General features: G+C 27.5%; 91 protein-coding genes and 1 pseudogene (2 of these 92 running past the window's edge). 8 read left to right on the top strand and 84 right to left on the bottom strand.

Annotated elements, in window-relative coordinates; translation table 11 throughout:
- From ACZJV1_RS03480 to ACZJV1_RS03450, 7 genes are all read right to left on the bottom strand, one after another.
- A protein-coding gene (locus ACZJV1_RS03480; RefSeq protein ID WP_463651454.1) for a glycosyltransferase crosses the window boundary here: on the bottom strand, window positions 1–668 show its 5' portion. 541 nt of this gene lie to the left of the window's left edge; 668 of the gene's 1,209 nt are visible here — the first part of the coding sequence; its start codon is at window positions 666–668; its stop codon lies beyond the left edge, outside the window.
- A 7-nt stretch (window positions 669–675) separates the two neighbouring features.
- Window positions 676–1,416, bottom strand: a complete 741-nt coding sequence (locus ACZJV1_RS03475) for a WecB/TagA/CpsF family glycosyltransferase (RefSeq protein WP_463651453.1) — start codon at window positions 1,414–1,416, stop codon at window positions 676–678.
- A 27-nt stretch (window positions 1,417–1,443) separates the two neighbouring features.
- Entirely contained in the window at window positions 1,444–2,493 is a 1,050-nt protein-coding gene (locus tag ACZJV1_RS03470; RefSeq protein WP_463651452.1) for a mannose-1-phosphate guanylyltransferase, read from the bottom strand.
- A gap of 46 nt (window positions 2,494–2,539) precedes the next feature.
- Window positions 2,540–3,556 carry a UDP-glucose 4-epimerase GalE gene (galE, locus tag ACZJV1_RS03465; protein ID WP_463651451.1) on the bottom strand — a complete coding sequence of 339 codons (1,017 nt, stop codon included), beginning with the start codon at window positions 3,554–3,556 and terminating at the stop codon, window positions 2,540–2,542.
- A 50-nt stretch (window positions 3,557–3,606) separates the two neighbouring features.
- Window positions 3,607–4,263, bottom strand: coding sequence for a sugar transferase (locus ACZJV1_RS03460; protein WP_463651450.1), 657 nt, complete (start codon window positions 4,261–4,263; stop codon window positions 3,607–3,609).
- A 392-nt stretch (window positions 4,264–4,655) separates the two neighbouring features.
- Window positions 4,656–6,713 carry a family 10 glycosylhydrolase gene (locus ACZJV1_RS03455; RefSeq protein ID WP_463651449.1) on the bottom strand — a complete coding sequence of 686 codons (2,058 nt, stop codon included), beginning with the start codon at window positions 6,711–6,713 and terminating at the stop codon, window positions 4,656–4,658.
- A gap of 46 nt (window positions 6,714–6,759) precedes the next feature.
- Window positions 6,760–9,066, bottom strand: coding sequence for a cell wall-binding repeat-containing protein (locus ACZJV1_RS03450; protein WP_463651448.1), 2,307 nt, complete (start codon window positions 9,064–9,066; stop codon window positions 6,760–6,762).
- Between the two features lie 167 nt (window positions 9,067–9,233).
- Between ACZJV1_RS03450 and ACZJV1_RS03445 the strand changes: the two genes are divergently transcribed.
- Window positions 9,234–10,190 (top strand): LCP family protein, encoded by a 957-nt coding sequence (locus ACZJV1_RS03445; protein WP_463651447.1) that lies wholly within the window; start codon window positions 9,234–9,236, stop codon window positions 10,188–10,190.
- A gap of 234 nt (window positions 10,191–10,424) precedes the next feature.
- Here the strand turns inward: ACZJV1_RS03445 and ACZJV1_RS03440 are convergent, their stop codons facing one another.
- From ACZJV1_RS03440 to ACZJV1_RS03310, 27 genes are all read right to left on the bottom strand, one after another.
- Window positions 10,425–11,510 carry an amidase family protein gene (locus ACZJV1_RS03440; protein ID WP_463651446.1) on the bottom strand — a complete coding sequence of 362 codons (1,086 nt, stop codon included), beginning with the start codon at window positions 11,508–11,510 and terminating at the stop codon, window positions 10,425–10,427.
- 223 nt (window positions 11,511–11,733) lie between these two features.
- Entirely contained in the window at window positions 11,734–12,942 is a 1,209-nt protein-coding gene (locus tag ACZJV1_RS03435; protein WP_463651445.1) for a phosphopentomutase, read from the bottom strand.
- 337 nt (window positions 12,943–13,279) lie between these two features.
- Window positions 13,280–14,440 carry a YhfX family PLP-dependent enzyme gene (locus tag ACZJV1_RS03430; protein ID WP_463651444.1) on the bottom strand — a complete coding sequence of 387 codons (1,161 nt, stop codon included), beginning with the start codon at window positions 14,438–14,440 and terminating at the stop codon, window positions 13,280–13,282.
- A 12-nt stretch (window positions 14,441–14,452) separates the two neighbouring features.
- Window positions 14,453–15,562: an aminotransferase class V-fold PLP-dependent enzyme gene (locus ACZJV1_RS03425; RefSeq protein WP_463651443.1), complete on the bottom strand. Its 1,110-nt coding sequence runs from the start codon at window positions 15,560–15,562 to the stop codon at window positions 14,453–14,455.
- A gap of 11 nt (window positions 15,563–15,573) precedes the next feature.
- Window positions 15,574–16,449, bottom strand: coding sequence for a phosphotriesterase family protein (locus ACZJV1_RS03420; protein WP_463651442.1), 876 nt, complete (start codon window positions 16,447–16,449; stop codon window positions 15,574–15,576).
- A 248-nt stretch (window positions 16,450–16,697) separates the two neighbouring features.
- Window positions 16,698–17,984 (bottom strand): YhfT family protein, encoded by a 1,287-nt coding sequence (locus tag ACZJV1_RS03415; protein WP_463651441.1) that lies wholly within the window; start codon window positions 17,982–17,984, stop codon window positions 16,698–16,700.
- 150 nt (window positions 17,985–18,134) lie between these two features.
- On the bottom strand, window positions 18,135–18,491 hold the full coding sequence (locus tag ACZJV1_RS03410; protein WP_463651440.1) for a DUF2620 domain-containing protein: 357 nt from the start codon (window positions 18,489–18,491) through the stop codon (window positions 18,135–18,137).
- 202 nt (window positions 18,492–18,693) lie between these two features.
- Window positions 18,694–19,038, bottom strand: coding sequence for a PRD domain-containing protein (locus ACZJV1_RS03405; protein WP_463651439.1), 345 nt, complete (start codon window positions 19,036–19,038; stop codon window positions 18,694–18,696).
- Window positions 19,039–19,088: 50 nt separating this feature from the next.
- Window positions 19,089–20,015: a GntR family transcriptional regulator YhfZ gene (gene yhfZ / locus ACZJV1_RS03400; RefSeq protein WP_463651438.1), complete on the bottom strand. Its 927-nt coding sequence runs from the start codon at window positions 20,013–20,015 to the stop codon at window positions 19,089–19,091.
- A gap of 429 nt (window positions 20,016–20,444) precedes the next feature.
- Window positions 20,445–22,397, bottom strand: coding sequence for a leucine-rich repeat domain-containing protein (locus tag ACZJV1_RS03395; protein WP_463651437.1), 1,953 nt, complete (start codon window positions 22,395–22,397; stop codon window positions 20,445–20,447).
- A gap of 378 nt (window positions 22,398–22,775) precedes the next feature.
- Window positions 22,776–24,527: a sensor histidine kinase gene (locus ACZJV1_RS03390; protein ID WP_463651436.1), complete on the bottom strand. Its 1,752-nt coding sequence runs from the start codon at window positions 24,525–24,527 to the stop codon at window positions 22,776–22,778.
- Window positions 24,502–26,070, bottom strand: a complete 1,569-nt coding sequence (locus tag ACZJV1_RS03385) for a response regulator transcription factor (RefSeq protein WP_463651435.1) — start codon at window positions 26,068–26,070, stop codon at window positions 24,502–24,504. The genes ACZJV1_RS03390 and ACZJV1_RS03385 overlap by 26 nt, the downstream gene beginning before the upstream one ends.
- Before the next feature lie 213 nt (window positions 26,071–26,283).
- A complete protein-coding gene (lacZ, locus tag ACZJV1_RS03380) occupies window positions 26,284–29,532 on the bottom strand; it encodes a beta-galactosidase, LacZ type (RefSeq protein ID WP_463651434.1) in 3,249 nt (1,082 codons plus the stop codon).
- A gap of 170 nt (window positions 29,533–29,702) precedes the next feature.
- Window positions 29,703–30,548, bottom strand: a complete 846-nt coding sequence (locus ACZJV1_RS03375; protein WP_463651433.1) for a carbohydrate ABC transporter permease — start codon at window positions 30,546–30,548, stop codon at window positions 29,703–29,705.
- Window positions 30,541–31,371, bottom strand: a complete 831-nt coding sequence (locus tag ACZJV1_RS03370) for a carbohydrate ABC transporter permease (RefSeq protein WP_460286511.1) — start codon at window positions 31,369–31,371, stop codon at window positions 30,541–30,543. The genes ACZJV1_RS03375 and ACZJV1_RS03370 overlap by 8 nt, the downstream gene beginning before the upstream one ends.
- 161 nt (window positions 31,372–31,532) lie before the next feature.
- On the bottom strand, window positions 31,533–32,843 hold the full coding sequence (locus ACZJV1_RS03365; RefSeq protein WP_463651432.1) for an ABC transporter substrate-binding protein: 1,311 nt from the start codon (window positions 32,841–32,843) through the stop codon (window positions 31,533–31,535).
- A gap of 344 nt (window positions 32,844–33,187) precedes the next feature.
- Window positions 33,188–33,583, bottom strand: a complete 396-nt coding sequence (locus ACZJV1_RS03360; RefSeq protein WP_463651431.1) for a nucleotidyltransferase substrate binding protein — start codon at window positions 33,581–33,583, stop codon at window positions 33,188–33,190.
- Window positions 33,570–33,878, bottom strand: a complete 309-nt coding sequence (locus tag ACZJV1_RS03355) for a nucleotidyltransferase domain-containing protein (RefSeq protein ID WP_463651430.1) — start codon at window positions 33,876–33,878, stop codon at window positions 33,570–33,572. Before ACZJV1_RS03355 ends, ACZJV1_RS03360 begins: the two co-directional genes overlap by 14 nt.
- Before the next feature lie 160 nt (window positions 33,879–34,038).
- On the bottom strand, window positions 34,039–35,280 hold the full coding sequence (gene nagA / locus ACZJV1_RS03350) for an N-acetylglucosamine-6-phosphate deacetylase (RefSeq protein ID WP_463651429.1): 1,242 nt from the start codon (window positions 35,278–35,280) through the stop codon (window positions 34,039–34,041).
- 40 nt (window positions 35,281–35,320) lie between these two features.
- Window positions 35,321–36,901, bottom strand: a complete 1,581-nt coding sequence (locus ACZJV1_RS03345) for a PTS transporter subunit EIIC (protein WP_463651428.1) — start codon at window positions 36,899–36,901, stop codon at window positions 35,321–35,323.
- A 223-nt stretch (window positions 36,902–37,124) separates the two neighbouring features.
- On the bottom strand, window positions 37,125–39,503 hold the full coding sequence (locus ACZJV1_RS03340; RefSeq protein WP_463651427.1) for an O-antigen ligase family protein: 2,379 nt from the start codon (window positions 39,501–39,503) through the stop codon (window positions 37,125–37,127).
- A 78-nt stretch (window positions 39,504–39,581) separates the two neighbouring features.
- A complete protein-coding gene (locus ACZJV1_RS03335) occupies window positions 39,582–41,609 on the bottom strand; it encodes an LPXTG cell wall anchor domain-containing protein (protein WP_463651426.1) in 2,028 nt (675 codons plus the stop codon).
- A 344-nt stretch (window positions 41,610–41,953) separates the two neighbouring features.
- Complete coding sequence (locus tag ACZJV1_RS03330; protein WP_463651425.1) at window positions 41,954–42,814, bottom strand: polysaccharide deacetylase family protein; 861 nt, start codon at window positions 42,812–42,814, stop codon at window positions 41,954–41,956.
- Window positions 42,798–43,244: a poly-beta-1,6-N-acetyl-D-glucosamine biosynthesis protein PgaD gene (gene pgaD / locus ACZJV1_RS03325; RefSeq protein ID WP_463651424.1), complete on the bottom strand. Its 447-nt coding sequence runs from the start codon at window positions 43,242–43,244 to the stop codon at window positions 42,798–42,800. Before pgaD ends, ACZJV1_RS03330 begins: the two co-directional genes overlap by 17 nt.
- Window positions 43,244–44,491, bottom strand: a complete 1,248-nt coding sequence (gene pgaC / locus ACZJV1_RS03320; RefSeq protein ID WP_463651423.1) for a poly-beta-1,6-N-acetyl-D-glucosamine synthase — start codon at window positions 44,489–44,491, stop codon at window positions 43,244–43,246. Before pgaC ends, pgaD begins: the two co-directional genes overlap by 1 nt.
- 153 nt (window positions 44,492–44,644) lie before the next feature.
- The gene (locus ACZJV1_RS03315) at window positions 44,645–45,415 is read right to left on the bottom strand and encodes a response regulator transcription factor (RefSeq protein WP_463651422.1); all 771 of its coding nucleotides are present in this window, start codon (window positions 45,413–45,415) and stop codon (window positions 44,645–44,647) included.
- Window positions 45,416–45,472: 57 nt separating this feature from the next.
- Entirely contained in the window at window positions 45,473–47,182 is a 1,710-nt protein-coding gene (locus ACZJV1_RS03310) for a sensor histidine kinase (protein ID WP_463651421.1), read from the bottom strand.
- A 125-nt stretch (window positions 47,183–47,307) separates the two neighbouring features.
- Here ACZJV1_RS03310 and ACZJV1_RS03305 point away from each other — a divergent pair, with 125 nt between their 5' ends.
- From ACZJV1_RS03305 to ACZJV1_RS03295, 3 genes are read left to right on the top strand one after another with little or no spacing between them, the layout of a single operon-like run.
- The gene (locus ACZJV1_RS03305) at window positions 47,308–48,345 is read left to right on the top strand and encodes an ABC transporter substrate-binding protein (protein WP_463651420.1); all 1,038 of its coding nucleotides are present in this window, start codon (window positions 47,308–47,310) and stop codon (window positions 48,343–48,345) included.
- 36 nt (window positions 48,346–48,381) lie between these two features.
- Window positions 48,382–49,509: an ABC transporter ATP-binding protein gene (locus ACZJV1_RS03300; protein ID WP_463651419.1), complete on the top strand. Its 1,128-nt coding sequence runs from the start codon at window positions 48,382–48,384 to the stop codon at window positions 49,507–49,509.
- A 23-nt stretch (window positions 49,510–49,532) separates the two neighbouring features.
- Window positions 49,533–51,194 carry an ABC transporter permease gene (locus ACZJV1_RS03295; RefSeq protein WP_460286142.1) on the top strand — a complete coding sequence of 554 codons (1,662 nt, stop codon included), beginning with the start codon at window positions 49,533–49,535 and terminating at the stop codon, window positions 51,192–51,194.
- A 91-nt stretch (window positions 51,195–51,285) separates the two neighbouring features.
- Here the strand turns inward: ACZJV1_RS03295 and ACZJV1_RS03290 are convergent, their stop codons facing one another.
- From ACZJV1_RS03290 to ACZJV1_RS03240, 11 genes and pseudogenes are all read right to left on the bottom strand, one after another.
- Entirely contained in the window at window positions 51,286–52,059 is a 774-nt protein-coding gene (locus ACZJV1_RS03290) for a MurR/RpiR family transcriptional regulator (RefSeq protein ID WP_463651418.1), read from the bottom strand.
- 300 nt (window positions 52,060–52,359) lie between these two features.
- Entirely contained in the window at window positions 52,360–54,297 is a 1,938-nt protein-coding gene (locus ACZJV1_RS03285; RefSeq protein WP_463651417.1) for an FAD-dependent oxidoreductase, read from the bottom strand.
- 296 nt (window positions 54,298–54,593) lie between these two features.
- Window positions 54,594–54,812, bottom strand: a complete 219-nt coding sequence (locus ACZJV1_RS03280) for a DUF2922 domain-containing protein (protein WP_460286139.1) — start codon at window positions 54,810–54,812, stop codon at window positions 54,594–54,596.
- A 47-nt stretch (window positions 54,813–54,859) separates the two neighbouring features.
- Window positions 54,860–55,084 (bottom strand): DUF1659 domain-containing protein, encoded by a 225-nt coding sequence (locus tag ACZJV1_RS03275; protein ID WP_411169824.1) that lies wholly within the window; start codon window positions 55,082–55,084, stop codon window positions 54,860–54,862.
- 172 nt (window positions 55,085–55,256) lie between these two features.
- On the bottom strand, window positions 55,257–55,937 hold the full coding sequence (locus ACZJV1_RS03270; RefSeq protein WP_463651416.1) for a sugar phosphate nucleotidyltransferase: 681 nt from the start codon (window positions 55,935–55,937) through the stop codon (window positions 55,257–55,259).
- An 18-nt stretch (window positions 55,938–55,955) separates the two neighbouring features.
- Window positions 55,956–56,912 (bottom strand): DMT family transporter, encoded by a 957-nt coding sequence (locus ACZJV1_RS03265; RefSeq protein WP_463651415.1) that lies wholly within the window; start codon window positions 56,910–56,912, stop codon window positions 55,956–55,958.
- Window positions 56,913–56,916: 4 nt separating this feature from the next.
- Window positions 56,917–58,767, bottom strand: coding sequence for a phosphotransferase (locus ACZJV1_RS03260; protein WP_463651414.1), 1,851 nt, complete (start codon window positions 58,765–58,767; stop codon window positions 56,917–56,919).
- Between the two features lie 331 nt (window positions 58,768–59,098).
- Window positions 59,099–59,230: pseudogene (locus ACZJV1_RS03255) on the bottom strand (DUF2922 family protein); the annotation flags it as partial.
- Between the two features lie 281 nt (window positions 59,231–59,511).
- On the bottom strand, window positions 59,512–59,730 hold the full coding sequence (locus tag ACZJV1_RS03250; RefSeq protein ID WP_463651413.1) for a DUF2922 domain-containing protein: 219 nt from the start codon (window positions 59,728–59,730) through the stop codon (window positions 59,512–59,514).
- Window positions 59,731–59,777: 47 nt separating this feature from the next.
- Complete coding sequence (locus tag ACZJV1_RS03245; RefSeq protein WP_411169824.1) at window positions 59,778–60,002, bottom strand: DUF1659 domain-containing protein; 225 nt, start codon at window positions 60,000–60,002, stop codon at window positions 59,778–59,780.
- Between the two features lie 133 nt (window positions 60,003–60,135).
- A complete protein-coding gene (locus tag ACZJV1_RS03240) occupies window positions 60,136–61,044 on the bottom strand; it encodes a conserved phage C-terminal domain-containing protein (protein ID WP_463651412.1) in 909 nt (302 codons plus the stop codon).
- 303 nt (window positions 61,045–61,347) lie between these two features.
- Here ACZJV1_RS03240 and ACZJV1_RS03235 point away from each other — a divergent pair, with 303 nt between their 5' ends.
- On the top strand, window positions 61,348–62,031 hold the full coding sequence (locus tag ACZJV1_RS03235; protein ID WP_463651411.1) for a hypothetical protein: 684 nt from the start codon (window positions 61,348–61,350) through the stop codon (window positions 62,029–62,031).
- Window positions 62,032–62,557: 526 nt separating this feature from the next.
- Here the strand turns inward: ACZJV1_RS03235 and ACZJV1_RS03230 are convergent.
- From ACZJV1_RS03230 to ACZJV1_RS03195, 8 genes are all read right to left on the bottom strand, one after another.
- Window positions 62,558–63,676: an HRDC domain-containing protein gene (locus tag ACZJV1_RS03230; RefSeq protein WP_463651410.1), complete on the bottom strand. Its 1,119-nt coding sequence runs from the start codon at window positions 63,674–63,676 to the stop codon at window positions 62,558–62,560.
- 162 nt (window positions 63,677–63,838) lie between these two features.
- On the bottom strand, window positions 63,839–64,249 hold the full coding sequence (locus tag ACZJV1_RS03225; protein WP_463651409.1) for a hypothetical protein: 411 nt from the start codon (window positions 64,247–64,249) through the stop codon (window positions 63,839–63,841).
- A gap of 101 nt (window positions 64,250–64,350) precedes the next feature.
- On the bottom strand, window positions 64,351–65,808 hold the full coding sequence (locus ACZJV1_RS03220) for a transglutaminase domain-containing protein (RefSeq protein WP_463651408.1): 1,458 nt from the start codon (window positions 65,806–65,808) through the stop codon (window positions 64,351–64,353).
- A gap of 401 nt (window positions 65,809–66,209) precedes the next feature.
- Complete coding sequence (locus ACZJV1_RS03215) at window positions 66,210–70,031, bottom strand: hypothetical protein (protein WP_463651407.1); 3,822 nt, start codon at window positions 70,029–70,031, stop codon at window positions 66,210–66,212.
- Window positions 70,032–70,443: 412 nt separating this feature from the next.
- Window positions 70,444–71,370, bottom strand: a complete 927-nt coding sequence (locus ACZJV1_RS03210) for a cohesin domain-containing protein (protein ID WP_463651406.1) — start codon at window positions 71,368–71,370, stop codon at window positions 70,444–70,446.
- Window positions 71,371–71,391: 21 nt separating this feature from the next.
- Entirely contained in the window at window positions 71,392–73,284 is a 1,893-nt protein-coding gene (locus ACZJV1_RS03205) for a glucosaminidase domain-containing protein (RefSeq protein ID WP_463651405.1), read from the bottom strand.
- Between the two features lie 407 nt (window positions 73,285–73,691).
- Window positions 73,692–76,088 carry a dockerin type I domain-containing protein gene (locus ACZJV1_RS03200; protein ID WP_463651404.1) on the bottom strand — a complete coding sequence of 799 codons (2,397 nt, stop codon included), beginning with the start codon at window positions 76,086–76,088 and terminating at the stop codon, window positions 73,692–73,694.
- A gap of 257 nt (window positions 76,089–76,345) precedes the next feature.
- Window positions 76,346–78,943, bottom strand: a complete 2,598-nt coding sequence (locus ACZJV1_RS03195) for an Ig-like domain-containing protein (protein ID WP_463651403.1) — start codon at window positions 78,941–78,943, stop codon at window positions 76,346–76,348.
- A 277-nt stretch (window positions 78,944–79,220) separates the two neighbouring features.
- On the opposite strand from ACZJV1_RS03195, the gene ACZJV1_RS03190 reads away from it, so the two are divergent.
- Window positions 79,221–81,734, top strand: a complete 2,514-nt coding sequence (locus ACZJV1_RS03190) for a triple tyrosine motif-containing protein (protein WP_463652139.1) — start codon at window positions 79,221–79,223, stop codon at window positions 81,732–81,734.
- Between the two features lie 164 nt (window positions 81,735–81,898).
- Here ACZJV1_RS03190 and ACZJV1_RS03185 read toward each other — a convergent pair whose 3' ends face one another.
- From ACZJV1_RS03185 to ACZJV1_RS03090, 20 genes are all read right to left on the bottom strand, one after another.
- Window positions 81,899–82,210 (bottom strand): IS66 family transposase, encoded by a 312-nt coding sequence (locus tag ACZJV1_RS03185; RefSeq protein ID WP_463651402.1) that lies wholly within the window; start codon window positions 82,208–82,210, stop codon window positions 81,899–81,901.
- Window positions 82,211–82,943: 733 nt separating this feature from the next.
- On the bottom strand, window positions 82,944–83,621 hold the full coding sequence (locus ACZJV1_RS03180) for an NTP transferase domain-containing protein (RefSeq protein WP_463651401.1): 678 nt from the start codon (window positions 83,619–83,621) through the stop codon (window positions 82,944–82,946).
- A gap of 164 nt (window positions 83,622–83,785) precedes the next feature.
- Window positions 83,786–84,520, bottom strand: a complete 735-nt coding sequence (locus ACZJV1_RS03175; RefSeq protein WP_463651400.1) for a hypothetical protein — start codon at window positions 84,518–84,520, stop codon at window positions 83,786–83,788.
- 155 nt (window positions 84,521–84,675) lie between these two features.
- Window positions 84,676–86,529 (bottom strand): NTP transferase domain-containing protein, encoded by a 1,854-nt coding sequence (locus tag ACZJV1_RS03170; RefSeq protein ID WP_463651399.1) that lies wholly within the window; start codon window positions 86,527–86,529, stop codon window positions 84,676–84,678.
- A 109-nt stretch (window positions 86,530–86,638) separates the two neighbouring features.
- Entirely contained in the window at window positions 86,639–87,634 is a 996-nt protein-coding gene (gene galE / locus ACZJV1_RS03165; RefSeq protein ID WP_463651398.1) for a UDP-glucose 4-epimerase GalE, read from the bottom strand.
- Between the two features lie 558 nt (window positions 87,635–88,192).
- Window positions 88,193–88,999: a LicD family protein gene (locus tag ACZJV1_RS03160; RefSeq protein WP_463651397.1), complete on the bottom strand. Its 807-nt coding sequence runs from the start codon at window positions 88,997–88,999 to the stop codon at window positions 88,193–88,195.
- Window positions 88,999–90,549, bottom strand: a complete 1,551-nt coding sequence (murJ, locus tag ACZJV1_RS03155; RefSeq protein ID WP_463651396.1) for a murein biosynthesis integral membrane protein MurJ — start codon at window positions 90,547–90,549, stop codon at window positions 88,999–89,001. Before murJ ends, ACZJV1_RS03160 begins: the two co-directional genes overlap by 1 nt.
- 10 nt (window positions 90,550–90,559) lie before the next feature.
- The gene (locus ACZJV1_RS03150) at window positions 90,560–91,108 is read right to left on the bottom strand and encodes an acyltransferase (RefSeq protein ID WP_463651395.1); all 549 of its coding nucleotides are present in this window, start codon (window positions 91,106–91,108) and stop codon (window positions 90,560–90,562) included.
- 18 nt (window positions 91,109–91,126) lie between these two features.
- Window positions 91,127–92,374: a hypothetical protein gene (locus ACZJV1_RS03145; RefSeq protein WP_463651394.1), complete on the bottom strand. Its 1,248-nt coding sequence runs from the start codon at window positions 92,372–92,374 to the stop codon at window positions 91,127–91,129.
- Between the two features lie 16 nt (window positions 92,375–92,390).
- Entirely contained in the window at window positions 92,391–93,506 is a 1,116-nt protein-coding gene (locus ACZJV1_RS03140; RefSeq protein ID WP_463651393.1) for a glycosyltransferase family 4 protein, read from the bottom strand.
- Window position 93,507: 1 nt separating this feature from the next.
- Window positions 93,508–94,659 (bottom strand): polysaccharide pyruvyl transferase family protein, encoded by a 1,152-nt coding sequence (locus ACZJV1_RS03135; RefSeq protein ID WP_463651392.1) that lies wholly within the window; start codon window positions 94,657–94,659, stop codon window positions 93,508–93,510.
- A gap of 7 nt (window positions 94,660–94,666) precedes the next feature.
- Window positions 94,667–95,824 carry a glycosyltransferase gene (locus tag ACZJV1_RS03130; RefSeq protein WP_463651391.1) on the bottom strand — a complete coding sequence of 386 codons (1,158 nt, stop codon included), beginning with the start codon at window positions 95,822–95,824 and terminating at the stop codon, window positions 94,667–94,669.
- A 1-nt stretch (window position 95,825) separates the two neighbouring features.
- Window positions 95,826–96,887: a glycosyltransferase gene (locus ACZJV1_RS03125; RefSeq protein WP_463651390.1), complete on the bottom strand. Its 1,062-nt coding sequence runs from the start codon at window positions 96,885–96,887 to the stop codon at window positions 95,826–95,828.
- A 30-nt stretch (window positions 96,888–96,917) separates the two neighbouring features.
- On the bottom strand, window positions 96,918–98,174 hold the full coding sequence (locus ACZJV1_RS03120) for a glycosyltransferase family 4 protein (RefSeq protein WP_463651389.1): 1,257 nt from the start codon (window positions 98,172–98,174) through the stop codon (window positions 96,918–96,920).
- A 28-nt stretch (window positions 98,175–98,202) separates the two neighbouring features.
- A complete protein-coding gene (locus ACZJV1_RS03115) occupies window positions 98,203–99,249 on the bottom strand; it encodes a mannose-1-phosphate guanylyltransferase (RefSeq protein WP_463651388.1) in 1,047 nt (348 codons plus the stop codon).
- 18 nt (window positions 99,250–99,267) lie between these two features.
- Window positions 99,268–99,927, bottom strand: coding sequence for a sugar transferase (locus tag ACZJV1_RS03110; protein WP_463651387.1), 660 nt, complete (start codon window positions 99,925–99,927; stop codon window positions 99,268–99,270).
- Window positions 99,928–99,973: 46 nt separating this feature from the next.
- Window positions 99,974–100,747, bottom strand: coding sequence for a tyrosine-protein phosphatase (locus tag ACZJV1_RS03105; RefSeq protein WP_463651386.1), 774 nt, complete (start codon window positions 100,745–100,747; stop codon window positions 99,974–99,976).
- 22 nt (window positions 100,748–100,769) lie between these two features.
- A complete protein-coding gene (locus ACZJV1_RS03100; RefSeq protein WP_463651385.1) occupies window positions 100,770–101,423 on the bottom strand; it encodes a CpsD/CapB family tyrosine-protein kinase in 654 nt (217 codons plus the stop codon).
- A gap of 9 nt (window positions 101,424–101,432) precedes the next feature.
- Entirely contained in the window at window positions 101,433–102,107 is a 675-nt protein-coding gene (locus ACZJV1_RS03095) for a YveK family protein (protein WP_463651384.1), read from the bottom strand.
- A 755-nt stretch (window positions 102,108–102,862) separates the two neighbouring features.
- A complete protein-coding gene (locus ACZJV1_RS03090) occupies window positions 102,863–103,582 on the bottom strand; it encodes a CpsB/CapC family capsule biosynthesis tyrosine phosphatase (RefSeq protein ID WP_463651383.1) in 720 nt (239 codons plus the stop codon).
- Between the two features lie 344 nt (window positions 103,583–103,926).
- Here ACZJV1_RS03090 and ACZJV1_RS03085 point away from each other — a divergent pair, with 344 nt between their 5' ends.
- A complete protein-coding gene (locus ACZJV1_RS03085) occupies window positions 103,927–104,499 on the top strand; it encodes a sigma-70 family RNA polymerase sigma factor (protein ID WP_463651382.1) in 573 nt (190 codons plus the stop codon).
- A gap of 134 nt (window positions 104,500–104,633) precedes the next feature.
- Here ACZJV1_RS03085 and ACZJV1_RS03080 read toward each other — a convergent pair whose 3' ends face one another.
- On the bottom strand, window positions 104,634–105,188 hold the full coding sequence (locus ACZJV1_RS03080) for a sigma-70 family RNA polymerase sigma factor (protein WP_463651381.1): 555 nt from the start codon (window positions 105,186–105,188) through the stop codon (window positions 104,634–104,636).
- A 187-nt stretch (window positions 105,189–105,375) separates the two neighbouring features.
- On the opposite strand from ACZJV1_RS03080, the gene ACZJV1_RS03075 reads away from it, so the two are divergent.
- Window positions 105,376–106,218 (top strand): Cof-type HAD-IIB family hydrolase, encoded by an 843-nt coding sequence (locus tag ACZJV1_RS03075; protein WP_463651380.1) that lies wholly within the window; start codon window positions 105,376–105,378, stop codon window positions 106,216–106,218.
- 71 nt (window positions 106,219–106,289) lie between these two features.
- On the opposite strand, the gene fsa is transcribed toward ACZJV1_RS03075, so the two are convergent.
- The 10 genes from fsa to ulaG all read right to left on the bottom strand — a co-directional run.
- Window positions 106,290–106,934 (bottom strand): fructose-6-phosphate aldolase, encoded by a 645-nt coding sequence (fsa, locus tag ACZJV1_RS03070; protein ID WP_411169793.1) that lies wholly within the window; start codon window positions 106,932–106,934, stop codon window positions 106,290–106,292.
- Between the two features lie 116 nt (window positions 106,935–107,050).
- A complete protein-coding gene (locus ACZJV1_RS03065) occupies window positions 107,051–107,974 on the bottom strand; it encodes a transketolase family protein (protein ID WP_463651379.1) in 924 nt (307 codons plus the stop codon).
- Between the two features lie 9 nt (window positions 107,975–107,983).
- Window positions 107,984–108,793, bottom strand: a complete 810-nt coding sequence (locus ACZJV1_RS03060) for a transketolase (RefSeq protein ID WP_463651378.1) — start codon at window positions 108,791–108,793, stop codon at window positions 107,984–107,986.
- A gap of 1 nt (window position 108,794) precedes the next feature.
- A complete protein-coding gene (locus tag ACZJV1_RS03055) occupies window positions 108,795–109,658 on the bottom strand; it encodes an L-ribulose-5-phosphate 3-epimerase (RefSeq protein WP_463651377.1) in 864 nt (287 codons plus the stop codon).
- Window positions 109,659–109,677: 19 nt separating this feature from the next.
- Complete coding sequence (gene araD, locus ACZJV1_RS03050) at window positions 109,678–110,376, bottom strand: L-ribulose-5-phosphate 4-epimerase (RefSeq protein WP_463651376.1); 699 nt, start codon at window positions 110,374–110,376, stop codon at window positions 109,678–109,680.
- A 164-nt stretch (window positions 110,377–110,540) separates the two neighbouring features.
- Window positions 110,541–111,581 (bottom strand): hypothetical protein, encoded by a 1,041-nt coding sequence (locus ACZJV1_RS03045; protein WP_463651375.1) that lies wholly within the window; start codon window positions 111,579–111,581, stop codon window positions 110,541–110,543.
- Between the two features lie 109 nt (window positions 111,582–111,690).
- Window positions 111,691–111,984: a PTS sugar transporter subunit IIB gene (locus ACZJV1_RS03040; protein ID WP_460286107.1), complete on the bottom strand. Its 294-nt coding sequence runs from the start codon at window positions 111,982–111,984 to the stop codon at window positions 111,691–111,693.
- Window positions 111,985–112,354: 370 nt separating this feature from the next.
- Entirely contained in the window at window positions 112,355–113,815 is a 1,461-nt protein-coding gene (locus tag ACZJV1_RS03035) for a PTS ascorbate transporter subunit IIC (protein ID WP_463651374.1), read from the bottom strand.
- Between the two features lie 26 nt (window positions 113,816–113,841).
- A complete protein-coding gene (locus tag ACZJV1_RS03030; RefSeq protein WP_463651373.1) occupies window positions 113,842–114,282 on the bottom strand; it encodes a PTS sugar transporter subunit IIA in 441 nt (146 codons plus the stop codon).
- Window positions 114,283–114,365: 83 nt separating this feature from the next.
- Window positions 114,366–115,343, bottom strand: the 3' portion of a protein-coding gene (ulaG, locus tag ACZJV1_RS03025; protein ID WP_411169785.1) for an L-ascorbate 6-phosphate lactonase. It continues 87 nt past the right edge of the window; 978 of the gene's 1,065 nt are visible here — the last part of the coding sequence; the start codon falls outside the window, past its right edge; its stop codon occupies window positions 114,366–114,368.

The raw sequence follows: 115,343 nt of genomic DNA, 5'->3' as shown, positions 1-115,343 counted from the left end.
GTTTTTTTTGTATATCCTAGGTTTTCTACTACTATAGGCGAAACTAATTTATTTATATCGCTGATATTAACTATATTTGATATAGATTTCATATCCTCATTAGATAATAATATTAATTTATCTATCGAAGAAATTATATTTTTTTCAAAATTTCTTACCTTTAAATATTCTAATAAAAAAAATAATTTCTTAAGTATATTTCTTTCTGACTTATAGTAACCTTTTATGATAAAGGACTCACAGTTATGCTGATCTAATACTCTTAAAGTATTTTTTTTAATACTCTTATCAAATACAGCTAACTGTAAATGATCATAATATATATAAGAGTATTGGTTATGCTCTAATTTATTATTTATCTCTCTACATAAATTTTCATCATAAAATTTAATCATTGTAAGAGGAGTTCGGTTAAATAAGTTCTTTAAAGCTAATTTAATCATATACTTATAATTTTTACTTGTAACAATCTGTTTTTTTATCATAGTTACACTTTTGCAGTATTTAAGAAGTTCTTTCTTATAATCAATTTCACTATCATCTTCATAATAGCAAAATAAATCTATTTCATATTTATCTGCTAACATTTTTATTGTATTAAAAGTTTTTATCTTTCCTCCATTATCCAAAGGGAACGGAATTAAGTTTGTTAAAAATAATATTTTCATATTTTCTCTACTTTCTATATTTAAAATAAATTTTTAATATTTTTAAATCATCAATAAAATATCTTTTAAACATTCTTTTAGGTTCCTTTATGAATCTATAAAACCATTCTAATCCACATCTCTGCATCCATTTAGGTGCTCTCTTTATATTTCCTGCCTCAAAATCTATACTTGCTCCAATTGCTAATGAAATTGGAACATTAAGTCTATCTTTATATTTATATATAAATTTTTCTTGTTTAGGCGCTCCCAATCCAACCACTAATATATCAGGTTTTGCATTATTTATTATTTTAATTATTCTCTCTATTTCTTCTTCACTTTTTTCAAATCCGTAAATTGGGGACAGAGTTCCACAAATGTCAAGCCCATTATATTTACCCTTAAGTCTTCTTGCTGCTTCTTCTGCAACGCCATCAGCTGCACCTAAAAGAAACATACTATATCCTTCTCTGCTAGCTAGTTCACAAACCTTAGGAAATAAATCTGAACCTGATACTTTTTCTTTAATTGGAGTTTTTAGAAGTTTAGAAATCCATATTAATGGCATTCCATCGGTAAGAATTAAATCTGCTTCATTATACACCTCTCTAAATTCATTATCATTCTCCAGTTTAACAATATGATCTACGTTAGGTGTTACTACATATGCTTTTTTTCTTAATTTAATAAGTGCATTTATAGCATCTATACTCTCACTAATTGTCAAATTATCTACTTCAATATTTAAAAATTTCATTCTATTCATGTTAAATCCAACACTCTCTATTAATTATTAAAATGTACTATTATCTATATAATTTTTATAATCTTTTAAATTATCCATTAGGCCCTTATTTACTACAAATATAGTGTCATCTAATTCTATAGTTAATATGTTTTCTACACCTATCATAACAACTTTTTTATTGCTATTAATAATCATATTTTCTTCTGACTCAATAATTGTTGAATTATTACTTGCAATATTTCCATCCTCATCTTTTTCTCTATATCTTTCTATAGATTTCCATGAACCTATATCATCCCATCCAATCTCACTTGGTATAACATATATCTCGTTTGATTTTTCTAAAACAGCATAATCTATAGAAATTTCTTCTGTATTACAATATTGTTTATTTATATAATATTGTAGTTCTTCTTCTTTCACTGTTTTTATACTTGACAAAGCCTCGTATATATTAGGAACATATCTCTTTATTTCATTTATTATCGTATCTACTTTCCATATAAACATCCCTCCATTCCAGAGATAATCTCCTGACTTTAAATATTCTGCAGCTTTTTCCTTATTTGGTTTTTCAACAAATCTATTTACCTTATTAATAGTTTTTGATACCTTCTCACCGTAATTTATATATCCATACCCAGTTTCTGGTCTATCTGGTTTCATTCCAAGAGTTACTATAGCATTTTTGCTTTCATTTAAAAATTTATTCCCTTGAAGAATTATATTTATAAATTTACTTTCATCCTTAATCAAGTGATCAGATGGTAAAACAACCATAGTAGCATCATTATAATATCTCTTAATAACTAATGCTGACAAAGCTATACATGGAGCAGTATTTCTTCCCTCTGGCTCTACTATAATATTTCTTTCCGGTAAATTAGGCAATTGATCCTTAACTAAATCTATATATTTCTCTCCAGTACATATAAATATTCTTTCTAATGGTATTATTGGAAGAATTCTATTTACTGTCATCTGAATCATCGTTTCTTTTCCTATTAAATTCAAAAACTGCTTTGGCTTTTCTTCTGTAGATAAAGGCCAAAATCTAGTACCTTTTCCTCCAGCCATTATTAAAGCACATATCATATCTATTTCACCTTCCTATATCTTAGTAACATTATAAGCTTTAAAATCATACATCCTCATATCCATTCGGGTTATTTTTTTGCCATCTCCATGAATCTTCACACATTTCTTCTACTGACTTTTCTGCCTTCCAACCTAACTCCTTATTAGCTTTACTAGGATCTGCATAACAGATTGCTATATCTCCTGGTCTTCTTGCTACTATTTTATATGGTATTTCTTTTCCACTTAACTTCGAAAATTCTTTCACTAAATCTAATACACTATATCCTTTTCCTGTTCCCAAATTATATGTTACAAGTCCAGAATTAGTATTTAGCTTTTCTAATGCTTTTATATGTCCCTTTGCTAAATCAACTACATGAATATAATCTCTAACTCCTGTTCCATCAGGAGTATTATAGTCATTACCAAATACACTTAGTTCTTCTAATTCACCAACAGCCACCTTTGTAATATATGGCATCAGGTTATTTGGTACACCATTAGGATTTTCACCTATTTTTCCACTTTTATGAGCACCTACTGGGTTAAAATATCTTAAAAGTGCAATATTCCAACTATTATCTGATTTATATACATCTCTAAGTATATCCTCTATCATCAATTTTGTTCTACCATATGGATTGGTTGCTGACAATGGAGAATCTTCAGTTATTGGTATAATTTTCGCATCTCCATATACTGTTGCTGATGAACTAAACACAAAATTTTTAACATCATATTTTTTCATAAATTTTAAAATTACTAAAGTTGTAGTTATATTATTATAATAATATTCAATAGGCATACTTACGGATTCACCTACTGCCTTATATGCTGCAAAATGAATAATAGCCTCTATATTATTTTCCTTAAATATTTTTTCTACACATTCTTCATTTAATAAATCTATTTTATAGAATTTAGGTTTTTTTCCTGTTAATTCAGTTATTCTATCTAAAACAATCTCATTACTATTTGATAAGTTATCAGCTATAATAACATCATACCCCGAATTTAAAAGTTCTATTGTTGTATGACTTCCTATATAACCTAGTCCTCCTGAAATAAAAATAGCCATATGCTAAACCTCCAAACATTTTCAAGCAATATATCTATAGTTTATATAATTTAAGCAGCATTACTATCCCCAAATAAAACAAAAAATGTCTTAAATATAAGTTTTATATCTAACCATAAGCTTCTTTCATTTACATATTTAACGTCTAGTTTCATCCAGTCTTCAAAATCAATATTATTTCTCCCCATTACTTGCCAATAACAAGTAAGTCCTGGTTTAACATCAAGACGTTTCAACATCCATAAATCAAATTCCTTTACCTCATGAGGTAAGCTTGGTCTTGGCCCAACTAGACTCATATTACCTTTTAAAACATTTAATAGTTGTGGTAGTTCATCAATGCTTGTCTTTCTAATAAACTTACCTATCTTTGTTATTCTAGGGTCATCTTTCATCTTAAACATAGGCCCAGACATTTCATTTTGTTCTTTAAGCTTCTCTTTAATTTCTTCAGCATTTACAATCATAGACCTAAGCTTGTACATATCAAATTCTTTACCATTTTTGCCCACTCTTTTTTGGATAAAAACAATAGGTCCCTTAGATTCTAGTCTTATTAATACACCTATAATTATTAGTATAGGGCTTAATATTACTAACCCACATAATGAACCTACAATATCAATTATTCTTTTAAAAAAATTATATATTACTCTGCTTTCCTTCTTTCTTACTTCTACATTAATATCTAAATTAATATCACTCAAAGTACATCCCCCTAATTATTGATTAATAAATTTCTACATTATTATTAATCCTTCAACAGTATTCACATTTCGCTAAAGATAATTATATCATATAATTTCAGTAAAAAAAATACTTGAAAATAAGTGATAATCCAGTAGATTTCTGAATTTTTTATATAATTTTTTTATTATTTTAAAGTTTAAATTAAAATCATTTTTAAATATTGATGTTTCATAAAAATTAATCATATTACTACTTTTATTGATATAACTAAATAAAATATAATTGTCGAATTTAATATTATTTTTCCTCTACTCTTATAATTAAATATTAACTTTTAAATATATAAATAAAAACAGTTTATAAAATAATCTATACAACTACTTTATAAACTGTTAAATACACTTACTATCTATTTTAATGCAATTCTTAAAGAATTTATAGCATTAGGAGAAACTCCTCCTCCAGCTTGTATAATTGAATTAGCATTTTTATAACCTAAAATATTTTTTTGTGAATTATTTAAATCATTGTCACATAAAACTACAGGACCTCCATTTAAGGCTGCAATTGGACCAGAGCTTAATGCATCCACTAACTCAATTCCTTTTGTAGCATAAACCTTATTAAGCTTTTCACCAAAAAATCTTTCTATTACCATTGCATTAGTATCATATCTATCTGCTCCACCTAATCTATTTCCACTTATATCTGTTGCAGTTATTCCATTAACTATATTCAAAACATTATTATTTAAAACTGATGTACCGCCAATTATATATGCATTATTTAGGCTCTCACCTTTTAACCAATTGTAACTATTATTATTTAAGCTATTAACTTCTGATAGTATAATTGGCATTCTCTCTCTTCCTGATATAGAGGCTATAGACATTGCATCTGCTTCAGCATAACCATTAGCTATAACTACATTTTCAACATCATAAAGATTAGCATCTATATATTGAGCTATTTTTAAAGAAGTAGCATATCTATCTATTCCACCTAATCTTTCTATTGTAGTAATACCCAGATTTCTTAAAGATGCTTCTACGTTAGAACTTACTACTGCAGTTCCACCTACTATTATTGCTTTTTTAGCATTTAATCTAGTAATTTCATTTTTAGTAGCACTAGGGATAGAATTTATCTCTGACAATAGTATAGGAGAATTTAAATGAGTTGCTAATGGTGTTGCTGTTAACCCATCTGCCATTTCTACTCCATTAACTATTACTACTGTATCTGACTTATTAAACTGGCTTTGACTTAGCTTTACTGCTGTTTCGTATCTGTCTAATCCTATTAGTGTAGTTACAGGAACTTTTAATGAATTTGCAATTTTATCCTTTACACCTTCAACATTGTTTTTTATATCTGTATAAGTATAGAATATACTTCCCCTTACATTTGGATATTGTCTATTTAAACCTATTTGTTTATCTATTTCTTTTGCAACTGTAGGTTTATATATACCATGCCCTATATATAACTTTACATTTGTTCCGTTAACTTCATTTGACCACCATGGTATAAGTTTTGAATAATCAGCAGCACTATTTCCTATTTCCCAATAAACTTGAGGTGCAACATAATCTAACCATTCATTCTTTATCCAAGTTCTAGTATCTCCATAAATATCATAATAGCTTTGTCCACCTCTTGTATCAGAGCCTGTGGAGTCAGTTGAATTATTTTTCCAAATTCCTCTTGGACTTATTCCAAACTCTACATTTCTATTAACACTTTTTATTTTATTATAAACAGCTTTAACTAATTCATTAACACTATTTCTTCTAAAATCACCTATGTCCATTCCATTACCATACTTTGAATAAGCATCACTATCATTTACATTATTTCCTGGATAAAAATAGTCATCAAAATGTATTCCATCGACATTATAGTTTCTTACTATCTCATCTACAGTATCAATAACATGTTGTCTTACTTCTGGTAATCCTGGATTATAATATAAAGCTTTACCATCTGTGATAACTGTTTGTGGATTTTTTCTAGCAAAGTGATTTTCTGATAATGAATTAACATCTGTACCACTTGTTGTTACTCTATAAGGATTAAGCCACGCATGAACTTTAATTCCTCTCTTATGTGCTTCCTCTGTTATAAAAGCTAGTGGATCATAACCTGGATCTTTCCCTTGAATCCCAGTTAACACTTCTGACCATGGATTTATATTAGATTTATATAAGGCATCTCCCTTTGGTCTAACTTGTACTATAACTGTGTTTAAACCAATTGCTTTTACATTTTCTAATATATTTATAAATTCTTGCTTTTGTGCTGACACATTATTTCTTGAATCAACACTTGGCCAATCTTTATTATAAACTGTAGTTATCCATACAGCTTGCATGTCCTCATTTACAACTGCCTTTGGAGTAACCTTTAGTAAATTAAATATTGTAAATATTATTATTAATATACTTGGTATTTTAAATTTTTTCATAATATACCCCTTTTCTTCCATCAACTTATTATAAAAATTTTTAGCATTAATTTAGGATTTTAATAGTTTCTGATAAAGTATTTTCTGAAACTCCTCCACCTATTTGTATAACTTCTCTAGTTTCTCTTTTTTCTAATACTGCTCTTTGATTTGTATCCAAATATTTATCACATAAAACTATTGCTCCGTTATTCATTGCAATAACTGGTCCTGCACTTAGTGCATCTATAAGCTCTATTCCCTTTGACGCATAAACTTTATTAATTTCATTACCATAGAACCTGTCTATAACTAAGGCATTAGTTTTATATCTATCTAGTCCACCCAACCTATTATTTCTTATATCTAAAGCAGTTATTAAGTTTATAGTATTTAATATATTATCTGATACTACTGCTGTGCCTCCAATTATATATGAATTTTGTAAGGCTTCACTTCTTAACCAATTATAGCTATTATTATTTAAACTATTTGTTTCTGATAATATAATTGGCATTTTGTCTCTTCCTGAAATGGCTGCAATAGACATTGCATCAGCCTCAGCATATCCATTTGCTATAACTATATTTTCAACGTCATAACAATTTGCATCAATATATTTTACAATTTCAAGTGATGTTTCATATCTATCTTTTCCAGCTAGTCTTTCTATATTATATATTCCCAATTTCTTTAATTGCTCAACTACATTTGGAGATACAACCCCTTCTCCCCCTGCTATTATTACTTTTTTTGCTCCAATTCTTTTTATTTCATTTATAGTTTCAATTGGAATATTATTAATCTCTGTTAATAATATTGGAGCCTTTAAAAATGAAGCTAAAGGTGTAACTGTCAGACCATCTGCTAGCTCTATTCCATTAACTAGTACAACTATATCTGAGCTATTAAAATTTGAATTACTTAATTTTGCTGCAGTATCATATCTATCAGTTCCTATAATACTTGTAAATTTCACTTCATTATTTACCTTTGGAAAGGTAACTTTAAAGCTTATTTCATCTCCATTTGCACTTCCAACTTCTGAAATTACAATTCCACTATTTTCTCCATTATCAAAAAATAAATTATTAGAATTAAATCCACTATTTACATTATTATTTCCTATGCTTGTCCTACCAGATTCTTGTGATAAAAATGCGGCTCTAGTATTTCCTGCTGCATATGTATTATTAATATCTCCTGATCTAAATACATAAATATGATCTGGATATCCATTTCTATTACCTAAATATGGATCTACATTTTCATTTATTCTGTAAACTATAAGTCCAGAGCCTGGTAAAGTAGAATCCCAATTCCCTGAATTTTTCCTAAACTCCACCATAAAATATTCTTTATCTGATAAAGGAGATTTAATTTTAAAAGCTACAACATCGTTCTTATTTGAACTTTGTGAGCTCTTTAAAGTATAAACTCCATCGCCTTTTATTTCTTGAATATTCATATTTAAATTACTATAAAAGTTTCTAGTATATACTAAAGGAAGTTGTCCATACCCATCTGTATTAGCCATTACATCCCATTCACCAACTGGATTTCCTCTATAGTAATATCTATATAAATCAGGATAGTTAAATGCATGTAAAAATTCATGTATTGCTATCTTTAATAAATTTTTATTAAAAATATTATTTTCATTAGTACCTACATTAATCAAATTATAAGTAGAAAGTTTTTTTCCATTTAATGATGTATCACCTGAAAATTTTGTTTCATGAGGCCATAGCATATTACTTCCTGTAGTTACTCCACTACATAAAAAAGTAACTACATCTATTTCCCCATCTCCATTTTTATCTAATTCATTTTGTGGTAAATTTATATTATCTTTAACTGAATCAAATGCCCATTTTATTAATTCTTGTTCTTCTTTGCCTCCAGCAACATATTTCTCGTAAAACCCTCTAGTTTGTGGAGCTTCAATAGATAAATATGTATTATTTTCTTTAGGATAAAAACTACTATTTACTTTTATCTCACCATAAGTCAAATCATTAATATATGAATTTAGAGATATAGATCCTAAATCTGAAACTTTGTCATTATTTAAATCATTAAATAAATTATATGAATTATATAACTGATTAGATTTTTCTTCATTCATAAATTCATTTTCACCTTTAAATCTTATAAGTATAACTATATTATTAATTGTTTTTTCAACACCATTAGCCATTAAAGGTAAGTTGTTATTCTCTGAATTATCACTCAGGTTATCAACACCAAGGCTTGTACCATTTTCTATCATATAATTATATATATTATTGTTTTCAATAGTACTATCAGCCAAAGGCTTTATTGATGGTGTAAAAAGTAGTAAAGATATTATTACAGATATAATTTTTTTCATTCTTCTCTCCCTTAAATTCCAAAATATTTACAACTAATAATAATTCTATCACTTTTTACATTTAACATCAATTACCAATATTTAATATAAAGTTTAGTGTTGTATTCCCAATATTACCTTATTTTTGATATAATATCCCTAGGTTCTAAATATGAGGAGGATTATAAATGAAAAAAATGACATTAAAGAAGAAAGTATTTATTACAATTGCAGTAGTAATTTTACTTTTAATAGGCTCAGGATTAACATATACATACTATTTATCTAGTAAGGTTTCAAGAGTTGAGGTAGATAGATCTGAAGTTACTGACACAGGAAAGGAAGCACCTAAAGAAGCTGATGATGTTATAACTATAGCTTTATTTGGAAGTGACTATTCTAAATTTTATGATGTAAGTTCTGCTGATGCGACTATGATTTTGGCTATAGACACTAAAAATAATAAAATAAAGCTTTGCTCACTAATGAGAGACATTTATTTAGATTTACCTGATGGTGGTAAAATGAACTTAAACTATACTATTTTAGATGGTGGTCCTAGTTCAATATTAAAAGCTATAAATTATAACTTTAATCTAAAAGTAGATAAATTTGTACAAGTTGATTTAAAAAGACTACCTACGATAATTGATTCTCTTGGTGGTATAGAAATGCAAATAACTCAAGATGAGTTAAAGTATATTAACAGTTACATAGATGATATTGATAAAAATAATGGTACTAAGACTCAGCATATAACTACAGCTGGAAAACAGCTTTTAAGTGGTACCCAAGCTTCTGCTTATTGTAGAATAAGATATACAGAAGGAAGAGACTTTAGAAGAACTGAACGTCAAAGAGATGTTCTAGAAGCTTTATTTGTTAAATTTAAAGATATTAGTTTAACTGAAATGCCAGGTCTTGTTAATGATATTTTACCATTAGTTACAACTAACCTTTCAAACTCTGAAATTATATCTATTTCAAATAAAGCACTTGGAATGGGTTTAAGTAATATTGAGCAAGGAAGATTCCCTTCAGATGGCAACATTATAAGTGCTGGTTTTACTGATATGTATCATACTAATATAGATATAGAAGGAACTACTAAAGAACTACATAAATTTTTATTTTCAATTGAATAATTCACCTAAAAAGTGTGTATATAATATGGCTTACTCCGTCGCTTCGCTCCAAGTCGCCACCATATTATATACACACTTTATAAACTAAAGGTTAAATATAGGGTTATCTATATGAAAGTTTTTATATGATAATTGCTTAATCACTAATTCACATACTTTAAGAATTTCTATTATTTACTCAAGAATTCATGAAATTCTAAAACCTTTCTCATATGTAAATATATAAATGTAATATCAATTTATCTTTATGGACTCAATAAACTTCTCTCTTTCTATAAAGTATCTATCAAAAACCTCATTCTTTTCTATATTATTATCTAAAATCTCTCCAAGGTTAAATGCATTTACTAAACCATCCATTCCTTCTTTTGCACATATTACAAAGCCACTTGCAAGTTTATCTCCTGGTATCGTTATTGCTGTACACTTACACATATTTGCTGCCTTTACTATTGCTTTTCCACCATTTGAAGTAATTTCTTTTTCTGCTTTTCCTTTAAAGCTTCTTTGAATAGTTTCATCATAGCCATAAACATCTATTGGTCCTTCATAGGTTAAAATAATGTCTGCTATGTCATTTCCAAAAATATATTTAATTTCTTTTATTCCTATGCTTCTTTCATAAATATTCTCAAAAAAGTATTCCTTAAACTCAAATTCTTCTTTGTTTATATTAGATATTGTTTTATCTATTTCTAACCTCATATTTATGCCATCTGGTAACTTTAAGCAATTATATGCTGGTATTAATACTCTCGTTTTCTTTTGTTTATAATTTATTTCCTTGTGGATAATATCTTCTACTACCATCTTCAATACAGGAAAATTTTTAGAAATTATCCCAATTCCTCCAGTAAAAGATATACTATCTGTGGATAAGCCTTCTTTATCTGTAACTAATCCTATGCCTGAACCTATAAAAGAATACAAATTAGTACTAAGGGCAGGAGCAAGGACTGATCCTCCCCCATCTGTTCCTATACCAAAGTCATTAATTCCTTTAAGAATATTTACTGCTGTTCCACTACTTGAGCCAGTCATACATCTATAAGTTAATGGATTAATTAAATCCGTATCCAAACTTCTACCAATATGAGACATTTTATCCACAGTAGTGAATAAATATTTAGAATTTTTCCTTAATTTATCCACCAACTCTATAGGTATATCCACAGTATTTTTAACACCAAAGGTTAAATATTCTTTTTCTTTGTGTTTTTCCTCTTCTTCTAAGGTTTTATTTATTGAAATAACAGATTTATATAAATTTTGTTCTGCTAGAATTTTAGTCTTATATAATTTTGTTTTACAATCCATCATTTAGGTAACCTCCTTGTTAATTAAAGATAACTTTTCACCTCTATAAAATAAGCAATGGAGAAATAAAAATAAATTAAATTTATTAAGCCTTTATTAACTTTAAATTTCTTCATTTTAATTTCTCCATCATATTGAATTATTTAATTTTCCTATATATAATTTTCCTATATATAATGTTCATCCTTGTCTCTTTAAAAAGTTTATACTACTTAAAGTACAAATTTTATAATAGTTTATTTAAGAAACTTGCTCCATTTTCCGGTGCTTTTACTTTAAAGTAATCTGCAACTGTTGCTCCTACATCTGAAAGTGTTGCTCTTACTCCAACTGTTCCTTCTTTAATATTTTCTCCATATATCATAATTGGAACCATCTCTCTTGTATGTTTACTATGCCCTATTGTTGGATCATTTCCGTGATCTGCCATTACTAATAATATATCATCATTTCTTATTGTTTCTATAAGCTCACCTATAAGCTTATCTGATATTTGAAGTTTTTCTGCATATCTATCAACATTTTCCGCATGTCCTGATAAATCTGTCTCCTGTACATTACAGCATATAAATCCTTCTTTTACTTCTTTGGATATTTCTATTGTTCTCTTTAATACCTTTTCTGTATCTACCATAGGGATACTTGTTCCTTTTTCATTTATAACTACATCTGCTACTTTTCCTAATAAATAAACTGGTATATTTTCTTCAGAAAGTATTGTTGAAACTTGAGTTTTAGGATTAACTCCATATCCTAAATGAATACATTCATATCCAGTATTGTAAACTCCTGATTTTGGTGCATTTATACCTATATATCCACCGTCTTTTTCTTCTTCTGCATTTAATATATCTTCTAAAGTAATTCCTTTTCCTCCAAAAGTTATAACTCTTGGGACTGTTGCAATAGATCTAACTATATGTCCAATTTCTAAAACCTTACTAAATGGTATTAAATCTAATGCTGATGTGATATTGAAAGCTTGACCTAAATCACATTCTATATTATCTGCAACAGTAAGTGCATCTTCTACAACTAGATACTTCTCCTTATTTCCCTTTTTATATTCAACTTTATATCCAGCTTCTTTTATAGCATTATATATTGATTCTATTTTATTTTTAATAGGTTCTCTAAAAGGCATCTTTGGCTTTGTTCCCATTATTTCTTGATGACCAAAGAAGGTATCAGCTCCAAAGTGAGTTAATCTTCCCTTTCCAAAAGTTGCATGTGGATTTTTCTTCATTCCATTTATTTCTGTTCCTAATATATTGATAAGACCTAACTTTTCTAGATTAGGTAAAACTACATCTTTTCTTTTTTCTAATATATGAAGACATGTATTTGAATTTATATCCTGAGGTCTAGTTTCTTTAACATCATCCATTTCTCCAATGCCAAAACCATCGAGTACAATTACAACAAATTTTCCCATATTAAATTTCCTCCTCTTCTTATTTAATCAAATATCAATTTTAATATTTCGCTGTATTAGCCATTTTAGCTGATATAATAGTTGCGTAATCATATATGAGCAAATTTTTAGAATTTCATTATTTCTGGAGTAGCTCTCATATCAACATTTTCCTCTAACACACCCTAATTTTTGAATATAATTAAAAGAAACTTCAGCACAAGGTTGTAGTACTATCCCATCCTCAGCATCCATTTCTTTTAACTATTTTTTATTTTAAATATTGGTTATTTATCTTTTTATAGTAGCTATATTTATGATTCAATAGATTTTTATCAGCTATTTCTTTAATCTGTCACTATTTTACTAATCTTCCTTGCGAATCATAAACTCCAACTATTTCTGGATTTCCATATTTAATTCCTTTAACTAAAGCTACGTTACTTCTAGTTACAAATATTTGAGTTCTGAAAGCCATAACTACAGTATCTGATACTTTACAGTTTTCTGATAGTTCAAAATGGTAATCTATACTTTCATCTGTTGGTGGAATAACTTTAATCATTTTTGAATTATCTATATCTTCACCAACTAAAGCATTTTCCATGTGAGATCTTCTATAATGACCTCCTCCATAACAATAAGATCTATCTCCTAAGTTATGTGATACTTCACTTACATAAACCATGGCTGGAAGCTCCACTCCATCATTAAACTTATGATATGGAGTAGTACCAGTTAATCCATGACCTGGTTCTCCATGAGTTCCACCTTCTTCGTATATACTCTTTATAGAACTAACACAAGTAGCTGATGGCATGTTTAATTGTTCTATTTTCACATTAAATGTCTCTTCTAAAATATCTTTAGCCTTTTTAATTGTATCTATATTATTTGTTCTTTTAATCTTATTACTTTCTTCATCAAACAAGAAACATGGAAATGATGCTACTCCTGCTAAATTTAAATTCTTAAGCTTTACTAATTCTTCTCCAATTATTTTAAGTTCTTCTAACTTAAATCCTCCATATTGACCTGAATATAAGTTATCATTTTCTCCTAAAACTCTAAGCATTATATTTTGCTTTAATCCCAGCTTTTCACAGGCTTCATTAATTTCTTTAGCTTTTTCAATTGAATAAACAGTAATATAATCCGGTTTAGATTTAACTACCTTTTCTATTAAAGCCTTTGGAATTTGAACTAAATGTCCTACATGACCTATCTTAATTCCATTATCAATCATAACTCCTGCTTCTTTAAAGTCTACTACTACTGCTCCATCATATCCAAGTTTCATAAACTCTTTTGCAATAAAAGGATTTCTGCCTATTTGCTTTGTCATGAAATAAAGCTTTATACCATACTTATCTGCTTCAGCTTTCATTTTTTCAGCATTTTCTAATAATGTATCTAAGTCAATAACATAAGTGTCAGGAATAATTAACCCTTCTTTATGGAGGTTAAATGCAGCTTGAACTAATTCTCTATTTCTTTCTATGGTTTTTTCAAGAAACATCTTTACTCCCCCTTACTTAACTTGTTTTTTAACGTCATCAATTGCATTTTTTAATATTCTTATTATTGTGTCTGCTCCACTTCTCATTGGATTTACTCTTATCATTCTCTTTTCTAAAGTAGGATCAGCTGCTCTAAAGGTTCCAGAAACTCTATACATCATTGGAACAAATTCATATTTTGATTCTGAGCCTACTGGATGTGATGCTGCTCCATATTTAGTTGTTAATTCTAAAACTTCTTCTGCTATATTTTCATTTAATTCAACTAATAACACTTTTGATTGAGCATTAGCAAGAAAAGCGTCTTTTATTTCTGGGATTTCTCCACTTTTTAATCTAGTTACAAGTTCTTCATTAACTTCTGATTGAATTGCTAATGAAACTGGTGCATATACAAGCCCTCTTAAAGCTTCCATTGCTTCATGGCCTTGTACTTGGCTTCCCCCTGAATAATTTAATGAATAAACCTTATCTATAAGATCTTTCTTTCCTAATAAAACACCGACACCTTCAGGTCCTAATATCTTAAAACAAGAAAAACTTCCAAGATCAGCTCCACATTGGTTACCTATCTTCTTTACTTTTAAAGCAGCATAGTTATCATCAGTAATTATTTTTATGTTAGAATTAGCTTCTTTTATAGTAGTTATAACTTCTTCTAAATCATAAGAATCATCTATTTTTTGTCTTGTATTTTGAACTAATGCACCTTTTACTTCTGGATTTTTTAAGACAACATCTTTTATGTTATTTAAATCATTAAAGTTAGCTTTTATAACCTTAAGTCCCATAGTTTCAATAGTAACTTTTGAAGTAGGATATATTGGTGCATCATGGACTAAAATAGCATCTCCACTGTTCATAAAGCTAATTAATCCCCATCTTATAGCTCCAGTTCCTGCTCCTCTAACAAATATTGCTGCTTCTGCATCAAATACTTCTGCAAAAACATTTTCAACCTTTTTAGTATAAGTTGGTTTATTTAATCCCTTAACAACACCTAAGTCACCTAGGGATAATATTTCTTGTCCATCAAAATTCTTTGTTATTGTATCTATTATTTTAAATTGTAATTTCTTTGCTTCATCTAAACTTATTGAGTGTAATGGGTATGTTCTCATAGATTTTCCTCCTACTTAAGGTTATATATATTTTTTATATTATTAACTAACATATTTTCTATATGTTTGTTAGAAATTTCATTTTCATATAATCTTGGTAAAAAGTTATCTATTAAATAACTATAACCAAGTCCACCATTTCCTTTAAAATGAGACTTTCTTGTAATATCCATAGACATAACTATTTGATTGCTATATCCTTTTTCACAAAGAGCTTTTAACCACGCTACTCTCTTTTCATCTGGCTGATAATTATTTTTTCCAATTGTATCAAATGCTATATTCACTCCTGTATCAACCAATCTAAACATATATTCTAAATCACCACTTAAATCTATATGACTTAATGTAACTTTAGATAAATCAACGTTAAACTCTTTAAATATTTCAATTTGCTCTAATCCTAATTTTCCAAGTGTTGTATGTGTTATTATTGGTGCTCCTGTTTCAGAGTGTGCTCTACATGAAGCTTCAAAAACCTTCTTTTCCATTTCTTCTATTTTATTTAAGCTAGTTCCTATTTCTCCTATAACAGCTGCTTTAACCTGCGTCCCATCTATCCCATTGACTATTTCATCTACTAAAAGCTTTGCCATTTCTTTTTCGCTTATGTTATAAACCTCTTCTGGAAGAAATGGTTCCTTATAGTATCCTGTTGCTTGAAGAATATTTATACCAGTTTCTTTAATAACTTCACTAACATATTCAGTACTTCTTCCCATTCCTCTGTTAGTAACATCTATAATGGTAGAAACTCCTTTAGCCTTTAAATCTTTAAACTCTTCTATTGTTTGTCTTTTATTATTTAAAAAACAATCCGCATCTTTTTTTACACCTGACAAATCTATAGTAATATGTTCATGACAATAAATTATTTCTTTATTCATATAAATATCTCCTTATAAAAAAGTTTATCTATGTAATTTTGCTTATTCCATCCCTTCGCTCCAAGTCATCGAAAAATTACATAGGTGAACTTCAAAGCTGAAGGAAGGAAATTATATATTGGAGTATATGTACTTCTATAACATTTTAGTTATTGAATAAGTTATGCTTATTTTAAAAGTGAGGTAGCAAGTTATTATGCTACCTCTCTATTTAATTAAGTAAAATTTATCTAATTTTTATTTAATTCTTATTTAGGAACTACATATAATCCAACTAAATTTAATATGTTAATTAAAATTCCTACTGTAATTGCTCCTACTGGACCAACAGCCATATCTACTATTGGCTTCTTTGAAGTTTTATTTAATACATAAAGTCCAACTACTACGAATAATCCAAATCCTGGTGCCATTGCTTGAGCTGCCATCGCACCACCTACTAATAAAGCAACTTCTAGTACTTTACTCATAGCTGTTCTTATGTTATCTCCGCACTTTCTAACTCCTGGGAACTTGTCCATCATCTTAGCCATAACATCTAAGAATAAAATTTCTAAAGTCATTACTACTGCCCCTGCAACAAATGCTAGTATTGGGTTTCCTATTAAGAATCCAGTAACGAATACAAATGTCATACCTGCTGGTGCATATACTCCAGTTGAAATTGCAGTAGTTGCAACTAGTGGTATAAATCCTATACCTCTTGCAAATGCTGTCATTGCAGCTTCAGTTGTTTTTCCTTCTGCTAAAAGATTTAAACTAATAGGGTCTCCAGCTACTAGGCTTAAACTAGTTGCTGCTGATACTAATCCACCCATTAAAGCTAATAAAGGTAAGTTCTTTTTGATTTTTTTAACTCTTTCTTCAAAAAGTGCTGCTAAATCAATCTTTGGTGCATTTGGATCTGGTTTTTCCTTCATTGCAAAAGCAATCATTATTATCATACCTGCAAGTAATGCCATACCTTCTTGATCTAATTTAACCTTAGCTCCATTTATAGTGAAAACTCCATATATTGCAGTTATTTGTCTTACTATTAAAGCAACTATTCCTGTAAGGAATCCTTTTTTAATTCCAAATTGATAAGATACAACCAATGCTGGGAATACTGCAAATGCAACTGTAATTGGAGTACCAACTAGTTTTAATGAATCTAAGAAATTAACTGGTAGCTTTGCAAATAAATCAACAACAAATTGTAATCCATAAACTATACCAACTCCATAAAGAGCTCCAGCTATTCCAGATACAACTAGTCCCTTTTTACCACTTGGACAGAAAGAACCAATAATATCAGTACCTAATAATATACTATGAATTAAGATTATAGATGCCGCTATTGATACTGGTATACCAAAACCAATAACTAATCCAAAGCTTATTGCAAAAGATGTTGCTGCTAAAGCTTTTTTGTCCATTCTACCTTCTAAGTATTCTGGAACTATAGCTCTAAAACCATCATTGAAAACTGCTATACCTGCATTTGCTAGTATCGCTGCTAAAGCACCTAAAAGTGCTACAACTAAATATTGCATAAATAATACCTCCCAAAAATTTTTTAATATAATATATATAAATAAAATATATAACTAATTAAATTTTCTATTTATGTTTTTATGACTATTTGCTCACTTTATTCAATAAAAGCTAACTTTCATATATAAATATTTGAGTTGATAAATATTTTATAATAGATATTTAAGTATTACTGGTATAACCTCTTCAGCATGTTGTGCTGTAAATCCGTACGCTTTTTTCCCTGCTTCTACTTCTGCTTTTATTTCTGCTTCGCTTTTAATATTTCCTGGCATTGATACTGTTGCACATTGACCCATTCCAAGTAATGCTATTGCCATTGCAAGTGCTCCACCGCCACCAGTGTTACATGCTCCTAAATAAAAATCTGCTGTTCCTGTTTTTATTGCCATTGCTGCTTCTATATCACTTTTAATTTCAATACTTGCTTTGTCACCTGCTATTTTCGCTGTTATATCTGCTACTCTTTGCTTGTCTATTTGTCCACCTATTACTATTCTTTTCATTTTTATATTCCTCCCTAATTTTAAAAATTTCTTTATATTATTCTAATTTTTTTATTTACTTACTACCTATCTATATCTTTATATGTTCATTTACATTATCTACTTTTCCATATTGTTATTTATCTATTCATTTGTTTATTTTCTTATATATTTGTCCTATATCTATTTACTTGTCCCACTCTTCTTTGTTTACTTAGATTAATTATAGCAATGTACAAACATGCATTATTATAAAGTCAAACTCTGAATCTGGAATTTTTCCTAAAATTTCTTCTAAATCTTTTGTTACTAAATATGCCTTATCATAATTTTTATCTTCTTTTAAAGATTCTGCTACAACTTCATCTAATTTATTAACTAATTTATCTTCTTCAATTCTTGTTAATGCTGAACATAAATGAGTTATAAACATAGATGCATTCTCTTCTAAAAGTGTTATACCCATTTTTTCCTTAAAATGTTCTATTACCTTTAGAACCTTGTCATAATTTTGTTGTGATAATTGTCCTGAGTCTCTTAGTATATTTAATCTTAATGTTAATTCCATCCCCAAACCTCCAATATACGTTTTTTTGTATTTTGATATCAGTAATACCCCTAGTATTGAGGCATTATCTTCTTTTCCATAACAAGTCTTTGATATTCCTTCACATCATCTACATTTAATACTCTAGAAAATAGTGCTGGAACGATTGAATTTTTCTTATTTGCAATAATTACTGCTTCTGTATCTTTTATGTTTTTATTTTCTCTGTTTATAGGAATAAATTTTATATCATCTTTCCTATCCTCAATATCATCTAAATTCCAAATTGCAGCATCTATTTTATTTTCTTTTATTGCTGTGATAAACTGACTATAGTTTAATGGAACATATTCTACTTCTATTTCTTCAAAATATATTTTACTTAACATAAACTGATCTATAGAAGAATTATCTATTCCAACCCTTGTACCTTTTTTGAATTCACCATTAAAATCTTTAGAAACAACTATTATATGTTCATTAACATAACTAAAATCTCCAAAAGTTCTAACTATTTGAATTTCCTTATTATTTTCTAAATAATAATCAGCAGTTAGTCTAGAAGTTACTGCAAAATCATATCTGCCATCTTCCAAAGCTTTTAATCTATGGTTAGATCCCCTCATAAAAGCAAGATTTGTATTTATACCTGAGCCATTTAAACACTTACAAAGTCCAGTTGCTAGTCCTTCATACCTTTTAGAATAAGGTAATGGCATAACCCCTACTAAAGATTTAATTCCTGTAAGTTCTAAAAGCTTTATATAATTTATCTCCTTTATAAAAGTTCCTAAATGTCCTCTAGATTCTAAAGTTAATGCACCATGCTCTTTTAAAAACTTTAAAGCAGATTGTATTGTGCCTCTTGCGGTGTAGTAATTCTCAGAAAGCTCTGCAATAGTCTTAATTCTGTCACCTTCATTTAAAGATAAAAACTCAACTGCTAAGGAATTAATTGCTATTCCAAGCTTTTGCATAAGCGTACTTTGCAAGTCCAATATATCACTTCCTGTCTAATTCTCATTTAATGTACAATATTTTGTATATTTATAATATCACGCTTTGATTACCTTTACAATAGTATTTAAAAAAATATTTCTTGGAAATTACTGCACCTCAAAAGGGGTAGCATTTTTCGCGACCCCCTTTGATTTTTTCTTCTAATACAAGGAAATTATAAAAAGTTTATTATGTGAATAACTTTTTATAATTTCCTTCCTTCAGTTTTCAAGTGGACATACGTAAGTTTGTGTTGACTTGGAGCGAAGCGACGGAATAAGCAAACTTACGTATGTCCACTTTTTCATTTCTTAATCGGTAGCATAATTCCACAAATATCGAATTAATAAAAAAGACGATTCAAATTTATCTTTGAACCGCCCTAAAAAAAACTTTATATTTTTCTTATAATATTAAATTATTTTATATTATTTTTTCTTTTTAATACTTAATACAGAACCTAATAATAAAGATACTCCAGCTATATATGGTAGTTGACTCTCTACCCCTGTTTGTGGAAGACTAGTATATGAAGTATTATTTTTTGTATCTGATTTATCATTACTATTAGTATTTGAATTGTTATCAGTATTTCCTTTGTTATTATTTATATACTTAATTGATTGTGATACTGTTCCTGAAAAAACTCCACGAGTATCTCCTATCTTTATCTCCTTTGCAAAGTAGAAAGTCTCAACTACATCTTTTGATATATTATTCCACTTAAGCTTATTTGTCTCTAAATCATAGTTATCACCAACCATGTCACTAGGCTTTATAGCTTCTCCATTAATACCTACTAAAATATTTTCTACCTCAACTGAATCGTTTGTCTCTAATTCTGGTAAATTAATTTCTTGCATAATTATATCAAAATAAAGCAATCCAGTTAACTCACTTAATGGTTTTATATTACTTATTTTATTAGACCGCAAATTTAAGTAGGATAAATTATTCAATCCTTCTAGTCCTTCTATTTTCGTTATTTTATTAACTTCTAAATCTAAATAATTTAAATTTAATAATCCTTTTAATCCTGTTATTTCAGATATTTCATTAGAGCTCACAGTTAAGGAATGTAAATTGTTCAATCCTTCTAGCCCTTCTATTTTACTTATTTGATTTGAATTTAAAGTTAATCCATTTAAATTTTTTAACCCTTCCAAACCTTCCATCTTGCTTATTTGATTTCTACTTAAAACTAAGGACCCTAAATTCTTTAGCCCTTCTAACCCTTCTATTTTGCTTATTTGATTTAAATCTAATAGTAATGAGTTTAAATTAGTTACACTCTCTAGTCCTTCTATTTTACTTATTTGATTTGAACTTAAATTTAAGGCATTTAAACTTTTTAACTCTTCCAAACCTTCTATCTTGCTTATTTGATTTGAATCTAATATTAATAATTGTAAATTAGTCAGCCCTTCTAACCCTTCTATCTTGCTTATTTGATTTGAATCTAAATCTAAGTAATTTAAATTCTTTAACCCTTCTAGCCCCTCTATTTTCTCTATTCTATTTTTTTGTAAAAATAACATTTCTAAATTACTTAATCCTTCTATCCCTTGCATTTCAGCGACGTGATTATCTGATAAATCTAATAAACGTAATTTAGATAAATGGCTTATATTTTCAATATGATTTATTTCATTACCACCTAAATATAAATACTCTAAATTAGTTAATTCTTCCAATCCTTCTATAGAATACATACCATTACTTGACAAAACCAATCGGTTTAAGTTAGTCAATCTTTCTAATCCTTCTACTCTAGCAATGTGATTTTCCCCTAAATATAATTGTTCTAATTTGGTTAATTCTTCTAATCCTTCTATTTTGCTTATTTGATTTCTTTCTAAATATAAATGTTCTAAATTTACTAATCCTTCTAATCCTTCTATTTTACTTATTTGATTTCTTGCTAGGTCTAATGTCTTTAAATTAGTTAATCCCTCTAAACCCTTTATTTCACTTATATTATTTCCATTTAAAAGTAATTCCTCTAAATTTATGCAATATTGTAATCCTTCGATGCTATTTATATTTTTATCAATTGCTACTAATTTTGTTATACTTTCAAGTTGTTCTCTAGTAATATCAGCATTTTCTGCTTGATTTAATGTTTCATTTAATGCTTTCTTTAAATTAATATCTGGTATATTTATAATTTCATCTTTCTTTTGTAACGATTCATTAATTTTTAAGTTGTCTTCCTCTAAGATCACTTTTTCATTAATTTTTAAGTTCTCTTCCTCTAAGCTCACTTTCTCATCAATTTTTTTAGTATTAACTTCTTCAGCTAAAACATTTAAAGATGGAGCTGCTACTTGAGCAAGTATTGCTACACCTAATATTAAAGCACAGATTTTACTCTTATTCATAAAAACACTTCTTTCTATTATTTTCTATATTATAATTATATCACAATATTTGTAAATAATGACGTTAATTTGTATTTAGGACATATTTTGGACATATTTTGGACATATTTTTCGAAAGTTTTACTATTTATGTTTAAATATATAAAAAAAGAGCTCTCATTAAGGTAGCTCTTTTATTGAAAAATAATTAGACCTCAAGGGGGTAACGTTACGCTACCCCATTTGATTTTTACTTCTAATACGATGAAATTATAAAAAGTTTATTATGTGAATAACTTTTTATAATTTCCTTCCTTCAGTTTTCAAGTGAACATACGTAAGTTTGTGTTGACTAGGATCGAAGCGGCAGAATAAGCAAACTTACGTATGTCCACTTTTTCATTTCTTAATTGGTAGCATAATTGTTACCGTTGTTCCTTTATTTAATTTACTTTTTATCTCTATTCCATATTCGTCCCCATATATAAGCTTAATTCTACTATCAACATTATTTACTCCTATTCCGCTAAAGTGTTCGTTTTTAGTTTCTTTTTTCTCTTTGACTTTTTCTAAAGTCTCTTCTTCTATTCCTACACCGTTATCATATATTTCTATTTTCATATTTTGATCTTGTTCTTTTATGAAAACTTGTATCTTTCCTTCTTCATCTGATGGAAATCCATGGAAGAAGGAATTTTCAATAAAAGGCTGTAGTATTAGTTTAGGCACCAAATAATCATTGCAATCAGGCATTATAAAATACTCAACTTTTATTCTGTCTCCATATCTGATATTATTTATAAACACATAATTCTTAATATTCTCTATTTCATCAGCTACAGTAATAAACTCATCTGTCTTACTAACTGTATTTCTTAGCAAAGTTATAAAAGAATCTAATGCACTTATTGATTTATCATTACTACCTTGCCATATAAGCCATTTTATACTTGATAATGTATTAAAAATATAATGTGGATTTATCTGCATCTGCAAAGCATGTATTTCGGCTACTCTCTTTTCCCTTTGAACCTTAACTAGCTCATCTACATATTTATTTAAATCCTTTATCATATAATTAAAGGTAGATGATAGCTCTTTAACTTCTTCTGGACCACTTACTTCTATATATTCATCAAAATTTCCATCCCTTACATTAGACATTTTTTTAGTAAGTAAATATAGAGGTTTAGTCATTTGCCTAACTATTAAAAATATAACTATTAAAATACATAATGTAATTACAACACAAATGAGAACTATATTTCTCATATCATACATTTTTCCTAAGGCTTTATAATTATCTACAGTTCCGCATATAGTTAAATTACAATAAGGAAGTCTTTGAATTAATATTGTATTTGTATCACTTTTATAACTTTTACTTACTTCCTTTGTTAAAGCAAGTTCATCTATGCTTTCTTTAAATTCTTCTTGGACTTCTCCAATATTTTCTTTTTTGTTTGAAGATAGAACAACATTATTTTCATTTAGAACTACTATATCATTTATTTCTACTGTAAAATAATCATAAAATTTTTCAAAATCTTTTTCTTTTATTGTAAAGTATATAACCCCATAAGGCTTTCCATTACTTAAATTCAAAGCTTTTGTTATCACAATTACAGGCTCATCCTTTGTGAAGGAAGTGAATCCTTTTTTTAAATACTGATATAGAATAGTTTTACTATTTTCTAAGGATTTTTTAGAAATATCCATGTCCAATATCTCATTAGCATCCATAGTTAAAAGCTCTTCTCTATTTAAATATGAATTTCCATTTAAACCTACTATTAAAACACTCATATCATATGTATTTGTTGCTAATGCTGATTTCATCTGACTCTTAACATCATATATATTTTTAAAATTTTCTTTTATACTTAAATTTTCTTCAGCGAGAAATACTTTAAAGGCTTTATGAGAATTCACTTCATTTATAACTTTAACTACTTCAGCATGAAAATCATAAAATTTATCATTTACTTGTTGAAAAATTTTTTTTTGAGAGTCACTATAAGTTTTTGTAAATATTCCCCTTGAAATATTTATTATAATATAACTAATAGAAGCTGATACACAAATTACTCCTGCAACAACAACACACAATATTTTAAAAAATAAACTATTTTTTATCAGCTTCTTTTTCATTACTTAGCACTCCCTTAACTTTGCTTAATCTTCGATAATTACTAGGGGTATGTCCTACTATCTTTTTAAAGACTCTACAAAAATAACTATGATCTGAGTAACCTACCATACTACTTATTTCAGAAACATAAAACTTATTTTCTTGTAATAGTTCACATGCTTTTTCAATTCTTATTCTATTCAGATATTCTGAATAGCCTTCCTTACAGTGATTATTAAAATAGAAGGATAAGTAATAATAATTAAAGTTAAATGCCTTTGAAATATCACTTAACTCAAGAGGTTTATCATAATGCTCATTTATATAATCTAAAATTTCTTTAATTCTTTCCGCTTCCACATTTATATTTTTTGAAATAATATCTTTAAGTTCTAAAATAATTATATTGATTTCCTCAATAAAGTCTTGTGAATATGCTACGTTATCTATTTTCTTAAAGTATGATTGCCTTAACTCTTCTGTTTCAATTTCATAAGACTCTAAACTTACTATCACATTATATAATAAGTTTTTAACAAGGTTTTTAAGTTTGTACTCATCCATCCTTAAAGCTATAGCATAATCTACATATTCATTTATCATATTAATTGCTAAATTGAATTCTTTTGTTTTTATTAGATTAGAATATTTATTATAATCAAACTTTACTAACTTGCTTTTTAAATCTATTCCTTCTGTATTTAGTAAAAACTCATCTTTATAATAAAATTTTTGAGATAGGTATGAAATAAACTTTTCATTATATATTTCTTTAACTTTGTAAATGTTATCAAATTTTGGTGTGATTATAAAAAATATATTTTCTTGAATTAATAAATTCTTCTCAATATATTCTTTAATATTCTCTACTATTTCTTTATCTTTACTTATTTTATAATTGATAATGTAACAAAGTACTTCATCATTAATTAAGAGCTTCAAATGAATATACTCTTTATTAGTTATAAAAAATTCTTCTATCTTTGTTTTAATTTTTTTTATATTTTCTTTATTTTTTCCACAAATTTGCTTTAAATTTATACCTAAAATTCTAAAATAAGTATTAGGAAAAATTGCTGAAAACTTAGTATTATCTAATTTAGAATCAAAACCAATTAAATATCTTTCAATTAAATTATTGTAATAAATATCCTCATTTTTAATTAATTCTAAACCTGGAATTCTATCAACTGCTTTTTTTAAAGTTATTAAAAGCTGACTTGGATTTAAGGTTGGCTTTAATATATAATCTACAGCTCCATTTAAAAGAGTATCTTTAACGTATTCAAAATTATCATAGCTACTTAAAATAATAATCTGTAGATCTGGATATTTTTTTTGAACTATTTTTGAGAAATCAACACCATTAAGTATTGGCATAACGATATCAGAAATTATAATGTTAGGCTTTAATGTATCTATTAACTCTAATGCCTCTTGCCCATTTGTTGCTTCTCCAACTATTGTAAAGCCTTCCCTTTCCCATTCAAGCATATGTTTCATTCCTTGACGCATAATAAATTCATCTTCTACAATTAAAACCTTACAATAATTTTTACTCATAATATCCCCCTCTACAGATTATTATATATAAGTTAAACTAAAGATTAAATATTAGGCATGTGAAAATAAATAATAGACCAAAGGTTCGAAGCATATTTGCCACGAGACAAGAAGTTAAAAGACTGTCATAGTGGAGCTATGCCAGGCTTTTGACGACGAAGTAATCGTGACAAATAGGCGAGAAAACTGGTCTAATATTTATTTGATAATGCCTTAAGCCTTTGATATAACAAAACTTAAATTTATATCTTCTTTAGATGAAATTTTATATTCATCATGTACTAAAGCTCCCCAACTATCATCTCCACCAACGCCCATTTGTTTAGCTATTATACGTACCCATGTATAATTAATAGGTGGAAGTTCTTCTATATGCATAGCATTTTCAAGCTCATAAGCACTATATGGTAATACGCTTAACTCAAATGGTGTATTTACATATTTAAAAGATAAGCCTTCATTATTACTATCTGTTACCCTTACCCATCTTACCCCTGTTCTATTTCCACATTCTTGTGGAATTAAATATTTAGATAAATTATTTATAGCTGTATTTTTAAACCTTCCAAGCCTAGCACCATTATTACGATCTATATAATTTTCCTCTGGCCCATAACCATAGTATTCAAAATTACTAAGTTCCTTTTTTAATTTAAAATCCATAGCAAATATAGGTATCTCTGATAAACCCTCTACACCTTTATAATGTATATCAACTTCTATATTTCCATTTGGAGTTACTGTATATTTAACTATATTATTAGTTTTAATGCTAGTTGGCATTATAAATTTATAAGTTAATATTATTTTACCATTTTCTTCTATATATTTAAAGTCTTCTAATTTTTGATTAGCTCCTGCTATTTGCCATTGTGCAGTTCTAAAATCATGGCCATTTCCCCTATCATTATCTGTGGTTGCTCTAAAGAAAGAAGTTCTTGGAACTCTTGTTATATATTCAACTCCATCATAACAAAGAGATATTAAACCTGCTTCTTGTTTAGAAAACATCATTCTAAAGCCTTTGCCAACTACCCCTATATTCACATCTCCATGAATGATCTTGAAACTTTGTGGTGAATTGCTATTTTCAATCACTTGTAACAATTCGTCTTTATCTTCTATAACTTCTTTGGGGTATTCTTCTAATGATTTATTTAGATTATCTTCTTGTAAAACTTCTTTTAAGGTACTTTCCTTACTATTTATATTTTCACTAACTTTTGTACAACCTTTGCAATCTATATTATAAACTTCTTGACCAAAAGATACTTCAAACCCTTTATTAGCCCACAATAAATTTTCCTTTAACCTCATAGATATATTATAAGTATATTCCTCATAGTATTGAATATTAGGATATTGTATCTCTATATATTTTTCTGCTCCTGGTTTAACATCAGCTTTTATTATAGTTTCAAAAATCCTTTCGCCTTCTTTTTCAATATATACCACAAAATCATATTCATCTGTTCCCACAAATAAATTATTATTTTTTATAGTTACACCTTTGCTGTGAGGAATAAGTTTTACATTTGAATATAAATATTTTACTTCTTGAGCCTTTGGAGATACACTTCTGTCAGCATAAACAATTCCATCAGTACAGAAACAATAGTCTGTTGCCCTATCATCAAAGTCTCCTCCATATGCAAATACTTTTTTTCCTTCTTTATTAATTACCTCTATTGCTTGATCTATATAATCCCATATGAATCCACCTTGATACAGTTCATATTTATCTTCAAGATCTGTATATAACTTCATTCCTCCACAGGAATTACCCATTGCATGCATATACTCACAGCTTATATAAGGCTTTTGTGGATTGTTTTTCAAATATTCCTCTATATCTGCAGGCTTTGCATACATTCTACTTTCGATATCGCTTATTTCATCAAATTCTCTATTCCAAAATACCCCTTCATAGTGAACTAAGCGAGTATCATCATTTTCATGGAAATACTTTGTCATTTCTAAAATATTTGTTCCTGCATAAGATTCATTACCACATGACCATATTAATATTGATGGATGGTTTTTATCTCTTTGGAGCATTGATTCTGCTCTATCAATTACAGTATCTCTCCATTCAGGAATTGAAGCTGGAACATTCCACTCTGGATCACATGCCCCCATCTTTTGCCATGATCCATGACTTTCTAAATTGGCTTCATCTATTAAATAAATTCCATATTCATCACAAAGATCATACCAAAGACTTTGATTTGGATAGTGAGATGTTCTTACTGAATTTATATTATTTTGTTTTAAAAATTTTATATCCCATAGCATATCCTCTTTAGTAATCGCACGCCCATTTTTAGAGCTAAATTCATGCCTATTTATTCCTTTAAATATTATTCTTTTTCCATTTAAACACATTACTTTATTAATTATTTCAAATCTTCTAAATCCAATCCTTTGAGGAACTATTTCTAATAAATTTCCTTCATTATCTAATAACTCAATATAAAGTTTATATAAATAAGGACTTTCAGCACTCCATGCTTCAACCTTATTTATAGTAGATTTAAAGGTTATTTTATTAATGTCTTTATTAGTAGTATTACTATCATTTTCATTATTATATTTATCAAATTTAACTTCTTTAAAGCCATGAATTAAATTATTATTTTTATCTTTTAAATATGCTTTTACAATACATCCTTTATTATTGTTTAATTTTATATCTATACTTAATTCACCATTAGTATAAGTATCATCTAACCCTGACTTTACAAATAAATCCTCTACATGATAATTCGGTGTTGCATATAGGTACACATCTCTAAATATTCCTGAAAACCTCCAAAAATCTTGGTCTTCTATCCAACTAGCACTACTTCTTTTATATACTTCAACAGCTAATTTATTTTCTCCATCCTTTATATACTTTGTTAATTCAAATTCTGATGGAGTAAATGTGTCTTCACTATAGCCTATAAACTCTCCATTTAACCATACATAAAATGCTGTTTCAACACCTTGGAAGGATATATAAATCTTTTTGTCTTTTAATTCTTCTTTTACTTTAAAATATTTAACATAACTTCCAACTGGGTTATACTCTTTTGAAACTTGTGGAGGTCTTAATTCCTCTACTCCATCCCATGGATACATTGTATTTATATATTGACATCTATCATAGCCTTGCATTTGAATATGTCCTGGTACATTTATATAATCAAAACTACTGCAATCATAATCTTCCTTATAAAAATCCTTTATTCTATTACTTGGATTAACTGCATAAGAAAATTTCCATTTTCCATTTAAACTTTGCTTAAGTGGCATATTATATCCTAATGATAAATCTTCTCTCTTCTCATAAAATAAATGATCTGAATAAGCATCTATTCTATTAACCCTAAAAACTTCTGGATTTTCTAACCAATCTAAGCTTGGCTCATTTTGTAAGTTTTCAGCGATTTGTGAGCTTTGTATATCTAACATAAACATAACACCTCTTTTCTAGTTTTATTATTTTATTTGGCTGTGCTAGACATTATGGAAGAAATAATAGAAATTCTTAGCCTAATGAATTAGCTATGAAGTCACTATCATATCAACCTTTCAGTCTAACACAGCCTTTTTTTAAATAATTGAACCCCTGGAGGGAGGGGCAATAATTATCCCTTCATTGAACCTGTCATACCTGCAACAAAGTGCTTTTGCATTAAGAAGAATATTAAAGCTGTAGGCAGAGTTGCTATTAAAACAGCAGTCATCATCATTCCATAATCAGGAGTATATGATGAACCTAATGCTGATATAACAAGTGGTAATGTTCTTTTTTCCGGTGATTGTAATGCTATAAGTGGCCATAAGTAACTGTTCCAGCTAGCCATAAAAGTAACTATTGTTGCTGCTGCATAAGTTGACTTCATTGTCGGTATATAAATCTTAAAGAAAATACCAAATTCTCCTAGACCATCTATTCTTGCTGCTTCCATTAAATCCTTTGGAAAGCTCTTTGTGTTTTGCCTAAAAAAGAATATTAAAAAGGCTGTTGCAACTGAAATAATAATTACCGAACCATGTGTATTTAAAGATATTCCTTTTAGTGGAGCAACATTGCTGAATTTACTAAACATTCTAAATAAAGGCACCATTAAAGCTGCAAAAGGTACCATCATAGATAGTAATATAAATTTAAATATTTTATCTCTAGTTTTTGTCTTATATACCTCAAAAGCATATCCTGCTAATGAAGAAATTAGCATAGCTAAAACTGTAATAATAACTGCAATTTTTAGTGAATTTTTAAATGCTGTCATATATTGCAAGTCTGATGATAATAAGTTTTTTAGATTTTCAAAAAAATATGTTCCTGGTATTAATGTGCCTTTTGTAATTTCAACGGACTTATTAGTTGTAGCTATGACCATCCAAATAAATGGGAAGACTGATATAAAAGATAAAATAATCAAAAATGCATATTTAATAAAATTTATTATCTTACTTTTTTTATTCATCCTTATCCCCTCCTGCTTTTAATTGAATAAATGATAGTATTACTATAATTAGTACTACTACATATGATATTGCTGCTGCATATCCAAAGTTTGGTGAATATTTAAATAATAAATTATATATATATTGTGAAATTGTAATTGTTGCATTTGCTGGTCCTCCAAGTGTTATATTTGCAGTTTCATCAAATAATTGTAATGTTCCTATTGTAGAATTTATTGTTGTAAATAAAATTATAGGTTTTAGTAATGGAAGGGTTATGCATTTGAATCTCATAAAAGCACTTGCTCCATCAATTTCAGCTGCTTCATATATAGAATCATCAATTGATTGCATACCAGCTAAGTAAAATACCATATTATATCCTGTCCATCTCCATGTTATTGCTATTATAATTAATACCTTTGCCCATATTGGATGAGTAATCCATGCAATTGGTTCTGATATAACATTAATTTGCATTAAAATTACATTTATAAATCCATCAGTGGCAAATAGACTTTTAAAAATAATAGAATATGCTACAAGTGACGTAACACATGGTAAAAATATTGCTGTTCTAAAAAATCCTCTTGCTTTTAATTTTTTATCATTTAATAAAGCTGATATTCCAAGGGCTAATATGGTCATAATAGGTACTTGGATTATTAAATATAATAATGTATTAAATAATGCCTTCTTAAATGTTGAATCTGTTAACAACCTTTTATAGTTATCTATTCCTACAAAGCCTAGATTATTTCCCAATCCACCTTGGAAGGAAGTTATAAAAGCTTGTACCATTGGATAAAACACAAAGACTGTTATTAAAATAATGCTTGGCATAATAAATATCCATGCTTTTCTATCCGACTTATAATTGAGACTATTGTTTTTCTTTCTTACTATCAAGCCTATTCCCCCTATATAGAAAATAACCATTTACTAATTTTTATTTTAATAAATGGCTACTCTCCTTATAATGATTATTTCTCTTTTAACTCTTATTATTGTGCTACAGCTGATTCAATTTGACCTTGGAAATTCTTTAAAGTTGAATCAATATCAGCTCCACCTACTATAGCTTGAACAGCTTCAGTCATAATACTTTCAATTGCATAAGTGTGTAGTCCATAATTTACTGAAGGTACTTTTTCATTCCATTTTGCAAAATCTGCAAATATTTCTTGACCACCAAAGAATTCATTTGGCTTAGAATAATTTGGAGCCTTTGCTGCTGCCTTTAGAGTACTTACTAAATTTATATCTTGTGCTAATCCATTCATTAAATCTGTATTTGAAGCAAAAGTTTTTCCTAAGAAATCTACTGCCATATCTGTGTTTCCAACGTTTTTAAGAACATACCATCCTGCTCCACCTAATGAAGATGCATTAACAGATTTAGAATTAGCTCCCATCTTAGGGAATGGTGCTATAGCCCATTTTCCACTTTGATCTTCAGCCTTCTTAATTGAAGGTGCAATCCAGCAACCTGTAACTACTGATGCAACTTCTCCTTTATTAAATGCTCCTACAAATTGATCCCAATTTGCTACTTGCTTTGTAATTCCTGATTCAGTTAAGTCTTTATATGTCTTTAAGGCATCTTTTAATGCTTGATTATCTGCTATAGTAACTTTACCATTTTCATCTGTGTACCATGCTCCAGCACTTTGTAACATCATTCTAATTTGTCCTATATCACTTGGGTCTAATGTACACATTGCAACACCAGTCTTTTCTTTCACAGCTTTACCTATTTCAATGTATTTTTCCCAAGTTAGGTTTTGCATATCTTCCTTAGTGTATCCAGCTTTTTCTATTAAATCTGTTCTATAGAAAGTCTCTGCAACTCCACTATCAAAAGGAATTCCATATAATTTACCATCAATATAATTTACACCTGTTTTAAACTCTGCAAAATCTCCTGCTTTAGCTATAGATGATAAATCTGCAAATTCATCTTTATATGATTGTAGATATCCTTGGATTCTATAGTCTTCAACTAATACAACATTAGGAAGTCCTTCATAAGATCCTGAAGATAAGCTTGTATTTAATTTAGCTACAATATCATTTTGAGCCATTGTAACAACTTCAATTTCTGCGTCAGGATGATCCTTTTTATATATTTCCTTTGCTTTATTTGCTGCTACTATGTTGAAAGACTCGTCCCATGCCCATATTGTTATTTTGTTACTTTTAGCATTTTTACTATCCGTCTTATCACTTGTGTTTTTGCTATTTCCTCCACAAGCTACTAAACCTAAAGTTAACGTTGCTGCTAATAAAATTGATGTCAATTTTTTAATTTTCATTTAAACCCCTCCATCTTAATATTCTCTTTGTCATTCCCCTTTTATGAAAAGTGTATTAATCTTAACTAGGCTTGTTTACATTTTGTAATGCTTTACACCTTATGCATTTATATTATCATAACTTAATTGCTTTAATTTAGAAGATTCTTTACTTAAACTTTTAATATTTTTAGATTTTATTTTCTATATTACATAAGAAATGGATTATTTTTATAAACTTGTACTATTTTTAGATTAAAGCAAATAAAAAAGTGGACATATATAAATTTACTTATATATGTCCACACACAAACTAAAGATAATGAAAGTATAAAATAAACATACTTTTCTGCTATGGGCTACTTCTACAATAACTTCTCTAAATTCTCTACTAATTCTCCAATTGCACTAACATATTTATTAACTATTCTATGAGCTACTTCATCTGATAGGCTTTCATTATAAATATGTGATGTTGAGTTCCTATCTTCTAATAAATTAATCCAAACTTTATCATCTGAAATCAAGTTGTTTACATAGGCTTTTTTGAATATAGTGCGCGGAAATGAATTTTCTAATGTTACCCCTAAATATTTCATAAACTCTCTAAGGGTTTTATGGGTAAGCTCATAAGTAAATTCAAATCTCTGTATTAAGCTATCTCTAATTATATCATTTTTACCATCATATAAATCGCTTACTTCTTTTAATCTGATATATGCCTTTTTTAAGTTCATATATTTAAAATCAATACTTCTCATATATAATAACCCCTTCTTTATTAACTTGTTCTATAAACAATTCATCTTTTATTGTATTCATATTTGAAAAGTCAAATTCTAATAAAGTATTAGTATTATTCTCAATATCCTCAATAAAATCTACTAAAGAAGATTCTGAATATATAGCTAAATCAATATCACTTTTAGGCGAATTATCTCCACGTGCCCTTGAACCAAAAAGAACTACTTTTTTAATTTCAGGATACTTTTTAGATATTTCACATATTTCCTCTACTATTCCTTTTTCTAAATTATAATTTATACCCTTAATCAAGCTATCACCTCTTATTATTCCAATTTATAAATCCTCTGTATATTGGATAAGCTTTAGTACTCTAATAATCCTATCTTCATTTCTTGCCAATTCATATATTTATATTATACCCTATTATACAATTAGTTAAAAGAATACTGGAAATACCTTAAAGTATATTTTAGCCCCATATTTCTCCTCTAATAACTGTATCAATTATATTAAACTCATCATCAATTACCAGTAAATCAGCATCTTTGTTTACAGCTATGCTTCCCTTTCTATCAAATACATTTATATATTTTGCAGGGTTTATACTAGCCATCTTCATAATATCGAAGAAATCCACCTTAGAATGTTTTACAACATTTTTTACCGAATTAATATAACTCATTTCTAAATCTTTAACGTTTTCATACTGACTATTATCTATTATTTCTTCTCTTCCATCATCATGCTTAATCATTATGCCTTTTTCATGAGGAATGAGAGTTATTTTCCTAACGTAATGATGCCAAGGCTTATCTGTTTTAGCTAGTCCACAACAGTCTGTAGTTAAAATTATTTTATCGCTAGTTTTAATTCTTAAGGCTATATCAAAAATCTCATGTTTTACTGTTAAGCCAGTTTGTTTAGCAAATTCACAATACATATCCTCAAAATACAAGGCTGCTCCAGCTACACCAAGCTCTCTATGATGCATACCTCTCATCCCACTAAAAGTATGAGTAAATCCTCCAAACCCATATCCTTTCATTTCTTTAATTTTATCAAAGGTAGATGCAGAATGGCCAATTGAAAGTTGTATTCCCTTCTCATTGCAGAATTCAGCAACTTCTTTAGCACCTTCTAATTCTGGTGCCATTGTCATTAATTTTATTAAATCATGTGACTTTTGCCTATTGTAAAAAGACTTCATAAGTTCAATATTAGGTGATATACAATTTTCTTCCTTTTGCATTCCCTTGTATTCCTTATTTATAAATGGCCCCTCTAAGTGAACTCCTACCATTTCTGCCCCTATTTGTTTTGATTCATATACTTCATTAGCCTCATCAATCTGTTTTAAAATATCTTCTATAGCATCTGCTCCAGTTGTTGCAAGAAAAGATGTTACACCTTCCTTTGGTAAATTCTTTTGCATTTCTAATATTGATTCTTTTGACTTTTCAATCCAAAAAGACCCTGTTCCCCATCCATGAACATGATTGTCTATAAAACCTGGAATAATATTAAAATCTGAATAATCAAGAACTTCATTATGATTATCCCATTTCAATGCATTTAAAATATGATTTTTTAAATCCCCCTCTATTAGTTCATCTTTACATTCTACTATATCTACAATTTTTTCTTCCTGAATTTTAATAAACCCACTTATCTTTTTATCTTCTAAATATATATTCTTAGAATAAATTATCATACTATTTCTCCATTTCATCAGCTTTTTTAATATTTTGCCACTATTCTCCTAACTGTTTCAATGCATCATCTACAGCATTTTTTACAGCTTCTACATGTGGCCCAAAAACTACATGTATATGCTTTTCTGATGGTAAGAATATACCTAAGCATCCACTCTCTCTTATTCTATCTTTATTAATTAATTCTGGCTTATCAACATCTACACGCAAACGGCTTACACAGTTTTCTACAGTTAGAATATTAATTGCACCACCTAAACCATCTATAACAATTTCAGCAATTTCTTTATACCTCTTTTCTTTTAGTAAAAGACTTGCACCTTCATCTAGCTCAAAATCTTCCCTACCAGGAGTAACTAAATTAAACTTCTTAATCATAAATTTAAATCCATAATAGAATATAACAAAATTTATAATCCCTAGTATCACCAAATTAATCCAGTTGGTGTTTTCATAAAGAAGTCCAAATACTCCAAAGTCAAATATTGTACCTCTTATATAACCCATCTTTACACCTAAAAATCCTAACGGAATAGTCGTTATACCTGCAAGAATTGAATAGGTAACAAATAACATTGGACTAACAAGTAATAATGTAAACTCTAAAGGCTCTGTAATATTTCCTAGGAAAGCTGTTAAGCAAACTGTAATAATAACACCTTTTGCAACTTTTTTATTCTTTGTAAATGCTGTATGGTACATAGCTAGTCCAATAGCTGGAACTCTAAATAAAGTAGTTAACATTTGAGCTGGAGCCATATAACTTGATAAAGTTGGCATATACTCATTCCATGATGGATGTGTTGGCCCTAAATTAAATAATATTTCATTCATAGCATTCATTATTCCAACATATTGCTCTCCATTTATCATATAAACTCCACCAGCTTCTGTAAATCTTACTATTGAAGATAAAACGTGGTGCAATCCAAATGGAATCAACAATCTATTAAGTGCCACATATATACCAGGTCCTACGTATTTATTCATAAAAATTACAGATCCACTTATAAGCACCTTGGTTATTATTCCCCAGAAAAATGGAATTACTAATCCTATAGGAATCATTAATGCAAAGCTTATTATAGGAACAGATTTCTTACCACTAAAGAAAGCAAAGGCAAGTGGCAACTGTAATTTATAAAATCTATCTGTACACTTAGCTGCTACTATACCAGCAATAATTCCTCCTAAAGCTTCAATTTTCAATGTTTGTACACCTAATACCATTCCTTGTCCTAATTGAGTCATAGTTTCTTGAGGAGCTAAGGTTTTTGTTACTATTAGATAAACATTCATAACTATATTTAATGTTAAATATGCAACAACAGAAGAAAATACAGCTATGCCTTTTTCCTTTTTACTTAATCCATAAGCTACTCCCATTGCAAATAATAAAGGAATATTATTGAATATGATGCTTGTTATGGACTTTAAACTATTTAAAATAGTTTGCAATGTTTCATTTGATAGCCAGCTAAACTGTTCTATCATATAACTTTGTGTAAATGCATTACAGATCCCCATTACCATACCAATTGGTGCCATAAGAGCAACTGGTAATAATAAGCTTCGTCCAAAGGTTTGTACAGATTGCCAAAACTTATCTCTTTTCTTCATAATTTAAATTCCCCCATTATAATTTTTACACAATAAATTTTTTAGATAATCCCCAAATACGTTTATTGTGTATAGATACCCTCATACTCTTTATATGAAAATTTATGATATTTTATAACTGGTTTTTAGGAATTTTTGTAATGTTTAAAAGATACTACAACTAAAAAATAAAAAGGATGTATTTAAAAATTACATCCTTCTCTTCTTATAATTATTTTGAATTTTAATTTTTACTATAAACCCAATATTCATCACATTCTTTTTGAAATATATTAGTTCTTGCTTTAACTATTCCATTTTTAGGTTCACTAACTATTAAGTCGCCATTATTTTTATAATTGTCATTATTTTTATTACAATCTACAACATTAAAATAGTTATATCCATCTATAGTTTCTATACCATTTAAAACTATATAATGTCCTTCTTTAGTAAAGTTTCCAGGCTTCATTATAGCTATTGCCAGATGATTTCCATCGCTTAATAGCCTTTTAACCTTACTTATTTCTGTAGCAGAATATTTTTCTACATTTAATTTATACTTCTCTTCCTTTAATACATCTGTAAAGAATTCTCTCTTTGTACCATTTTCACAATATCCATTTTCTAAAGAATAATTAACCATTTCTATTGGTGTTATATTAGAATTATTTAATGTAGCTTGTACAATAGCTATTGAAACTGCACCACAACCATACTCCCCTACATTTTTTTCTTTAGTTGGATATTGAATATCACTCCATTTAGTATCCTTTTGATCATAATAGTTTATTGTGTCTTTATATTTACCATTTAACAATATATTGTAATCAATAGATATATCTCTTATATCATCATAGTTTTCTTTTAATTGATTTTTCATATATATAGCCTTATTATTTAAACTAGTATAGCTTTCATAATAATAGTTTTCTAATGTATTTAGCTTATCTACATATTTATTGTCATTAGTTTTGCCATAAGCTTTAATTAAATAATCTTGATACCTTATATAAGCTTCTTTATAATACTTTTCTTTTTCTAAAACTAATTCCATATATTTTTCTGTATTATCAGCATCTCCTAGCTTCTCATATATATAAGAAATATTCCATAATATCCTTGGATCATCCTTATTTATTTTTTCACAAGTTTTTAGTAAATCTAAAGACTCTAATAAATTATTTTCATTTTTATCCTCATCATATAAATTTTTATATAATTGAGCTTCATTATAATAACCTCTATAATCTAGCTGGAAAGAAATTTTATTTGCAACATTAAAACAATTTTCTGCAAAGGAATTTAAATTATACTTCATTGCCTTTTCTCCTAAAAGTAATGTTCCTTCATACAATAATAAAAATGTTGCTAAAGCTATAACTGGAATATAGGCAATTCTTCTATTTATAATTTCTTTATTATCTTTATTAATTAAAGCTATTACTAACACCCATAATATTATTAAAGTGCTATAGGAAAAATCAAAATCCATTAAAGAATGAATAAATATTGATATGTATAATAAAATAAAATAATTTCTGTTGTTTTCATTTGATTTAAATAACTTTATAATCCCATAAATAAATATAATTAAAATTAATAAACCTCCAATAATACCTATATCATAGCTAGTTTGTAAAACTGAATTATGTACATACTTTACATCATAAAAAGCAGATGCATTATCATAAAGCTTATATTGAAAAGTATTTATTCCATGTCCTAAAGGATTATTAAATATACTTTTTATACTATCTTCAAAAAATACTAGCCTTTCTTGAAAGCTACCATTATTTAATGATATATTCCTAAGTCTTTCAAAGGTATTACTTGAGCTAAAGAACATAGCTATAGCCCCTAGTATAATTCCAATATAATATAAATACTTTCTCCATTTTTCATTCTTTATATAGTTATAAATAATTATATATATAGGAATTATAATTAAAGAAAATAGTCCAATATTTGAATAAATTAAATATTGAATTACCCCTAAAATAAAAGGTTCTAAAGAATATACAATCTCTTTTTTATTTTTCTTATATTCATATAAAAGTAAATATAAATAATAAGCAATTAATAATATAATAGTAGTTCTAGAGCCAGTATAAAAAATTCCTAACACAAATATACTATCAATAATATCTGATAGTTTGTCCTCTTCTCTTAACTTATTGATATATATCCCTATTAATAATAACAAGGCATAGCTATTAGCATAACCAATATTTCCATTTATTCTAATATCTAAATAAAATCCTTGTGTTATTATAGAAATAACACTTAATATGACTATAGATAAAACCATATATTTTAAAAGCTTGTCTTTATTTTTATCTTTAAAAATATTTTTCCAAGTTAAATAATATAAATTTACATTTATATAAATATAAAGTCCTGAAAGACTTTCAATATTTCTAGATATAATTATTTGAGTTATAAAGGCAGTAATAGATAATATACTAATTAAATAAAAGTATTTATCTATTTTTATTTTTTTCTTAGATTTTATAAGATAAATACAAGCTAAAATAGCTAAAATTAAATTACTCAGATTTTCTCCTAATATTCCATAAGGTATTATCAAAGGTAAAATAGCTATTACTATTTCTAAATTCATATGTCCTCCAGTATTATGTATTTTGTTGATAATTAGTATGTAAAAAGAGGAATAGTTAGCACCACTCCTCTTTATATATTATACTGTCTTTCTCTTTCTTCTAACTGTTAAAGTAACACCAGCTGCTAATAATAATAATCCTATAAGAGCTATTACAGTACTTGATACAACAGCTCCTGTCTTTGGTAATGTTTGTGTGTTTGAAGATCCATTATTAGCTAATTCAGCTAAAGATTTTTCTCCAATTACATATTTAGAGAAGTGTGAAGTTTTAAAAGTTATTTCATTTCCATTAACTGTTGTTTCAACTTCTTCGAATTTCTTAGTTTCTTCATTATAGTAGAAAACTGAAAGGTTATTTCTATCTAACCCTTTTAAATCTTCATCAGTTACATTTATTTTTATTTCTGCAACACCATTAGCAAAATTATGAATATTAACAGATCCATTTTCTTTATTTATAGTTAAAGTAAAGTCATATACCTTATTTACAGCATTAAATCCTTTAACTATTTCAGAATCAACAATAGTATTTAAATTTACAGTTACACTTGTTGCTCCATCTAAAAGACTCTTATCTATTAATGAAAAAGGTAAATTCATATTTACTGTATTATTAATATTTAAAGCTATAGAACCATTTCCATTCTTAATTGAATTAATATCATTAAAAGTAACTTCTACGCTTTTAGCTGAATCATCTAATTGTAAGTTTATTTTATTTTCACCATTAGGATTAACAGTAGCTACTTCAACTTTGGCTTGTCCATTTTCTATAGGCTTAATAGTTACATTATCGCTTCCTGAATTGTTATTTCCGCCATTTCCACTTCCTTGGTTGTTGTTTCCCTGATTATTATCTCCTTGATTGTTGTTATTACCTTCATTTGGATTTCCTGTATTATCCTTAGAGCTGATCATAATTGATCCCATAGGAGATGCAATTATTATATTATTTTCATCATAAACATATAATTGCATAAACTGATCAGCAATTTTTGTAGCATCTAATTCATAAACTGTAATCATTTGTCCATTTTCTATTTTGTTTACATTTACCTTATCAGGACTACCATTTAAAAACCATAAATTATTATTTTTGTCTACAACTACATTATTATAACCATCGAGTAAATTGTATACATTTTTTACATGATATTCATTATTTTCTTTCTTGAATTCATATAAATGTTGTTCAGGGAAAGTACTACCTTTCATATAGGTTAAGTCATTAATTGTAGCTTCTATTTTATTAGATAAATATGCATATTCGTCTAGTACAATTCTCTCCTTATTTACAGTACCATCAATTGATATAGTTATATAATCATAACTATTAAAATCATCATCTGATGATAAAATTTTAAATTCCTTAGACTTTCCATCATAATCTGAATTTAAATAAATATCTCTATTTATAATATCCATATCTTTTATTATGATTCCTCTATATGCTTCATGCGAAGCTAGTTCTGGTTTTTCTACACTACACTCAAACTCTATTCCTTCTAACACTTTACCGTCTTGCTCAATTTTAATATTACGAACATCTACAAATACTATTTCTTTTCTATTTTTATCATCTAATTTATAATTTTTATTATATTTTTTGTTTACCTTATCTAGTACGCTTAGCTTAAGATCCATATCATCTGTATAATTAGAGCTCCAAGAATAGTCACCATTATTGCTAGTAACTTTATCAACTTCCTTTAATTCATTTGTTTTAAAATCATATTCAAATTTAACTCTATTTTCAGCTACATTATAAACTGAAAATGCAGCCTTTCCTTCTTCTGACTTTTCTTCAATTGACCAAGCAGTCTCCCCATCTATAGCTACTAATTCTTTTATTACTTTCTCTTGACCCTTATCAAATAATGATATTCTAATAGCACTTTTATTATCTTCGGTTTTTATCCCGTAAGTAACTAATGCTTTATCACCATATTGTGCAGCAGTTCTTAAATATAAATCATTTTCAATAATGTTTATATTTTGATTTTCTGCAGCTTTAGCTACCACCCCTATTAAATTTGTTGGAATTAATGTTGTTACCATTATGTAAGTTATAATACTGGCAACAAGTGTTTTAAATTTTTTCACGTCAATATCCTCCTCTTATAACCCCCAAGGTATTTTACCATTATTTTCTTCATTTCTCAATAATTATATGTAATTTTAAATTGTTTTTAAAATTTCTTTAATTTTTATATTAAATATTACTTTTATATATATTATTTTACATAATGTTAGTTATATAGTTATTATTTTACAAAGAGTTACTTATAAAAATAGGCTGTATCAAAGAAACTTTTGATACAGCCTATTTGTTAATGCTATTTACTTTTAATTGTCGCTCTGTTAGGTATTTTTGTTGATATGATAGTTGCATAATTACATATGAGCAAGTTTTTAGAATCTCATTAATCTAATGCTTTTTATTAAATCTAATTATTTTCTATCCATGGAATAATAACCTGAGCAAAAGCTACATTATCTATTAAGTATCTATTTTGATAATATGGATCTGAATTAGGTGTTATAGGTAATGAACTAAGGATAAAAGCTTCTTCAAAGCCTGCTTCCTTTGCAATATTAGTTATTTCATCTGAAGTTTCTCCAAAAGGATATGCTATAGCTTTAACTTCTAATTGTAAGTTATTTTCTATTACTTCTTTGCTTTTTATTATATCTTCTTTAAACTCTGTATATTTAGTCTCCTCTAAGAAAACTGCTTTATCATCTTCTAAATAATGCATATCATAAGAATGAGAACCAAAGGATGCTAGTCCACTATCTTTCATTTCTCTTAAATCATCCCAAGTTGCCATTTGTAAGTTATTAAAATCATTATTTCCTACTTGTCCAGCTATAACAAATAAAGTAAATGGAATATTCATTTCTTTTAAAATTGGAAATGCATTTTCATACACGCTTTTATCCACATCATCAAAAGAAATCCATACACACTTTTCCGGGAAATTCCCTTCTTCTCTAAACTTAATCATTTCATCTAATGTTGCAAAATATGCACCTTGTTCTTTTAACATAGTCATTTGCTTTTTAAACTCATCTTCATATACATTATATTTAGATAATTCTTTAGAATTAGTTATAGCTTCTATGCTTTTAAACCATATTTTAGGCTTCTTCACTCTATGATAATTTAATGCAACACAAATATTTTCTGAATTTATTTCTTTCAAAGTTTCATCTTCTTTAGAATCTAAAATAATCATTTGATAACATTTAAAAGCTACTAATAATATTACTAACCCTATTAAAATAATCTTATTTCTTTTTTTCAAATTTCTTACCTCGTTCTAATTCTTTTATTGGATTCTCTTCAAAAATTAGAACTCCATGTTCTTGTAGCTTATTGAAGTTTTTCTCAGATATTAAATTTAAACTGAGCATTTCCTCTTTTGTTGTATTTTTAGGATATACTCTTCTATTTAACTTTCCGAATTTTTTTTTGTTATATGTTCTCCAAATAATCAATATTAAAAAGCTCATAACTAGTAATAAAAATACAATTATTAAAAACATATTAATATCATTATTTGTCATTTTTAAAGCTTCCTTTACAGCAGATATGTATTTATCATTTTCATTAAACACAGCACTTATAAAAAAATAAAAAACTACAATAGAGTAAATCCACATAACTAATGTTACTATTATAGTTAATAATTTTTTAAAAGGATTTTGTTTCGATTTAATTATAAAATTATTCATTAAATATTACTTCTATGCCCCCTATCTGGCGAGGTCCACACAGCATAGCCTCCCCTTATTCTCGACTTTATTGCTTTCGGTGTTGCAGCAATTACAACAAAAGTATTTATCATCCAATAAATAGCTGGATACCACGCTGCCCAAATATAGTATCTTGCCACTTTATCATATCTTGAGTCATTTATTATGGATATTATTAATTGGACATGGCTTAACATTACTAATGCAAAAGAATTAAATGCAAACCACATCATAATTTCTTGAAAATCTTTAGCTTTTAATATGTAAATAACAGTAATAATTAACCACATAAATGCCCATATAATACTAAGAATTTGCTCAATATATATTGGCCAAAGTCTCCTCTGTCTCCAATCTTTAAATATATCCCAATGTCTAAGGACTACTTCTTGTCCACCTTGAGACCATCTAACTCTTTGTTTCCATATTCCCTTTAAAGTCTCAGGAACTAACATCCAGCATAAAGCCCTTGGTTCGTATCTTATATCCCAAAATCTTTTTTGCAGTTTCCATGAAATAGCTATATCTTCTGTAATCATATCTCTATCCCACATTCCTACATCCATTAATGCCTTTTTTCTAAAAGCTACAATGACACCTGATACCGTCATAACCTTTCCTAGTATTCTTTGAGTTCTTTTAATAGATCCAATAATAGAAGAATATTCAACAATTTGCATACGAGATAATAAAGTATCTCTGTTTCTTATTCTTGGATTTCCTGTAACAGCACCTACTCTTTCACCTTTATTAATAAAATGGTTAATTAAATAGTAAGGGGCACTGTCTTCTATTAAAGCATCAGAATCTATACATAATAAATATTCTGATGTTGAAGCAAAAGCACCAATATGCAAAGCATTTGCCTTACCCTTATTTTGCACCGAATGGATAACTTTTAACTTTTCTTCATTTTTAGCTATATCCTTTAAAATTTCTATTGTACCATCTGTGCTTCCATCATTGATAGCAATAATCTCATAATCAGGATATGATAAACTTAATAGATTTTCTATTGTTTCTCTTATAGTTTCTTCTTCATTAAAACATGGTACTAAAATGCTAATTTTAGGCCATGATATTTCTTCTATATTTAACTCAATATGTTTTTCTCTATAAAATGAAAATATTACTGCTCCAGAAATCCAAAACAGAGACATTATTAACGGATACCAAAAAACAAATGCTCCTAGTATAGATAAATTATTATAAATAAAATCTATCATTATCCACAACCCTTCTAAAAAATAATATTAATAAAACATTCATACTAAAGTACTAATGTAGATATTTGAATAATTATATCATATTTTTTTATTCATTCATTTACAATAGTATCTATTTACATATTGTTCATATTATTTCTTATTCCAGATATATTACCTAAATTCAGTTGGAGTACAATTTGTATATTTCTTAAATACATTAATAAAATACCTATAATCCTTAAAGCCGACCTCTGATGCAATATTATATATTTTTTCATCACCTTCCTTCATTAATATTATTGCTTTATTTATCCTATACCTATTTAAATAGTCATTAAAGGTATATGTTGTTTCCTTTTTGAATTCATTATTTAAAAAGGTTGAACTTGCACATAGTATTTCAACTAAATCTTGAATGCTTATTTTTTCTTTATAATTTTCATTAACATAATCTATCATCTTCAAAACATATTTAGATGTTTTCTTTTTATCCTTTATTAAATTTGGTTTTAAACATGAAAATTCATCTATATCTTTATATTCTTCCTTTATAATCTTAGCTTGTTTTCTAAGCTCTACTTGTTCCTTAGCTTTTTCTAAAGCTATTTTTAATTGTTCTTTATCTACAGGCTTTAAAAGATATTCTGCTACATCTAGATGAACAGCCTTTTTAGCTAAAGAAAATTCTGCATAGCCTGAAAGTATTATTGCACTAAATATATATTTATCTACTGATTTTTCAAGCATCTCTATTCCAGTCATTATAGGCATATTTACATCTACTATAACTATATCTGGCTTTAAGCTTTCTATTTTTTCTAACCCTTCTATCCCATTTGCTGCTTCTCCTACTACTATTAAATCTTGCTCTTCCCATTCATAAGTATAAATTAACCCTTTTCTTATCATTTCTTCATCTTCTATAATTAAAACCTTATACATAGTTATTCCTCCGTTCATTGTTCATACTTTTATCTTCAAAGTATTCTTACTATAAATTCATAATTCATAGGGTAATTCTATTTTTATACTAGTGCCTTCCCCCAAAATACTAGAAATTTCAAAGCTTTTATTTTCTCCATAAAATAGCTCAAGCCTTCTATATAAATTATGTAATCCTATATGATTAGAATTATTTTCAACCTTTGATATTATTTCTTGAACCTCTTTTAATGTTTCTTCATTTATTCCTGATCCATTATCTTTCACTTCTATTATTAGTTTATCTTCCTTATTTTCACATATAATATCTATCTTTAGGCTGTCCTTTGTTATATAACCATATTTTATTGAGTTTTCTACTAAAGTTTGTATTAATAACTTTGGCACTAAAGCCTCTTTTGCTTTATCAGTTATAAAAAAATTATAATTAAGCATGTCCTTAAACCTAAATTTATTTAACTCTAAAAAATCTTCTATATAACAAATATCCTTATCTAAAGTTACTCTATCAGCCTCATAATTTATGCTATACCTTAATAAACTTGCTAGCTTTATTATTATCTTTTCTGTATCCTTTGGTGCTATATATATTGAATACCTTAATGTTTCTAGTATATTAAATATAAAATGAGGATTAAATTGTGATTGCAGTAGCTTCATTTCACTTTGATATTTTAATTTAGATAGCTCTTTATTTTTTATCATTAAAGAATTTAATGTATCTAACATAGAATTATATTCATCCCCAAGGACTTCAAACTCATCCCCAGTTTTTATGTTGACATAATGGGAAGTATCCCCAGTTTTCAACTTATTAACTGCACAAATAAGCTTGTCTATTGACTTGGTATTTTCTTTTGACATCCTATTTGCTAAATGATTTAATAAAAACCAAAATAGAAATCCTACTATCATTAAAAAGGCTCCATAAACAATAAATAATGTATTTTTTATTTCCAAGGAATTTAAAGTGTAAATATTAAAATTAGACTTAGGTAAAGTTGTTTTCTTCATATAATAACTACCTGATTCTAAAGCATCTACATTTTCTATTTTATTTCCTTTTGCAACTTGTGGATTAAACTTATTTACAAGTCCTTTAACTGAATTGTTCGTAGTTACAATAACTCTATTTCTTTTGTCTGTAAAAACTGCAAGCTCATTATTTTTTACAAATAGCATTTCTTCTAACGGTGACTTAAATACCATTAAAAGAGCATAACCAATTATTTCGTTGTTATCCTTTACAGCTTTAGCAAAAGTAATAGCTGTACTGTCATTTTGATACTTAATAAAATTCTCTTCCACATAAGTCTCATCTGGTTTTTCTTTTAGCTTAGGTATAATATTTCTATGTATATATCCTTCTGCATCAAAATTAGAATCTGAATATGCTGTAGATATTATAAAGTTTCCACTTGCATCTACTACCTCAAATACACCCTTTACATCTTGATCTTTGTTAAATTTATAAAACTCATCAAAAATAAGATTTCCATCTTCTTTAGTTTTAATATAATTTACTAAATTACTAGAAGATGATAAATTATCGATTTCATTATAATAATTCTCATATAACTTACTAATGTTCTCATTTATAATTTTATTTGCTTGAGTTGTATTGATAATAATATTTATCTTTAGCATTACAACTACAAATATTGAAAATAATACTAAGGCTATAACTATAGACATTAATGAATACCTTAAAAACATGTATCTTATTGAATCTTCAAAATTTCTTACCTTTTTAGCTCCTTTTACCATATTATATTTCTCCTTCGTAAATCTGTTTTCTATTTTACACTATATTTATTTATTTTGACATTTATTTATGAAAACCTTTTTATTAAAATAAAATTGTTACAAATTTTAATTTTAAGGGGGATTTTATGATGAAAAAAATTATTGCTCTTTTAACTGCTACTGTAATAACAGTTGGTTCTTTTGTAGGTTGTAGTGGTGGAAAGGACTCAGCACAAACCAAAGACGGATCTAAAAAGCTTGTTGTTTACTCACCTAATAGTGAAGATATAGTTAACACTATAGTACCTTTATTCGAAGATGAAACTGGTATAACAGTTGAACTAGTAAGTGCTGGAACAGGCGAATTATTTAAACGTCTACAATCAGAAAAGGATAATTCTTATGCTGACGTAATATTTGGTGGTTCAATGGCTCAATATGTTCAAAACCCTGATCTTTTTGAACCATATGTTGCTAAATATAATGATGATCTAGTTGAAGGTCATAGAAATGTTAATGGTTATGTAACTACTTACGGTTCTGATGGAAGCGTACTATTAGTTAATAAAAATCTAATTGGTAATATAAAAATAAAAGGTTATAAAGATTTATTAAACCCTGAGCTTAAAGGTAAAATAGCTGCTTCAGATCCTGCAACTTCAAGTTCTTCCTTTGCTCAATTAACTAACATATTACTTGCAATGGGTGGTGATTACACATCTGATGCTGGTTGGAATTATGTTAAATCTTTAGTTGCTAATTTAGATGGTAAAGTGGCTAATGGTTCAGGTGCTGTTCACAAAAGTGTTGCTGATGGTGAATTTGTTGTTGGTTTAACTTATGAAGATCCATCTGTAAGCTATGTTAAAAATGGTGGAAACGTTGAAGTTGTTTACCCTGAAGAAGGTGCAGTTTTCCTAGATCCTGGTTCTGCAATAATTAAGGGTGCTAAAAATATGGACAACGCTAAGTTATTTATGGACTTTTTAACTTCAAAGAAAGCTCAAGATGCTTTTGGTACTCAATTAACTATAAGACCTTTAAGAAAAGATGCTGAGCTTGCTGATTATATGAAACCATTAAAAGATATTAAATTATTAGAAGAAGATAGAAATTATGTATTTGAACATAAGAAAGAAATTGCTGAAAAATATACTGAAATATTTACAAATACTAAAAATTAATATTAAATAAATTATTTATAGGAGGAATATTCGAAAATGAGTAGATGTATTACATGTGAAAATATAATAAAAAAATATGGTGAAAACATAATTATTCCTAATCTAAATCTTGAAATTAAAAATGGTGAATTTTTCACACTACTAGGCCCTTCTGGTTGTGGAAAAACAACATTGTTAAGAATGATTATGGGATTTAATAGCATAGAAGGTGGCACTATAAAATTCAATGACACTATCGTTAACAATGTTCCTCCATCTAAAAGAAATATAGGAATGGTTTTTCAAAACTATGCTATTTTCCCACACTTAACTGTTAAAGAAAATATAGCTTTTGGACTTGAAAATAGAAAAGTTCCTAAGGATGAAATAGCTAAAAAAGTTGATGAAATAATTGATATTGTAAAAATTAGTGATTATAAAGATAGACTTCCTGAGGCTTTATCAGGAGGTCAACAGCAAAGAGTTGCCTTAGCTCGTGCTATAGTTATTCATCCAGATGTTCTTTTAATGGATGAACCCCTTTCAAACCTAGATGCAAAATTACGTGTAGATATGCGTAACGCAATTAAAGAAATTCAAAACCAAATTGGTATTACAACTGTTTACGTAACTCACGACCAAGAAGAAGCTATGGCTGTCTCAGATAGAATTGCTGTTATGAACTCTGGAGTTATTCAACAAATTGGAACTCCACAAGAAATTTATCAAAGACCTAGCAATTTATTCGTTGCTTCATTTATTGGAAGCACAAATATAATGAAAAGAAATATTTCTTTAAATAATGGAAAAGTTACTCTTTCATTATCTAAGAATTACAACATCGAAATGGATAATTTATCTAAAAACTTATTAAATAATAATGAAAAGTTAGATGTTACCGTCTCTATAAGACCTGAAGAATTTGTAATTTCTAATGAAAATGAAGGAATTAAAGCTACTATTTTATCTAGCATTTTCTTAGGAATAAACACTCACTATTTCGTTGAAATAAAAGATACAAATGAAACCTGTGAAATAATCCAAGAATCAACTATTAATAATATATTAAAACCTGGAACTGAGATTAATCTTACTGTTAAAAAAGAAAAGATTAATGTATTTAGTAATAAAGGTGATGAAAACTATACTAAAAAATATTCTGTTGCAGCTACTGCTTCAAATTAATTGATAAGTGAGTAGGTGATTTTATGAAATTAAATAAAGCAAATAAAAATTTAGATATTTGGACATCTTTAACAGGTTTAATCTTTATATTTTATGTAATATTTTTGATTTTCCCTCTATTTTCATTACTTGCAAAAAGTTTTGTTGATGGAAATACACATGGATTTTCATTAGGATATTTTCAAAAGTTCTTTAGTAAACCTTATTACTACAGTGCGTTATTTAACAGTTTAAAGGTTACAATTAGCGTTACATTCTTATGTGTACTAGTTGCTACCCCTCTTGCTTATATAATGACTACTGTAAAAATTAAAGGTAAGGGACTTATTCAAATATTAATTCTTATATCATCAATGCAAGCTCCTTTTATAGGTGCTTATTCATGGATATTATTACTTGGAAGAAATGGTGCATTAACAAACTTTCTAAAAAACACACTTCATCTTCCTACTCCTGATATATATGGATTTGCTGGAATACTTTTAGTTTTAACCCTTCAGCTTACTCCACTTGTATATATGTATGTATCAGGTGCATTAAAGAAGGTGGACAACTCACTTCTAGAAGCAGCTGAAAGTATGGGCTGTACTGGAATTAAAAAAATGCTAAAGGTTCTTATGCCTTTAATTATGCCAACAATTTTAGCTGGGGCACTACTTGTATTTATGAGAGCTTTAGCTGATTTTGGTACTCCAATGCTTATAGGTGAAGGTTATCAAACAGTTCCTGTTTTAATCTTTAACGAATTTATAAGTGAAATGGGTGGCGATGATGGCTTTGCAGCTGCCATAAGTGTTATAGTAATTGTTTTTGCAACAGCAGTATTTTTAATGCAAAAATATATATCAAATAAAAAGTCATTTACTATGAGTGCCCTTAGACCAATAAAAGCTAAAAAAGTAACTGGAATTAGCAATATATTATCACATGCTTACGTTTATATATTCACTTTATTAGCTTTATTACCTCAAATAACAGTTATATATACTTCCTTCCTAAATACATCTGGTAGATTATTTAAAGAAGGCTATTCATTAAATAGTTATAAAAATGCCTTTACTAAAGTTGGTGGCTCAATAAAAAATACTTTTTCACTAGCTATAATAGCATTAATAATTATAATTATATTAGCTGTAATAATAGCATACGTAACTATTAGAAGGCGTAACGTTATGACAAACTTATTAGATATTATTACAATGTTCCCTTATATAGTTCCTGGTTCAATTTTAGGTATTTCATTATTAGTTGCCTTTAACAAAAAACCATTACTTTTAAGTGGAACGGCCTTTATAATGATACTGGCCTTTGCAATTAGAAGACTGCCATACACTATAAGATCTAGTGCAGCTATAATACATCAAATTGGTACAAATACAGAAGAAGCAGCTATAAGCCTTGGTGCCTCTAACGTAAAAACCTTTAGTAAAATTACACTACCACTTATGTTACCTGGTGTAATTTCCGGGGCAATCCTTAGTTGGATTACAATTATAACTGAACTTAGTACATCAATTATTCTTTATACTGCAAAGACTAAAACAATGACAATAGCCATATATACTGAAGTTATTAGAGGAAATTATGGTGTTGCAGCAGCCCTTGCAACTATACTACTGATAGTTACCGTTATATCCCTATTAATCTTCTTTAAAGTATCAGGACAAAAAGAAGTTACTATGTAACCTCCATTAATTAGTCCTCATGTGGCTTATAGTGGACTTACTATAAATCCTAAAAGGACCTAACGAAACGTTAGGTCCTTTTAGATATTTTTTATCGTGTTAAAATAATATTTCTTAAATAATTACCTATATAATTCAATATCATATGCATGATATTCGTATCAATATTTGTATTTGTTCCTTTATAAACAATTGATATATCACTATTTTGTTCTATGCTTCTAAATTTTATGTTTCCAATATACGCCGTTTTGGCCCCTTTGCTCTTTGCTTTTTTAATTAATCTTTCATTATGATTATCTTGTTGTCGATTATATTGCAAGCAAATTACAAGTGAATCAGGTCCTACCTTATCTAGTTCAGAAACTTGATAATTAGGATCTAAAAAAGCACTTGTCCTTTTACCCATAAAAATCAATTCTCTTTGTAGACGCCATACTTCTGAAGTAAGTTGAATCCCAATAAATATAACCTCTCTACTATCTTTAATCATAGATACTAAAGACTCAATGCTATTTTGATCTAACACACTCATGACCTCTGTTATTTCATCACATAAAATTTGTCCATACTCAATAGGGGTAATATTTTTTTCATTTACTCCCGGAAAATATTTACCATCATAATAATAATTTTCCTCAGACATACTCATATAATTTCTAAAGTCTGAAAAATTACTATAATACATTTGTCTTATGAATCTATTTAATGTTGAAACTGAAATATGTAGAGAATCTGCACAAGATTGTAAATTTGACATATCAAGATTATTATAATTTTCTAAAATAGATTTAGAAACCTCAAAATATATATCCCCTTGATCATAGGTATTATAACAATCTATTATAGCTCCTAACTCTAGCATAAAATCATCCCCTTAAAATCCTTTAGTAGCCTCTATTATGATAACACAATTTATGCCTTAAATGAAGTTTTATGCCATTAAAGAGTGGACATATGTAAATTTACTTATTCCGTCGCTTTCGCTCCAAGTCAACGTAAACTTACATATGTCCACTTACAAACTGAAGGTAATAAAAGCATCATATAATCACATTTTCACAACTTTAAACTTCTATACTTTCCTGTAGATTTAAAAACAGGTCATCTCTAGCTTGGCTAGAGATGACCCGTATCTCTTAATAATTATTAATTCTATTAAAAGCTAATTACTCTTCACATATCTTGCAGCATTAATTCCTGCTATTCTACCTGATGTATATGCAAATCCTAAAGTTGCACCTTCAAAATCAACATATGCTTTACCATACATTCCACCTGCATCAGCTCCTGCTGCATATAATCCATCTATAGGCATTCCTTTTTTATCAACTACTTCTATATTTTCATTTATACGAATTCCACCTAAAGTACCTAAGTTTCTCGCTGAGAACTTAACAGCATAATATGGTGCTTTATCTACTGATATTAATCTAGATGTATTTGAGAAGAATAACTCATCTTTACCATTTTTTATTGAATCATTATATTGCTTAGCTGATGAAACAAATGTTTTTTCATCTACACCCATTTCCTTAGCAAGACCTTCTAATGTATCTGATTTAAATACAACACCAGTACCTACTGCTTTGTCTAAAAGTGCTGCATAATCAACCGGAGTATGTTCTTCTTCTAAAAACATAGCAGTATCATTTGGCTCATTAAACTCCATAAAAGATTGTGGATTATCTTTCCACTTACCAAATTGTTCTTCAATTGCAGCTGTACCTGAAGCCTTAACTTTATCTAGCATATTAGAATCAATTATTACATATTCTTTTTGCTCTGGTTGCATGCTAATTTCTGCACCATGAATTGAATATAATGTTGCTTTTGTTTCATCTGAGAAACGCTTTCCTAAGGTATTTACTCTTAAGTTAGGGTACTTGCTAAGGTTTGGTAATATATATGAAGCATCACCTAAAGCTTCTGCAAGCTTAGCATTTTCTTCATCAGTGAACTTTTCCCAGAAATATTGTGCTACTTCTTCTCCATATTTATCAGCACCTGTATCCCAAGCCATCTTTATTCCATCACCATTATTTTGAGCAATTTCACCTTTAGTGTAACTATCACCAATATATTCCTTTAACATTTCATCGTTTCCACCAAAACCACCTGTTGCTATTATTACAGCTTTAGCATTAACATTTAAAGTTGATCCATCTGGTTTAGTAGCCTTAACTCCAGTAACTTTTCCATTAGAATCCTTAATTAATTCATTTGCTGGTGTACTAAACCTAACATCTCCACCTTTAGATTTATAAGAATCTATTAGTTTTGTAACTGCAACTGTTCCACCTTCATTATATCCATGTAGAGTAGCAGGTTTTCCTATATGTTCATATCCTCCACCTGTTCCAGCATCTACAAGATTTAACTCACAGCCATTTTCTTCTAACCAGTCTACAGTAGCACCTGATTCATCAATTATTTTACGAACTAATAATGAGTTCATAAATCCATCAGAAGATTTAAGATATTCATTATATAACCATTCCTTGTTTACAGTAGCATTTTTTTCTTTTTGCTCTTTTGAATCAGCAGCGAACATACCACCAGCAAGAGTTGATGCTCCCATAGGATTTGCTGTTTTTTCAAGTAATAAAACCTTCGCACCTTTTTCAACAGCTGCAAGTGCTGCAGATGTTCCTGCTCCACCAGCACCTATTACAACTATATCAGTACTAACCTCTTCAACTTCTTTTGATGCTGTATTTTTAACTTGTTTTAATTTTTTTACATCTCCATTAGCTTGTACAACACAATCTTCAACAGCTTTTAGTATAGCCTCACTCATTAGAGTTGCACCTGAAATAGCGTCAACACCTATACTTTGCTGTGAAATAATTTTTTCAGGTAATTGTTCTATAGCTGCATCAGCAATGCCTTCTGTTTCTGAATGACTAACTACCTTAGCACTTTTAATTTCTGTATTTGTAAACTCTACTTCAACTGTAACAGGACCATTTTTACCATCGGCAGTTCCTGTATATACTCCTGGTGTAAATTTAACACCTGATTTACCTGAACACCCAACACTAGCAAATAAAAGGGTCATTACAGCAAATAGAGACAAAAACTTCATAAGATATTTTTTCATATTTCCCTCTCCTTCAACTTTATCCTACGTCTCATAGTATAACATGGATAAATTATTAACAAAGTTTCAGAATCAGATTTATTTTTTCTATTCTAGACGTTTACATATATATAAATAATCATTCTTATATCTTTCACATCTAAAAAAGTATGGAACCTTACAAGTAGTTTTTAGTAACCTTGCTATAATTATAAAAGGGGGTCGCGTTTCGCGACCCCCTTTTAGATCCTTAGTAAATATAACCTTATTTAACTTTATCCCCATTAAATATTAATGAACTTGTTTTACTTTGTGAATTAAAGTGTAACTTTAATTGTTTCTTTAGTAACTACCTGTGCAGCAAATTTTTCAGCAATATCTCCTGCTTCTGTTTTTATAAGCTTTTTAGCTATAACAGAATCCATAAGTGCTGAAATATCTGCGTCTTGAACATCTTGCTTAACATCTCTAACTATTAAGTTAAGCTTCTTTCCTGAAACATCTTTAAATGCCATAGTGGCAGTTCTTTGAATCATTCCCCTTCCCCCTTTCTTTATTATTTGTAATAACCCCTATTAATCTACTATCCTCTAGTTATTACAAAGGTTTGCTCTTTTTTGATTGTACCAATATTAAAATCTAAAAGTTTTTCTATACCATCAGATAATAATACTAGCTCCTCATCTGTTGCAGTAGCTGATATGTTTTTAAAGCTTTGTTCCTTAAAAACATCCTTCCCCTTAGCATTAACACCTACTTGGTATCTTACTGCTAAATTGTTTCCTACTAATACTGAACTTGCTGCCATGTTTATCACCTCCTCATTAATCTATATATGCAGAGATGAGAGGTTTTTAAAAAATTATTTTATATTATTAGTCATAACTATCCTATTTCTTTCTAATGTACAAAAAAGAACAGCAGATGGTTCAGCTTGATACTATCTGCTGTTCTAAAATTGATACCTCTAATGTGTAGTACTATTCAACTATACTTTTAACATATTCTAGCTCTTCTAAATTATCTATCTCAAAAATGCTATTTTCTTTAATCTTCTCTATATTTACATTTAATTTATAAATATTATTTTTCACGATATCATCCCAATACAAATTACTAAATTCACCACTATCAATCATATATTCAAGTTCTTTTCCTATAATTTTAGTATCATCCTTACACCAATAAGACACTCCTGAAAGTATATATCCTTCACCACTCTCAACTTTTATTCCTTTTACTCTCAAATCCTCATCAAAATAAAGTTTCCATTCATCCTTAAATCCCTTTTTATACGCTGTAAAATATAATGAACTTTGAGGATTTTCTATTATAAAATTTTCTACTATATAGACATCTGCATCAATTACATAAGAATCCTCTAAATAGTCCTTAACCAAGTACATTGTATAAATATTATTATAAACATCATATTTATCGTTATATACTAAACTTACTCCATACTTTTCCTTAAGATATTCAAACTTCTCTGATAAATATCCTGTAACTACTATTATCTCATTAATTCCCTTTTCCTTTAAAAACTCCACTTGTCTTTCTAATAATGGTTTTCCGTTTACCTCAATCAATGACTTTGGTGTTTCTAAAGTTAGCGGTCTTAACCTTGTTCCCATTCCTGCTGCTAATAATATAGCTCTCATAACATAAACTCCTATTCCTTAATTATTTGTGTTTATTTTTTTATTAATTCTAAATATATCTAATATCTCTTGAATATCTCCAGCTGCCATTATAGAACCAATCATAATAAGTATACAGCAAATTATTGACTTGAAATCAATTGAATTTCCTAATAAAATTATTCCAAATAATATTGACCATGCTGAATAGGTTATATTTAATGACATTGCCTTAGTAGCTCCTATTTTATGTATCCCTTTGTAATAGAATACATATGATGCAGTTCCAGCTAATGCTGTTAATATTATTACCCCTGTTGCACTAGTAGGTAAAACACTTACTGTAAAATTTATGCCTTTAACAATTGGTATAATTAAAAATCCATATGCTATAGCTGATGTTAATTGTCTTACTTGTAAAGACTGCTCCGGTGTAATTTCTTCTTCTTTCATCCCATAAGCACATACTACAGCTTCTGATGCCCATCCAATAACACAAATTATGGCAAAGGTAAATCCTAAATATAAATTAGAGACATTTCCTCCTGGGGTATATCCTAAAATAATTATTCCTAAAATACTAATAAATAGCCCTATAATGGATATAGGTTTCATTTTTTCTTTTAAAAATATATAAGAAAGTAATGCCCCAAAGGCTGGATATAAAGATGATATTATAGCTGTGTAAGCTGATCCTATATACTTAATTGATAGCAAGTATCCTGTCATCCCTATTGGTCCACCCAGAAGAGCTCCTAATACTATAAATCTCCCACTCTTAGTTGTTGCAGCAATTAAAGTTTTTTTCAGTTGTTTCTTAAAGCTCATATACAGTACCATCCATATAGATGAACATGTATCATGCAAAAATGTACTTACAAATGGAGCTAAAAATATAGCTTGTTCCGTTGATACAAAAGGCGTCATTGCTAAAGCAATTCCAAGCAAAACCGTATCTAATCCCCATAATATTCCAGACAATAATCCATATAACATATATCTACTCCATACTACTCAATATTATTTCCAAATTACTTTTTGCTCTATTATATCTATCTATTCCATAAGTTCCAAAATCATCGCCTTTTGCCTCTTTTATATTCGTCCAAGTACTCCATAAGAAGTCTTGATAAATTTTATTTATTAGAATTCTCTTTTTATATTTTTCTTCAACATCACCATTGAAGTATATATTTAAAAATAACTCTTCTTCATCTTGAGAGAGTCCATTTTCTAAGCAATATGCAGCTAAATCCCACATAGGATCATTCATCCCACCATATTCCCAATCTATAAGATAAATATTATCATCACCACTTTTTATAAAATTTTCTGCAACAGTGTCATTGTGACAAGGCGTTAATTCTATATCTGACTCATTCATTATTGTTTTTAAGTATAATACCTTATCCTTTACTTTATAATAATCTTCAAAATTACTTCCATTCACTTTAATTAAAAGCTGTTCATATTTTTCTATTTTATTATATATATCAAAGCTATTATCCATCTCCAATTTAGAAGCATGTAATTTTCTCAGTATATCTACTACCATTTTCATTGAACTTTGTTTTTTAGCTGCTTCTGGAGTTAATGTTTCAGCATCTTTTATAAACTTAGATATCTTAACACCTGTTTTTTCATTAAAATAAACAAGTTCTGCATCTACCCCTATTTTATTGGCATACACAGCATTCTTAATCTCATCTGCTCTACTTATCATTTCCTCTGTCCCATTACCTGGAATTCTTAATACATATAATTCATCATCAATACGTAGTCTGTAATTTTTATTAGTCATTCCCCCTATAGGAGATATCTCTTGAATTCTATCTATATTAATATACATACACTCACAAACTACTTGTCGTAAATTTTCTAATAAAATAGAACTCTCTTTTTTTTCTATCTTATTTAATAATTTTGATGTTATATAATTATAGTGATCTACTGTATCTATTTCATGCCACAACAAATTATCTATTTTTACATACCCCAATGAATAAGTCTTAGAAACATCTAACATCATATATTCATAATTCATATATGGATTTTTATTATTTTTATACAATTCCATCATCTTATTATAGAATTCATATGATATTTTACTTATTCCTATCATCTCTCCATCAATTTTATTTAATTGAGCTATATCCTTAGATATTTTATATACTTTATTTTCTCTTATTTCTACAAAGCCTTCATCTCCAGAACCACTTTCTGCAGTTATTAATATACAATCTCTTAATTTATGATTAATAATCTCTTTTATCCCACTTTCTTCAATTACTATGTCACCTTCTATAAGTAAGAAGTCATCCTCTATATACTCATTAACTTTGGAAAGAGAAGCCATAGTACCTGTCCACTTATAATCTAGATTTTCAACAATAGTTACACTATTTCCTAACTGTTCTTTAATTAAATCAGATTTATAGCCAGTTACTACTATAATGTCATTAATTCCATTTCTTTGTAGTATTTCAATCATTCTTTCAATTAAAGTAATTTCTTTTATCTTTAACATTGAAACAGGAATATCAAAACTTTTATTTCTTCCTGCTGATAGTATTATAGCCTTATTAATAGTTTTAATATCATTTCTATGAAGCTTTAATTGAATATTATGATTAACTTTTAATTCTTTTTCTAAGTATTCTAAACCTTTGGTGTCAATAAAATACCTATGTTCTCTTCCATTAATCTCTTTTGTAATAAGGTTATTAAAATCCAAATCTTCCATCAACGAATTTACTTTTCCTAATGAAATTTCACATTTCATACTTAATGCTCTTTGATTAATTCCTGGATTTTCATTTATTTCTTTTAATAGTTTAAATATACTCTTCATAAACCCTCCTTTGTTCATTTATTGAACATTAATATTTTACTATAAACACTTTCTACATTCAAGAATAAATTTGTTAGTAATCTATATTTTTCACAATTTTCTATATTAATACATACGTATTTTATTCTTGAATCAGCTTAAATTAATAAATATTAAATTTATAAATCTCTTGAATATCCCTATTATTATCCATATCCTCGTTAATATCAAAACTAAAAAGCTTCCTTAAAATAGATAACCTACTTTAAGAAAGCCTTTATTTTAATATTAGTCTCTGTTAGAGTAAAATGTCTAACAGATCCTTATATTAATAATTAAACTGCTAATTTATCTAAAGTTCCACTTTAATTGTTTCTTTAGTAACTACTTGAGCTGCTGTCTTTTCAGCTAAATTACCAGCTTCTGCTTTTATAAAATTTCTTCCTATAACGGAATCCATAAGTGCTGAAATATCTGCATCTTGAACATCTTTTTTATATCATTAACTATTAAGTTAAGATTTTTTTCCTGAGACATCTTTGAATGACATTGTTGCAGTTCTTTGAATCATAATCACCCCAAGTCTCCATAAAATTACTCTCCACTCTTAGAGTTACTAAAAGAAAGTAAAAAGTAAGGGTGTCACGAAACGCGACCCCCTTTAAATATATTCAATACTTGGTTTATATTTGGAAAATAATTATATTCTAGAGAAAATTATTGGGTAACCCCTCCTGTTTCCCCTTTGGTCCAAAATTCTGGAAACTAAAGTGTAACTTTAGTCGTTTCTTTAGTAACTACCTGTGCAGCAAATTTTTCAGCAATATCTCCTGCTTCTGTTTTTATAAGCTTTTTAGCTATAACAGAATCCATAAGTGTTGAAATATCTGCATCTTGAACATCTTGCTTAACATCTCTAACTATTAAGTTAAGCTTCTTTCCTGAAACATCTTTAAATGCCATAGTAGCAGTTCTTTGAATCATTCCCCTTCCCCCTTTCTTTATTATTTGCAATAACTACTATTAACCTACTATCCTCTAGTTATTACAAAAGTTTGCTCTTTTTTAATTGTACCAATATTAAAATCTAAAAGCTTTTCTATGCCATCAGATAATAATACTAGCTCCTCATCTGTTGCAGTAGCTGATATGTTTTTAAAGCTTTGTTCCTTAAAAACATCCTTCCCCTTAGCATTAACACCAACTTGGTATCTTACTGCTAAATTGTTTCCTACTAATACTGAACTTGCTGCCATGTTTATCACCTCCTCATTAATCTATATATGCAGACATGATAGGTTTTTAAAAAATTAATAAAAAGATTTTAATTACTATTAATTTTCCTATTATCAATTTGAAATAAGTTAATCAAATGAGCACATCTGATATTTACGCCCACCCTAAAAGCTGCTTTTCCAAAATGTCATAATCATAATCTCTTCCTATAAAATTATTAAATCTTAATTTCTTATGGAATCTATAATCTTCATAGTCTTTATTCTTTTGCTCTTCTTTAATAATATTTTGATTTAAATATATTTCAAACTTATCTCCAAATAAAGTTTGTGGATTTAAATATTGCTCAAACTTATTATTTTTCCAAGTCTTCACCTTTTTATCAATAACAGTCTTAAAATCATCAATATCATAACCTTCCTTGAGCTTATTGCTAATTAACATAATAGTAGCTCTGTTATTTTCTTTATAATTAGTTCCAACCTTTGAATTTAAATATACAATTATTTTTTTAACTTCTTCTATATATTTATATATATTAGTATCTATAGTAGATGAATTATTTAATAGATTAGTCTTTGATGAACATTTTGATGTACACCTCTTATCATTTTCTGTAGATAGCCCTTTATCATTTTTATAGATAACCTCATCATCACAAGGCTTTTCCTTTTCTAATTTATAAACAGTATCATCATTTTTAAAGACACCATTAGCATTATTTTGCAAATTATTATCATCAAAAAGCTCATAAAATCTTTTACCAAGCTTAAAGTAAGAAAAAGTTCCTCCTTCTTTCTTAGTATAATGATCTAATATCTCTAAATCTCTTAGCTTTAACATCCTAGCCATAATTGATCTCTTTTCTAATCCTAAATAAGGCATTTCCTTTGCAAAACTTTGATAACTAACCCAATAATACTTTTCACCTTCAATAACTTCATAATTCATCCTTCCACTATCTCTAAAATCATCAAAATATCTAAGTATAGCTAAATCCTTAACATCTAAATCAAACTTCATAATCTTTTTAACTGAAAACCCTAAAAATGAATATTGCATAAATCCTATCCCCTTTAAAATAATTATTTTATCCTTCAACTAATAAATACCTGATGTTTTAACTTTTTGAGAAAAATATTTTTATATTATTTGTCACAACTATTCCAGTTCTCTCTAATATACAAAAAAGAACAGCAGATGTTTCAGTCTGATACTATCTGCTGTTCTGAAATATACACTTCTAATATTATTATATATCATAATAATTTCCATTTTTCTGGATCGCATTTTAAACATATATTTACAATACATGATTTATATGGTAATATATTAATTGACATATTTTCATAAGGGAGTAATAAAATGAAAGAAAAATTTATAAAAGTTTTAAAAAATAGAGCAGTTATAGGAATAATTTGCTTTATTTTTGGCAGCATTATTTTCTCAAACTCTTCAAAAATTTCAGAATTACAACAATCTGTAGATACTTTATCGAGTGAAGTGTCAGATAAAAACAATACAATCAATGATCTACAATCAAAAGTAGATGAAGCTGAACCATGGTTTAATATGAAGGAGGATGAAAGAAAAGCAGAAAAAGAAAGATTAGCCAAGGAAGAAGCTGCTAAAAAAGCTGAATCAGAAAAACTTGCTAAAGAAGAAGAAGCTAAAAAAGCTAATAAAATAGGGGAAAGAATAGTATTTAAATACGGTTCTAAGGGAGAATTTGCATTGACAATCAATAGTGTTCAGTTAACTAGTGAAAGAAATCAATTTGCTGATCAAGTGAAAAATGTTGTTGAAATAAATTACACTGTGGAGAACATCAGCATGGAAGAATTAGATTTCTTCTTAGATAACCAAGCTGAATTCTATGATTCTAATGGTACTAAATGTAGGACATATCCTAATTCAAAAGGTGCTGGAACATATGCTATAGGCAAAGGAAGAAATGCTACTGGAAAAGAATTTATAGCAATAACTAATAGTGATTCTACTTACCTAGAAATGGAGTTAGGTGGAACTATTTATAAATGGTCACTTTAATGTATTATTTATATTTTCATACTTTTACCTTATAGATATCATTTTAATGTTACCTATAAGTAAATCTTACTTGTTGGCACGTAAGCATAAAAAAGAATTACACAAATCTATTTACTGTCCTAATAAATATAAAAAACGATAGCTTTTACTCTGCTATCGTTTTTTTCATTCTCCTTTAACCTTATGCTATATCTAAATTAGTATTAATTTATTTTAGCTCCAGTTACTACACTATATATATTTCCATTAGCTGCATTAACATAATACTTTGTTTCTGCTCTTTTAGTATATGTTACCATAACACTATATAAATTATTATTATATTCCCCTGTAGGTATACTCTTTAAATTAAAGAAATATCTGCATCTAAAATTTCTTCTTTAACCTCTCTCACTATTAAGTTAATCTTCTCACCAAAGATATTTTTACTGATATATATGCAATTGTTGTAATTTCCAAAAAATATCTGAAGAATATAAAAAAATAGATATAATAAAACACCTTATTATATCTATTTAATATTAATTTACTTATTTATTATTTTAAGAATGCTATCTCCATACTTTTCAACTTTAACATCACCAAAACCTGAAACCTCTTTAAGCTCTTCTTTTGTTTTTGGCATTTTTTCTAATAAGTTATGCATTTGCTTATCACTAAAGATAATATATGGTTTCGTATTTTCTGCTCTGCTTATTTTAAGTCTAAAATCTTTTAATGCTCTTATTAATACTTCACTATGCATACTATTGCTACTAATATTACTACTATTGGTATCATTTATATTAGAAGCATTGTTTTCAATATTTAATTCTTTAACAATATCTTTAAAATTGGATGAATTTTCAATAGTTTCTTTAGAAGTTATTTCTTCAGTATTTTTATTATTGTAAGCTTCTATTGCTTCACCATACTTTTTTAAATAATATGAGTTATTAGGCTTATGTAAAGATAACAACCTCTCTGCTATATTTTTCATTTGATCATCATTTAAAGACATTGTATTGGATTTATTATTGACTTCTTTTATATAATTATTAAGTTGATCTGCTCTAATAACCTTCTCCTTAATTTCTTTTTTAGCATATTTTGAATTTAAAATGGTTTTAGGATTAGATAATACAACAATTGATTTATAGTTATCATTAAAATACTTTTCAAATAATGCTTTAGATATAATATTCCTTTTAGAATTTATTCCTATTTGCTTAATTACATTTATATGTCTTTCATTTTGTGTTATTGGAGAATATATCCCTTCTTTTATAAATCTTTTATTAAAGTTATAGGTTCTTATAAAATTCCCCTGAGAATCAATTTCTATATTACCTATAAGATTTTTACATTCAATTATAAATGTAACTTTTCTTGTTACTACTATATAATCAATTTGTGCTGTTAATCCATCAAATTCTAAACATACATCATGAATTATGTACATTGGAATACCACCATTTTTAAGTTCAAAAGCTATGTTTTTTTCTCCAATCTCACCTAATGTAGCAAGTTTTATTTCTTTTTCTATTTTATTTTTTAAATGCTCTGGTGAATTATTATATAACTCATTTAATTTTGATATATAATATTTTACATCACTTTCTTCCTTTAAAAATATTGGTTTGTTTATTTTATTAAATAAAGCCATTTTATACCTCTCATAAGATTTTATATAAAATTCTATTTAAAAGATCATTTATTGCTATTTTAGCATATTCGTATAATTATTAATTTAATAATCATTTTCTCTTCCAAATAAATTTATTATCCAACAATATCCCCCTTAAATTATAATTCAATCATATATTTTCTAATGTTTCTTTTTATATTTTTTAGTAACTAATATTGTTAACCCTATAACTAAAGCTATACCTAATGAAAATAATGTAATACTTATAATATTTTTATCTTGATTACTATCAGTGTCTTTATTATTCTCCTTATCTATATCCTTTTCTTTTTTCTCTTTCATTATTTGATAGATTATTTGAATTTTTTTCTTCCTCTGAATTATTGTTACTATTAGAATCACTACTTTCATTCTGACTATTGTTTTATCATTTATATTATTATCGTTGTTTGTCCCAATATTGTAACCATTAAGCTTATACTCATGATTTAATACATCATTTCCTGATCTTTTTACTAATTTTATTTCCATTTTATCTTGATCTATAGAAGATTTATTATCATTTTTGACCGTATAATTTATCTTAACCAACGTTCCAGAACCACTTTCCCCACTTTTATTACCTAAAAAGTGAATGAATATGTAGCCATATTACCATTTTTATCAGTTTCTCCATTTTACTAAAAATTCCATTATAACCTCTTTGCTAACATAGTTAAATCAAAAATATCTATAATATTATCTAGATTTAAGTCATACTTATCTCTCCAATTAATGTCACCCTTAGATAATCCATATTTTAATGATACATTACTTAAATCTTCTATATCTACAACGCTATCATTATTAAAGTCTTCATTTATTTTTAAAGAAAGCCTCTCAGTATTAGGCGAGTTTATATTCAAAATATTATTTGTTATGTATAATCCACTTACATTATAATTTGGTTCAGATAATGTTTTAAATTCTTTAGTTTTAATATTATAACTTTTTACTTTATATTCATCTAAAAAATTTAATGTATTATTATAGCTAACCATATACCTAGGATATAGCCCCTGAAACTCTATCTTATTATCTTTTCCTAATAAATCCATGGAATAAATATCACTCCTATTAGATGATAAATAATAAATTCTATCACTAACTCTAGATATATCATTCTCATTAAAATTCCTTAAAAATTTAAAGCTTTCATCACTACATTCTGGATATTCGCTTTTATTCCAAGTATGGCTTGTACTCATTTCATTATTTGATTTATTAAAATAAGTATATCTTCTCTTATTAGTTTCTGGAACTGGATCATTAAAAGTAACATCAAGATTATAGTACTTATCATTTATCTTAATATAGTTCCAAGCATGAGTCATTTCTGAACTAGTAATTATACCGCTCTCTATACCTAGCTTATTAGCTAATACCTTTACTGCTTTTGCATATCCATCACAAACAGCCACACCATTTACCAATGCTCCATAAGCAGTATGTGAAACATCTGGTATTGTGTTATTTAAAAAATTATCGTAATCATAAGTGACTGTATCTAGCAAATAATCATTTATAATATACTCAAGTGTTAGCTCATCATTGGTACTACTCAAATACTCTTCTACAATATAGTTAACTTTGTCATTAAATATATTCTTCATTTCTAAAATTTCTGATTCAGCATATTGATATGAAACATTTAAAATACATTTAGTTAATTTTTTAGTGCTACTATCATAAGAATAACTCATACTAACTTTATTAGGTGCATAAAAAAGATCTGGATTTTCATATATAGTATCAAAGTACTTAGCAAACATCTCCCTGTTATCATAATAATACGTATCCTTACAGAAATCAGATATATCAATAGTTTTTTCAACATTTAATAAAGATTTATAAATTTTCCCCTTTATTGATGCTTCCATATTCGAAAAGCTTAATATTTCATTCTCCAATGTATTTATATCATTATATACTTTTCCTTCCATTAATAATTCCGTTTCCGAAATATTTTCCAATTCATTTCTATCATTATATTGGTAGTATTCTTTTAAATCCATAGACGCTTCGTTGCTATTTATTACATCTGCACTAGCTATCTGTGATTTACTAATTAAAACTAGAATTATAGTTAATACACTTAATATTTTTTTCATCATATTTCCCCTTTTAATTATCATATAGTTTTCAAATATTATTTCAAGAATCAATACTTATACTTATTTAATATTCTTAGATACGTGTACAATATCAAATAAATAAACTATATTAATTTCTCCATCTTTATTAACATCTGTTTTACTATGACCTCGTATAAAAACTTATTATTATTATTATCTTAAATTTCCATTAAATCTTTAGACTATTTTTATAATTAAATATAATAATATAAATTAATTATATGCTTTTTTATAAATACTTTTGGTAAAAAATGATATTATCAATAATAAAAAAGTAATGGTAACTAATTACCATTACTTTTTATTAATTAAAACATTATCAACAGTCTATTTAACTCTTTTTATATTTATTGCTCTAACTTAATAATATATTTGCTCTACTTACTATAGTTCATTGCTGCCTTTGCTAAGTCTGCTATATCGATTTTATTATTACTATTATCTAAATTTACTCTTGGATCAAAAGAGCTATCTACTCCCTTTTCCTTATCTATATCTTTTGAAATATATATTAAGTCAAATAAGTCTACATATCCATCTAGATTTATATCTCCAACTAATATATCCCCATTATTATTTATAACTATAGGAATATTTTTAGAAACAATTTTTCCTAATGAATCACTTACTCCACTTATTCTAATTATACAATCTCCTTTTAATGATTTAGGGATTGTATTTCCAAAAGAAGTCACAACTGAATCTCCATGCATTAAATCTATCTTAATATCACTAAGATTATTGTCCACCAAATATGATTTTATTGCATCATTGTCTTTAAAGTTATGTATTATTCCTCTAACCTCTTCATTGATATTATACTCACTTTTATCTAAGTTAATTTCATAAGATAAATTTTTCCCTATAGGAATTACAACATTACTAGAACCTACTACAATATTCTTTTTATACTTTGAAAGACCTAAAGTGTAATTAACTAAATCCATATTAATTTCATAAGAACCACTTGGTAAATATAATCCTTTTGATATATCCGAAACCTCGTTAAATTCAAACTTCTTTCCATTTCCATATGATAAGGTTAAATTATGTGTAGCTAATTTCCCTTTTGCACTACTTTCAACTGTTACCTTCTTTAATGATGATTTATCAAAATTAATAAGCCTATACTCATAACCTGTCTTCTCAGCAATAAAGTTTTTACTTACTAAATATATCCCTGAATTATCTTCTATTAATGCCTCTATTGTGTAAACTTGTCCTTTAAGTAGCCTTAATTGAACTTCTGAATCCTCTGCAAGAATATTTTCTACTTTCAGTCCATCCTTTCCATAAACGGATACTCTTTTAGCATTAGTTATCTTATACCAAGATACTTCGTCATTATAAATACTATTAACATGTAGCTTTCCTTCTTTAACATATGCAGTCTCACTATTATCTTTTATACCCACCATTTTTTTCCCATATTGTGAATAATATGAAACTCCAAAATAGTTATATCTATAATCTTCTCCATTAATAATATTAGGATTTTGTAATATAACTGGACCAATACTATTATTGAAGCTAGCATCGACTTCTTTACTTCCTTTATATAACTTATATGAAGCCACATTTACACTAGTCTGATATATAACCTTATCTCTTGGTATGACTTTTATATTATTTTGAGTTATTTTAATTGGATTATTACTATCTTTATTAATAGTTAATTCTACAGTGTAGACTCCCTCTTTAATACCACTTGGCAATGAATTTATATTATTAATTTCTCCACTATCATAATTATTTCCTTTATATCTAATTGTATAATTAATTGCTCCACTTAATTTATTTCCATATTCATCATTAAAACTATAACTTTCAATTAAAGTATCATTCTCATTTAAATATAATAGGTCATTTAATTTAACATTATATGTTTTTTCACTTCCTATCATAATGTTTTTACCTTCATTACTGATAAATGAATCCTTAATTTCTATGTCTTCACTTTTAGTACCATTATCATATTCCTTATGAATTGATCCTCTATTTATATAAAAAGTATTTGGCGCTAAAAAAATATTTTTATTAACATCAAGTGAATTAAAACTATAAGAATCACTATAGAATGAATAATATAGTTTATCTACAGGATATTTAGATGACTTAATTTTCACATTAACTTTTGCATTATTAGCTATATTAGATACTATATTATCTTTTCCTATTTTGCTTGAAGTAAGATATATCGTATCTGAGTTGTTTGATTCAACAGCTAGGTCGTAGTTATCTGCTTTTATAAAGTACTTGAAGGATGGTTTTATTTCATCAAAATCTTTTTCGAAGCTATCTGTATCTGAATCGTAATATGCATTACCTTTCTTCATCAGGATAAATTTCATAGTATTTATATTTTTAAAGCTATTTTTATCTAAATTGACAGTATATCCAATAAGAGAGCTATCCATTATTTCCTTAGTATCTTTATTTATAGAATAATCTTGGTATTTAACTCTATCTCCAGCAGCATTAAATCCTTTAATAGTATACTTACGGGATGAATTATTAATTTCATCATTTCTAATGTAAAAATAGCCATCAATTATTTTATAGCTACCAATACCAATATCACTACTAACCAACGGTTGTCCCAACGGATCTTTCGCTGGAATAATTTTATATTTTGATTCATCCAAAGTATATTTAATAGTATTAGATTCAAATATTCTTCCGTTAAAATCTAGACTATAAAATACATCTATATTCTTACCAAATTCATATAAAGAATTATTTACTATATAATATCCATTCCCACCTTTAGGATATACCCTACTTTTTTCTTTTTTCTTTCCATCAACTATCTTATTAATGTATTTATCATTAATAAGATCAGAACCTACTAAATTTTCATACTTATCATATAAATATAAATTAGCAGTAATTTTCATATTCTGAGTAAATAATAGATTATCTGATGTTTCAGCTACTAATCTTAAAGGTTCTCCATATTTAATATCATAACTATCTGTATTAATTGGAGTTGATAGCTTCTTTACATACTTATAACTTTCGTAATCTTTAGAGTTATTATTTACTACCTGAAAACTATAATTATCAAATACATTTTTACTTATATAATCTGAGTTATTTACTTCTAATGTAGCCCAACTACTACCTAATTTAATATCCTTTACTTTATAACCTTCATGATTTTCTAGCAAAATTTGAGCAACATTATTATAATCTAAGTCTATATTAGTTGTTTCATTATTAGCGACTTGTGCTAACATATGTCTACGCCTATTAGAGTTATTGTAGTCAGTACAATAAGCTTCAACTAAAAACTCGCTTCCATCAATATAAATATTTTTATTATTATATTTTTCAAGAAAACTATTAATTGAAGAATTTCCATAATAATCTTCACTAATCATATCCATATCATAATATTCTATTCCACTTTTCTTTTTTAATATTTTAAAATTTAAACTGGAATTTTTATTATTAGGTATAGAAATATTAAATTTAGTCTTATTTAATGATGCTCCTTTAATTTCCGCAGTTGAATTATCTATTTTTATATCACCATAAAGGATATATTCATCCTTGCCTGTTTTACCAACAACACTATAATTATTCTCTTGTGACAATAAATTTTTATCCATATATATAATTCCTGAGGTAATCGGTACTTTCTTAGTATCTTCTCCATATTTTTTAGTTATTATAAGATCACCTGAAATTACATCATCTCCATTCGGAGCCTTTACACTTATTGTTAATGTATTGCTAGAAGAACTTTCTGTTATAGTTGCATATTGAGTTGTATCAGTAGCCGCTCCCCATGTATCTACAGCATTTGTATCAAATACATGCTCTTGTTTACTTGCTAATTCTTCTAAAGATACTGGACGCTTTTCTCCAATAGTATTATCTTCTAAAAGCTCTACATTTTGATTTGATTTTATTTCCTCTTTAAAACCTTTTATTTCAGAATCATCTAATTCTATTAATAAATAATTATCATAAGATTCTATTTCTTTGCCTTGATACTTGTCTATTATGGCTTTATAACTTGTATCATTTAAATTCTTCACCTTTACAACTACTTGTCCACTAATTGCTTTTAGTTCTAAATTTTTATCATTTAATGTAGTTGCTAATACCTTATAGTCCAAATTGGATAAAGTCATTGTGATTACAAATATATATGTAACAATTAAAGACATTATTTTCTTTACCTTAGCCATTTATCCCCCTCCAAATATTATTATTTACGTTATAATTTTAATATATTTGTAATATTTTATCAATATTTGTATTTTATAATAATTTTTGTATATTTATAACCATACTTTTTACTTTAACCTAAAATAAGACTGCATCATACTGAATGACTCATCTGATATGATACAGCCTAATCTTTTTCTTATTTTTATAAGTTTATGAACTTACTAAATAATATAAAAATATTTATTATATTATTTTTCTTTATCTAATCAGTACACTTCTTATTAATAAAAGCAAAATCAGCAATCTATTTTATTCTTTTTGTACATAGTACTAAATCAAATATATCAATATTTGTTTTGATTTCATTATTTGATAAAGCATTAAAACAAAAAAGTGATGATATTTATCTACCATCACTTTCTACTATTTTTAATTATACTTATTTTTATTTTTTCTAAATTTGTAATAATAGTATCCTACTCCACCTACAACGCCTATAGCTATTAATACATATGCTACATTAGCAATATTATTTTTAGATACTTCAATTTTACTATCATTACTATTTGAATTTTTATCTTTATTTTCTTTGTTATCTTTACTATTAGAGCTACTTTCTCCATTTGAATTGTTTTCATCGTTATTTTTATTTAAATTTTCATCTTTGTTAACTTCATTACCATTATTGGTAGAATTATTACTATTATTAGAGCTTACTTTTTTATTATCACTGCCTTGTGAATTATCATTTTTTTCATTACTAGTACCATTGCTTCCTACATTATTATTGGATGAACCAGCATTTGAATCATTAGATAAATTATTGCCATTCGAATTATTCGATAAATTACTATTAGAATCATCTTGCCCATTATAACCTATAAATTTATAATCATAATTTTTTACTGTTCCATCAGCCTTTTGAACTAATTTTATCTTCATATTGTCTTTAGTTACTGATAATTTATCATTATTAAGCACTTTTGCATTAATTTTAACTAAAGTTCCTGATCCCATAAGCCCATCTACATCACCTAGGAATGTAAAGGAATATGTTGCTGTATCACCATTTTTATCAGTTTCTCCACCAAGCTCCATTATATTATCTATATTCTTAGTAATATACTCTGTAGATTTAATACTTTCTACTTCCAATTGATTTGTGTTATAAGTAAAATCTATTGATGCTGCATATAAATTATCAATATTCTTTATATCAACTAATATTTCAATATTTGACCCTTTTTTTACCTCTCCACTAACATTAACTTCAACAGATGCATTACTCGCTGCAAAAGTTTTTACAGGTGCTATAACCATAAACACTGCTAATAATATCACTAATATTTTTTTCATTGATTTCTCCTATTCATTTGTCTAACCTTCAATATTTTTAGAAATATAAACTAAATCAAATAAATCAATTATTCCATCCTCATTTATATCGATTTGAGGATAAAAACCACTTGTCTTATTATAATTTAAAGCTGTTAGTGATATATCTTCTATATCAACTTTTCCATCTTTATTAATATCTTCTTTGCTATAACCTGGAATAAACCTACTCTTAGGATTATTTACAAGCTTAATATTATTGGAATTTATAAATCCATTTTCATTCCAATCATAATTTCCACCATAGGTACCTTCATTAATATTAGTAGTTCTATCTGCAAAAATCTGATATCTTCCTGAGTTGTTTTTATAATTAAACTTTAATGCAACTAAATTGCCAGCATAACCACCATATCCACTAACTGTTGGATTAATATTATATAGTAATTCTCCTTTTGAGTTTAAAACATCATTACCGCCAGTAAGCAATCCAATTTGATATCCATCATAATCTCTAAGATTATTTAAATTTTTACCAGATAATTCATAGTCTACAGTAAATGCATGTTGAGCTGCTTTTTCTCCCCAATATGGATCAGAAGCATATTTAACATTAGCTCCTAAAGCTTTATTGCCAAGATATCCACCATAATATCTCCAGTCATTTGGATCTGCATATCCACTAGATATATAGTTTTTACAAAATTCTAAAACACTATCTCCTGGGGTTGCAAAAGCGCTTGCTGATTCTCCTGGATTTGAGTCTACTGCTTTAATACCAAAAAGATTATTCTTTTCTTGAGCAATAGGTGATTCGCCCCACTTAGACTCATTAATAGCAACTCCTAATGCCAGTACTGGATTAACTCCATATTTATCTTGAGCATCAATCAAAGCTTGTCCTATACCTCTTAACTTGCTGTAATCTACAGTATTACTATTTATAAAAGAATTAAGCTCTTCAGCAGTGTAATTTGATTTAGTTCTAAATGGTAGATATCCATAATAATTATAATGTGGCTTATCGTGATTTACTGCATTACTATTTGTACCACTTTTCAAATCAGTAACAAGCTTATTTAATCCATCAAGTCTACTATTTCCACTATAGAAATATATACCATCATAACTATAATACTCAACTCCAGGAACTAAAAAATCAGGAGCTTTTCCTATTATAATTTGATGTCCATTAGTATCATTTAAGTCAGTCATATTATAGGATATATAATGATATAAAAAGCCATTACTAACATAATAGCAACTTGGATTAGTTACTTGGTTTATTGGAACTACTACTAAATCATAATTTCCTGATGCCGAATCCTTATTTATCCAGCCTTTGTATCCACTTACTTGTATCTTTGCTGATTTTCCGGCATCTTCAATAATTGGAACATCATCTATACTTACTTGATTTATATAAGTATATGCATTTGTTAAAGAAGAATATAAGAATATATTTGTTACTACAGTGTCCCCTTGAAGAGCTTCTCCATTTCTATGATTCCAAATTCTTCCCATTGAATTAGTTGAATAAACAACTTGTCCATTACTATTTACTATTGAAGGAATTACTGTATTGTCATTATATGTTTTCTCTAAATCTTCTACTACTGATATTGCATCATCATAGCTATCACTATCATTAATATACTTATAACTTCCATCACTATATGCAAGTGCTATTTCATAATTAGATTCAGTCTTTGGCTTAAGTATCTTATAATTGTTCATAGCATTTATCTTTTCAATTTCCTCTTCACTGTACTCTTTATTATATTTATAAGCTCTATTTATATAATGCATAACTTCTTGTGCACTTACCTTCTCATAAACTTCTCCTGCTACCGGTTTTTCTTTTGTTTCTGCTTGTACAGGAATTCCAGTAAAAACAAATAAACTAATTGTTAAACCCACCAAAAATCTCTTCAAATATAATCACTCCCTTATAAACCTTAAATTAATTATCATTATATTACATACATACCTATATTAATTATATACTATTTATTTACTTTTTCATAAATATTCCATTAAATTTATTATAAAAAAGTAGACATATATAAGTTTACTTATTTCAAAAATTTAATCTAAGTCATTGCAAGCTTATATATCTATTACAAAATTAAAAGAGAAACATTGTAAAGAGTATTTCATTGTAACTACTTAATAACTTTCTAAATAATAAAATAAAATTCTGTAAAAATATTTATATTAATGTTTTTACAGAATTTCATATTTAAGCTATATTCTTTTTCCTATGAATACTAAATTTTAAAATTCATAGCTCTTTTAATTCACTTAACTATTATTAAGACATAATTTAAAATTTAGATAATTTACTCCATGTTCTTAGATATTAATACTAAGTCTAAGATATCTATTATTCCATCCTTATTTAAATCACATTTTTCATCAAACCCAATATCTGTACTTTGTAGATTATACTTTAATGAAACTAATGATAAGTCTAATAAGTCAATAATTCCGTCTCCATTAATATCCTCTAAAACTTCTTCTGCATCTATACTTTTATATTTCACAAAGTAATTTCCTGGATTATTATAGGAATTAATACCTACATAAGCTTTACCATTTTGTATTTTTAAGCTTAAATTACTACTTCTTTCATCAGAAACACTAATACCTTTATTTACCCAATTTATACCATCAAAGTATTTAACTTCAGTTCTTCTTTTATCAACATCTACATAGGCAACATAAGGAACTCCCTTATAAGTATCTAATTGAATGTTAGCAATATTTGTACCTGCAAAATTATATCCTACCTTTCTCCAAGCTTCACCATTATAAAAGTATACTTCTGATGAGATTCCACCAGAAGTTGGAGCCTTGGCTAAATATATTCCATCATTACTAGCACTTAACTTTACTGCTGATGCTTTTATATCTAATCCAGGTACACCTACCCACCTTCCATCTTCAAATTTCTTCACATAAACCTTATTACTAGCCCATATATCATTAAAAGCTACATATAGTTCCCCATTATATTCACTTAAGGATGGATATAAAATGTTTCCACTGATTGAATCTCCTAAATCTTCAAACTTATTAGTTTCCGTATTTAATTTCAAAACATTTAGCGACCCTACATAATGTTCTGTATAAGTAACATATAATCCACTATTTGTAGCTATCATATCTGAGAACAGAATCGACTGTTCTGAAATTACTTGTACCTTTTGCCATATATTGTCCTGGAATTTTACCACTACTACATTATCATCTTTATCATGATACAATACATAAGGAATATCATTAAATACCTTAATCTTTGATTTACTTCCAGACTCATCTAATATATTATTACCTAAATAAATCCACTTTTGTCCATCATACATTTTAACTTTAAGCTTTTTATCGGACTCACCTTCGCTATAAACTGTATAAATCTTATTTCCTACAACATCAATATTATTATTACCACCTGAAGAATTAGTTATCATCTCATTTCCTAACACATTCCAGACACCTGCCTTATTAGTATCAGTAAATTTAATATCGAAGGTTATCTCATCGTTTCCACTCTCTGAAACATTATTTATTACAATACCACTATTTAGACCTGAAGTATATGTTATAGCATTATCACTTATTCCTTTACTGAAATCATCACTACCATAGTTTGTCCTTCCTGATTCCTTTGATAGAAATGCCTGAGATAGATTGCCAAAGCCTTCTATATTCCCTTTTTCTCCCGGTCTAAATACATAAATATAATTATTTTTTCCTGCATTATTACTTTTTTCATCATTCTTTACCCTATAAATAATGATTCCACTTCCAGGAATCTTAGCATCGAGCTCACCTATATCTGAATCACCTTTTTTTCTATACTCAACTACAAAAAACTCATTATTAGATATTGGTGTTTTTAATATAAATGCTTGGTTTCCATCTTGAGAAGAAGATGGTTTTAATGTATAAGTACCACTTTTAGTTATAGTGTCAATTGCAAGCCAGTTAGATACAGAACTTCTAGTATAAGCTAATGGATATTGAAGAGATCGCGATGTACTTCCCATTATATCCCAAGTTCCAACAGGTGTACCACCTACTGTATCCTTATCCAAATCGCTATATCCCATAGAGTGAAGGACTTCATGTGCTAATACTCCCTCTCCTCCAATGGTATCATCAATTGTCTTTGAGGAATTATGAATATTAAAAACACCTACTTTCTTACCATTAATAGAATCACGTCCACTCTGATAATTCCCTGTGTGTGGCCAAAAGACATCATTTTCACCTTTATCTTTTCCTAAGAAAATAAAAATTAAATTATCCACGTAGCCGTCATTATTCATATCAATATTATAACTAGTATCTACTTCAACACCATTAATTACTTGTGATATCATTCGATATTCACTAGGCCTACCATAAGAGTCCCTATTTTCTGATAATCTATATGGAGTTATACTTCCATTAACTTCTTGAGGAAAATAATTGTGTACATTCATTTTATTATAAGATATTTTCTTAATATAAGAACTTAATGATGTGTCTTTCTCGCCGTCGAACATATCCTTTATTCTATCTACTTTCCCCTCCGTAAAGTTACCTTCGCTATCATTAAAATCAACAAAATATATAACATTAGCTATATCCTCTGTTTCCTTATTAGTTGTAGCCGCCCTTGCTGTAAAGTTAAAATTTAAACCTATTAATATAGATAATATTAATGATAGTATTTTCTTTTTTCTTCTCATATCTTCCCCACCTTATATTTATTTTTAAGCTTAGAAAGTGAATAATAAATTTCTTATGGATTTATATCTTATTTAAGTATTTTATATATATATTATTATTGTCCTCTTATCCATATTATCTCTCAATAGCATTATATTGTAAAATAATTTACAATTCATATTCTTCTAAATTATTATTTTGATTTTTAGTTTATGTTTTTTTGTTAACTCAAATAATTTACGTAATATTGGATTTATACACCAATTCTTTAGCCTTCCTATAGTTTTTTAGATATAGCTACTAAATCATATAAGTCTATTATCATATCCCCATTTAAATCATACTTGTTAAAATTTTCTCTCTCATCTATAGGAAAATTATATTTTTTGTTATTATATTTTAAAGCTACTGCACTTAAATCCAATATATCGACAACTCCATCTTCATTTGTATCTTCTTTTATATATTCCTCTTCTAAAACAATAACTTTTAAATCTACATCCATGCCATCTCTCGAATTACTAAATGTAATTGTAGCCTCACCTGCATTTTGCGCCGTAAGATTATACTTTTTATCTACAGTAGCTATTCTTGAATTACTACTACTTATAGGTACACTATATATATTTTCATATGTGTTCATTAACCTGCCTAAATCTAATGTTTGTCCTTTTTTAAGTTTAACTTCTTTACTTCTTAAAATAATTGAAGGTTCTTTTCCTATATATATTTTTTTACCAATTAATATTTTATCATTGTTATTAAGGCTTGCTGTTATTAACACTTCTCCTTTAGAACAATTTTTAGGAATTAATAACTTTCCAGTATCATTATCAATTTTTATACCTAAATCATTTTTCTCAACTTGCCAATTTAGTTTATAATTTGATATCTCATTATCATTTTGATCTACCAATCTACTCTTAAATTGTATTTCTCTATCTATATTTTCTATATTAAAATACTGTTCTCCTATTATTTCTAATCTTGAAGGGATTGATTCATTTTTAACTGTCTTACTAGAAATTACATTAGCATATCCATAAGATGTCCTTCCCCTCCCTACTGAGATATATTTAGAACCATTATATGCTATACCTGCTCCTCCAATAGGTTTATCTATCGCTTCAAAGACTTCCCAATTGACTCCATCCTTTGATATTATTGTATACAAATCACTTGCTACTCGAAACTCTTCTCCTGTCCATAATATTTCATTTGCATTATATAAAGAAATTCCAAACTTCTTTACTACATTCCAAGAAATACCATCAACAGAACTTAATATAGAGTCATTTCCAATTGTAAGGCCCTTTCCAATTGCATAGTATTTTCCATCTGCAAATATTACTTCGTCTATACGCCCCTTATACTCATATCTATCCCACTTACTATAACCATCAGTCTTAATAATTATAGTTTCTTCTGTATAATTATTATAATTATATATCAAAGTACTGCCATTAGCTCTCACTATATTTTGTATATTCAAACCTCCCCAAGGTACAGGATCAACTTGATATATTTTTTCCCAATTTAACCCGTTAAATGAAGAGAGAACTTCTCCTTTTGTAGATACACAGATATATCTATCACCTACCCACTTAATATCATTTAAAACTGTTGTATTGCTTGATAATTCAGGCATTGTTGCTATTGTCCATAAATCTCCATTCTTTGAAAAATAAATTTTACAATAAGCTCCAGATGCTACATAACCTAAAGGCCCATAATCAGTGGCTACTATCTCCCTAAATCCATATTTATCTTTATTCCACTTCACACCATCAAATGATTGGAGTAATTCCCCATTATTTCCAACCACAATAAAATTACCATTTCCCCATGTAGCATCAGTATACATTTCAGCACTTGCAAACTCACGTATATCTTGTAAATTTACCCCATCCTCTGATTTAGATATATTACTATTACCATATGGTTCATTAAATATTACTATAATTTTATCTTTATAATTAATTAAATCACTTGGACGGCCAGATTTTGAAATATTATTACTACGTGTCCAATCTATTCCATCAGTTGAACTGTTTAATCCGTTGTTTGAATACATTAAAAATTTTCCACCATCCCACCTTAGCTTTGAGTTATCATATTCATCTATGAATTTTTTACTCCACACTTTACCATCACTAGTAGTATCAAAATATAAATATATTCCCCTGTATTTTGGATTAACTTCATAGACTCCTTCATCCTTATATGCTACTACTAATTTATCATCATTCGCTTCTATGCTAATATAGCTATGTACACTTTTTATTTTCATAAAATCTTTCATATTACTTGATTTATATAAATTATTGTTACTTATCATATATATTTCGCCTTTAAAAACCTCCATTTCAAGTATATTTTCGCTTATCTCTACTTCTCTTTTATTCCAAATATATTTATCACTTGAATATAAAACTGTTCCTGAATCTCCTACCAGATAATATGTATCATTATAAAAAATTATATCTTTTAAGTTTGTACTTACTCCGGTATAAACTTCTTCCCAATTTAATCCATCTTTTGAAATTAAAAGAGTGCCTTTATCTCCTACAATAAAAAAATTATCGTTAATATTCTTAACTTTATATAAGTTATTTTTATTATTAGTATAAATAATATTCCAATTATCCCCATCATCTGATCTTTTAATTAGTCCTAAATCACCGACAGTAACTAATATATCCTCTTTATTTTTACTAATAGAATTTAGAGGTATTCTACTTGTTTCTAATGATATCTGCCAATCTTTATCTTTTTGATATTCTTCATTATTATCAGCATAAACTAATAAATTAAAATTCATAAAAAGTAAAATAGTTAATAAAAAGCTTATCGTTTGCATTATTATTTTTTTCAACATTCATCCCCCGCTCTGTAAAATTTATAGTATGTAAATCCGCTTTATTTAAATATTTGGTATTAATTAAAAAAATATTAATATTATACCAAATACGCTTTTCCATTATACCAAATATATCTTTTTTAGGAAACATATAGCTAAATATAATATAAACTGTTTAAATTTCACAATTTATGTCTAAGTAAATATTATATAGTTATTTACTTTAATGATCACTTATAGTAAAATTTACATTGTAAAATTATTGTATAAAAGGGGGATAAATGTGAATTTAATGAAAAAAACTAAATTACGAAAACTTTCACTATTAGTTTGTTTAACCTTTATGTTTCAGCTAATAGTTTTAAGTCCCAAAACTACTTTAGCTGCTTCTATTGGAAACGCTAGTACAAGCATTTCCTATGATATAAAAGGTGATCCTAAAGTTGGAAACACTATAGAAATAGCTGTTAATACTTCAAATGTAAGTGACCTATATGGTGCTTCTATCGATTTTGTTTATGATTCTAGTTTAATTGAAGTTCAAAGCATAAACAAAGGTTCTATATGGGGCACGGGTACTAATGTAAAGGAGCCAGTTAAAACCATAAAAAATGGACAAGTAAATTTAGCAATTACTTTTACTGGTAACACTCAAGGAGTATCTGGTAATGGTACTATTGCTATAATAAAAGCTAAGGTTTTAAAAGCTGGAACTGTTAACCTTAAAACTACTAATCTAAATGATAACTTATCATTATCTGGATTTACTAGTAGAGTAAAGTTAAGCACTTCTTTAGCTACAAATATAAACTATAGTGCTAAGGATGAAATAGTTAACTTAACCAATAATTCGATATTAGCTATTTATTCTATTAATACTGATAAGATTTCTCCTCAAGCTGTTAATTCTACTATTAGAATTTCTCCTAAAGCTTCTGGTAATGGTTCTTTAACTTATAAATTCTGGATATATGATGGTTCTTCTTGGACTGTTCCTCAAGATTTCTCTACTAAGAGTTATTTTGATTGGACTCCTACTAAACCTGGTAATTATAGACTTTGGGTTGATGTAAAAGATTCTTCTGGTAAAATGATTTCTAAGGAAATTCCTTATGTTATCAATAGTGATTCTTTAGCTATTTCTTCTATTGATACTGATAAGGTTTCTCCTCAAGCTGTTAATTCTACTATTAGAATTTCTCCTAAAGCTTCTGGTAAAGGATCTTTAACTTATAAATTCTGGACCTACGATGGTTCTTCTTGGATTGTTCATCAAGATTTCTCTACTAAGAATTATTTTGATTGGACTCCTACTAAACCTGGTAATTATAGACTTTGGGTTGATGTAAAAGATTCTTCTGGTAAAATGATTTCTAAGGAAATTCCTTATGTTATCAATAGTGATTCTTTAGCTATTTCTTCTATTGATACTGATAAGGTTTCTCCTCAAGCTGTTAATTCTACTATTAGAATTTCTCCTAAAGCTTCTGGTAAAGGATCTTTAACTTATAAATTCTGGACCTACGATGGTTCTTCTTGGATTGTTCATCAAGATTTCTCTACTAAGAATTATTTTGATTGGACTCCTACTAAACCTGGTAATTATAGACTTTGGGTTGATGTAAAAGATTCTTCTGGTAAAATGATTTCTAAGGAAATTCCTTATGTTATCAATAGTGATTCTTTAGCTATTTCTTCTATTGATACTGATAAGGTTTCTCCTCAAGCTGTTAATTCTACTATTAGAATTTCTCCTAAAGCTTCTGGTAAAGGATCTTTAACTTATAAATTCTGGACCTACGATGGTTCTTCTTGGATTGTTCATCAAGATTTCTCTACTAAGAATTATTTTGATTGGACTCCTACTAAACCTGGTAATTATAGACTTTGGGTTGATGTAAAAGATTCTTCTGGTAAAATGATTTCTAAGGAAATTCCTTATGTTATCAATAGTGATTCTTTAGCTATTTCTTCTATTGATACTGATAAGGTTTCTCCTCAAGCTGTTAATTCTACTATTAGAATTTCTCCTAAAGCTTCTGGTAAAGGATCTTTAACTTATAAATTCTGGACCTACGATGGTTCTTCTTGGATTGTTCATCAAGATTTCTCTACTAAGAATTATTTTGATTGGACTCCTACTAAACCTGGTAATTATAGACTTTGGGTTGATGTAAAAGATTCTTCTGGTAAAATGATTTCTAAGGAAATTCCTTATGTTATCAATAGTGATTCTTTAGCTATTTCTTCTATTGATACTGATAAGGTTTCTCCTCAAGCTGTTAATTCTACTATTAGAATTTCTCCTAAAGCTTCTGGTAAAGAATCTTTAACTTATAAATTCTGGACCTACGATGGTTCTTCTTGGACTGTTCATCAAGATTTCTCTACTAAGAATTATTTTGATTGGACTCCTACTAAACCTGGTAATTATAGACTTTGGGTTGATGTAAAAGATTCTTCTGGTAAAATGATTTCTAAGGAAATTCCTTATGTTATTAATAGTGATTCTTTAGCTATTTCTTCTATTGATACTGATAAGGTTTCTCCTCAAGCTGTTAATTCTACTATTAGAATTTCTCCTAAAGCTTCTGGTAAAGAATCTTTAACTTATAAATTCTGGACCTACGATGGTTCTTCTTGGACTGTTCATCAAGATTTCTCTACTAAGAATTATTTTGATTGGACTCCTACTAAACCTGGTAATTATAGACTTTGGGTTGATGTAAAAGATTCTTCTGGTAAAATGATTTCTAAGGAAATTCCTTATGTTATTAATAGTGATTCTTTAATAAGCGTCAAATAATCGACGCGTAACATATATAAATTTAGAATGATAAAATAGACCCAAGTAGGAGCGGTATGATATGATCTCCTTGTGATAGACATTTTTATTATTTAAATTATCTATCATAAGTGGAGCATATCAGTATGTTGCTTCTACTTGAGTTTAACATTTAATATAATTATTTATTTGCATTTGGATGTTCTTAATTCTTGTGGAATTTCTTTTGCCCAATGAATAATAGTTAACATCATTTCTTTATTATTTGTATCTACTTTAGTTTGAATGAAACCTGAAAACTCTTTAAAAAATTCCTTTGGAAAAGAACTCAATCTTGTCTTTTGATAGTCATATAAAATAATTGGCTCTTTAAATCCACTACTTTTATATAACCACATATATTTTTTAGACTTTGAATCCTTACCGTTATCATCAATAACTTGTAAGGATATTTCATCAGCCTGAATATAACTTCTTTTTAGAAGTTCATCTTTCATAGCGTCCTAAATATCTCCAAGCAAATTATCTACCACTAACATCCAGCTAGACATAGTTTGCCTTGAAATATCTACACCGAGCATCTTGAAATAATTTTTCTTCCTATATTAAGATAACATATGCTAATATTTCATAATAAACATATGTGCTATTAACTAATTTGAAGGCATAGCTTTATAAAAAGTGGTACTTGGTGCTTTAGTTGAAATTATATTTGAACAGACCTCCTAATTTAATTTTTATATCTGGAATATTATCAAAGAAAAATTTAACTATCTAGTCGTATTTTTTCACGTTTACTTATAATTAGGATCGATAGAACAAATAGAAAAAGACCATATTTCTATGGACTTTTTTCATAATTTCAATTTATAAAAATATTAACATAGGCCTCTAAGATCCAAAATACGGAAACTAAAGTATAACTTTAGTTGTTTCTTTAGTAACTACTTGTTCAGCAACTTTTCAACAATATCTCCTGCTTCTATTTTTATAATATTTTTAGCTATAGCAGAATCCTTAAGCGCTGAAATATCTTAATTTTGAACCGCCTTCTTAATATGTCTAATTATTAAGTTAAGCTTCTTTTCTGAAACATCCTTAGATTACATAGTAGCATTTCTTTAAATAATTGAAGACGTTTCTCTTAAAGATGTATTAAATCTAGATTACTTTAATCATTAAATAATAAATATTCTTAATCAAATTTTCTAAGTTATTTAGAATTTAATATTAAATACTTGATTCAAGAATTTTCAAATCTTCTAAAGAATCAATTTCAAACCAATCATCACAATTGATTTTTCTTATATTAACATTCATATTTTTTAGGTTATCTTTAGCAATATTATCCCAATATAAATTTCCCCAATTATCATTCCTTATAACTTCCTCTAGTTTATTTTTAAGAAACTCTCCATCATCTTTTGTGCAATAGGACACCCCTGACATTATGTAGCCTTCACCATTGGAAATTTTAATATCATTAACTTTATTATTTTCATCAAAAATTAGCATCCATTCTTCAGTACTCACTGTTTTCTTCCCTGCAAAATAGGTCGATTTTCCCAACGTATTCTCCAAATAATTCTTACATAAATAAGTATCTGCATCAATTACATATGAATCTGGAAGATACTCTCTAACTAAATACATAGAGTAAATATTGTTGTAAATGTCATATTTATCATTATTAATTAATCTTACATTATATTTTTCTTTAAGGTAGTTAAATTTCTCACTTAAATATCCAGTCATAACTACAACTTCTTCAAGTCCAACTTCTCTCAAAAATTTAATTTGTCTCTCTATCAGTGGTTCACCTTTAATTTTTATAAGAGACTTTGGAGTTTCATTAGTAATAGGTCGTAATCTTGTACCCATACCTGCTGCTAATAATACTGCTCTCATATGCTTCCCTCCATCTATAGTTCACTAACTTTCTGATAATTTTTAGACTTTACACTATCTCCAATTATAACTAAACTTGTACCAATAAATACTATAATACATCCTAATAAAACATTAGTTGAAACTTGTTGTGAAAAAGGTGGTAACATTAGTATTAATGGTATTCATAATACATAAGAAATATTTAAAATCATTGCTGGTGCTACACTTATATATTTCATTGAAAGGTACCATAAAATATATGATGCGCCCCCTATAAATGAACCTAGTGCAAAAATAGACCATATAAATGGTTTATTAATAATTGAAATCATGTCTGAAAATTGAATTCCACTATAAAAGTCAATTATATATGAGTATTCTCCAGTGAAAATCAAAAATATTATTAAACATGTTCCTAATATTAAAATTGAATAAATATGCCTTAATGTAATTGTTACAATTGGATTTACATCATCTTTCATTAATTTATAACCAAATATAGCCTCTAATCCCCAACCAAATGCGGGTATTAATGCTATTATATAGACAACTAAGCTAACAGTTTCTAATTGATAAGTTGCGATAACTCCGATAATTGAAATTATGCCTCCTAATATCTTTACTTTTGATAATCTTTCTTTAAATATTAAGAATGATGCTACTGCACCAACTGCAGGATATAAAGCTGAGAAAGCTCCAGCAACTGGCGCTGATATAGCGCTAACAATTGCATATGGTATTAAACCTAAGGGACCAGCTAATATTGCTGCTGGAATTATTCCAAATCCTTTCTTAGAAAAAAGAACTTTTTTAAATTCTTCTATTAAATTGTTTTTTCTTAATACAAATATTTCAAATGTAACATTGAAAAATAAATCTGCTAATGAAATTAAAATAGTTGTAATCAAAATTAACATTATTCCTCTTATACTAAGAAAATCTCCTTTTGCATTAGCATATAGATTTAATACTGTATATAAAACTATTGTATATAGTGCCCAAGTTAAACCTGATAATAATCCAAACGCATTTCCTTTTTTACCTAAAATTTCACCTGCTCTTCCTGCTTACCTCAAATAATTAACATAGTTTTTAGTATTTCTAAATTCTTCTTACATCTTTCATATCTATTAATGCCATAAGTACCAAAATCATCACCTTGTGCTTCTTTTATTACTGTCCATATGCTCCATAAGAAATCTTGACATATCTTGTGAATAATTACTCTTATTTTTTCATTCTTATTTGCATCTCTTCCTAAATATATTTTTTGTAGAAGTTCTTCTTGTTCATCTCCTAAGTCATTTTCAAGTACATATGCTGATAAATCCCACATATTATCATTTAGCCCACTATATTCCCAATCTATAAGATATATCTTTCCATTTATATCCTTTATGAAATTTTCAGCAACCGTATCATTATGGGATGGCATTAATCTAAATCCAAAATCATTAAGCTTTTCTCTTAACTCCATTACCTCTTTTTTAACATCACAATATCCATCATAAAATTTTCCATTTACTTTCTTTGCTATATCTTCATATTTTTTAATTTTTGAAAATACATCAAACTCATTTTCCATAACCATATCACTGTTATGTAGCTTTTTAAGAATATTAGCGACTTTATCTATATTTTTCTTCTTTTTAGCTGTTTCAGGATTTAATGTTTCAGCTTCTTCTATCATTCTTGATATTTTAACACCTGTATTTTCATTAAAATATACTATATCTGCATCTATTCCGTAGTCTGCTGCTAATTTGGAGTTAACCATCTCTTTATGTCTATCTATCATTTCTTCTGTACCAGTTCCAGCAATTCTTACTATATATTCCAAATCATCAACTGATACCTTATAGTTTTTATTAGTCATTCCACCAATTTGTACTACTTCTTTTATACTATCTTCTGATACATTTAATCCAATCTGTATTTCTCTTTTTATTTTATCTCTCTTATAATGAATTTCTTTTCTTTTTATTATAGGGTATATATAATTTTTTACTCTATCATATTGTTCATCATTATCTATTTCTCCCCATATAAGATCATTAATTTTTAGATACCCTACATTATAATTTCCTGTTACATCTAACATCGTATACTCATAATTCATATACGGATTCTCATTATTAGCAAATTCTTTTAACATAAGCTCAAATAACTTATAAGATATTTTACTTACTCCAATCATTTCACCATCAATTCTATTAAATTGATGTATATCCTTAGACATTTTATATAAATATCCATTCCTTATCTCAACGAAAGCTTCATCTCCTGAACCACTTTCTGTAGTTAAAACTATACAATCTCTATTTTTATTATTTATAAGTTTCTCTATAACTCTATCTTCAAAAATCATATCATTTTCAACTAAAATAAAATCATCTGTTATATGCTTTTTCACTAAAGATAAAGAAGACATACTACCTGTCCATTTGTAATTTTCATTACTTACACAGTAAATATAATTATAATCTTTAGCGAATTCCTTATAGTATTCTTTCTTGTGCCCTGTTACAATAACTATTTTTTCTATACCATTATTTCTAAGTTGATTAATCATTCTTTCAACTATTTTAAATTCTTCTATTTTCAAAAAACCTGGTGGTTTATCAAAATATTTATTATGTCCAGCAGCAAGTATCACCGCTTCCTTTACGGTTTTATTTTCCTCTTTATGTAAGTTTAATCTTTTTTCCTTTTGCTCTTTTAATAAATTTTCAAGTTCATCTGAACCATATTGTGTTAATTCATATCTTGTATTTTTTCCTTCTGAATATATTCCTATATATTCTTTCTCTTTTAATTCTTTTAGAGTTGAATTAACTTTTCCTAAAGATACATTTAAACTTTCTGATATTTTTCTTTGGCTTATACTGTTATTGTCATTAATTAATTTTAATAAATCTAAATTCATAAAATCCCCTCTTACCAAAAAAGTAGTGTTCATAATATGAACACTACTATAAATTAAGATATTTTATTTTAATTGTCAATATGTCACACTTATTTTTCTATATAGTCTCTTAATCTTGGCATCCTCTTTGAAATCTCCAAGAATCTCTGCACATGTCAACTATAGAACGTTTAGCTACCCACCCTAGTTCTTTTTCGGCTTTACTTACATCGGCATAACAAGAAGCTGTATCTCCCTGTCTTCTATCTACTATTTCATAGGGAACTTTAATACCACTTGCTAATTCAAATGCTTTAATTAATTGTAATACCGAAGTTCCTTTACCTGTTCCTAGATTATAAACATGTACACCTTTCTTCATATTATTAAGAGCTAGCAAATGCCCCTCAGCAAGATCCATTATATGAATATAATCCCTAACTCCTGTTCCATCCACCGTTGGATAGTCATTTCCAAAAATTCTCAATCTTTCTAACTTTCCTTTTGCCACTTGCGTAACATAAGGCATTAGATTATTAGGAATTCCATTAGGCGATTCTCCAATTAATCCGCTCTCATGTGCTCCTACCGGATTAAAATATCTTAAAAGTACCACTGAGAAGTTTGGATTCTCTTTAACTAAATCAGTTAAAATCCTCTCACTCATGGCTTTAGTTTCACCATAAGGATTTGTAGTAGGTAAAGTATTCATAGTTTCTACAAATGGTACAGTATTATCTCCATATACCGTCGCTGATGAACTGAATATAAATTTGTTAACATTATACTTCCTACAAAGCTTGCAAAGAACCATAGTACTTACTAAATTGTTGTAATAATAAACTAGTGGCTCTTTTACTGATTCTCCTACTGACTTAAGACCAGCAAAGTGAATAACGCCATCTATTTTACGCTTGGCAAAAATGCTTTCCAATACTTCTTCATTGGTTATATCCATATTGTAAAAAGTAACTTCTTTATTGGTTATTTGTTTTATTTTATCTATAGTCTCAGCTTTACTATTACAAAGATTATCTGCAACAAAGACTGTGTGCCCTGATTCAAGAAGTGAGACACAAGTGTGTGATCCTATATATCCAGTCCCGCCAGTTACTAATATGTTCATAATATTTACACATCCCTTCTGATGAATATTCACATTAGAATATTATTTAATATTCTAAACTTATTTGCTCCTGGGAGTCTTGTGAAATGCCTTGGATTGGAGCCTATTAATTTATGGAGTGTTTTATATAATCTATATCTAAAAATATAACAATAAATTTATTCACATACATTCCGTTTTAAGTTTTTAACTATCAGTATATGACTACCTTAATTTATCTTTAATCATAAAGTTTCTATATCAATGTGTTAGTCTCTTACACATATAATTTTTTATTAATTTACTACTTAAGTTATTATAATAACATACCCTAATGGTAAAAAATCAGTAATATAGTAATTAATTGTTATAAGGTATGTATTAATATATATTTTTTCTTAAATACCTTTTTAATATAAATTTAATTAAGTTTCTTATCATAATTAAATTTACGCATTACTTATGTAATTTCTCTTATTTTACTAAGGCAGTTTTCCCTTATTCCTTTGATAATCAATAAATTACTTCTATTTTATTGATAAAATATAGATAATTAATTCAATTAATGTCAAACTATTACTACTTTTTATATTTGAAATATGAAATATGATTTTGTCTCTCATCTAGCGATGGAATCTCCATATAATCTCCATAACTTACTTTTAAATACTTCTCACAATTTCTTGGTGCGTAAAATTCTATATCGTTAAAAACTATTTTCTTAAGAGGAAATATATCATTATATTTAAATTTAGTAAAATAACAAGTATCTATTCCATAAGATACAATTTTATCCGGATTTAATACCTTTTTATAAAATCTTCTGCATATAAATAAATTTAATTTTTGAGGCCACAATTTAAATATACGTGAAATAATTTTTATAATATTTTTTTTAATATTTTTTGACTTTAAAATTGGTTTCTTTATTTTTGAAGCAGATAACATCTTTAAAGAAACTAGTACCTTAGGAAAACTCATAATACTTCTCTTGATATTATTTTCGCTAAAATAATCAAATGGGAAAATATCTATATATAAACCTTTTTCATTAACTTCTTTATCATAGTTATCTTCTAATATAATAGTTTCTGTATTCCTTATTTTGCATGGAACATGAGGAGTTTTATATTCTTTATCCGTGTATGGTGTTTGTATAAAGTATTTTTCAGGTAATTTATCTGATGCAATCTTTAAGAACTTATTATAATTTTTTCTATCCATAGCTATATCTATATCATCATCCCATGGAATAAATCCCTTATGCCTAACAGCTCCAAGTAATGTTCCTGCATCCAACCAATATTCAATATTATTTTCATCACATACTTTTGTTACATCTTTTAAAATATTTAGTAATTCCTTTTGGACATTTTTAATATTCACTAATTTCCACCTTTCTTATTTTTAAATACAATGTCAAATATTAATGAAATTTCCTTTACTTTTAATAAAAATATTGTTGTTAAATACAATATTCCTCCAATTAATACCATGCCTACAAGTTTAATTAATTCTATTATCGCATTATTAGAATTAATATCAAAGTAGTACTTTTGGAAGAAAATAGATGTTATTATCAATGGAATACATCCTAGAAATAATTTAAATATAATTATTACTGTTTTTCTTGATATGCAATTAGGTATATTTTTTCTTACATTGAAATATAATATAATTACTGAAATTACACTTCCTATTGTTGATGCTAAAGCTATACCGCCTACACCTAATTTCTCTTTTAATATGAAAGAGGCTACTATATTAATAATAACTGCAAAAAATGTATTTATCATTGGTGTTTTAGTATCTTGTATTGCGTAACATACCCTTGATAAAATATTATTTATTGCTATTGCAAATAAACCTAAAGAATAATAGTAAAAAGCTTGAGAAGTCATAATTGTACTATTTATATTAAATGCTCCTCTTTGAAAAAGAATTTTAACTATGTATTTACAATTCACTGAAGCTATAATCACAATAGGAGTTAATACTATGAACATTGTAACTAAACTTTTATTAGTCTCATTAGCTATATCATTTCTCTCTTTGCTAGCTGCAACTTTAGTAATATTTTGATAAATTACTGTTGTTATAGATACAATTATTATATCTATAATTAATGCATTTAGCTTTAAAGCATAGTTTATTGCTGCTACACTACCACCATTAAGCGAAGAGGCAAAAATTCCATTAAATATTCCATTAATTTGAGTCATTCCAGTTCCAATACAAACTGGAATTAATAATTTTAATATTTTTTTTATATTATTATCTCTAAAATTTAAATAAATACTATATTCAAATTTTATTTTTTTCAAACCATACATTAATATTAAAATTTGTATAACCAATGCAATAGATACTACTATGGAAATTCCTATTACTCCATACTTATCGCTAAAAAATACAAAATATGCTATCAAAAGTATATTATAAGGTATTCCAATACTTGCTGGTAATAAAAAATTATTTTCACATTGTAATATAGCTGTAAAAATATAAATAATAGTGTTAAGTAAAATAACACTAGCTAGTATCCTAGTCAATAATACTGTTAATTGAAATTTTTCTCCTACAAATCCCGGTGCCATTATATTAACTAACTGTGGTGTAAATATTTCACACATAATAGTTAAAATTACACTAAAAATTAATAATATAGTTATTACATTTGATATAAATTTTTTTAACTCTTCTTTGCTTCTATTTAATTTTACATCATTATATACTGGAATTAACGTAGTTGTAATAGCAACTCCTATTATTACAAATATTACATTGGGTATATTAGATGCCATTAAGTAAGCATCTGCCTCTAATGTAGTTCCAAATTTTATTGCTGTAAAATAGTCTCTTAAAAACCCTAAAACTTTAGAAAACAAATTAAAAATTATCATTACAGATGCTGTTTTTAAAACGTTATTTCTCATTTTTATATCCTCAATTTACTATTCTTACTACTTTTGCTGGAATTCCAGCAATTATACTTCCATCTTGAAAACATTTATTCACTACGGAATTAGCACCTACCACACAATGTTTTCCTAATGACACTCCTGGCAAAATAATAGCACCTGTAGCAATCCAACAGTCCTTCCCTATATGTATTGATTTAACTGTAACTCCTTGCTTTTTTATTAAGGTGTTCTTATCCTTATAATTTTTATTTGTATCAATAATTGTAACATTATGTGCAATTGATGTGTCTTCTCCTATTACTATTTCACTATTACTAGTAATTATAGAATTTATTGATACATATACACTATTTTCAAGAATTAGTTTAGAGTTTTTATGAACTATAATCCTTACATTATCTGATATATAGCAATTATTACCAATTATTAAACTCGAATTATCTTCCATTATTATTTTTGCTTTTCTAGAAATAAAATTATTTTCTCCAATAATCAAAGTTGAATTTTTACATTTTAATCTAATTCTTAATTTTAAAATTAAATTTTTAATTTTTTCTTTTAAATAACTCATTAGTATACCTCATATTTATTAACTTTGAATGTTTTTATTTAAATAATCTGAACTCTCATTACATACAATAACATAATATATAAATAAAAATACAGGTACTGAGAAATGTATTGTTCCTGATAAAAAACTAGAGATTATAAAGGTTTGAAGTTTATTAATTGCATTATAATCCTTATTTTTAAAAGCCTTATATATTAGATATGCAATATATATTATAACTAAACAACTTAGTATAAGTCCAAATCTAGATGCAATCTCAATAAACATATTATCAGAAAATTTCAATTCACTAAATGATGAGGATACCCCAACAACTTCTTTATCAAATGGTGTACCAATAAAAGGATATGTTATTGCATATTTTATGCCTATTATCCATTTTTCCCATCTTGAACTAGAGAATAAATAATTTAAATTAAAAAAATATACACCATACTTATTTACTAATATACTTAATATTAATATAGAAACACTACTAATAATCAGAATTTTATATCTATTAATAATTAATTTAAATATATTTGATTTCTTATTGTATCCTACTAACTTTCCTCTAATAAATATGTATATTATACTTATTAATATACTTGTTCTTGAGAAAGTTAAAAAATTCATTAATAATATAATAATATTTTCAAAACAAATTATACTTTTTTTATTTTTTACTCGTGAATAATCTAAAATAAATAGCATTATTGCAAAATATAATCCAGCATGATTTGGATTTCCAAAAATAGACATAATACGCATCTTATTCGTACCTATCCAAGCATAAGCTAACATATTTTCGTAAGATACCATTCCTAAATAATTGTTAGTTAAAAATAAAATTATAGTTATTAAAATTATAATATAATTGAAAACCCTTAACATTTTAACTGTTTTATCATACTTTATTTTTTCTTTTAATTGAATTAATATTACAAAATACACATACCACATAAAATAGTTCATGTTGTTATTAGTAACTATCCACTTAATAAAATAATCCAAAGATCCATCTTTTAATACCTTAATTAATGTAATTATGAAAAACGTAATAAAAATTAAAGAAATATATTTATATTGCAAATTTAATTTTTTTCTATCTATAAAAATATACATAATAAACCCTAAAGAGAATACTAACTTCAAAACATTTATTAGATTATCACTGCCTGGTATTATTGCTCTTAATAGTATTTCAAAGATTAATAAAAAAGAGAACGTAATAAATGCATAATTAATTAATGAACTATTTTTATTTATCGTATTACTTAACTTCATAACTACCTCGCTATATTTAAATATTGTATATTTCTCGATAGGCAACACAAATATTTTTTATTGAATATCTTGATATTGCATTTTTTTGATTCAGCTTAATATTTTTTGTTTCTCCATTATTATTTATAATTCTCAATAATTTTCTAGCTAAGCATTGTGGACTTCTTTCTTTTAAAACATAACTATCGTATTCGTCTTTAATTATCTCTTTTGGTCCATCACAAGGAGTTGAAATTACAATACAATTTGAAGCATAAGCTTCAATAACAACCATTCCAAATGATTCGTTTATTGATGGAACTATTAATGCATCTATTCCCTTTAATATATCATTTATATCCCTTCTTACCCCTAGGAAATAAAAATATTGCTCAATGCTATATCTATTTATTAAATCTAGACATTCTGTTTTATATAAATCATCTGAAGCATTATTAAAAATAGAGTCTCCCACAAATAATATTTTACATTTCACACCTTGTTTTTTTAATAAATTTACAGATTCTATCACTAACTTTTGACCTTTTATTTCCTGAAATCTTCCTATTACAGCAAATATCTTTTCATTATTACTTATATTAAGTTCTTTTCTTATTTTATTTTCATCACCATCATTATATTTTTCTATATCTATTCCTAATGGGATCTGTGTTATTATTTTAGATTTAACATTATTTTTTATTAAATTATCTTTTACATTTCTAGAAACTGAAATAATTTTATTAATGAAAAAATTTATTAAACTTCTTTTTAAAAAGTTAAATTTATACCACTGCCCATGACAAACCCATATAGCTTTACAATTTAAAAAAAATATTTTATTTATAAGACTGAATATTACTGCTGTTTTCCATTCGTTTGTTTGTACAACATCAATGTTCTTACTTTTTATTATATTTTTAAGTGTACTTATTATATTGATAAACTTACCTTTATTAATATTACTATTTATATCATATATAATAGTTTCAATTTCATTTTCTATAACTTCTTCTGTTAGCTTTCCTTCACTAAAACATAACAATGTTTGATTTATATCTTTGTGTGAATTTTTAAATTCTAACATTAAATTTAAAAGGCTTGTCTCACCACCTCCTAAATTAGATAGTTCAGAAACAAATAATATATTCATTTTACTCTCCTACATTGATAAATCTACTAAGAATTTTAATATTTTCATCTTTTATATTATTATTTAATATTTCCTTCAATTTTCTACTTTCTTCAATCTTATTATTAAGAATCATTAAAGTATCTGATAACATTTTCTTACTATCTATTGCACTATCTTTCCAATTTTCTCCATCGCCAATTGATTGTGCAACATCTTCTAATTTAAAATCTTTAGCACAACTATATACTTTACTATGATATATTATAGGTAATACGGGTATGTTTAATAATATAGATATTACTACTGAATGAAATCTCATACCTACAATTAGATCGTAGTTCTTTAATTCTTCCAATATTCCCCACATATTTTTAGAACCATCTATATATATATCTATTCCTGTTTTATCTTGTATTTCTCTAAAGAAATCAACATCATATTCATATTGGAAAGGAATCAATTTGCAATTTATATTATTTTTTTTCAAACTACAAATATAATTTATCATCTCATTTTTATAGTTTTCTTTCATATATTCTTTATTTAATAACAATGGTGCTATTACTATTGCTACATAATTACTATCATCTTGAATTTTCTTTCCTTTAAATATTTTATCATCTCTTAAATCATACACTACATCGTTAGTTAAATGTATATTTTCTAGACCTATACTTTTTAATAGGTCATATGATTCCTTATCTCTTAAACATATATAATCTACCTGTTGAAGAATATTTTTAAATCTTTCTTTAGATTCCTCTCTAAGTATAGGACCAGCTCCGGCTCCCATCATAATAACAGGCCTTTTCAATACTTTTTTAAATAAATTAATCATGAAAAATAATGATACTGTAGAATTTGAATTCCAATCAGATAGTGCTCCACCACTTCCTATTATTAAATAATCATTAAAAAACAAATTTTTTACTACTTTGAAAGGATTGTACTTTAATGTTCTAAGTATAGACTTAAATCTTAAATCTATATTAGTAGATACTATTTCAATATTATCATGATATTTCTCTATATTCTTAGGCTTAGAACCCATCACATTAATTTCTAAATCTACATTCACCTTTTTAACACTATTAATTATGCTTTTTAATATTAATTCGTCTCCTAAGTTTTCATGGCCAAACCATCCATATATTAAAACACTTTTTTTCATTTTTACCTCATTCATTAAAAATTTTTTTATATGCTTTATCCCAACTAAAATTATTTAAAATTATTTCTCTACATTCTCTACCAAACTTGCAATTAATCTCTTTATTGCTTAATAATTCATTTACTTTGTCTACCCACTCCTGTTGAGACCTTGCAATGTATATATTTCTACCATCTTCTAAATAATCTATTCCCTCTATACTTACTTCTGATGCTACTATAGCTTTTTCACAACTCATAGCCTCTAAAATTTTATTTTTCATTCCTGTACCATATCTTAAAGGTGACACATAAACATTAGCGTTAGCAATATATTCAACAATATCTTCTACAAATCCAGTTACTATTATATTAGAGTTAGCTAAGCTATATATATCTTTATCAGGATTTTTACCTACAATAATAAATTTAGCATCACTATTTGTCTTTAAAATTTTAGGCATTATATTTTTTGCAAAATACATGGCTGCGTCTTTATTAGGTGCATAGTCCATAATCCCTGTAAAGATTATATTTTTCTCGCTTTTAATATGATACTTCCTACTATTAAATTTATTATAATTAACTCCTAAATTTATATAATCTATTTTATTTTTTAGTGTTGGTAATTGATTTTTTTCATATTTAGCATCATTTTTAGATACAAAATAAATTTTGGTGAAATTTTCATATTGCTTCCTCTGAATTTTTTTGTATAAATTACTTTGAATTACATTGTATAGTTTTTGTATAATATTTTTATTATTCATTTCAGATTTTCTTCTAAAATATAAACTCATACTATCATATGCCATTAATACTTTTTTCTCAGCTTGTACTCTATTAACTATATTCATACTTAATGGTTGATCAAAAATGATTTCATCGTATTTATTTATTATTTCTATCAGATTTTCATTATACTGGTAAATACCATAAGGAATTTTTTTTATAATACTTTTTATTCTAAGTAGTTTCTCTTTTTTTCTTAAATCTATATAAGTTATATTTTTAAAATATTTTTCTAACTCAACTTCAGCATTACTGTCTTTTTCATCATAATATATCAAATCAATTTCATTTCCATACTTAACATTCTCTTTTACTATGTTTAATAATGCATGTATTCCCCCTGATTTATATGCTGGATATGGACAATAAGGAGTTATTATTAAAACTTTCTTCATTTTATTCCTCCAAATATATTTTTTCTAAATCTTCTAACATTTTATTTAGAGAATATTTATTCTCTACCAATTTTCTTGCATTAAGTATGATTTCTTTATTTTTTGATTTATCGTAATAAATACATTCAATTGTCTGTACAAAATCTTTACAATTGTACTCATCTATTAAATAACCTGTTCTATTATTAATAACAATATCACTAACTCCACCTACATCAATAGATACAACTAATGTTCCAACACTTAGTGCCTCTATAACACTCATTGGGAATATTTCTCTATGTGATACAATTATAGATACATCAATACACTTTAAAAATTCATATGGTTTTGATATATTTCCTAACATTTCTATATTTAACTTTCTTTTATTTATTTCTTTTTGAATATCATCTTTTAATTCACCATCACCCGCAATATATGCTTTAAATTTAACTAAACTTGAATTTTGCAATGATTCAATTATATCTAAGAAAAATACATGATTTTTAACTTCAGATAGCCTAGCTAATATTGCTATTTTAAGTAAATCCTCTTTATCATTTATATAATGAGAATCAAATTTGTATTGTTCAATGTCTGTGCTGTTTGAAACTACCCTTATTTTATCTGCTTTTATTCCTTTTTTAATCATCCTATTCTTTTCAAAATTACAAACTGTTAATAAATTATCTATAAAAATATTAACATAACTAACAAATATTTTATTATGAATCTGTTCCAAATATGTAAGATTATGTTTCGTATATAGTAATTTTATCTTTTTTTTATTTAGAAATTTCGCAGGAATAGACATCATACTTAATCTCAAAGAATTAGCGTGAATTATATCTACATTTTCTTTTCTTACTATTTTAATGATTTTAAATATATTTTTTATTGGGTTTTTACTTAAAAAAATGAATCTATCATCATTAACAACTTTGTCTCTATACTCTCCATCTTCAGCAGCAGTAATTAACTCCACAGATTCACACTTCAAATTATTTTCTATCTTAAAAAAATAAGTCTCTGCTCCACCTACACGTAGTTGATCTGTCAGCAACAAAACTTTTTTACTCATTATAATCTCCTTGTTTTACTTAATTTTTCTCTATAGTATAGAATTAAATCTTTTAAGTATATTTTCCCATTTATGCTTATTTAATATTAACTTTTGAGCTTCATTTGATACATACTCTCTTAAATTGTAATCTTTTAAAAGTTCTTCTATTTTTTCTTTAAATTCTTCATCATTATTACAGATTAAAATTTCCTTATTGTCTATTGCATCAATTCCTTCGATTCCAATATCATTAGTAATTACAGGAATACCCATAGCCATGGTTTCTAAAATTTTTGTTTTTATTCCTGAACCATATATTAGTGGCGCTATAGCAACTGTACATTCTTGAACATATTCTCTTATATCATCAACTTCACCTGTAACTTCTATATTGGTATATTGGTTAAGTTCATTCTTATACTCTTCTGAACATCTTCCTACTATTCTGAAAACACAGTTTGGATTTTCTTTTAATATTTTTGGAAAAACATTTGATATAAATGAATTAACCGAATCTTTATTATGTGCAACATACATATTACCTAAAAATACAATATAATTATTTTTCTTTTTCTCTACAACTTTTTCAGAAAAATATTCATAATCTACACCTATAGTAATATCTATGCATTTATCTTTTCCAAGAGTCTTATTAAATTCTTGTGCTTCAATTGGAGATACAAAAACTATACTTCTGTAATATTTTGATACTTCAACTTCATACTTTGATAATAGCTTTGCTTCTTTATTAAGAATAAACTTCATAATGCTTCCATTATCCAAAATATCATTTATAAAACTAGGTAATTTTTTAGAGTATGCTCCTATAGCACTATTACTTAATATTCCACTTTTAGATTGTCTATCATACCTTTTAGATAATATATCATCCATATCTAAAATTTTATTATACTTCAATTCATCTAAATCATTTAAATATTCAGCAGTCCTTGCCATATCTGAAATAACAATATCAGGCTTATACTCTTCAATAACCCTTTCTAATTGCTTTTTAGATTGTTTTGAATAATATAATGATACTTGTAATGGCCATTTATGTAATAATATTGATTTAATTAATAAATTTTTAATCTTTTCAATTTTACTAGGAAGTTTAGCATAATAAACCTTATTTATAAAACTAGGTTGCTCTATTCCTTTTTCATCTTCATCAATTAAAGAAAATAATCTAACTTCGCAATTATGTTGTTCTGCCAATCCCTTGCAGTAGTTAAACAATACAACTTTTCTACCATCATTGACCGGATAAATTAATCTTGTAGTAACAAACAATATTTTCTTCACTTTCATTCTCCTAAAATATACTTATATATTAAATAATATTCTTTAATTCCTTAACATTAGCTACATTAGATTTACATCCAACTAATATCTTTCCATCATTTTCAATAACATATATATCACTTAAGCCTTCAACTACTACACTATGATTAGAAGATATAATTAAATTGTTTTCTCCCATAACTGCTTTAGTTTGTCCAACTAAGACATTTCCATAATCATCTTTTTCTCTATACCTATCTAAAGCTTCCCAACTTCCTACATCATCCCATCCAAAGTTACTTGGTATAACATATACATCATTAGATTTTTCTAAAACTGCATAATCTATTGATATAGCCTCTGTCTTATTATAATTTTCATTTATTAAATTTTGTAATTCTTCTTCATTAACATCTTTTATTAAATGAAGCGCTTCATATGTATTATTAGAGTACATTTTAATTTGATTTATTATATTTTGTGTACTCCATACAAACATTCCACCATTCCAAAGATAATTCCCTTCTCTTAAATATCTTTTTGCTGTTTCTTTATCTGGCTTTTCTACAAAAGCTTCAACCTTTATAACTCTAAAATCATTAGGTTTTAATGATTTTTTTCCACATTTTATATAACCATATCCTGTTTCTGCTCTATTTGGATTCATCCCTAAAGTTACTATTGCATTTTCATTATCTTTTATAAAGTTATCAGCTGCTAAAAGGGTACTCCTAAACTCTTCTTCATCTACTATTAAATGATCTGAAGGTAAAACAACCATGTTAGCACTTTTATAATATCTTTCTATAACCATTGCAGATAAAGCTATACACGGTGTTGTATTTCTTCCTTCTGCTTCAACTATTATATTTTTTTCTGGTATTTCTGGAAGCTGCTCTTTAACTAAATCAACATACATTTCACCAGTACATACAAATATTCTTTCTATTGGTATAATAGGTCTAATTCTATTTACAGTCATTTGAATCATAGTTTCTTCGCCTATTAAACTCAAAAATTGCTTTGGTTTTTCTTCAGTTGATAAAGGCCAAAATCTTGTTCCTTTTCCGCCTGCCATTATTAAAGCGCATAGCATAATATCATCCCCCTCTCCTTAATAAGCATTATTATCTCCGAACAACACACTTACTGTTTTTAATATTAATTTTATATCTAATAAAAAACTTCTATCATTTACATACTGTAAATCAAGCTTCATCCAATTATAAAAATCTATATTGTTTCTTCCTGAAACTTGCCAGTAACATGTTAAACCTGGTTTTACGCTTAATCTTTTTAGCATCCATGGTTCAAATTTTTCTACTTCCTTTGGAAGGCTTGGCCTAGGTCCTACCAAACTCATTTCTCCTTTTAATACATTTATTAATTGTGGAAGTTCATCTATACTTGTTCTCCTTATAAACTTGCCTACTTTAGTAACTCTAGGATCATTTTTCATCTTGAACATAGGCCCAGACATTTCGTTTTCTTTATCTAGCTTTGCTTTTAGCTCTTCTGCATTTTCTACCATTGAACGAAACTTATACATTTTAAATTCTTTTCCATTTAATCCTATGCGTTTTTGTGAAAATATAGCTTTGCCTTTAGATTCTAGTTTTATTAAAATAGCCACAATTAATAGCACTGGACTTAAAATAATAAGCCCTAAAAATGAAGCTATAATATCCATAAATCTTTTTAACACTTCATACAAAGCACTTTCTTTTTTTTCTATTTCAATTATTTCTTCATTTTGAATTTGAATTCTTTCCATTTTACATTCTCAACCCCTTTACACCTAATATATAAAATTTGTTTAATTAACCTCTACTAAACATCCCAAAAAGTCCTTTTTTCTCTTTTATTAAGCTTCCTTTAAATTTAACTTCTTGATTTTCTATAAGCTTTTCTCCTGAAGATTTTAAGTAATTAAAGTAATCTTTATCTAAATTCTTTATAGCTTCAGTTCCACTTCTCATATCTGTATTTCTTTTTGTATCCCTATGAGCATCAGAGCCTATAAAGCTATAAATCTTATTTTTCAAAAACAAATCAACTGTTTTTTTAACGTCTTTACCAAAGTCTCCAGTTATGCTTCCCATATTTACCTGAAAAAGAAATCCCTCTTTTATAAACTCATTTATTAAAGAAGGATTTTTTATAAATTTTTGATATCTTTCTGGATGGGCTATAACCGGTACTATTCCTTTAAGTTGTAACTCATATATATTCTCAACTGCCTCTTTAATAGAAAAGTCTCTCATATTAAATTCAATTAACATATATCTTGACTCGTTTATGGTTCCTATATATCCATTGTAATAATTTTCTAATAAGCTTGATGAGTAATATACTTCTTGTCCACAATATATATCAATATTTAAATCCTCTTCTTTAGCTAAGCTTCTTACATCTTCTATTCTTTTCTTTACTTCCTCTAGGGGAGCCTCGTAATATCCAGGCAGGAAGTGTGGGGTAGAAACTATCTTTGTAGTCCCTCCCTCAATTGCCTTTTTTAACATATTTAAGGTCATTTCCCTAGATTTAGATCCATCATCAATTTCCCAAATTAAATGAGAATGTAAATCTACCATATTTAACCTGCCTTTATAATATTTATTTTTCTCCGTAATAGTAATAGTATTTATTTCTTGAGTTATCTACTCCATTTAATACTGTTCCAATAATATTTGCATTTACTTTTTTTAAAAGACCAATTGCATTTTGAACTGAATCTTTTTTTGTTTTTTCTGCTCTTACTACTAAAATTGTTCCATCTGCCTTTGTTGATAGAATTTGTGAATCTGTAACAGCTTGTACTGGTGGTGTATCTAAAATTATATAATCAAAGTTTTCTTTAAGATTTTCTATTAAATTAGTCATTGATTTTGATGAAAGCATTTCTGATGGATTTGGTGGTATTTTTCCTGAAGTTAAAATTACTAAATTTTTATTGTATCTATGCATAGCTGTAACTAAATCTTCTTTTCCTATAATTACATCTGATAAACCTACTATGTTTGAAATTCTAAATTTCTTATGTATTGAAGGTTTTCTTAAATCACAATCTACTAATATAACCTTTTTATCTCCTTGAGCTAAGCATAAAGCAAGGTTTCCTGAAGTAGTTGACTTTCCTTCACCTGGCTCTGAGCTTGTAACCATTATCACTCTATATTCTTTATCAAAGGATGAGTATTGTATATTTGTTCTTAAAGTTCTATAGGTTTCTGCCGCTATAGATTTTGGTTCTTTTTCTACTATAAACATATTATCCTCCTAAAGCTCCTTAACGTTAGGTACCGTTCCAATTACTGGAATATCTAACTCTCTTTCTAATTGTTCTTTAGTTTTAAAAGTATTATCTAAGAATTCTAATAAGAAGGCTAACCCTACACTTACCATTAATCCAAGTAAAAATGCTATTGCTATATTAAGCTTTTTATTTGGGCTTACTGGTTTTTCTGGGAACTGAACTTCTTCTATTATTTTTATATTTCCATTTGGAACTAAATCTTTAGATGTTTTTATAAATTCATCTGTTATTTCGCTTATAACTTCTTTTGCTTCTTGAGGGTTAGTGCTTCTATATTTAATTTGTAGTATTTGTGTATCTGCAACTGGTACTACAGTTAAATTTGCTAAAACTCCTTCTGGCTTTAAGTTAAAGCTTGTCTTATCTATACTTCTTGAAACTAAATCTTTAGTTTTTATTGCTTCAGAGTATGTTTTCATAAGCTTTTGATACATCATAACATCATTTTGATTATAAGCTTGATTTTCTCCATCTTTACCTACAAATACTTTTGTAGAGGCCTCGTATTTAGGTTTTATTACAAAAAAATTTAACGCAGCTACTATTACTGTAGCTATTATTGTAATTGTAAATATCATTAACCATCTCTTTTTTAAGGCTTCAAATAATTCGTCTAATCTTATTACTTGTTCTTCCAATTAAATTCCTCCTAAACCATAATTACATTACAAAATTACATTATAGGCTTATTATAACATTAAATCCTATTTTTTTACACGTTTTAACACTTAAATTAAATTGAAAATTTACTATTATTTAATTTTCTATTCAAATTCGATTTATATTGCTTAATTAAATATATATTTTGTTTGTTTTTTTAATTTAATATTATTTTTTATAATTATACATTTTTTAAACATAATTAGTCATGTTAAATTTATTTTTTATCTATAAACTTATTCAACAATATAAAATTATACCATAAATACACTATTTTGTTATCATTTCTTCATCAAAAATTATCTACATATTTAGATAATTTAAACCTTTCGACATTAATATAGTTTTTTAATATCACTTTTATTAAATTTTTTATGAATTTTTATTTAATAAAATTATATAATTTGTTGATAAAAATTAAAATTCCGCGTATTTTTTATGCAAAATCGTGTATTTTCCTTGCTTGTGAACTCTTTTAATTGTAAAAATATTACCTATAATTCACCATACTTAAATTTAGTTTTTAATTTTATTTAATTGATTTTTATTAAATGTATTTTTTTGTCGTATCGCAAAATGTTTTTCTAATAATATAATATTTTTTTGATAAATATACATTTTATAGATGAATATACATTACTTCTATAGTTTTTTAAATCTTATCTATTTTATTGCATAAAAATAAGATATTCAGACCTTTACTGAATATCTTATTAAAAAATCTAACCCCTATTTAAAAAATCCAACCTTTTTTCTTTTTAGAATCTTTTAAAAGTTTTCTAGTTCCTGAACCTTCTGGTTTTAAAACAAATAAACTTTTTTTACTTAAATCTATTATTTGTTTATCTATAAATTCTTTTTCTATTTTTTCTTCAAATCCAACAAATTGATATACATCTTTTTTTATTAAAACCTTTGCTGCCTTTTGAACCTTTTTCCCATAAATCCCCTGCAAACTTCCTGGGTCTAGTTGAAAAAGACAATTTTCTTCTAAAAGTTTTTCTATCTTTTTGTTATCTTCTATTATTTCTTCTATTTTTTCCGGACTAACTATTATAGGTACTAAATTACGCAATCTATACTCAAAAACTATTTCTAAAAGCTCATCTATTTTATTAGATTCCTCAACATCAAGTAAAATATATTTACTATTATTTATGCTTCCTGCATCACCGCTTATATAATCTTTTACATTTTCATAGTTATCTCTTAATAAATTAGCTGAATATAATGTTAAGTCTATATTTTTAGCTTTTAAGTAAGTATTTAACTCTTCTACAATATGACTAACTTCATCTATACTAGTTTTACTTTCTATATCATAATATGCTGGTGCTAAAACTAATCTTTTTATATTACACTTAATTGCTTCATCTATCTTTTTAAGTAAATATGTTGATTTAAATTCTCCCCGTATGACTAAATCCTTAAAAATTAAATTTGCAAATAACATTTTATCCCCCCGCTCCCATCTATCATATTTTAATTATAGATTTAAAATTTTCTTTAAACCACAATTTTATTTCTACAGCTTTAGACAGGTTAATAGTAAATTTATATATTTAATGTTATATATTGGTTCAACTTTAGTTAATATACACTTTGTTTGTATGTATTTAATTATTTTTATTCCCTTATTTAATATGGTTTATAACTAGATTAATGTATTTGGGGTAAACTTCCAATTTTTTGTATTATTTTAACTAAATATTTTTTTAAATTTTTTTCTCAAAACATATTTTTTTAAGATATTTATTTAATGAAATAAGTTTTTATATTAAAGGAGAGAAGAATTTTATGGAGGATTTATTAAAGAAAGCAAAAAATCAGGATTCTTTTGCAAAGGAAGAAATAATAAAAATGTATTATCCATTAATAATAAAAGAAGCTAAAGGAATTTATCTTAAGAACAAATCTTTTGATGATCTTATTCAAATTGGTGTTGTAAATTTACTTAATGCTATAAATAAATTTGATTTATCTAAAAAGGCTAGCAGTTTTCCTTCTTATGCTCTTTGGTCAATTAAAAATGGTTTTAGATATATTTGCAGACGAGAAATTAAATATAATGATGAATTTAGTTTAAATAAAACTACTGATGAGGGTTGTGAATTAGGGTACAGTATAATAGATACAGACATTAACCTTGAAGAAGGTGTGCTTAATGATATTTTATATGAAAGGCTATATTTAGCTTTAGATTATTTAGATCCTGAGGAAAGGGAGTTAATTGAATTTCTTTATATATCTAATAAAAAACCAAACCTTTCTAAGTACAGTATTTTAAAGGATAAAGATTATTATTATTGTAGTTGCTTAAAAAAGAGAGCTCTTCATAAATTAAAAAGTATAACTCTTAATGTGTACTAACACAAGTGAGGAGAGTAATTTTCTTTGTTCCGTCGCTTCGCTCCAAGTCACCATAAAATTACTCTCCACACTTGTGATCACATTTTAAAAACTTTAAACTTTTATACTTTCATAAAAATTTAAAAAATTATACTTTAAATAACTACTTCCTTTCTTAATTTTTCTATTATTTTATCCTTAATGTATCTCATTTTATGGTACTCTATATTTTGACTTTTTGAGTAATCTTTTAAGGTTATTCCTTTTACATATAGTGAGTTAAGTAAAGCCTTTTCACTGGAGTTTAGCTTTTCTATAAGATTATATAGACTTTCTCTCAATTCTTTTTTTATATAATCTTCAGTTATATTAGTATTTTTATCTACTATTTCTTTTATATCTATTGAGGAGACTATTTCTTTGTTCAATTTATTGTCATAATATTTTTTAGTAGCCTTTTCTATTTCTTTATACATTTGGTTTCTTATTCCCTTTTGTACATAAGCCGGAAAGGATTCACTTAAGTCAATGTTAAACTTATCTACTAATTTAATTATTGTAAGCCTTGTTATTTGTTTAATATCTTCTGTATCGCAGCCGTATATATAGTAGCTAATTGAAGTTTTATAAACTAATGGCTCAAAACTATTTAGTATTTCTTCCATTGCTTTTTTATCCCCTTGTTTAGCTTTTTTGATTAATTGATTCATAAATTCATCTCCCTCAAATTTATTACAATTAAATTATATCAAACACACGTTCGTTGTTCCACATATTATTATCGCAATTTATGACAGAATGCTCTATTCTAATAAAATTTTTATTTTTTTGAATTTTAGATTATACTAGTGATAAAGAGTTTTTTAAACTTATATTTTTACTAGGAGGATTTTATATATGAAGCAAAATATTAAACTAATTTGCATAGATATGGATGGTACTTTACTTAATAGTAAACATGAAGTAAGTGAAAAAAATAAGAATGCCCTAAAAAAAGCTAAAAAAATGGGTATTAATATAGCTGTTACTACTGGAAGACTTTTTTGCTCTGCAAGATATTACTCTGATTTACTTGGAATTGATACCCCTGTTATAGCTTCTAATGGTGCTTATATTAAAAATAAGTATGAAGATGATCCCATACTTGAATGTCCTATCCCTAAAGATATGTTAATCGACATTTATAAAATTATTAAAAAGCATGATTTAACTGCTAACTCTAATAGTTGGAATACTTTTATTAGAGATGCTGAAATCCCTGAAGGCCATGCTTATAAAACTATGAATAAGGATTTACCAGAAGGAAAAAAGGTTAATTTTATAGTAAATGAGGATTTTATATCTGCTATAAATGAATTTGAAGGTAACCTTCTCAAGGTAATAATCGTCGAAGATGAGAATAAGGAAAAGCTTTGGAGAGCTAAGGAAGAGCTTAAGTCAATTTACAAGGATAAGCTTCACATAGTTAGCTCTGGTACAAATAATTTTGAAATAATGATCGGAAATGCTTCTAAGGGAAATGCTGTTGCTTACTTAGCTGATTCTCTTCATATACCAAGTGAAGAAATTATGTGCATAGGTGACTCTGAAAATGATATTTCAATGCTTAAGTTTGCTGGACTTGGAGTTGCAATGGGAAATGGACTTCAAATGGTTAAGGATATAGCAGATTTTGTAACTGATACTAATGAGAATGATGGCGTTGCTAAAGCCATTGAAAAGTTTGTTTTAGGACAGTAAGGGACATTAGATAAATTTACATAAAATTTCAAAAAGGCTATATCATCTCTAAGTGATATAGCCTACACTTTTTATTTATTCATATTTTCGTAGTCTTTTAAGAATTTTTCTATTCCTATGTCTGTTAATGTATGTTTTGTCATTTGAACTATTACATTGTATGGAATTGTTGCTATATGTGATCCTGCTAATGCACATTCTAAAACATGCATTGGATTTCTTACACTAGCAGATATTATTTCTGTATTTATATTATGTATTTTAAACATTTCTGCTATTTCTTTAACTATATTTATTCCTGGGTTTCCTATATCATCTAATCTACCTAAGAATGGGCTTACATAAGATGCACCTGCTCTTGCTGCAAGTAAAGCTTGTAGTGGAGAGAATATTAATGTTACATTTGTTTTTATTCCTTCTTTTGATAAAACACTAACTGCTTTTAATCCTTCTTCACACATAGGAATTTTTATTACTATGTTTTTATGAAGTTTTGATAATTCTCTTCCTTCTTTAATCATAGCTTCATGCTCTAAAGATATAACTTCTCCACTTATAGGGCCATCTACTATTTCACATATTTCCTCTATTACTTCTTTTAGATCTCTTCCCTCCTTTGCTATTAAAGATGGATTAGTTGTAACTCCTGCTAGCACTCCTAGCTTGCTTGCTTTTCTTATTTCGTCAACATTAGCTGTATCTATAAAAATTTTCATATATTAACTCCTCCTAAGGCTTTGCCATTTTTATTTTGTAGATTAATTATCTTATGCTCTAGCTATGTTATGGCAATTTATAATGTTAATTATACTGTTTTATTAAACAGGTTATTTTATAATATTGCTTTAGCTCTTGAAGCTATTTCTTCTGCTGTTAGTTTATATTTTTCCATTAATTCATCTGGGGTTCCTGACTCTCCAAAAACATCATTTATTCCTACTTTTTCTACTCTTGCTGGAGAGTTCTTACAAACTACTGCGCTTACTGTATCTCCAAGACCACCTATAATAGAATGTTCTTCAGCTGTTATTATTCCTTTTGTTTCTTTAGCTGCTTTTATAATTATTTCTTCATCTATTGGCTTTATAGTTGCCATATTTATAACCCTTGCATTTATTCCTTCTTCTTCTAGGATTTTAGCTGCATCTAAAGCTTTTGCAACCATCATACCAGTAGCAATAATAGTTATATCATTACCTTCTTTTAAAAGTGATCCTTTTCCTATTTCAAATTTATAGTTTTCATCATATAAGTCTGGTGTTGCACATCTACCAAATCTTAAGTATACTGGTCCATTTATTTTTGCTGCTGCTTTTACTGCTGCCATTGCCTCTTTATCATCAGCTGGTACTATTACCGTCATATTAGGTAGTGCCGTCATTAATGCTATATCTTCTATAGATTGATGAGAGCCTCCATCTTCTCCAACTGTTATTCCTGCATGAGTTGCTGCTATTTTAACATTCATCTTTGGGTAACAAATTGAATTTCTTATTATCTCAAAGGCTCTTCCTGTTGCAAACACCGCAAATGTACTTGCAAATGGTATTTTTCCTACATTAGCTAAACCTGCTGCTACTCCCATTAAGTTTTGTTCTGCTATTCCTACGTTAAAAAATCTATCTGAAAATTCATTTAAGAATATATTTGTTTTTGTTGATTTCGAAAGGTCAGCATCTAAAACCACTATATTTTCATTTTCTCTACCTATAGCTGCTAGTGCTGCTCCATAAGATTCTCTAGTTGCTTTTCCCATATTAACCTCCTAGTTACATAGCTCTTTTATAGCTAATTTTTGTTGTTCATCATTAGGTGCTTGTCCATGCCATCCTGCTTGGTTTTCCATAAAGCTTACGCCTTTACCTTTAACTGTTTTAGCTATAATCATAGCTGGTCCATTTACTTCATTTGCTTTTTTAAAAGCTTCATCTATAGAATCATAGTCATGTCCATCACATGGAATTACAGTCCATCCAAAGCTTTCAAATTTTTCTTTTACTGGAGAAATAGTCATTACATCATCATTTTTACCATCTATTTGTAAGCCATTGTAATCTAATATAGCTACTAAATTATTTAATTTATAATGAGCTGCGCACATTGAAGCTTCCCATACTAGACCTTCTTGTATTTCTCCATCTCCTAATAGGCAGTAAACCTTGCTTTCTTGGTTGCTTAATTTTAAACCTAAAGCCATTCCAACTGCATTTGATATACCTTGACCAAGAGATCCTGTTGAAACATCTACTCCTGGGATATGCTTAGAATCTGGGTGCCCTTGAAGAAGTCTCCCTATTTTTCTAAGTCCAGTAAATTCACTTTTATCAAAAAAGCCCTTTTCTCCAAGTACGCTGTATAAAGCTGGTGCTCCATGACCCTTTGACAAAACAAATCTATCTCTATTTATCATCTTTGGATTTTTAGAATCTATGTTCATTTCTTCAAAGAATAAGTAAGTCATTATATCTGCACAGGATAAGGAACCACCTGGATGTCCTGATTTCGCACTGTGAATCATATTAATAATATTTTTTCTTACTTCTTTAGATACTTCTATTAAATAATCTTTATTCAAGTTACTTTCCCCCTTTGTTACTTAGAACACTTCTGAATTTTATATCCATAAATTTTCTTGTGCTCTTTATAACTTCTTTCCAATCTTCATTTCCTACATACCAAAATTCTGCTGTAAATTTTCTAACTCCTAAGTTTAATGAAGTTTCTATTATATCTTCAAAATTTACGTGACCTGTTCCAAATGATATTTCTCTAAACTTTCCTGGAACTGTTTCTTTAAGATGTACTGCTGCTAAATGTCCTCTTCCTATTTTAAAGTCATCACTTGCTGTTTTTTCTGTATTTAACACAGCATTAGTTACGTTACCACAATCAGGATAAACTTGAAGGTATGGTGAGTTTATTAAATTTACGTATTTCATTGCTTTTTCTACAGTATTTAGGAAATCTGTTTCCATAGTTTCAAAAGCTAGGATTACTCCTTTTTTTGATGCCATTTCTACTGATTTTTTTAAGTTTTCTATGAAAAGTTCTTTTGTTTCTTCGTTACTTTCTTCATAATAAACATCATAGCCAGCTATTTGAATTACTCTTATTCCAAGGTCATAAGCTAAGTCTATTGCTTTCTCCATTATTTCTAAGGCTCTATTTCTTGTTTCTTCATTTAAACTTCCTAAAGGATATTTTCTGTGTCCACTTAAGCACATTGTTCTTATTGGAAGCCCAACTTCAAACATAGCCTTTACTATTTCAAATCTTTCTTCTTTAGTCATATCAAGTCTTGCTAGTTTTTCATCAGTTTCATCTATGCTTATTTCCATATAATCGAAGCCACATTCTCTAGCACATTGTAATTTTTCTTTGAAGTTTAAAGTATTAGGCATTGATTTTTCGTATAAGCCTAATGTATATTCAAAGCTCATATATATACCTCCTTAACTTTTATTTAGAAGTTTGTCCATAATATGCATTAGGACCATGCTTTCTCATAAAGTGTTTATCAATAAGCTCTTGAGGCATTTTCTTTATATAAGTTCCGCCTAATATTTCAGTGTTCCATGCCATCATTGCAATTTCTTCTAAAACTACCGCATTATGAACTGCTTCATTTGCATTTTTTCCCCAAGTAAATGGTCCATGATTTTTAACTAAAACTCCTGGTATAAAATCTGGATTTAGATTTTTGAATGTTTCTACTATAACTTCTCCTGTGTTGTATTCGTAGTTATTAGCTATTTCTTCAGGAGTCATATCTCTAGTACATGGAACTTCATTATAGAAGTAATCTGCTTGAGTAGTTCCATATGGTATTACACTCTTTCCAGCTTGCGCAAAAATAGTTGCCCATCTTGAATGTGTATGAACTACTCCGCCTATATTTTTAAACTCTTTGTAAAGTCTTATATGTGTTGGAGTATCTGATGAAGGCTTGTACTTTCCTTCTACAACATTTCCATCTAAGTCAACTACAACCATATCTTCTGGACTCATTTCGTCATATTCAACACCTGATGGTTTTATTACTATCAAGCCTTTTTCTCTATCTATTGCTGATACATTTCCCCATGTGAATGTAATTAATTCATATTTTGGTAAAAGCATATTTGCTTTATAAACTTCTTTTTTTAGTTCTTCTAGCATAAATATTCCTCCTTTTTATGATGTAGTTATAAGATTTGATAGAACACTACATACATTTCTAACTGATATTAAAGTACATCATTATTTTATTGCTCTTATTTTAGTATTTTCCCTTAAATTTAGAGGTATAGAACTTTTTTAATTCGTATACCTCTAAGATGTCTTTATTCTTCTGTTACAAAGTAAAGTGCAGCTTCTCCAAGTTCTCTGTTTGCTGAAATTATAATATCTCTATCTTCATCATTTATTACTGCAACATTACTTGGTCCTACCCCTGCTTCAATAACTTGTGTTTTAAATGTAAGCTTTTCTTTATCATCACATTGGATAATAAATAATTCTTTTTCATTTCTTCTGTATCCACCAATTATAGTTGGGATTCCTCTTAATTTCCCACCCCATACTACGTGTCCAAAGTCCATTTCTTTTGGATATTTATATATAGTTTTGTATTCTCCATCTATTTTTTTATTTATTAAGAAGTTTCCTCCATGGAAGTCTTCAATTGTAACTAGTTCGTCTTCTCCATCTTCATCGATATCTACAACAGCAATATCACTTGTTGGTCTATTCATTATTTGTTCTACTGACCATTCTTCTCCATCTTTTTGAGGTGGAGTTACTACAAAAACTCCTTCTTCTGATGTCACAAGTCCTGCCATTTTTCCATTCCATGTAGTTCTACAGTATCCATGATTTTTAGTTAATCCTTCTTTTATAATTTTAAATTCAAAAGGAGTATTTAAATCTTGTGGAATTTCTGCTACATATATTTTTCCTGGATTACTCCAGTCATCTTTAAATTCTTTTGTTGTGCATAAAGTAGCTCCTATAAAATAGTGCTTATCTCCAGCTGATAATATATCAAATCTATGAACATATGGCATTTTAAATAAAGTCTTTACTTCGAACTCACCATTTCCATTTGGTTTTGCCCATACTATAGTTGCATTTTCAGATTGGAAAGTTGGAAAGAAATTTTGTACAGCTAGGAAATCTCCATTTTTTCCTGGAACAGGTATCATAGACATTGTTCCACCTGGTCCATCCCAAACTGTATTTTGCTCAAACTCTTCTCCTCTATAGCTATAGCAAGGACCTTCTCCTTCTGTTGCTAGTAATATATATCTTTCTCCATCGATTACAGTGCTACTTGTTGCATAACATCTATGCAAGTTTGTAAGAAATTTCTTTTCAAATTTCATATCTTTCTCCCCCTGATACTACTTTTTTGTTACTATTGTTAACTATTCTTCTGTTAAGCTTGTTAATATAAATTAACCTCTTTATTTTATTTATTAATTTGTAGATAAATTATTTTTTGTTTACTACATTATCTATAATCTTTTGCTCTATTTCTTGCTCTGATAATAAATTTCTAAGTCCTATAACTATTGTTCCAGCTTCTTCTGCTCTCTTAAAGTTGCTTTTTAAAGCATCTGAGCAAAACACTACATCATAGTTTGATGCTTGAGTTTTAGCTTCTCCAACGCTTGAATGTTTTATAGTAACTTGGATATTTAATTTTTTAAATATCTTCTCTATTTTCATTTTTATAATTTGACTTGACCCCATTCCACTTCCACATGCTGCTATTACTTTTAACATAATAATCCCTCCAAAATTTTCATATAGATTTTATTTAAGTTTTATTTCTTTTAATGTTTAAAGATCCTATTTCTTTTGATGCTTAAATTTATTTATGTAAAGTTTAATTACTTTCGATTTAATGCTTTTCTTTGTTTATATTATTTATATTTATTTTTATTGTTGGCATTAGCTATTTATATTAGCTAACCACAATTTTAACAAAGTGCCAAAAATGTTAAGGAGTATATTATTATAGTGCATAATATATTGTGGTTAGCTAATTTAAAGCTATTTATTATTTTAATATGAGTGTTATTACTTAATATATTTTTACTAAATAGTAAGTTATTTAGTTATGGTTTACTTATTTTTAATCAGTTATAAATTATTAAATTTCTCCAGCTGCTTTTTCAGCCATGTATTCATCATAATTTTCTGCTAACTTGAAGTATCCTTTTTTGTTCTTCATATATTGAATTTGTGGAATAGCTAGTAATGCTAATATAGAGATAGCTACACCTACGTATTGTAATTTGTTCATTAATATACCAATTACTGGCCAAACTGTTGCAAAGTCGAAGTTTCCATGCCATCCTCCAAATTGTGCTAATTGGAAGTAGTATGCTGCAAAAGCTCCACCTATAACTTGGATTACTCCTGATGCAAATGGTATAATCATAGCTGCTCTTAAACCACCTTTTTTGTTCGCAAACACTGCAAAAGTAGCATTATCAAAGAATACTGGTACGAAACCTGTTATTATTAATACTGGGCTCTTGAATACGATTAATCCTAAGATTGCTATAAATTGTCCTATAGCTCCAAATATAAATCCTATAGTTACTGCATTTGGATGTCCGAATCCATATACTGCTGCACAGTCTACTGCTGGCATTGAACCTGGAAGTAACTTGTTTGATATACCTTGGAATGACTCAGTAAGTTCTGCTACGAACATTCTAACCCCAAGTTGTAATATGCTTAGGTAAACTGCAAAGTTAAGTGATTTTTCCATAATGTAGAATATAAAGTTTCTATCTGCTTTAAATCCTGCATCTATTTTGTGTAATAGATCTGGTCCTAATATAAGCATTATTGCTCCAAAGAATAACATCATTAATGTACCAGTTGCAACAACGTTATCATTAAATATTGATAAGAACCCTGGTAATTCTAAATCTTCAATAGACTTTTCTTTATTACCAACTTTTCCTGCAATTTTGTCTGTTAACCAAACTCCAAACATTTGTTGATGTCCTATTGCAAATCCTCCACCTTCAGTAAGCTCTTGACATGCTTCAACTGTAAGGTTAGAAGAAACTGCCCAATATGTTCCTAAAAGTAATCCCATCATAAGTACTACTTTCGTATCTTGTAATTGTGGGAAAGCGAAAATTACTAGCCATAAAACTGTTGATGATTGTTGAACCATTATGTGTCCTGTTATAAACACTGTTCTAACTTTTGTTACTTTTCTAAATAATACTAATAATATATTAAACATAAATGCTACAAGTAAAACAAGCATCATCATTGAAAATGATCTACCTACACTTTCAATAGCTGATTGAGCTGCTGTTTGCCCAAAGTAAGGATCAATAACTGCTGCTGTTAAATTAAAACGATCTTTAAGTCCTGCTAATATAGGTCTAAAGTTATTTACAAGTCCCCCCGCTGCAACATTTAAGATTAAGTAACCAACTGTTGCTTTTATAAATCCAGCAAACGCTTCATATAGAGGTCTCTTTAATAATAAGTAACCGATAAGTACTATAAATCCGACGAAGAATGCTGGTTGTGTTAAAATATTAACTTGGAAAAATTGCCATATAGAAACTATAAAATCCATTTAAAATCCCCCTTAAACTTTTGATTTTAATTTTTTAATAAAGCTTTTAGATCTTGTGCTGAATTTGAGTTTAGTAATTTTTCTACAACTTGTTGGTCTTCTACTAATTCACATAGTTCTACTAAATTTTGCATATGTTTTTCGTTATCTGTCGATGCTAATACAAAGAATAGTCTTGCATCATGCTCTGCTGTCTCTCCAAAGTGAACAGGTTTTTCTGTTCTCATGAAACAAATTGCAGTATCATTTACCCCCTTTCCTTCTTGTGCATGTGGAATACATATATTAGGAGCAATAACTATGTAAGGCCCAAAGCTCTTTACATTTTCTATTATTGAATCTACATAGCTTGTTTCAATTACTCCTTCTTCAATTAAAGGTTTACACGCAGCCTGAACTGCATCTTCCCAATTATCAAATTCTTTATGGAATGAATATCTTTTATTATCTATTAGCTCTTTTAACATATAGATTACTCCCCTTCTTCATGTACTTCTTTAGTTTTTACTTTGCAAGCTAGATATATACCTAGCTTGCAAAATATCTAGTTTTATAGGAATGAGTTGTATGGAGTATTGATTTCAACTGAGAAACAATCATCAAATCCTCTTGGATAATGATATTCTCTATTATTTTTATCTGCTGGGTAAACAAATTTACCGCCAACTTGCCAAATATATGGGTTGAATTTATATTGTAATCTGTGTTTTTTCATATCATATAGTGCTAATATTTCATTTGTATCAGCTTGGAAATTTGACCATATATCATGGTGGAATGGAATTACAACTTGAGTATTTAAACACTCTGCCATTCTTAATATATCCACAGATGTCATCTTATCTGTTATACCTCTTGGATTTTCACCGTAAGATCCTAATGCAACATCTATTTTGTGGTCATTTCCGTGTTTTGCATAATAGTTTGAGTAATGAGAGTCTCCTGAGTGATATATATTTCCACCTGGTGTTTTAATTAAGTAGTTAACAGCTTTTATATCCATATTTATTGGCATTGTTCCTACTAAATTTCCCTTTGGTGGAGCTGTGATTAATGCTGTTCTATCAAAAGATTCTAATGCAACTAATTCTATATCTTTTACTTTTACTGTATCTCCAGGTTTAACTACTATACATCTTTCTTTTGGAACTCCCCAAGATACCCATTTATCTACGCAAGCTTGTGGTCCTATAAATGGAATTGATGAATCACAGTTTTGCATAACTGCTGCAGCAACGTTTACATCAATATGATCATTGTGGTCATGTGTTGAAATTACAGCGTCTATTTCCTTTATTGCAAATGGATCTAGAACGAAAGGAGTAACTCTTAAATTCGGTTGTAATTTCTTTCCTCCACACATTCTTGCCATTTGATGTTCTGGATCTATGTAAGGGTTCTTTCTAGTCTTCTTTCCAGTTCCACACCAGAAATCTACACATATATTCGTATTTCCTTCTGTTTTAACCCAAATTCCTGTGCAACCTAACCACCACATAGCGAAAGTTCCAGGTGCAACCTTTTCTTC

Source organism: Clostridium sp. LS3 (assembly GCF_055330225.1).
The sequence above is the reverse complement of the archived record's forward strand: the minus strand, read 5'-3'. Positions and strand labels throughout refer to the sequence as shown.

Excerpts from the sequence above, each read along its gene's own strand:
- ACZJV1_RS03340 (WP_463651427.1), bottom strand. The coding sequence starts at position 39,503 with ATGAATTTAGAAATAGTAATAGCTATTTTACCTTTGATAATACCTTAT.
- ACZJV1_RS03390 (WP_463651436.1), bottom strand. The coding sequence starts at position 24,527 with ATGAAAAAGAAGCTGATAAAAAATAGTTTATTTTTTAAAATATTGTGT.
- ACZJV1_RS03200 (WP_463651404.1), bottom strand. The coding sequence starts at position 76,088 with ATGAGAAGAAAAAAGAAAATACTATCATTAATATTATCTATATTAATA.
- ACZJV1_RS03385 (WP_463651435.1), bottom strand. The coding sequence starts at position 26,070 with ATGAGTAAAAATTATTGTAAGGTTTTAATTGTAGAAGATGAATTTATT.
- ACZJV1_RS03310 (WP_463651421.1), bottom strand. The coding sequence starts at position 47,182 with ATGGTAAAAGGAGCTAAAAAGGTAAGAAATTTTGAAGATTCAATAAGA.
- ACZJV1_RS03175 (WP_463651400.1), bottom strand. The coding sequence starts at position 84,520 with ATGTTAATTTTGATTACAACTATTTTAATTTCATTAGCAGATTTATTT.
- ACZJV1_RS03420 (WP_463651442.1), bottom strand. The coding sequence starts at position 16,449 with ATGAATAAAGAAATAATTTATTGTCATGAACATATTACTATAGATTTG.
- ACZJV1_RS03455 (WP_463651449.1), bottom strand. The coding sequence starts at position 6,713 with ATGAAAAAATTTAAAATACCAAGTATATTAATAATAATATTTACAATA.
- ACZJV1_RS03435 (WP_463651445.1), bottom strand. The coding sequence starts at position 12,942 with ATGGGAAAATTTGTTGTAATTGTACTCGATGGTTTTGGCATTGGAGAA.
- ACZJV1_RS03040 (WP_460286107.1), bottom strand. The coding sequence starts at position 111,984 with ATGTTAAAAGTAATAGCAGCATGTGGAAGTGGAATGGGGTCAAGTCAA.
- ACZJV1_RS03430 (WP_463651444.1), bottom strand. The coding sequence starts at position 14,440 with ATGTTTCTTGAAAAAACCATAGAAAGAAATAGAGAATTAGTTCAAGCT.
- ACZJV1_RS03260 (WP_463651414.1), bottom strand. The coding sequence starts at position 58,767 with ATGAAGAGTATATTTAAACTATTAAAAGAAATAAATGAAAATCCAGGA.
- ACZJV1_RS03270 (WP_463651416.1), bottom strand. The coding sequence starts at position 55,937 with ATGAGAGCTATATTATTAGCAGCAGGAATGGGAACAAGGTTAAGACCG.
- ACZJV1_RS03145 (WP_463651394.1), bottom strand. The coding sequence starts at position 92,374 with ATGAAGTTAAGTAATACGATAAATAAAAATAGTTCATTAATTAATTAT.
- ACZJV1_RS03090 (WP_463651383.1), bottom strand. The coding sequence starts at position 103,582 with ATGTTATTTGCAAATTTAATTTTTAAGGATTTAGTCATACGGGGAGAA.
- ACZJV1_RS03210 (WP_463651406.1), bottom strand. The coding sequence starts at position 71,370 with ATGAAAAAAATATTAGTGATATTATTAGCAGTGTTTATGGTTATAGCA.
- ACZJV1_RS03395 (WP_463651437.1), bottom strand. The coding sequence starts at position 22,397 with ATGAATAAGAGTAAAATCTGTGCTTTAATATTAGGTGTAGCAATACTT.
- fsa (WP_411169793.1), bottom strand. The coding sequence starts at position 106,934 with ATGAAAATTTTTATAGATACAGCTAATGTTGACGAAATAAGAAAAGCA.
- ACZJV1_RS03125 (WP_463651390.1), bottom strand. The coding sequence starts at position 96,887 with ATGAGTAAAAAAGTTTTGTTGCTGACAGATCAACTACGTGTAGGTGGA.
- galE (WP_463651451.1), bottom strand. The coding sequence starts at position 3,556 with ATGGCTATTTTTATTTCAGGAGGACTAGGTTATATAGGAAGTCATACA.
- ACZJV1_RS03185 (WP_463651402.1), bottom strand. The coding sequence starts at position 82,210 with ATGAAAGATGAACTTCTAAAAAGAAGTTATATTCAGGCTGATGAAATA.
- ACZJV1_RS03035 (WP_463651374.1), bottom strand. The coding sequence starts at position 113,815 with ATGGATTTTATAGTTTCTATATGGCAATTTTTCCAAGTTAATATTTTA.
- pgaD (WP_463651424.1), bottom strand. The coding sequence starts at position 43,244 with ATGAATAATTTTATAATTAAATCGAAACAAAATCCTTTTAAAAAATTA.
- ACZJV1_RS03265 (WP_463651415.1), bottom strand. The coding sequence starts at position 56,912 with ATGTTATATGGATTATTGTCTGGAATATTATGGGGATTAGATACGGTT.
- ACZJV1_RS03375 (WP_463651433.1), bottom strand. The coding sequence starts at position 30,548 with ATGAATAAAAAAAGTAAGATAATAAATTTTATTAAATATGCATTTTTG.
- ACZJV1_RS03240 (WP_463651412.1), bottom strand. The coding sequence starts at position 61,044 with ATGCAATATTCATTTTTAGGGTTTTCAGTTAAAAAGATTATGAAGTTT.
- ACZJV1_RS03115 (WP_463651388.1), bottom strand. The coding sequence starts at position 99,249 with ATGCTATGCGCTTTAATAATGGCAGGCGGAAAAGGAACAAGATTTTGG.
- ACZJV1_RS03410 (WP_463651440.1), bottom strand. The coding sequence starts at position 18,491 with ATGAAAAGAATAGTAATAGGTGGACAAATAGACAAGCAAAGAGTAGCA.
- araD (WP_463651376.1), bottom strand. The coding sequence starts at position 110,376 with ATGCTAGAAGAACTAAAAAAAGAAGTTTATAAAGCAAATATGCTTTTA.
- ACZJV1_RS03245 (WP_411169824.1), bottom strand. The coding sequence starts at position 60,002 with ATGGCAGCAAGTTCAGTATTAGTAGGAAACAATTTAGCAGTAAGATAC.
- ACZJV1_RS03100 (WP_463651385.1), bottom strand. The coding sequence starts at position 101,423 with ATGTTTATAGTAGAAAAAGAACCAAAATCTATAGCGGCAGAAACCTAT.
- ACZJV1_RS03285 (WP_463651417.1), bottom strand. The coding sequence starts at position 54,297 with ATGAAAAAATATCTTATGAAGTTTTTGTCTCTATTTGCTGTAATGACC.
- ACZJV1_RS03170 (WP_463651399.1), bottom strand. The coding sequence starts at position 86,529 with ATGAATTTAGATTTATTAAAATTAATTAATGACAATAACAGTATAAGC.
- pgaC (WP_463651423.1), bottom strand. The coding sequence starts at position 44,491 with ATGATAGATTTTATTTATAATAATTTATCTATACTAGGAGCATTTGTT.
- ACZJV1_RS03235 (WP_463651411.1), top strand. The coding sequence starts at position 61,348 with ATGAAAGAAAAATTTATAAAAGTTTTAAAAAATAGAGCAGTTATAGGA.
- ACZJV1_RS03415 (WP_463651441.1), bottom strand. The coding sequence starts at position 17,984 with ATGCAATATTTAGTTGTAGCACTTTTAGGTGCTTTAGCAGCGATACTA.
- ACZJV1_RS03440 (WP_463651446.1), bottom strand. The coding sequence starts at position 11,510 with ATGATGGATTGTAAAACAAAATTATATAAGACTAAAATTCTAGCAGAA.
- ACZJV1_RS03360 (WP_463651431.1), bottom strand. The coding sequence starts at position 33,583 with ATGAGAAGTATTGATTTTAAATATATGAACTTAAAAAAGGCATATATC.
- ACZJV1_RS03105 (WP_463651386.1), bottom strand. The coding sequence starts at position 100,747 with ATGGTAGATTTACATTCTCATTTAATTTGGGAAATTGATGATGGATCT.
- ACZJV1_RS03220 (WP_463651408.1), bottom strand. The coding sequence starts at position 65,808 with ATGAAAAAAATATTAAGTGTATTAACTATAATTCTAGTTTTAATTAGT.
- ACZJV1_RS03280 (WP_460286139.1), bottom strand. The coding sequence starts at position 54,812 with ATGATTCAAAGAACTGCCACTATGGCATTTAAAGATGTTTCAGGAAAG.
- ACZJV1_RS03345 (WP_463651428.1), bottom strand. The coding sequence starts at position 36,901 with ATGAAGAAAAGAGATAAGTTTTGGCAATCTGTACAAACCTTTGGACGA.
- ACZJV1_RS03445 (WP_463651447.1), top strand. The coding sequence starts at position 9,234 with ATGAAAAAAATGACATTAAAGAAGAAAGTATTTATTACAATTGCAGTA.
- nagA (WP_463651429.1), bottom strand. The coding sequence starts at position 35,280 with ATGATAATTTATTCTAAGAATATATATTTAGAAGATAAAAAGATAAGT.
- ACZJV1_RS03215 (WP_463651407.1), bottom strand. The coding sequence starts at position 70,031 with ATGGCTAAGGTAAAGAAAATAATGTCTTTAATTGTTACATATATATTT.
- ACZJV1_RS03065 (WP_463651379.1), bottom strand. The coding sequence starts at position 107,974 with ATGGGAAAAGCAACTAGAGAATCTTATGGAGCAGCACTAGCAGCTATA.
- ACZJV1_RS03230 (WP_463651410.1), bottom strand. The coding sequence starts at position 63,676 with ATGGCTTTATTTAATAAAATAAACAAACCAATATTTTTAAAGGAAGAA.
- ACZJV1_RS03055 (WP_463651377.1), bottom strand. The coding sequence starts at position 109,658 with ATGAGCTTTGAATATACATTAGGCTTATACGAAAAATCAATGCCTAAT.
- galE (WP_463651398.1), bottom strand. The coding sequence starts at position 87,634 with ATGAACATATTAGTAACTGGCGGGACTGGATATATAGGATCACACACT.
- ACZJV1_RS03075 (WP_463651380.1), top strand. The coding sequence starts at position 105,376 with ATGAAGCAAAATATTAAACTAATTTGCATAGATATGGATGGTACTTTA.
- ACZJV1_RS03425 (WP_463651443.1), bottom strand. The coding sequence starts at position 15,562 with ATGAGAACATACCCATTACACTCAATAAGTTTAGATGAAGCAAAGAAA.
- ACZJV1_RS03470 (WP_463651452.1), bottom strand. The coding sequence starts at position 2,493 with ATGATATGTGCTTTAATAATGGCTGGAGGAAAAGGTACTAGATTTTGG.
- ACZJV1_RS03045 (WP_463651375.1), bottom strand. The coding sequence starts at position 111,581 with ATGAAATTTGAAAAGAAATTTCTTACAAACTTGCATAGATGTTATGCA.
- ACZJV1_RS03130 (WP_463651391.1), bottom strand. The coding sequence starts at position 95,824 with ATGAAGAAAGTTTTAATAATAACTCCTTATTGTCCATATCCAGCATAT.
- ACZJV1_RS03475 (WP_463651453.1), bottom strand. The coding sequence starts at position 1,416 with ATGAATAGAATGAAATTTTTAAATATTGAAGTAGATAATTTGACAATT.
- ACZJV1_RS03365 (WP_463651432.1), bottom strand. The coding sequence starts at position 32,843 with ATGAAAATTAAAAAATTGACATCAATTTTATTAGCAGCAACGTTAACT.
- ACZJV1_RS03190 (WP_463652139.1), top strand. The coding sequence starts at position 79,221 with ATGAAAAAAACTAAATTACGAAAACTTTCACTATTAGTTTGTTTAACC.
- ACZJV1_RS03305 (WP_463651420.1), top strand. The coding sequence starts at position 47,308 with ATGATGAAAAAAATTATTGCTCTTTTAACTGCTACTGTAATAACAGTT.
- ACZJV1_RS03405 (WP_463651439.1), bottom strand. The coding sequence starts at position 19,038 with ATGGAATTAACATTAAGATTAAATATACTAAGAGACTCAGGACAATTA.
- ACZJV1_RS03315 (WP_463651422.1), bottom strand. The coding sequence starts at position 45,415 with ATGTATAAGGTTTTAATTATAGAAGATGAAGAAATGATAAGAAAAGGG.
- ACZJV1_RS03080 (WP_463651381.1), bottom strand. The coding sequence starts at position 105,188 with ATGAATCAATTAATCAAAAAAGCTAAACAAGGGGATAAAAAAGCAATG.
- murJ (WP_463651396.1), bottom strand. The coding sequence starts at position 90,549 with ATGAGAAATAACGTTTTAAAAACAGCATCTGTAATGATAATTTTTAAT.
- lacZ (WP_463651434.1), bottom strand. The coding sequence starts at position 29,532 with ATGTTTATGTTAGATATACAAAGCTCACAAATCGCTGAAAACTTACAA.
- ACZJV1_RS03140 (WP_463651393.1), bottom strand. The coding sequence starts at position 93,506 with ATGAATATATTATTTGTTTCTGAACTATCTAATTTAGGAGGTGGTGAG.
- ACZJV1_RS03030 (WP_463651373.1), bottom strand. The coding sequence starts at position 114,282 with ATGTTAAAAGAGCTAATAGATAATAAAAGATATTCATTCCATAAAGAA.
- ACZJV1_RS03150 (WP_463651395.1), bottom strand. The coding sequence starts at position 91,108 with ATGAGTTATTTAAAAGAAAAAATTAAAAATTTAATTTTAAAATTAAGA.
- ACZJV1_RS03290 (WP_463651418.1), bottom strand. The coding sequence starts at position 52,059 with ATGCTAGAGTTAGGAGCTATAATAGATTGTTATAATACCTATGATCAA.
- ACZJV1_RS03110 (WP_463651387.1), bottom strand. The coding sequence starts at position 99,927 with ATGGAAAGAATTCAAATTCAAAATGAAGAAATAATTGAAATAGAAAAA.
- ACZJV1_RS03250 (WP_463651413.1), bottom strand. The coding sequence starts at position 59,730 with ATGATTCAAAGAACTGCTACTATGGCATTTAAAGATGTTTCAGGAAAG.
- ACZJV1_RS03370 (WP_460286511.1), bottom strand. The coding sequence starts at position 31,371 with ATGCCAAGCATTATTTTAATAACAGTCTTTGTGTTTTATCCAATGGTA.
- ACZJV1_RS03300 (WP_463651419.1), top strand. The coding sequence starts at position 48,382 with ATGAGTAGATGTATTACATGTGAAAATATAATAAAAAAATATGGTGAA.
- ACZJV1_RS03180 (WP_463651401.1), bottom strand. The coding sequence starts at position 83,621 with ATGAGAGCAGTATTATTAGCAGCAGGTATGGGTACAAGATTACGACCT.
- ACZJV1_RS03450 (WP_463651448.1), bottom strand. The coding sequence starts at position 9,066 with ATGAAAAAAATTATATCTGTAATAATATCTTTACTACTTTTTACACCA.
- ACZJV1_RS03275 (WP_411169824.1), bottom strand. The coding sequence starts at position 55,084 with ATGGCAGCAAGTTCAGTATTAGTAGGAAACAATTTAGCAGTAAGATAC.
- ACZJV1_RS03135 (WP_463651392.1), bottom strand. The coding sequence starts at position 94,659 with ATGAAAAAAAGTGTTTTAATATATGGATGGTTTGGCCATGAAAACTTA.
- ACZJV1_RS03295 (WP_460286142.1), top strand. The coding sequence starts at position 49,533 with ATGAAATTAAATAAAGCAAATAAAAATTTAGATATTTGGACATCTTTA.
- ACZJV1_RS03085 (WP_463651382.1), top strand. The coding sequence starts at position 103,927 with ATGGAGGATTTATTAAAGAAAGCAAAAAATCAGGATTCTTTTGCAAAG.